This window comes from Falsiroseomonas sp. HW251, from assembly GCF_050563545.1.
Classification (GTDB): domain Bacteria; phylum Pseudomonadota; class Alphaproteobacteria; order Acetobacterales; family Acetobacteraceae; genus Falsiroseomonas.
The window spans coordinates 1-109,913 of record NZ_JBNXUM010000009.1; the positions used below are offsets into that span (position 1 = coordinate 1).

116 protein-coding genes, 2 tRNA genes and 4 pseudogenes (1 of these 122 running past the window's edge) are annotated in these 109,913 nt (G+C 69.5%); 79 read left to right on the top strand and 43 right to left on the bottom strand.

Translation table 11 applies throughout. The annotated features are described in order from the left end of the window. The 4 genes from ACLF3M_RS12295 to ACLF3M_RS12310 form a co-directional block, all read right to left on the bottom strand. Positions 1-222 (bottom strand): DUF2924 domain-containing protein (locus tag ACLF3M_RS12295; protein WP_430657223.1); only part of this gene is annotated, 222 nt, incomplete at its 3' end. A 235-nt stretch (positions 223-457) separates the two neighbouring features. Further along, entirely contained in the window at positions 458-1,219 is a 762-nt protein-coding gene (locus ACLF3M_RS12300; RefSeq protein WP_430657224.1) for a hypothetical protein, read from the bottom strand. 4 nt (positions 1,220-1,223) lie between these two features. Further along, positions 1,224-1,505 carry a helix-turn-helix domain-containing protein gene (locus ACLF3M_RS12305; RefSeq protein ID WP_430657225.1) on the bottom strand — a complete coding sequence of 94 codons (282 nt, stop codon included), beginning with the start codon at positions 1,503-1,505 and terminating at the stop codon, positions 1,224-1,226. Continuing rightward, positions 1,502-2,233 carry an ImmA/IrrE family metallo-endopeptidase gene (locus tag ACLF3M_RS12310; protein ID WP_430657226.1) on the bottom strand — a complete coding sequence of 244 codons (732 nt, stop codon included), beginning with the start codon at positions 2,231-2,233 and terminating at the stop codon, positions 1,502-1,504. Before ACLF3M_RS12310 ends, ACLF3M_RS12305 begins: the two co-directional genes overlap by 4 nt. Positions 2,234-2,524: 291 nt before the next feature. Between ACLF3M_RS12310 and ACLF3M_RS12315 the strand changes: the two genes are divergently transcribed. The 14 genes from ACLF3M_RS12315 to ACLF3M_RS12380 all read left to right on the top strand — a co-directional run bounded on the left by ACLF3M_RS12315 (position 2,525) and on the right by ACLF3M_RS12380 (position 13,019). Continuing rightward, complete coding sequence (locus ACLF3M_RS12315; RefSeq protein ID WP_430657227.1) at positions 2,525-3,112, top strand: sigma factor; 588 nt, start codon at positions 2,525-2,527, stop codon at positions 3,110-3,112. Between the two features lie 66 nt (positions 3,113-3,178). Then, on the top strand, positions 3,179-3,553 hold the full coding sequence (locus tag ACLF3M_RS12320) for a hypothetical protein (protein ID WP_430657228.1): 375 nt from the start codon (positions 3,179-3,181) through the stop codon (positions 3,551-3,553). Next, the gene (locus ACLF3M_RS12325) at positions 3,553-4,092 is read left to right on the top strand and encodes a hypothetical protein (RefSeq protein WP_430657229.1); all 540 of its coding nucleotides are present in this window, start codon (positions 3,553-3,555) and stop codon (positions 4,090-4,092) included. Before ACLF3M_RS12320 ends, ACLF3M_RS12325 begins: the two co-directional genes overlap by 1 nt. Next, entirely contained in the window at positions 4,092-4,934 is an 843-nt protein-coding gene (locus ACLF3M_RS12330; protein ID WP_430657230.1) for an ATP-binding protein, read from the top strand. Before ACLF3M_RS12325 ends, ACLF3M_RS12330 begins: the two co-directional genes overlap by 1 nt. A gap of 26 nt (positions 4,935-4,960) precedes the next feature. Next, positions 4,961-5,680: a hypothetical protein gene (locus ACLF3M_RS12335; RefSeq protein ID WP_430657231.1), complete on the top strand. Its 720-nt coding sequence runs from the start codon at positions 4,961-4,963 to the stop codon at positions 5,678-5,680. 7 nt (positions 5,681-5,687) lie between these two features. Further along, entirely contained in the window at positions 5,688-6,146 is a 459-nt protein-coding gene (locus ACLF3M_RS12340) for a DUF6511 domain-containing protein (RefSeq protein ID WP_430657232.1), read from the top strand. A 12-nt stretch (positions 6,147-6,158) separates the two neighbouring features. Continuing rightward, positions 6,159-6,590 carry an HNH endonuclease signature motif containing protein gene (locus ACLF3M_RS12345; RefSeq protein WP_430657233.1) on the top strand — a complete coding sequence of 144 codons (432 nt, stop codon included), beginning with the start codon at positions 6,159-6,161 and terminating at the stop codon, positions 6,588-6,590. Then, complete coding sequence (locus tag ACLF3M_RS12350; RefSeq protein ID WP_430657234.1) at positions 6,578-7,351, top strand: hypothetical protein; 774 nt, start codon at positions 6,578-6,580, stop codon at positions 7,349-7,351. The genes ACLF3M_RS12345 and ACLF3M_RS12350 overlap by 13 nt, the downstream gene beginning before the upstream one ends. Further along, a complete protein-coding gene (locus ACLF3M_RS12355) occupies positions 7,348-8,631 on the top strand; it encodes an ATP-dependent DNA helicase (protein ID WP_430657235.1) in 1,284 nt (427 codons plus the stop codon). The genes ACLF3M_RS12350 and ACLF3M_RS12355 overlap by 4 nt, the downstream gene beginning before the upstream one ends. Then, positions 8,624-10,369 (top strand): DUF7146 domain-containing protein, encoded by a 1,746-nt coding sequence (locus ACLF3M_RS12360; RefSeq protein WP_430657236.1) that lies wholly within the window; start codon positions 8,624-8,626, stop codon positions 10,367-10,369. The genes ACLF3M_RS12355 and ACLF3M_RS12360 overlap by 8 nt, the downstream gene beginning before the upstream one ends. Further along, positions 10,369-11,571 carry a hypothetical protein gene (locus ACLF3M_RS12365; protein WP_430657237.1) on the top strand — a complete coding sequence of 401 codons (1,203 nt, stop codon included), beginning with the start codon at positions 10,369-10,371 and terminating at the stop codon, positions 11,569-11,571. The genes ACLF3M_RS12360 and ACLF3M_RS12365 overlap by 1 nt, the downstream gene beginning before the upstream one ends. A gap of 128 nt (positions 11,572-11,699) precedes the next feature. Beyond that, positions 11,700-12,248, top strand: a complete 549-nt coding sequence (locus ACLF3M_RS12370) for a crossover junction endodeoxyribonuclease RuvC (protein WP_430657238.1) — start codon at positions 11,700-11,702, stop codon at positions 12,246-12,248. Next, on the top strand, positions 12,245-12,475 hold the full coding sequence (locus ACLF3M_RS12375; RefSeq protein ID WP_430657239.1) for a hypothetical protein: 231 nt from the start codon (positions 12,245-12,247) through the stop codon (positions 12,473-12,475). Before ACLF3M_RS12370 ends, ACLF3M_RS12375 begins: the two co-directional genes overlap by 4 nt. Then, positions 12,465-13,019 (top strand): hypothetical protein, encoded by a 555-nt coding sequence (locus tag ACLF3M_RS12380; RefSeq protein ID WP_430657240.1) that lies wholly within the window; start codon positions 12,465-12,467, stop codon positions 13,017-13,019. The genes ACLF3M_RS12375 and ACLF3M_RS12380 overlap by 11 nt, the downstream gene beginning before the upstream one ends. A gap of 284 nt (positions 13,020-13,303) precedes the next feature. Here ACLF3M_RS12380 and ACLF3M_RS12385 read toward each other — a convergent pair whose 3' ends face one another. Next, entirely contained in the window at positions 13,304-14,032 is a 729-nt protein-coding gene (locus ACLF3M_RS12385) for a hypothetical protein (protein ID WP_430657241.1), read from the bottom strand. Between the two features lie 567 nt (positions 14,033-14,599). On the opposite strand from ACLF3M_RS12385, the gene ACLF3M_RS12390 reads away from it, so the two are divergent. Beyond that, the gene (locus ACLF3M_RS12390) at positions 14,600-16,069 is read left to right on the top strand and encodes a site-specific DNA-methyltransferase (RefSeq protein ID WP_430657242.1); all 1,470 of its coding nucleotides are present in this window, start codon (positions 14,600-14,602) and stop codon (positions 16,067-16,069) included. A 145-nt stretch (positions 16,070-16,214) separates the two neighbouring features. On the opposite strand, the gene ACLF3M_RS12395 is transcribed toward ACLF3M_RS12390, so the two are convergent. Then, positions 16,215-17,495: an MFS transporter gene (locus ACLF3M_RS12395; RefSeq protein ID WP_430657243.1), complete on the bottom strand. Its 1,281-nt coding sequence runs from the start codon at positions 17,493-17,495 to the stop codon at positions 16,215-16,217. Positions 17,496-17,678: 183 nt separating this feature from the next. Between ACLF3M_RS12395 and ACLF3M_RS12400 the strand changes: the two genes are divergently transcribed. From ACLF3M_RS12400 to ACLF3M_RS12500, 21 genes are all read left to right on the top strand, one after another. Further along, positions 17,679-18,461 carry a ParB N-terminal domain-containing protein gene (locus ACLF3M_RS12400; RefSeq protein WP_430657244.1) on the top strand — a complete coding sequence of 261 codons (783 nt, stop codon included), beginning with the start codon at positions 17,679-17,681 and terminating at the stop codon, positions 18,459-18,461. Positions 18,462-18,548: 87 nt separating this feature from the next. Continuing rightward, entirely contained in the window at positions 18,549-18,923 is a 375-nt protein-coding gene (locus ACLF3M_RS12405) for a DNA-methyltransferase (protein WP_430657245.1), read from the top strand. Positions 18,924-19,096: 173 nt separating this feature from the next. After that, on the top strand, positions 19,097-19,285 hold the full coding sequence (locus tag ACLF3M_RS12410; RefSeq protein ID WP_430657246.1) for a hypothetical protein: 189 nt from the start codon (positions 19,097-19,099) through the stop codon (positions 19,283-19,285). Positions 19,286-19,484: 199 nt separating this feature from the next. Further along, positions 19,485-20,318 carry a DUF3489 domain-containing protein gene (locus tag ACLF3M_RS12415; protein WP_430657247.1) on the top strand — a complete coding sequence of 278 codons (834 nt, stop codon included), beginning with the start codon at positions 19,485-19,487 and terminating at the stop codon, positions 20,316-20,318. Positions 20,319-20,334: 16 nt separating this feature from the next. Next, entirely contained in the window at positions 20,335-20,583 is a 249-nt protein-coding gene (locus ACLF3M_RS12420) for a hypothetical protein (protein ID WP_430657248.1), read from the top strand. A 71-nt stretch (positions 20,584-20,654) separates the two neighbouring features. Further along, positions 20,655-21,170, top strand: coding sequence for a hypothetical protein (locus ACLF3M_RS12425; RefSeq protein WP_430657249.1), 516 nt, complete (start codon positions 20,655-20,657; stop codon positions 21,168-21,170). A gap of 25 nt (positions 21,171-21,195) precedes the next feature. After that, the gene (locus tag ACLF3M_RS12430) at positions 21,196-23,094 is read left to right on the top strand and encodes a phage terminase large subunit family protein (RefSeq protein WP_430657250.1); all 1,899 of its coding nucleotides are present in this window, start codon (positions 21,196-21,198) and stop codon (positions 23,092-23,094) included. 203 nt (positions 23,095-23,297) lie between these two features. Beyond that, on the top strand, positions 23,298-24,833 hold the full coding sequence (locus tag ACLF3M_RS12435; RefSeq protein WP_430657251.1) for an HWE histidine kinase domain-containing protein: 1,536 nt from the start codon (positions 23,298-23,300) through the stop codon (positions 24,831-24,833). Between the two features lie 49 nt (positions 24,834-24,882). Then, positions 24,883-25,116, top strand: a complete 234-nt coding sequence (locus tag ACLF3M_RS12440; RefSeq protein WP_430657252.1) for a phage head-tail joining protein — start codon at positions 24,883-24,885, stop codon at positions 25,114-25,116. After that, positions 25,113-26,585: a phage portal protein gene (locus tag ACLF3M_RS12445; protein WP_430657253.1), complete on the top strand. Its 1,473-nt coding sequence runs from the start codon at positions 25,113-25,115 to the stop codon at positions 26,583-26,585. Before ACLF3M_RS12440 ends, ACLF3M_RS12445 begins: the two co-directional genes overlap by 4 nt. Before the next feature lie 77 nt (positions 26,586-26,662). After that, complete coding sequence (locus ACLF3M_RS12450; RefSeq protein ID WP_430657254.1) at positions 26,663-26,899, top strand: hypothetical protein; 237 nt, start codon at positions 26,663-26,665, stop codon at positions 26,897-26,899. A gap of 147 nt (positions 26,900-27,046) precedes the next feature. Continuing rightward, positions 27,047-28,801, top strand: a complete 1,755-nt coding sequence (locus tag ACLF3M_RS12455; RefSeq protein ID WP_430657255.1) for a prohead protease/major capsid protein fusion protein — start codon at positions 27,047-27,049, stop codon at positions 28,799-28,801. Further along, positions 28,798-29,172: a hypothetical protein gene (locus ACLF3M_RS12460; protein ID WP_430657256.1), complete on the top strand. Its 375-nt coding sequence runs from the start codon at positions 28,798-28,800 to the stop codon at positions 29,170-29,172. The genes ACLF3M_RS12455 and ACLF3M_RS12460 overlap by 4 nt, the downstream gene beginning before the upstream one ends. A gap of 76 nt (positions 29,173-29,248) precedes the next feature. Next, the gene (locus ACLF3M_RS12465) at positions 29,249-29,596 is read left to right on the top strand and encodes a DUF2190 family protein (RefSeq protein WP_430657257.1); all 348 of its coding nucleotides are present in this window, start codon (positions 29,249-29,251) and stop codon (positions 29,594-29,596) included. Positions 29,597-29,608: 12 nt separating this feature from the next. Beyond that, on the top strand, positions 29,609-29,815 hold the full coding sequence (locus tag ACLF3M_RS12470; protein WP_430657258.1) for a hypothetical protein: 207 nt from the start codon (positions 29,609-29,611) through the stop codon (positions 29,813-29,815). Further along, entirely contained in the window at positions 29,812-30,144 is a 333-nt protein-coding gene (locus ACLF3M_RS12475) for a head-tail joining protein (protein ID WP_430657259.1), read from the top strand. The genes ACLF3M_RS12470 and ACLF3M_RS12475 overlap by 4 nt, the downstream gene beginning before the upstream one ends. Then, positions 30,141-30,599: a hypothetical protein gene (locus ACLF3M_RS12480; RefSeq protein ID WP_430657260.1), complete on the top strand. Its 459-nt coding sequence runs from the start codon at positions 30,141-30,143 to the stop codon at positions 30,597-30,599. The genes ACLF3M_RS12475 and ACLF3M_RS12480 overlap by 4 nt, the downstream gene beginning before the upstream one ends. A gap of 37 nt (positions 30,600-30,636) precedes the next feature. Beyond that, the gene (locus ACLF3M_RS12485) at positions 30,637-31,803 is read left to right on the top strand and encodes a hypothetical protein (RefSeq protein ID WP_430657261.1); all 1,167 of its coding nucleotides are present in this window, start codon (positions 30,637-30,639) and stop codon (positions 31,801-31,803) included. Positions 31,804-31,814: 11 nt separating this feature from the next. Beyond that, positions 31,815-32,402, top strand: coding sequence for a hypothetical protein (locus ACLF3M_RS12490; protein WP_430657262.1), 588 nt, complete (start codon positions 31,815-31,817; stop codon positions 32,400-32,402). Positions 32,403-32,521: 119 nt separating this feature from the next. Continuing rightward, complete coding sequence (locus tag ACLF3M_RS12495; protein WP_430657263.1) at positions 32,522-32,656, top strand: hypothetical protein; 135 nt, start codon at positions 32,522-32,524, stop codon at positions 32,654-32,656. Positions 32,657-32,885: 229 nt separating this feature from the next. Then, positions 32,886-33,329, top strand: a complete 444-nt coding sequence (locus ACLF3M_RS12500) for a hypothetical protein (protein ID WP_430657264.1) — start codon at positions 32,886-32,888, stop codon at positions 33,327-33,329. A gap of 351 nt (positions 33,330-33,680) precedes the next feature. On the opposite strand, the gene ACLF3M_RS12505 is transcribed toward ACLF3M_RS12500, so the two are convergent. Both ACLF3M_RS12505 and ACLF3M_RS12510 read right to left on the bottom strand, forming a co-directional pair. Next, positions 33,681-34,646 (bottom strand): hypothetical protein, encoded by a 966-nt coding sequence (locus tag ACLF3M_RS12505; RefSeq protein ID WP_430657265.1) that lies wholly within the window; start codon positions 34,644-34,646, stop codon positions 33,681-33,683. Further along, positions 34,567-34,950 carry a hypothetical protein gene (locus ACLF3M_RS12510; protein WP_430657266.1) on the bottom strand — a complete coding sequence of 128 codons (384 nt, stop codon included), beginning with the start codon at positions 34,948-34,950 and terminating at the stop codon, positions 34,567-34,569. The genes ACLF3M_RS12505 and ACLF3M_RS12510 overlap by 80 nt, the downstream gene beginning before the upstream one ends. A gap of 133 nt (positions 34,951-35,083) precedes the next feature. On the opposite strand from ACLF3M_RS12510, the gene ACLF3M_RS12515 reads away from it, so the two are divergent. From ACLF3M_RS12515 to ACLF3M_RS12530, 4 genes are read left to right on the top strand one after another with little or no spacing between them, the layout of a single operon-like run. Beyond that, positions 35,084-35,275: a hypothetical protein gene (locus ACLF3M_RS12515; protein WP_430657267.1), complete on the top strand. Its 192-nt coding sequence runs from the start codon at positions 35,084-35,086 to the stop codon at positions 35,273-35,275. Continuing rightward, positions 35,254-35,817, top strand: coding sequence for a DUF6441 family protein (locus ACLF3M_RS12520; RefSeq protein WP_430657268.1), 564 nt, complete (start codon positions 35,254-35,256; stop codon positions 35,815-35,817). Before ACLF3M_RS12515 ends, ACLF3M_RS12520 begins: the two co-directional genes overlap by 22 nt. Beyond that, positions 35,814-39,074 carry a tape measure protein gene (locus tag ACLF3M_RS12525; RefSeq protein WP_430657269.1) on the top strand — a complete coding sequence of 1,087 codons (3,261 nt, stop codon included), beginning with the start codon at positions 35,814-35,816 and terminating at the stop codon, positions 39,072-39,074. The genes ACLF3M_RS12520 and ACLF3M_RS12525 overlap by 4 nt, the downstream gene beginning before the upstream one ends. Positions 39,075-39,077: 3 nt before the next feature. Next, positions 39,078-40,814: a hypothetical protein gene (locus ACLF3M_RS12530; protein ID WP_430657270.1), complete on the top strand. Its 1,737-nt coding sequence runs from the start codon at positions 39,078-39,080 to the stop codon at positions 40,812-40,814. 22 nt (positions 40,815-40,836) lie between these two features. Here the strand turns inward: ACLF3M_RS12530 and ACLF3M_RS12535 are convergent, their stop codons facing one another. Continuing rightward, complete coding sequence (locus tag ACLF3M_RS12535; RefSeq protein WP_430657271.1) at positions 40,837-41,637, bottom strand: class I SAM-dependent methyltransferase; 801 nt, start codon at positions 41,635-41,637, stop codon at positions 40,837-40,839. A gap of 106 nt (positions 41,638-41,743) precedes the next feature. Between ACLF3M_RS12535 and ACLF3M_RS12540 the strand changes: the two genes are divergently transcribed. Genes ACLF3M_RS12540 through ACLF3M_RS12555 form a run of 4 tightly spaced genes read left to right on the top strand, consistent with a single transcriptional unit; the run spans position 41,744 to position 44,077 of the window. Continuing rightward, complete coding sequence (locus ACLF3M_RS12540; RefSeq protein WP_430657272.1) at positions 41,744-42,535, top strand: hypothetical protein; 792 nt, start codon at positions 41,744-41,746, stop codon at positions 42,533-42,535. A gap of 3 nt (positions 42,536-42,538) precedes the next feature. Then, positions 42,539-43,351, top strand: coding sequence for a hypothetical protein (locus ACLF3M_RS12545; protein WP_430657273.1), 813 nt, complete (start codon positions 42,539-42,541; stop codon positions 43,349-43,351). Next, on the top strand, positions 43,348-43,740 hold the full coding sequence (locus ACLF3M_RS12550; RefSeq protein ID WP_430657274.1) for a hypothetical protein: 393 nt from the start codon (positions 43,348-43,350) through the stop codon (positions 43,738-43,740). Before ACLF3M_RS12545 ends, ACLF3M_RS12550 begins: the two co-directional genes overlap by 4 nt. A gap of 7 nt (positions 43,741-43,747) precedes the next feature. Beyond that, complete coding sequence (locus tag ACLF3M_RS12555) at positions 43,748-44,077, top strand: hypothetical protein (protein ID WP_430657275.1); 330 nt, start codon at positions 43,748-43,750, stop codon at positions 44,075-44,077. An 87-nt stretch (positions 44,078-44,164) separates the two neighbouring features. On the opposite strand, the gene ACLF3M_RS12560 is transcribed toward ACLF3M_RS12555, so the two are convergent. Beyond that, positions 44,165-44,446 (bottom strand): hypothetical protein, encoded by a 282-nt coding sequence (locus tag ACLF3M_RS12560; protein WP_430657276.1) that lies wholly within the window; start codon positions 44,444-44,446, stop codon positions 44,165-44,167. A 364-nt stretch (positions 44,447-44,810) separates the two neighbouring features. Here ACLF3M_RS12560 and ACLF3M_RS12565 point away from each other — a divergent pair, with 364 nt between their 5' ends. Then, a complete protein-coding gene (locus tag ACLF3M_RS12565; RefSeq protein WP_430657277.1) occupies positions 44,811-44,957 on the top strand; it encodes a hypothetical protein in 147 nt (48 codons plus the stop codon). 137 nt (positions 44,958-45,094) lie between these two features. Here ACLF3M_RS12565 and ACLF3M_RS12570 read toward each other — a convergent pair whose 3' ends face one another. Both ACLF3M_RS12570 and ACLF3M_RS12575 read right to left on the bottom strand, forming a co-directional pair. Then, complete coding sequence (locus ACLF3M_RS12570) at positions 45,095-45,358, bottom strand: hypothetical protein (protein WP_430657278.1); 264 nt, start codon at positions 45,356-45,358, stop codon at positions 45,095-45,097. A 131-nt stretch (positions 45,359-45,489) separates the two neighbouring features. After that, entirely contained in the window at positions 45,490-45,690 is a 201-nt protein-coding gene (locus ACLF3M_RS12575) for a Flp family type IVb pilin (protein ID WP_430657279.1), read from the bottom strand. Positions 45,691-45,819: 129 nt separating this feature from the next. Between ACLF3M_RS12575 and ACLF3M_RS12580 the strand changes: the two genes are divergently transcribed. The 3 genes from ACLF3M_RS12580 (at position 45,820) to ACLF3M_RS12590 (ending at position 48,041) form a co-directional block, all read left to right on the top strand. After that, positions 45,820-46,017 carry a hypothetical protein gene (locus tag ACLF3M_RS12580; RefSeq protein ID WP_430657280.1) on the top strand — a complete coding sequence of 66 codons (198 nt, stop codon included), beginning with the start codon at positions 45,820-45,822 and terminating at the stop codon, positions 46,015-46,017. A 512-nt stretch (positions 46,018-46,529) separates the two neighbouring features. After that, positions 46,530-46,829, top strand: a complete 300-nt coding sequence (locus ACLF3M_RS12585; protein WP_430657281.1) for a hypothetical protein — start codon at positions 46,530-46,532, stop codon at positions 46,827-46,829. A 177-nt stretch (positions 46,830-47,006) separates the two neighbouring features. Next, positions 47,007-48,041 carry an AraC family transcriptional regulator gene (locus ACLF3M_RS12590; RefSeq protein ID WP_430657282.1) on the top strand — a complete coding sequence of 345 codons (1,035 nt, stop codon included), beginning with the start codon at positions 47,007-47,009 and terminating at the stop codon, positions 48,039-48,041. A gap of 61 nt (positions 48,042-48,102) precedes the next feature. Here the strand turns inward: ACLF3M_RS12590 and ACLF3M_RS12595 are convergent, their stop codons facing one another. Next, positions 48,103-50,574 (bottom strand): PAS domain S-box protein, encoded by a 2,472-nt coding sequence (locus tag ACLF3M_RS12595; protein WP_430657283.1) that lies wholly within the window; start codon positions 50,572-50,574, stop codon positions 48,103-48,105. A 382-nt stretch (positions 50,575-50,956) separates the two neighbouring features. Here ACLF3M_RS12595 and ACLF3M_RS12600 point away from each other — a divergent pair, with 382 nt between their 5' ends. The 3 genes and pseudogenes from ACLF3M_RS12600 to ACLF3M_RS12610 all read left to right on the top strand — a co-directional run. Then, positions 50,957-51,076, top strand: coding sequence for a NepR family anti-sigma factor (locus ACLF3M_RS12600; RefSeq protein WP_430657284.1), 120 nt, complete (start codon positions 50,957-50,959; stop codon positions 51,074-51,076). 180 nt (positions 51,077-51,256) lie between these two features. Further along, positions 51,257-51,574: a hypothetical protein gene (locus ACLF3M_RS12605; protein ID WP_430657285.1), complete on the top strand. Its 318-nt coding sequence runs from the start codon at positions 51,257-51,259 to the stop codon at positions 51,572-51,574. A gap of 214 nt (positions 51,575-51,788) precedes the next feature. Further along, positions 51,789-52,118 (top strand): annotated as a pseudogene (locus ACLF3M_RS12610) (hypothetical protein); the annotation flags it as partial. A gap of 29 nt (positions 52,119-52,147) precedes the next feature. On the opposite strand, the pseudogene tnpC (ACLF3M_RS12615) reads toward ACLF3M_RS12610, so the two are convergent. The 4 genes and pseudogenes from tnpC (ACLF3M_RS12615) to ACLF3M_RS12630 all read right to left on the bottom strand — a co-directional run bounded on the left by tnpC (ACLF3M_RS12615) (position 52,148) and on the right by ACLF3M_RS12630 (position 55,296). Then, positions 52,148-53,667: pseudogene (gene tnpC / locus ACLF3M_RS12615) on the bottom strand (IS66 family transposase). Between the two features lie 88 nt (positions 53,668-53,755). Further along, positions 53,756-54,106 carry an IS66 family insertion sequence element accessory protein TnpB gene (gene tnpB, locus ACLF3M_RS12620; RefSeq protein WP_430657286.1) on the bottom strand — a complete coding sequence of 117 codons (351 nt, stop codon included), beginning with the start codon at positions 54,104-54,106 and terminating at the stop codon, positions 53,756-53,758. Next, positions 54,106-54,501 (bottom strand): IS66-like element accessory protein TnpA, encoded by a 396-nt coding sequence (gene tnpA, locus ACLF3M_RS12625; protein WP_430657287.1) that lies wholly within the window; start codon positions 54,499-54,501, stop codon positions 54,106-54,108. Before tnpA (ACLF3M_RS12625) ends, tnpB (ACLF3M_RS12620) begins: the two co-directional genes overlap by 1 nt. A gap of 342 nt (positions 54,502-54,843) precedes the next feature. Then, positions 54,844-55,296, bottom strand: coding sequence for a hypothetical protein (locus ACLF3M_RS12630; protein ID WP_430657288.1), 453 nt, complete (start codon positions 55,294-55,296; stop codon positions 54,844-54,846). Between the two features lie 544 nt (positions 55,297-55,840). Between ACLF3M_RS12630 and ACLF3M_RS12635 the strand changes: the two genes are divergently transcribed. The 3 genes from ACLF3M_RS12635 (at position 55,841) to ACLF3M_RS12645 (ending at position 59,259) form a co-directional block, all read left to right on the top strand. Beyond that, positions 55,841-56,773 (top strand): redoxin domain-containing protein, encoded by a 933-nt coding sequence (locus ACLF3M_RS12635; RefSeq protein ID WP_430657289.1) that lies wholly within the window; start codon positions 55,841-55,843, stop codon positions 56,771-56,773. A gap of 37 nt (positions 56,774-56,810) precedes the next feature. Beyond that, complete coding sequence (locus ACLF3M_RS12640) at positions 56,811-58,190, top strand: FAD-containing oxidoreductase (protein ID WP_430657290.1); 1,380 nt, start codon at positions 56,811-56,813, stop codon at positions 58,188-58,190. Positions 58,191-58,719: 529 nt separating this feature from the next. Then, positions 58,720-59,259, top strand: coding sequence for a hypothetical protein (locus ACLF3M_RS12645; RefSeq protein WP_430657291.1), 540 nt, complete (start codon positions 58,720-58,722; stop codon positions 59,257-59,259). Positions 59,260-59,403: 144 nt separating this feature from the next. Here the strand turns inward: ACLF3M_RS12645 and ACLF3M_RS12650 are convergent, their stop codons facing one another. The 7 genes from ACLF3M_RS12650 to ACLF3M_RS12680 form a co-directional block, all read right to left on the bottom strand. Next, positions 59,404-59,877, bottom strand: a complete 474-nt coding sequence (locus ACLF3M_RS12650) for a DUF2141 domain-containing protein (protein ID WP_430657292.1) — start codon at positions 59,875-59,877, stop codon at positions 59,404-59,406. Positions 59,878-59,966: 89 nt separating this feature from the next. Next, positions 59,967-60,461: a DUF4142 domain-containing protein gene (locus ACLF3M_RS12655; protein WP_430657293.1), complete on the bottom strand. Its 495-nt coding sequence runs from the start codon at positions 60,459-60,461 to the stop codon at positions 59,967-59,969. Beyond that, positions 60,452-61,018 carry a NapC/NirT family cytochrome c gene (locus ACLF3M_RS12660; RefSeq protein ID WP_430657294.1) on the bottom strand — a complete coding sequence of 189 codons (567 nt, stop codon included), beginning with the start codon at positions 61,016-61,018 and terminating at the stop codon, positions 60,452-60,454. Before ACLF3M_RS12660 ends, ACLF3M_RS12655 begins: the two co-directional genes overlap by 10 nt. 98 nt (positions 61,019-61,116) lie before the next feature. Continuing rightward, positions 61,117-61,593 carry a nitrate reductase cytochrome c-type subunit gene (locus tag ACLF3M_RS12665; protein WP_430657295.1) on the bottom strand — a complete coding sequence of 159 codons (477 nt, stop codon included), beginning with the start codon at positions 61,591-61,593 and terminating at the stop codon, positions 61,117-61,119. Next, positions 61,593-64,142, bottom strand: coding sequence for a periplasmic nitrate reductase subunit alpha (gene napA / locus ACLF3M_RS12670; RefSeq protein ID WP_430657296.1), 2,550 nt, complete (start codon positions 64,140-64,142; stop codon positions 61,593-61,595). The genes ACLF3M_RS12665 and napA overlap by 1 nt, the downstream gene beginning before the upstream one ends. Next, entirely contained in the window at positions 64,118-64,447 is a 330-nt protein-coding gene (locus ACLF3M_RS12675; protein WP_430657297.1) for a chaperone NapD, read from the bottom strand. The genes napA and ACLF3M_RS12675 overlap by 25 nt, the downstream gene beginning before the upstream one ends. 4 nt (positions 64,448-64,451) lie before the next feature. Then, on the bottom strand, positions 64,452-64,622 hold the full coding sequence (locus ACLF3M_RS12680) for a periplasmic nitrate reductase, NapE protein (protein ID WP_430657298.1): 171 nt from the start codon (positions 64,620-64,622) through the stop codon (positions 64,452-64,454). 276 nt (positions 64,623-64,898) lie between these two features. On the opposite strand from ACLF3M_RS12680, the gene ACLF3M_RS12685 reads away from it, so the two are divergent. From ACLF3M_RS12685 to ACLF3M_RS12710, 6 genes and pseudogenes are all read left to right on the top strand, one after another. Continuing rightward, on the top strand, positions 64,899-65,822 hold the full coding sequence (locus ACLF3M_RS12685) for a hypothetical protein (protein WP_430657299.1): 924 nt from the start codon (positions 64,899-64,901) through the stop codon (positions 65,820-65,822). Positions 65,823-66,156: 334 nt separating this feature from the next. Further along, a complete protein-coding gene (locus tag ACLF3M_RS12690) occupies positions 66,157-66,474 on the top strand; it encodes a hypothetical protein (RefSeq protein WP_430657300.1) in 318 nt (105 codons plus the stop codon). An 82-nt stretch (positions 66,475-66,556) separates the two neighbouring features. Continuing rightward, positions 66,557-66,958: an IS66-like element accessory protein TnpA gene (tnpA, locus tag ACLF3M_RS12695; protein WP_430657301.1), complete on the top strand. Its 402-nt coding sequence runs from the start codon at positions 66,557-66,559 to the stop codon at positions 66,956-66,958. Beyond that, positions 66,955-67,299 (top strand): IS66 family insertion sequence element accessory protein TnpB, encoded by a 345-nt coding sequence (tnpB, locus tag ACLF3M_RS12700; RefSeq protein WP_430657302.1) that lies wholly within the window; start codon positions 66,955-66,957, stop codon positions 67,297-67,299. Before tnpA (ACLF3M_RS12695) ends, tnpB (ACLF3M_RS12700) begins: the two co-directional genes overlap by 4 nt. Before the next feature lie 61 nt (positions 67,300-67,360). Next, positions 67,361-68,892: pseudogene (gene tnpC / locus ACLF3M_RS12705) on the top strand (IS66 family transposase). Continuing rightward, the gene (locus ACLF3M_RS12710; RefSeq protein ID WP_430657303.1) at positions 68,889-69,467 is read left to right on the top strand and encodes a YecA family protein; all 579 of its coding nucleotides are present in this window, start codon (positions 68,889-68,891) and stop codon (positions 69,465-69,467) included. The pseudogene tnpC (ACLF3M_RS12705) and the gene ACLF3M_RS12710 overlap by 4 nt, the downstream one beginning before the upstream one ends. Before the next feature lie 236 nt (positions 69,468-69,703). Here the strand turns inward: ACLF3M_RS12710 and ACLF3M_RS12715 are convergent. Further along, positions 69,704-69,982: pseudogene (locus ACLF3M_RS12715) on the bottom strand (transposase); the annotation flags it as partial. A 165-nt stretch (positions 69,983-70,147) separates the two neighbouring features. On the opposite strand from ACLF3M_RS12715, the gene ACLF3M_RS12720 reads away from it, so the two are divergent. Next, complete coding sequence (locus ACLF3M_RS12720; protein WP_430657304.1) at positions 70,148-71,431, top strand: replication protein RepA; 1,284 nt, start codon at positions 70,148-70,150, stop codon at positions 71,429-71,431. Positions 71,432-71,876: 445 nt separating this feature from the next. Continuing rightward, on the top strand, positions 71,877-72,764 hold the full coding sequence (locus ACLF3M_RS12725) for a hypothetical protein (RefSeq protein ID WP_430657305.1): 888 nt from the start codon (positions 71,877-71,879) through the stop codon (positions 72,762-72,764). 364 nt (positions 72,765-73,128) lie between these two features. Here the strand turns inward: ACLF3M_RS12725 and ACLF3M_RS12730 are convergent, their stop codons facing one another. After that, positions 73,129-73,428: a hypothetical protein gene (locus ACLF3M_RS12730; protein WP_430657306.1), complete on the bottom strand. Its 300-nt coding sequence runs from the start codon at positions 73,426-73,428 to the stop codon at positions 73,129-73,131. Between the two features lie 515 nt (positions 73,429-73,943). Beyond that, positions 73,944-74,138 carry a hypothetical protein gene (locus tag ACLF3M_RS12735; RefSeq protein ID WP_430657307.1) on the bottom strand — a complete coding sequence of 65 codons (195 nt, stop codon included), beginning with the start codon at positions 74,136-74,138 and terminating at the stop codon, positions 73,944-73,946. Positions 74,139-74,187: 49 nt separating this feature from the next. Here ACLF3M_RS12735 and ACLF3M_RS12740 point away from each other — a divergent pair, with 49 nt between their 5' ends. Beyond that, complete coding sequence (locus ACLF3M_RS12740) at positions 74,188-75,420, top strand: tyrosine-type recombinase/integrase (protein WP_430657308.1); 1,233 nt, start codon at positions 74,188-74,190, stop codon at positions 75,418-75,420. Positions 75,421-75,512: 92 nt separating this feature from the next. Here the strand turns inward: ACLF3M_RS12740 and ACLF3M_RS12745 are convergent. From ACLF3M_RS12745 to ACLF3M_RS12770, 6 genes are all read right to left on the bottom strand, one after another. Continuing rightward, positions 75,513-75,588: transfer RNA gene (locus ACLF3M_RS12745), tRNA-Glu, on the bottom strand. Between the two features lie 62 nt (positions 75,589-75,650). Next, positions 75,651-76,700, bottom strand: coding sequence for an NAD(P)/FAD-dependent oxidoreductase (locus ACLF3M_RS12750; protein WP_430657309.1), 1,050 nt, complete (start codon positions 76,698-76,700; stop codon positions 75,651-75,653). Then, complete coding sequence (locus tag ACLF3M_RS12755; protein ID WP_430657310.1) at positions 76,697-77,365, bottom strand: methyltransferase domain-containing protein; 669 nt, start codon at positions 77,363-77,365, stop codon at positions 76,697-76,699. Before ACLF3M_RS12755 ends, ACLF3M_RS12750 begins: the two co-directional genes overlap by 4 nt. Before the next feature lie 17 nt (positions 77,366-77,382). Next, a complete protein-coding gene (locus ACLF3M_RS12760; RefSeq protein ID WP_430657311.1) occupies positions 77,383-78,447 on the bottom strand; it encodes a type III polyketide synthase in 1,065 nt (354 codons plus the stop codon). A 59-nt stretch (positions 78,448-78,506) separates the two neighbouring features. Further along, positions 78,507-79,691: a pyridoxal-phosphate-dependent aminotransferase family protein gene (locus tag ACLF3M_RS12765; RefSeq protein ID WP_430657312.1), complete on the bottom strand. Its 1,185-nt coding sequence runs from the start codon at positions 79,689-79,691 to the stop codon at positions 78,507-78,509. 111 nt (positions 79,692-79,802) lie between these two features. Beyond that, positions 79,803-80,318, bottom strand: coding sequence for a PaaI family thioesterase (locus tag ACLF3M_RS12770; protein ID WP_430657313.1), 516 nt, complete (start codon positions 80,316-80,318; stop codon positions 79,803-79,805). Positions 80,319-80,484: 166 nt separating this feature from the next. On the opposite strand from ACLF3M_RS12770, the gene ACLF3M_RS12775 reads away from it, so the two are divergent. From ACLF3M_RS12775 to ACLF3M_RS12795, 5 genes are all read left to right on the top strand, one after another. After that, positions 80,485-83,442, top strand: a complete 2,958-nt coding sequence (locus tag ACLF3M_RS12775; protein WP_430657314.1) for an FAD-binding and (Fe-S)-binding domain-containing protein — start codon at positions 80,485-80,487, stop codon at positions 83,440-83,442. After that, positions 83,439-84,011 (top strand): DUF924 family protein, encoded by a 573-nt coding sequence (locus ACLF3M_RS12780; RefSeq protein ID WP_430657315.1) that lies wholly within the window; start codon positions 83,439-83,441, stop codon positions 84,009-84,011. The genes ACLF3M_RS12775 and ACLF3M_RS12780 overlap by 4 nt, the downstream gene beginning before the upstream one ends. Positions 84,012-84,024: 13 nt before the next feature. Continuing rightward, positions 84,025-84,387: a DUF1622 domain-containing protein gene (locus ACLF3M_RS12785; protein WP_430657316.1), complete on the top strand. Its 363-nt coding sequence runs from the start codon at positions 84,025-84,027 to the stop codon at positions 84,385-84,387. A 216-nt stretch (positions 84,388-84,603) separates the two neighbouring features. Continuing rightward, entirely contained in the window at positions 84,604-86,211 is a 1,608-nt protein-coding gene (locus tag ACLF3M_RS12790; protein ID WP_430657317.1) for a catalase, read from the top strand. Positions 86,212-86,215: 4 nt separating this feature from the next. Next, positions 86,216-86,755, top strand: a complete 540-nt coding sequence (locus tag ACLF3M_RS12795) for an ankyrin repeat domain-containing protein (RefSeq protein ID WP_430657318.1) — start codon at positions 86,216-86,218, stop codon at positions 86,753-86,755. A gap of 256 nt (positions 86,756-87,011) precedes the next feature. Here ACLF3M_RS12795 and ACLF3M_RS12800 read toward each other — a convergent pair. After that, positions 87,012-87,083 (bottom strand) — tRNA-Val (locus ACLF3M_RS12800). A gap of 140 nt (positions 87,084-87,223) precedes the next feature. Here ACLF3M_RS12800 and ACLF3M_RS12805 point away from each other — a divergent pair. Next, on the top strand, positions 87,224-88,102 hold the full coding sequence (locus ACLF3M_RS12805) for an N-formylglutamate amidohydrolase (protein WP_430657319.1): 879 nt from the start codon (positions 87,224-87,226) through the stop codon (positions 88,100-88,102). A 464-nt stretch (positions 88,103-88,566) separates the two neighbouring features. On the opposite strand, the gene ACLF3M_RS12810 is transcribed toward ACLF3M_RS12805, so the two are convergent. Next, positions 88,567-89,739: an acyl-CoA dehydrogenase family protein gene (locus ACLF3M_RS12810; protein ID WP_430657320.1), complete on the bottom strand. Its 1,173-nt coding sequence runs from the start codon at positions 89,737-89,739 to the stop codon at positions 88,567-88,569. A 199-nt stretch (positions 89,740-89,938) separates the two neighbouring features. On the opposite strand from ACLF3M_RS12810, the gene ACLF3M_RS12815 reads away from it, so the two are divergent. Beyond that, positions 89,939-90,961, top strand: a complete 1,023-nt coding sequence (locus tag ACLF3M_RS12815) for an amino acid ABC transporter substrate-binding protein (RefSeq protein WP_430657321.1) — start codon at positions 89,939-89,941, stop codon at positions 90,959-90,961. A gap of 21 nt (positions 90,962-90,982) precedes the next feature. Here ACLF3M_RS12815 and ACLF3M_RS12820 read toward each other — a convergent pair whose 3' ends face one another. Continuing rightward, positions 90,983-92,437 (bottom strand): N-acyl-D-amino-acid deacylase family protein, encoded by a 1,455-nt coding sequence (locus tag ACLF3M_RS12820; RefSeq protein ID WP_430657322.1) that lies wholly within the window; start codon positions 92,435-92,437, stop codon positions 90,983-90,985. 96 nt (positions 92,438-92,533) lie between these two features. On the opposite strand from ACLF3M_RS12820, the gene ACLF3M_RS12825 reads away from it, so the two are divergent. After that, positions 92,534-92,725: a hypothetical protein gene (locus tag ACLF3M_RS12825; protein WP_430657323.1), complete on the top strand. Its 192-nt coding sequence runs from the start codon at positions 92,534-92,536 to the stop codon at positions 92,723-92,725. Here ACLF3M_RS12825 and ACLF3M_RS12830 read toward each other — a convergent pair. Beyond that, positions 92,722-93,711, bottom strand: coding sequence for a serine hydrolase domain-containing protein (locus tag ACLF3M_RS12830; protein ID WP_430657324.1), 990 nt, complete (start codon positions 93,709-93,711; stop codon positions 92,722-92,724). The two genes, ACLF3M_RS12825 and ACLF3M_RS12830, sit on opposite strands and share 4 nt — an antisense overlap. A 123-nt stretch (positions 93,712-93,834) precedes the next feature. Between ACLF3M_RS12830 and ACLF3M_RS12835 the strand changes: the two genes are divergently transcribed. Continuing rightward, complete coding sequence (locus ACLF3M_RS12835) at positions 93,835-94,233, top strand: STY0301 family protein (RefSeq protein ID WP_430657325.1); 399 nt, start codon at positions 93,835-93,837, stop codon at positions 94,231-94,233. Here the strand turns inward: ACLF3M_RS12835 and ACLF3M_RS12840 are convergent, their stop codons facing one another. The 5 genes from ACLF3M_RS12840 to ACLF3M_RS12860 are packed head-to-tail and all read right to left on the bottom strand — an operon-like array spanning position 94,234 to position 100,356. Continuing rightward, the gene (locus tag ACLF3M_RS12840; protein WP_430657326.1) at positions 94,234-95,889 is read right to left on the bottom strand and encodes a hydantoinase B/oxoprolinase family protein; all 1,656 of its coding nucleotides are present in this window, start codon (positions 95,887-95,889) and stop codon (positions 94,234-94,236) included. Then, positions 95,886-96,218 carry a hypothetical protein gene (locus tag ACLF3M_RS12845; protein ID WP_430657327.1) on the bottom strand — a complete coding sequence of 111 codons (333 nt, stop codon included), beginning with the start codon at positions 96,216-96,218 and terminating at the stop codon, positions 95,886-95,888. The genes ACLF3M_RS12840 and ACLF3M_RS12845 overlap by 4 nt, the downstream gene beginning before the upstream one ends. After that, positions 96,215-98,293 carry a hydantoinase/oxoprolinase family protein gene (locus ACLF3M_RS12850; protein WP_430657328.1) on the bottom strand — a complete coding sequence of 693 codons (2,079 nt, stop codon included), beginning with the start codon at positions 98,291-98,293 and terminating at the stop codon, positions 96,215-96,217. The genes ACLF3M_RS12845 and ACLF3M_RS12850 overlap by 4 nt, the downstream gene beginning before the upstream one ends. Next, complete coding sequence (locus ACLF3M_RS12855) at positions 98,290-99,555, bottom strand: hydantoinase/carbamoylase family amidase (protein WP_430657329.1); 1,266 nt, start codon at positions 99,553-99,555, stop codon at positions 98,290-98,292. The genes ACLF3M_RS12850 and ACLF3M_RS12855 overlap by 4 nt, the downstream gene beginning before the upstream one ends. 9 nt (positions 99,556-99,564) lie before the next feature. Then, positions 99,565-100,356 carry an SDR family oxidoreductase gene (locus ACLF3M_RS12860; protein WP_430657330.1) on the bottom strand — a complete coding sequence of 264 codons (792 nt, stop codon included), beginning with the start codon at positions 100,354-100,356 and terminating at the stop codon, positions 99,565-99,567. Positions 100,357-100,464: 108 nt separating this feature from the next. Between ACLF3M_RS12860 and ACLF3M_RS12865 the strand changes: the two genes are divergently transcribed. Genes ACLF3M_RS12865 through ACLF3M_RS12895 form a run of 7 tightly spaced genes read left to right on the top strand, consistent with a single transcriptional unit; the run spans position 100,465 to position 109,199 of the window. Continuing rightward, complete coding sequence (locus tag ACLF3M_RS12865; protein WP_430657331.1) at positions 100,465-101,442, top strand: 2-hydroxyacid dehydrogenase; 978 nt, start codon at positions 100,465-100,467, stop codon at positions 101,440-101,442. Further along, entirely contained in the window at positions 101,442-103,109 is a 1,668-nt protein-coding gene (locus ACLF3M_RS12870; protein ID WP_430657332.1) for an ABC transporter permease, read from the top strand. The genes ACLF3M_RS12865 and ACLF3M_RS12870 overlap by 1 nt, the downstream gene beginning before the upstream one ends. Before the next feature lie 37 nt (positions 103,110-103,146). Beyond that, entirely contained in the window at positions 103,147-105,390 is a 2,244-nt protein-coding gene (locus ACLF3M_RS12875) for a penicillin acylase family protein (RefSeq protein ID WP_430657333.1), read from the top strand. Continuing rightward, a complete protein-coding gene (locus ACLF3M_RS12880) occupies positions 105,390-106,847 on the top strand; it encodes a GH3 family domain-containing protein (protein WP_430657334.1) in 1,458 nt (485 codons plus the stop codon). Before ACLF3M_RS12875 ends, ACLF3M_RS12880 begins: the two co-directional genes overlap by 1 nt. Before the next feature lie 53 nt (positions 106,848-106,900). Then, on the top strand, positions 106,901-107,479 hold the full coding sequence (locus tag ACLF3M_RS12885; protein ID WP_430657335.1) for a hypothetical protein: 579 nt from the start codon (positions 106,901-106,903) through the stop codon (positions 107,477-107,479). Between the two features lie 5 nt (positions 107,480-107,484). Then, positions 107,485-108,183 (top strand): endonuclease/exonuclease/phosphatase family protein, encoded by a 699-nt coding sequence (locus ACLF3M_RS12890; RefSeq protein ID WP_430657336.1) that lies wholly within the window; start codon positions 107,485-107,487, stop codon positions 108,181-108,183. 53 nt (positions 108,184-108,236) lie between these two features. Beyond that, complete coding sequence (locus tag ACLF3M_RS12895; RefSeq protein WP_430657337.1) at positions 108,237-109,199, top strand: MBL fold metallo-hydrolase; 963 nt, start codon at positions 108,237-108,239, stop codon at positions 109,197-109,199. Positions 109,200-109,266: 67 nt separating this feature from the next. Here the strand turns inward: ACLF3M_RS12895 and ACLF3M_RS12900 are convergent, their stop codons facing one another. After that, positions 109,267-109,913, bottom strand: partial view of a Fe(3+) ABC transporter substrate-binding protein gene (locus ACLF3M_RS12900; protein WP_430657338.1) — the 3' portion only. 388 nt of this gene lie beyond the right edge of the window; 647 of the gene's 1,035 nt are visible here — the last part of the coding sequence; its start codon lies off the right edge, out of view; it ends in the stop codon at positions 109,267-109,269.

Below are 109,913 nucleotides of genomic sequence, written 5' to 3' on the forward strand. Positions count from 1 at the left end.
CTCCTGGATGCGGTAGGCCAACCGACTGACTAGGTATGGCCGGTTGAAGGGCGGCGGCTCCTTGCCGAACAGAGCCCGCCACTGGTCCTTCAGTTCGGCTGCCGTCGCGGTCTGCAGCGCGGCGAGGCGCGGCAGGACCTGCGCCGGCGGGATCTTCGGGACAGTGGGCGCCGGCGGCGCGGCGCTCCCCTGCTTTGCCTTCGCGGTCGATCGTCGGGTCATGCGACTCCCTTTCTCCTGGGGTTCGCATGACGGCGCTGCCGGTCGGTGGAGTGTAGGCGAACGTCTCCCGCGCCCCGAGCTATCTCGGCATCCCGCGCATCGTCTTCGGCAGCGCGGCTGCGCAGCCGCAGTAGGCCGCGGGCGAGGAGGTCGCAGACCTCCCGGAGATGGGGCGGGAGGTGCTGATTGACTGGCAGGGCCATGGTGCTCCGACACGCACTGTCCTGCCTCTCCTCTACGACCCGGCGCGGCGCTTGTTCTCAGGCGGCCTCTCGGTCAGCACGTCATGAATGCTGCGCAGCGCTGACGGCCTGCCAATGTCGGGCTTGATCCGGTTCCAGAAGCGGCTGATCCGATTCTTGATGGAGGTGTCGCAGGGGACGTTGTCGGGGCCGATCTGGGCGGCGAACCAGTCACGCACCTTGTCGATCAGCTCCCGCTCGGTTTCCGGCACGCCTTCGTCGTTGACCATGACGACGACTTCGCACAGCGCGCCCTCCCAATCGTACTTCACCGGAGCTCCTCGACCGCGGCGGCGTTCCGGTGCCGAGGGGCTGCGCACGCGGGCCTCCGGAGGCGGCAGCTTCGCGTGCGCCGCTTCGAAGCGCTCAAGCTCGGCATGCCGCACCACGAGGGCGTCGCGAGCGACATATATCTGCGCGCGCTCATCCTTTTCGCCGAGCGGCTCTAACAGCTGGCCGGCGGCCGACAGAAAGCGGCCCACAGCAGCCTCGCCGCCTTCGAGCACCGCGAACGCTTCGATGCGATGCAGATCAATCGTGCCGACGTGCCAGCGCGTGCCGCAAGGAATGTGGAACGGTCGGCCATCCTCCTCATGGTCGATGTCGCTCACCGCGAAGGGCAATCCGCCGACAGCAATGGAGACGATGAGCTCACCTTCCAGGGAATAAGCGGTGATGTCCGCCATGCTCAGCGACCAGCGCTCGCACACCTCTGCCAGCGTGTAGTAGGGCTTTCGCGAGATCAGGCGCGACATGCCGTCACCGTCCTCCGATCGAGCGCAGCCGCCGGTAGGCGCGCACCACCGTCTCCATGTTATCTCGCATATCGGGGGGTAGCCGGCGGGCCTTCACGAACAGGTCGTCCATCTGCAGCCCAAGGATTGCCGCAGCCCGCTCGATAAGCTCGTCCCTGGGCGGGCTCTCCAGCTCGCGCTCGATGCGTGAGAGGTAGGGCGCGGAGATGCCGAGCCGCTCGGACATGTCCACCAGCCCGATGCCAAGCGCGATGCGCCGCTCCCGGATGATGGGGCCGAAGCTCATGACGCGTCTCCTGCGATGAGTCGGTAACGCCGCAGCCGCACCGCGATGAAGCGATCCGACACGCCGAAATCGCCGGCCAGCGCAGCTGTCAGTCCGGCGAGCGCGTCGGGCGGTGTGCTCGCAGGAAGGACCCGGCAGCCCGGGCGCCCGCGATGCGGCGCGTGCATCATACGCAGACCCTCGCTGCGTGCCCGCGCCACAAGCCGCAGGTGCAGTGGCTGGGGCGGCACCAGCAGCGCGCCCATGAACTCGTTGGCGCGTCGCTCCGCGCGGGCGGTGGCGCCATCGAGGCAGCCGGGCCCGCGCGTTTCCGAGCGATAGCGCCGCGTCGGCTCCGCGACCGACGCCGGCGCATCGAACACGATGTGGCCGATCTCATGTGCCACCGTGCTGAGCTCAAGATCCGGCCGGTTCCTGATCATTTGGCCGTTCACCGACACCAGCGCGAGCCCAGGCGCGGAGGGATCCGTCTCGAAGACGCCGAGCACTTCCCGACCCGCAGCGTGATGGACACGCTGCGAGAAGTCCCAGGTAGAGGCGATCTCGCGGCCGTTCACCTGAAGCCGTTTGGCGGCCGCGACCAGCGCGCGGCTGCTGAGCGCCCAGGGCGAGCCATCCCGGGCAACGGCATCGCGCAATTGCGCGGCCACGGCCCAGAGGGTTTCGGCCTGGAGCGGGCGCGGCGCGCCGGTCTTGGCGTCATGCGGGTAGGACAGGGCGACGGTCATGGATGATGGCCTCCCGTGTTTGCGTGCCTGCGCAAGGCGGTATGTTCTGTTTACGTTCTATCCCCACTGTGAGTCCAGCGCGCGGACAACAATCCGGTCATTAAATTGACGAACCGATTTAGCGGGCAGGGCTACGCCGGCCGGAAGCCCTGGACAAAGCGGTGCTTCGCGTCGGTCAGCAATTCCGCCGATCTCCTGTCCAGGAATTATTGCCTTTGCTGTTCAACTGGCCGAACCCGGCCGTGGTCCATTCCTGGCGTCGCAACACCCCGCCCGACGCCGGAGACCAAAATGGCCACGCAAGGCCCCCGACCCTCGCCTCAACCCGCCAGCTGGGACCCTGACCGCCTCGCCGCCAGCCTCGCCATCGCCGGCCGCTACGCGCACCGCGGCGGGCGCCGGCTGAGCCTATCGCGTTGCGACCGGGAGGATCTGCGTCAGGACATCCTGCTCGCCATGCTGGAGCGCGACGCGCGCTTCGATGCCGCGCGCGGGCGGTGGGCCGCCTTCGCGACAATCCTGGCGCAGCATGCGGTCGCGGATCGCGTACGGGCTCGCCGGCGTGGTCCCCGGCCGGTCTTTGTCGACCTTGATCTGGACGCCTTCCCCGCCGGCGCCTCCGCGACCCAGTGCGACGAGGTCGATCCGGACATTGCGCTCGACCTCGCGCGCGTCGGTGACGAGATCCCCGCGCCCTGCCGCCTGCTGCTCGATCTGATCCGGCGCACCACCGACATCGCGGATGCGCAGCGAGAGGCGTCGGGATCCTGCGCCGCCTTCTACCGAGCCATGGCCGAGCTGCGCTGCTGGCTGCACGCTGCCGGGCTGCGGCCAACCCGCGCGACGCCGATGCGTGCGCCGAGCAGCGCGAACCCCTGAGAGAAAATCGCATCCCGCTCCGTAAAGAGGAGATGCCGAACCATGTGCAGAAAGGATCTCGCGCCGATGCGCATACAGCACCCCGCCTGCCACGCCGTGCTGCCGTTCACCACACGCGCCGACGTCGTCAGCACCGAGAACGAGCTCCAGGATCGCCTGGCCGACGCCACGCCTGGCACGTCCATCGTCTATCACGTCGGCATGCTGGCGCGCGATCGCGACCGGCTCGCCACCAATCTCGCGCCGGAGCAGCGCGATGCGCTGAACGCCCTGGCGGCCCGCGCCTGGCGGCTGGCAGCGGCGGGATGGGCGGACCTGCTGCAGCGTCGCGTCGGCGAGGCGTGCTTCGCGTATCTGCTGGTGGTTCGTCGCCGCCCGCTGAGCGCCCGCAGCGCCCGCGCGTTGGCCGCGCCGTCACTGCTCCTGGCGGAGGCGGCGTGATGCAGACGCAAAGCAACCGCCCGACGCTCGAGAGCGTCCATAACCTTCCAGTCGGCGACGTCATCGCGCTGCCGGCCGATCAGCTTGCGCTCCTGCAGTCCGACGCCCGCGAGGCCGTTGACAGCGCGAAGCGCATGCAGGACTGGATCGAGGCCGCCGTGGCGCTCCGCTACGAGCAGCGCGCGATCGGTGCCCGCGCGGAGGCGCGGAAGGACACTGGCACGGTCCGGTTCCAAGACGGGACCGTGGAGATCGCCGTCGAGCTCCCGAAGCGGGTGGAATGGGACCAGCGCCGCCTCGCCACGCTTGCTGACCAGATCCGCACCGGTGGCGAGGACCCGAGCGAATACCTCGAGGTCAGCTTCAAGGTCTCGGAGCGCGCCTACACCGCCTGGCCGGAGCGAATCCGCAGGGCTTTCGAGCCGGCGCGCACTGTTCGCACAGGCAGGCCGGTCTACCGCCTGACCATCATGTCCGAGACGGAGCGGCGCGACAGCCCGCACGCCAGCACTCCCTTCCTGTTCGGGGAGATCGGCTGATGACGCTCCGCATCATTACTGCCGACGAGCGGCTCTCCCGGGCGGTCAACAAGACCACGATCGCGCTGTTCGGCCAGACCGGCGTCGGCAAGACGACGCAGCTGAAGCGTTTGTCGCCCAGCGAGACGGTCTGCATCGACCTCGAGGCCGGGATGAAGTCCGTCCAGGACTGGCCTGGCGACAGCATCCCCGTCCGCTGCTTCGAGGACCTGGTGGTGCTCGCCTCCCTCGTCGGTGGCCCGAATCCCGCCGCGGCGCCGGAGGCGTTCTTCTCGCAGCAGCACTACACGCACTTCGCCGGCCAGCATCCCGAGCTGGTCGCGCTGCTCGGCAGCAAGTCGATCGTGTTCCTGGATAGCATCACCGACCTGACGCGCCAGGCGATGGCTTGGGCCAAGAAGCAGCCCGAGGCGTTCTCCGAAAAGACCGGCAAGCCCGATGTGCGCGGCGCCTACGGCCTGATGGCGCGCGAGGTGATTGGGCTGCTGAAGCATCTCCAGCACGCGCCAGGCAAGACCACCATCATGGTCGGCATCCTGGAGAAGCACACCGACGAGTTCGGCAAGGCCACATGGCAGCCGCAGATGGAGGGCGGCAAGGCCGCGCGCGAACTGCCCGGCATCGTCGACCAGGTCATCTCCATGGCGCTCTTCACGCGGGAGAAGGACGGCACGCTGCGTCACGATCCCGAGCACGGCACCGAGCGAATGTTTGTGTGTCGCGCCGGCAATCGCTTCGGGCTGCCCGCGAAAGATCGCTCCGGCCGACTCGACGAAACAGAGCCCGCCGACCTCGCCGCGCTGCTCCGCAAGATCAACGCCACCGCCGCACCCACCGCCTGAGCCGACAGGAGCCACCGATGTACGACATGAACGACGCCGAGCTGCCGCGCAGCTCCGACGTGATCCCCGACGGCACCTTCGCCAAGGTCACCATGGTGATCCGCCCCGGCGGGACCGACGGCCAGGGCGAGGTGGACCGTGGCCTGCTGAAGGCGTCGCGCAACGGCAGCGACGCCAAGATGGTCGACGCTGAGTTCACCGTGGTGACCGGCCCGCACACCAAGCGGAAGTTCTGGCAGAACTTCACCGTGGCGGGCGGGAAGGTTGACGAGCACGGCGTCTCCATCGCCTGGAAGATCTCCAAGGGGACCTTCCGCGCGATGATCGACAGCGCGCTCGGCCTCGATCCGAACGACATGAGCGAGACGGCGAAGGCAAAGCGGGTGCTGCGCGGCCTTGCCGATCTGTCCGGTATCACCTTCGCCGCCAAGATCTGCATCGAGCCGGCTTCGGACGCGGGCTACAGTGCCAGCAATCGGCTGGAGCGGGTCGTGCTGCCGGGCGAGCCGGAATACCGGCCGATCATGGCCGGGGAGACGGTGCCGCCTGCACCGTCACCGCCGCGGCCCAAGCGCCAGGTACCCGCGCCCGCCGCCCCCGCCGCCTGGGCCAACACGGGCGCGGCACAGTCGCCTGCCATGGCCGGGCGCAGCTGGGCCCCCCCGGTGGCGCCCTCTTCGGCCCAGGCCGCGCCCGTGCCGCAAGCGTCCCCCACCGCGGGCGGCCCCGCATGGCTGAACGGCTGATGTTGGCATGGCGCGCCGGCGCTGGAGCAAACCGCGGCCGTCGCCGCCCCGACCCGCGGCAGCGTCGGCGGCGCCACGGTGCACGCCGGACGATCAGGTCCGGCGTCTGGTCTGTGCGCTCTGCGGCCGCGAGGCGAAGGGCCACGGCTACGTCCACGGCCTGCGCTTCGGCGAGTTCCCGCGTTACCAGTTTTGCAGCATGGCCTGCGCGCAGAGCGGCAGCGCGCTGGCGCGGCGGAGCGGCGGCGTGATCGACAAGACGCCGATGGAGCAGCAGGCGGTTAAGGAAGCGCGTCGGCCACTCGCCGAGGTGCTCACCGAGCTGAACCTGCTGGCCCCGTTCCACGGCCGCAGCGCAGGCGAGATCGACCGGATCATCGAGGCCTGCGTCGATGGCTTCCAGGCCTCAATGCAGCGCCAGGCCGCCGAGCGCGACCCGCTCGACGACCCGATTCCTTTTAGCTGAGGGGAGATCGCCATGAGCACCGGAGAGATCTGGCGCGATGTCCCCAGCGTGCCCGGCGTGCTTGCCAGCAGCGAAGGACGCGCGATGATCACGCCGTATCGCGGGCCAATGCCGCACGGCGGAGAGCGTCCCTACGGGGGGACACCGACCTTCGGCGTCTGGAACAAGGCCGACGGGCGCTTCGTGACGACAGTGGATGAGCGGACCTGGAAGGTCGCACGGCTCGTCGCTGAGGCATTTCACGGTCCGTCTCCCTTCGAGGGTGCCGTGGTCATGCACCTCGACGAGAACGCGGCCAACAACAGAGCAAGCAACCTGCGCTGGGGCACACAGAAGGAGAATCTGAACGCGCCGGGCTTCGTGGACTACTGCCGAAACCGAACCGGACAGGACAGCCCGACGGCGAAGGCACGAAGGAACCGGAGATCTGCATGCTCGACATGAACCACGGCTCCGGCGCGGTCTACGGCCGAGACAATGCGCCGCCCAGCGACGCGGATGCGGTCACCGCGCGCGTCAATGCGGCAATTGACGCGGCGCTGCTCGCGCGCCAGCGCCGGCAGGCTCCGCGTGACTATCTCGGTGGCAGTCGCGTTGGCGAACCCTGCGCGCGCAAGCTGGTCTACGAGATCACGCATGCGCCGAAGGAGCGAGACTTCGACGCCAGCATCCTGCGGGTGTTCGATGCTGGTCACCAATTCGAGGCTCTGTCCATCCGCTGGTTGCGGCAGGCGGGCTTCGATCTGCGCGATCGAGGACTGGACGGAGAGCAGTTCGGCTTTGTCGCTGCGCGAGGCCGGCTTCGCGGCCACGCCGATGGCGTGATCGTCGCGGGACCTGACGTCGGCATCCGTTGGCCCTGCCTCTGGGAGCACAAGGCGCTCGGCCAGAAATCCTGGACCGATCTGGTGAAGCGCGGGCTGCGTCTCTCGAAGCCCATCTACTTCGCGCAAGTGCAGCTCTACATGGCGTACTTCGGCATCGAGGTCGCGCTGCTTACCGCGCTGAACCGCGACACGCTGGTGCTGCGCCACGAGGCCATCCCATTCGATGCGGCCGAAGCGCAGCGTCTCTCGGACCACGCCGTCGACATTCTCCGCGCCGCTGACGCTGGCGAAGTGCCGCCGCGCGTAGCGCAGGCGCGCGACTTTTACCTCTGCCGTTTCTGTCCCTACGCCGCCCGCTGCTGGGAGACGCGAGCATGAGCATCACACCCTCGCCCCAGCAGGCCGCGGCTATCGTGGCCATTGTAGACTGGTACCGTCATCGCGCGCTCCAGCAGCAGGTGTTCCGGCTGTTCGGCTATGCCGGAACCGGCAAGAGCACCATCACGGCCGCGGCGATCGAGGCGCTCGGCCTCGAACCCATGGCGCGCGACGGCGACACCGCCGGCGGCGTGCTGTTTGCGGCCTTTACCGGCAAGGCGGCGCTGGTAATGACCCGCAAGGGCACACCAGCCTCCACCATCCACTCGCTCATCTACCGCGTCTCGGAGGCGACGCCGGAGGAGATCGCCCGCGTCGAGAAGGAGCTGTTTGACCTCCAGCGCGAGCTCGGGCGCATGAGGCCAGCCGAGCGCGCCTTCGCGGAGACGCAGATCAGCAAGCTGCAGCTCCGGCTCGCCGACATCCACAAGCCCTCCTTCCTGCTGAACGAGCAGTCGCGCGTGCGAGACGCCGCGCTGCTCGTGCTCGACGAGGTCTCGATGGTCGGGCCGGAGATGGCGGCCGACCTGCTCGCCTTCGGCAAGCCGATCCTGGTGCTCGGCGATCCTGGCCAGCTCCCGCCGATCAAGGGCGCCGGTGCCTTCACCGAGGCGCCACCCGACGTGATGCTCACCGAGATCCACCGCCAGGCCGGTGAGAGCGCGATCATCCGCCTCGCCACCATGGCGCGGCAGCGGATCGAGATCCCGCCCGGCGGACATGACGAGCATGTCTGGAAGCTACCGCGAAACGCCGTCGGCCCGGTGCAGATGCTCCGCGGCGGTCAGGTCATCTGCGGACGGAACAGCACCAGGCTGTGGTTGAACGGGGCGATGAAGGTGGCCGCCGGCTTTCCAGCCACTTATCCGGACGGGCGCAGCGAAAAGATCATCTGCCTCAAGAACCGGCATGACCTCGGCCTGGTCAATGGAATGTTCGTCAACCTCGCCGAGATCGAGGATGACGGCCCTCTTTCCTTCCGCGCAAGCGTCACAACCGAGGATGGCCTCGCGATCGCCGGCCGGCATCGCTTCTACAAGGGTCACTACGACGACCACGTTCGACTGCAGCCGGATCGCGCGCGGCAGGACTGGCGTGAGCTGCGCGGTCTGATCGAGACCTCCTGGGGCTACGCGATCACCTGCCACAAGGCGCAGGGAAGCCAGTGGGAGAACGTCGTCGTCTACGACGACGGCCTCTCCCGCACTCCCGAGGATCGTGCGCGCTGGCTCTACACCGCGATCACGTGCGCGGAGCGCGGGCTGGTCCTGCTTGATTGACCTGAACGACGCCGCCGCAGCACCGATCCGCTACGACCTCGAGGAGATCGTGCGCGGACTGCGGGACACGGCCCTAGCTTGGGTGCCGGGCCTGTTCCCGAACGGCCGACGGCAAGGCGACGAATGGCGGCTGGCCAATATCCACGGCGCACCGCCGCGGCAGTCGGGCTCCTGCGTGATCATGCTGCGCGGCGAGCATGCAGGCGACTGGCACGACTTCGACGGTGGCGACGGTGGCGGGCCCCTCTCGACTCTGGCGCAGGGGACAGGGCTGGCGGATCGGGCGCTGTTCGCGCATGCGGCAGCGATGATCGGCTGGACCGGCGAAGGTCCCGCCCGGCAGGAGCCGCCGGCGGCGCCGAAGCCGGAGCGTGACGCCACGCACGAGATCGCCTTCATCCGCGAACACGCGCTGCCGATCCGCGGAACCGCGGCGGAGCGCTACCTCCGCGACCGCGGCCTTGCAGTGCCGGACAGTGCAGACCTGCTGTTCCACCCCGACCTCGCGAACTTCGAAACCCGCGCCGGCTACCCCGCCATGCTCGGCCTGGTGCGCAACCTCACCGGCGAGGTGGTGGCGGTGCACCGGACCTACCTCCGGGAGAACGGTGACGCGGTCCGTAAGGCCGACATACCCAAGCCGCGCATGGCGCTCGGTAAGAGCGGCGGTGGCACGGTCCGGCTGGCTCCGATTGGCCCGCACGGCGTGCTCGGCCTCTGCGAAGGCATCGAGACCGGCCTCGCCGCTATGCTGGCCTGCCCGGGCCTCCCTGTCTGGTCCGCGCTCTCCACTAGCGGCGTCGAGCAAGTAGTGCTGCCGCCGGAGGCACGGCGCGTCGTCATCCTCGCCGACCACGACGCGTCCGGCGCCGGCCTTCGCGCCGCCGAGGCGGCCTGGGCGAAGCTCCGCCTCGATGGGCGCGAGGTCAGCATTGCTCTCCCGCCACGCGAGGGCGACGACTTCAACGACATGCTGCAGCGCGACGGCGCCGAGGCAATCGCGACCCTGATGGACTGGGCGATGCGCGGCAACGCTGGCAGCGCTCCGTCCCAGGATCCCGAAACAGGCCGGCACCTGCCGATCGGCTTTGTCGAACCGGCGTATCCACTGCCGACGGCACGGACCGACGAGGGCAATCTCGATCGAGCTACCGGGCGCGCCTGGAGCCTCGTGCTCGGGGCAAACCGCTCGCCCTGGCTGTTTCGGCTCGGCGGAGAGCCGTCCTGGGTCGTGCCCGACGATGAAGGCCGCCCGGTGCCGGTGACGGTCCGTGAGGAACGCCTGCGGCACATGCTCGCTAAGCTCGCCGACTGGCGAAAGGTCAACGTCAAAGGCGACCTGGTGCCGGCACCGCCGCCGACCGGCGTGGTGAAGTCGATGATCGCCACGCCCGATCCGGCACTGCCGGTGCTGGCTGGCATAGTCACCGCACCGGTGCTCGGACGCGCGGGCGTTCTGCTTACCGAGCCCGGCTACCATCCCGACGCGCGGCTCCTCTACCGCCCGCCGCCGGGCTTCGTCCTGCCGCCAGTCCCTGACCGCCCCACCGCAACGGACGTCGCCGGCGCCAGATCGCTGCTGCTCGACGAGCTGTTGGGCGACTTCCCGTTCACCTCGGAGGCGGAGCGGGCACACGCGCTCTGCCTGCTGCTGCTCGGATTCGTGCGCGCAATGATCGATGGGCCGACGCCGCTGCACCTCATCGAAAAGCCTTCCCTGGCACCGGCGCCACGCTGATGGTCGACGTCATCGCCACCATCCATACCGGCTGCGGCGCGTCGGTCATGACAGAAGGGCGCGACGACGAGGAGTGGCGCAAGCGCATGACCGCGAAGCTGCGCCAGATCCCCTCGCTCGTGCTCATCGACAACCTGCGCGCGGAACTCGATAGCGCGGCGCTCGCCGCTGCGCTCACCGCGCCGTTCTGGGAGGACCGCATCCTCGGCGTCTCGGAGATGGCGCGCCTGCCTATCCGCTGCACCTGGGTCGCCACCGGCAACAACCCGACCTCTTCGCACGAGATCGCCCGGCGGCTCGTGCGCATTCGCCTCGACGCGCGCACTGACCAGCCCTGGCGCCGCGACGGCTTCCGTCATCCCGATCTCATGGCGTGGGTGCGCGCGAACCGCGCGAGGCTGGTGGCCGCCTGCCTCACCCTTTGCCGTGCCTGGATCGCAGCCGGCCGTCCTCGCGCCGAAGTCAGCATCGGCAGCTACGAGGCGTGGTCGGCGACAATGAGCGGCATCCTGGCTGTCGCTCGCGTACCCAGCTTTCTCGGCAACCTAGAAGAGCTGATGGCTGCCTCGGATACGGAGGGCGGCGCCTGGCGCGCTTTCATCCAGATCTGGTGGGATCGCTTCGGCACAGTGGAGGTCACCACCAGCGATCTCATCGGTCACGCGGTACGCGCCGAGCCAGCCCTGCCGATCTCGGCACGTGACGAACAGGGTCAGAAGATCCGGCTCGGCCGCGGGCTGAGTAAGCTGCGCGACCGCGCTTTTCGGGTTGGTGGTCGCCTCGTCCATCTGCGACAGGGATCATTGGCGCACGGTGCGCAGCGTTGGAAGCTGCAGCCCGCGCCTCAGGACGGCCACGATCGATCCTCCCCTTCCTCCCCTGACACCGCTCCGGCGGGGAGGATATCGATCGGCGAGACCATATCCTCCCCGCATTCTCCCCGGAACGATTGGTCTGAAAGCCACGGAAAACCTCGGGCCGGGGAGAAAGGGGAGGAAGGGGAGGATATTTCCACCCCCCACACACATGCGTACGCGCGCGCGCATACGCTTACAGGGAGGGCCGGGATTTCCTCCCCTTCCTCCCCTTTCTCCCCAGCCCTTAGAGAAAGCTGGGTTGCCGGCGGGGAGGATATGCGCGCCGCAGATCCGCATCCTCCCCATCCTCCCCTCCCGCCATCCTGGCTGGAGGACGTGCCGTGATGCGCCGGCCGCACAGCACGGGGCCGCCCGGGCGTGCATCTCGCACCGAAGCCGGGCAGCGACGGCGAGCTCCGCCAAGAACCGCGCCGTCGCCGCCCTCACCACGACGACCCCTCTCGGAGACCTCCATGGCACCCGCGACTCTCACCATGCCCGCTGCCAATGCAAGCGGACCGCCCAACGCCCTCTTGCCCGCAATCAGCCTGGCGCACCACGCCGTGCTCGCACTCGACCTCGGCACCACCACCGGCTGGGCGCTGCGCGCCCAGGACGGCGGCATCAGCTCCGGCAGCATGACTTTCAAGCCGACCCGCTTCGAGGGCGGCGGAATGCGCTTCCTGCGCTTTCGCGGCTGGCTGGCGGAGGTCGCCGCACTGTCTGGCGGCGTGGCGCGGATCGTGTTCGAGGAAGTCCGCGCACATGCCGGGACGGACGCGGCCCACATCTATGGCGGCTTCCTCGGCATGCTGAGCGCCTGGTGCGAGGAACACGACGTCCCCTACGAGGGCGTTCCGGTCGGCACGATCAAGCGCTACGCCACCGGCAAGGGCAATGCCGACAAGGCGAAGATGGTCGCCGCTATCCAGGCCCGCGGCTTCACACCGGCAGATGACAACGAGGCGGACGCAATCGCGCTGCTGCTCTGGGCGACCGACCCCACGGGAGGCCGGGCATGAGCATGCACGGCGCACCGCTGCCGCCCCGGTCCTGCCTCGACCGCGGAACGCGCGGCCCAACCAACGAGAACGAGATGAATGCCATGCGGGCTGCCACCTGGCATTGCCACGGCATCGTGGCCCTGCCGGTCGCCGAGATCACGGACGACTGGCTCCGCCAGGCCATTACCAATGAGGCCAATCGGCGCTGGGGCCGCCGCAATGGAGGGAACAGCCATGCCCGGTAAGCGGAAGGCGAAGGCATCGAAGGCGAAGCACGACGATCTAGCGGCACCGTCGAAGTGGCGGCTGCAGCACGGCGGCTTCTCGGAACCGATCCGCGAGGCGGATCCGGAGACCGGCAGCCCGGTCCAGCACCGCCGCGCCGTCGACACGCTTGGCATGATGCTGGCGAACGGCACGATCACGGAGCAGATGCACGAGGCGGGGCAGATCTTCCGCACCCTGTTCCGGTCCGCCGCGCTGGACGGCATCGCCACCTCGCAGCTGATTCGGCTGGCGGGCGCCACCGCTGACGCGATGTCGAACCGGCAGATCGACGCGCGGCGGCGCGTGGCGGAGGCGCTGGACGCGCTCGGCGGCCATGACAGCCCAGGCGGCTCCTGCGTGTGGTTCGTCGTCGGGCTCGAGTTCTCGGTCCGCGAATGGGCGCAGCGTCAGGGCTGGTCAGGTCGCCCTGTGCACGGGCCGGTGGCGCAGGGGATCCTTGTCGGCGCCCTTGGGATGCTCGCGATGCGCTTCGGAATCACGCGGCGGCAGCGGGCGGCGTGAGTTGAGGACGGCAGGTCTGGTTGGGCGTCTAGCAACAGCTCAACGCCAGCATTTCGCTAACGTTCAGGCGCTAACAGAAGCGCGCATGGCACGGCTAATGGTGGACGAGCTCGGCGATGCTGTCCCTTTGCTGCCCAACAGCTACCGGGAGGCCGGCTTCGTCGTGCTCAAGGCGCCGGAGGTCTCGTCCGTGCTGGCGTAGATGGGCTTCCTGTCGCACGCGGTGGGATAGGGCGAGGCGGGATGGGCACGGGGGATTCCCCCGTGCCCTGCAACTGTCCCGATCAGAGGAACCAATGGCCCGTCGCGTCGAAATTGGCCTGCACCTGGTCGCCGATCGCATTCCAGTCCACCACCGCCCCAGGATCGACGCCGAGCGCATCCGTGGCGGCCAGCACTGCGGCCGCACCCTCGACCTGGGTCAGCTCCCCCGACGCGACGGGCAGCACCAGCTTGAAGCCGGCAGTGCCGTCCACTTCGCCTTCCGTGCCGGCACCCTGGCGCGCCGTCGTGGTCATGCCGTGCAGCACGATCTCCTTCGCGCCGAGCGGCATAATGTCGTCGAAGATCGCCTGCGCGTTCGGGTCGGCCGGGTTAAAGGCAAACACCTCGTGGTAACGGAGCACGCCGTCGGCACCGACCGTCGGGAAGATCGCGGCGGCGGTGTGGTCGTGGCCAGCGCCGTGGTCATGCACCGCGTTTTCGGGGTTGAGCGTCAGGTTGAGCTGGATCGGCCCGTAGCTCGGCAGCCCTTCCCCGAGTTCGACGAAGCCGTCGCCGTCGGTGTCCTGGGCGATGCTCGGCGAGTGGCTCTTGGAATCGTCGGCGAAGCCGTGGATGTGCTGGATGTGCATCTGGCCGGGCTCGAGGCCCTGCGCCTCGATGTCCACCGTGACGGTCTGGGCTGCCGAATCGACGAGAAGGACGGCGTGCCCGCTGACCCCGGAATTGTCGAGCGCCGTGAAATCGGTTTGGAACAGGGCTTTGCCGTCCTGAGTGAAATCGTCTTGCATAAAAAAGCTCGCTCCGCGGGCCGGGATGGCCCACCCGCGCTACCGGGCCGGGGTGCGCGACGGATGCGGAATAACGAAGCGCTGAACGCCCACCACCGGACGGGGGTCCCCCGCAAGGACCTCTCACGCCAAGTGTGCGCACCTGCAAGTCACCTCGGAGAACCACGCCGCCTGGCCGCTCAATAGCCCGGCGGGCCCGCGGTCGAGATCGCGCCGCCAACGCCGTGTCGACCTGGCCACGCAGTTACAATTCACCCCATGGCGGCGCGTGAATCGCTGCTGCTAGACCTGAGGAACGTCGAGATCGTGTAGCTCGACGCGGCGGTGGCGGATGAGCCACAGCGTCGCTCCATCGAGACAGTGGCTCGCGAGCCGCAGGGTCCTTCCTGGGCCCGGCGTATGCGGGGGGCGGAAGCGCGCGACATCGCTAGCGCCAGCCTGAAAACATGGTTCGCAGTTCGCACCCTTCGGCACTGATCTCAATCGCTTAGCTGCGAACCATCGCCGCGTCGGTTCGCAGCCGCGGGTTGCATGGTTCGCACCCCCCTCCTGATCCTGGATGGCCTGATGACGCTCCCCTGGATGGCAGCGAAGATCCTGCTGCGCCCGGTGGCGGAGCTGCGCGCGCATCCCGGCAACGCGCGCGTGCACAGCGCCGCGCAAATCGAGCAGATCAAGGCCAGCATGCTGGCCTTCGGTTTCACCAACCCGCTGCTGGTGGACGAGGCGGGCGTGCTGATCGCAGGTCATGGCCGGCTCGAGGCCGCCGTGGCGCTCGGCATCGAGAAGGTGCCGACGATCGTGCTGCGGCACCTGGCCGCGGCACAGAAGGAAGCGCTCCGGCTCGCCGACAACCGGATCGCCGAGAACGCGACCTGGGACCAGGCGCTGCTGCGCGATGCGCTTGCCGCGGCGCAGGCCGCGCCGGACCTCGACCTCGCCGTGCTCGGCTTCTCGACCGCGGAGCTCGACGACATCCTCGCGGCGGCTGGAGATGCCGTGTCCGACGGCGACGCGCCCGAGGCCCTGTCGGCGCCCGCGGTCCAGGGGAGCGGGGACGGCGCGGCGGAGACGGATGCCTCGGCGGAGGATGACCCCGCCGATGCCGCACCGGATCCGCCGCGCCAGGCCGTCACCCGTCCGGGCGACCTCTGGCTGCTCGGCGAGCACCGTCTGCTCTGCGGCGACAGCACGGACGCAGCGACAGTCGCCCGCGTCATGGGCACCTACCGCGCGGCGCTGCTCTTCACCAGCCCGCCCTACGGGAACCAGCGCGACTACACCACCGGCGGCGTCTCAGATTGGGACGCGCTGATGCAGGGCGTGTTCCAGCATCTCGACCATGCCGCTCGTGCCGACGCGCAGCTGCTCGTGAATCTCGGGCTGATCCACCGCGACAGCGAGTGGCAGCCCTACTGGTCGGGCTGGCTCGACTGGATGCGCGCGCAGGGCTGGCGCCGGTTCGGCCTTTACGCCTGGGACCAGGGGCCGGGCCTGCCCGGTGACTGGAACGGGCGGCTCGCTCCGGCCTTCGAGCTGGTCTTCCACTTCAATCGCGAGCCGCGCCGGCCCAACAAGATCATCCCCTGCCGCTGGGCCGGGCACGTCAACAGCAGCCACGGCGGCATGCGCGCGAAGGACGGGACGGTCGGCGAATGGCAGCACGCCGGCCAGGGCGTGCAAGAGACCCGGATCCCGGACAGCGTGCTACGCATCACCCGGCACAAGGCGCGCGGCATCGAGACCGAGCACCCGGCGGTGTTCCCCGTCGCACTGCCCGAGTTCCTGATGCGGGCCTACGCCGACGAAGGCGACATCGTGTTCGAGCCTTTCGCCGGCGCCGGCACGACGATCATCGCCGGCCAGCGGACCGGACGTCGCGTCCGCGCCCTCGAGCTCGCGCCGGCCTATGTCGACCTGGCGATTGCCCGCTGGCGGATCCTGCACCCCGACCAGGCGGTGACGCTGGCCGACGACGGTCGGAACTACGACGCCGTGGCCGCGTCGCGGATTAGGGGCATCGCCAGTGCAGCCTGACCATGTCGTGTCAGCCCTGCCGGTCGCAGCCGCGTCCTGGCACCAAAGCATCTGGTCCTCGCCTCAATACCGGTGCTGCGGCTCGGCCATCTCTCCCCGGCACAGGCGTGTACCCTTGCTCTACGACCCCAGGCGCTGAGACCGCTCAGGCGGGCCGTGGCGGGGCCGCGCGCGCGTTCCGCAGTGCCAGCACCACCACGGCGGCTAGGATGCTGGCCAGCCCCACGGTGACGAAAGCCGGCAGGTAGGTCGCTACAGCGTCGCGCCAGATGCCGGCGAACAGCGCCGAGGTGGCGGAGCCGAGCTGGTGCGCCGCGAAGATCCAGCCGAACACCACCGCGGCCTTCTCCGGCCCAAAATGCTGCGCCGTGAGCCGCGCCGTGGGCGGCACCGTGGCGACGAAGTCGAGCCCGAAGAACACGGCCCAGAGCGTCAGCGCGAGCATGTCGAAATTGCCGAAGGGCAGCCAGACCAGAGACATACCGCGCAGCGCGTAATACCACGCGAGGAGCATCCGGTTGTCGTAGCGGTCGGTCAGCCAGCCGGACCCGACCGTGCCCATGAAGTTGAACACGCCCATCAACGCCAGGATCGACGCCGCAGTCACCGAGCCAACGCCGTTATCCGCACAGAACGGAATGAAGTGCTGGCTGACGATGCCGGTCGAGGACAGGCCGCAGATGAAGAAAGTCCCGGCCAGGATACAAAACGCGCGCGTCGCCGAGGCCTCGGCCAGAACGCCGAGGCTGAACGCCACGGCGTTGCCCGCCGGCGGCGTTGCCGGCCGTACCACCGCCACCCCGCCGAAAGGCGCGAGCCTCAGGTCGGCCGGCCAGTCGCGCGCGAATAGGACATAGAGCAGCGCGCAGAGCCCGAGCCCGGCCACGGCCGGTGCCACTGCGACGCGCCAGCCCTGCGATTCGGCCAGCGTCGCCGCCGCCGGCAGGAAGCTGAGTTGCCCCGCTGCGAAGGCCGCCGTCAGTATGCCCATGGCGAGCCCCCGCCGCTCCTGAAACCACCGGTTTACGACCGTGGCCGACAGCACCAGCGCCATCATCCCCGCCGCCAGGCCCAGCACGCCCAGAGCCAGCCAGACATGCCAGGGCTCGGTGGTGCGGGTCACGCCCAGCACGCACAACGTGGCGAGCGCGGTGCCGGTGACCACCATCCGCCGCAGCCCGTAGCGCAGTAGCAGCGCCCCGGCGAAGGGCGCGGTCACCGCGAACAGTAGGAACATCAGCCCCATGGCGCCGGAGACCTCGCCACGGCCCCAGCCGAGCTCGCGCGACATCGGCACGATGAGCACACCCGGCAGGCTGACCGCGGCCGAGGTGCAGATCGAGACCAGGAAGGTCAGCGCCACCATCACCCAGGCATAGTGGATGCCGTGGCGGGCAAGACGCGGGGCGAGCACCGAGGCAAGCATGGCGCATTCTCCGGCCGTGGACCGGCCTAACTTATGTGGCGCCGCCGCGGCGCGCGCGGCAAGCCCTGACATGCCCCCGCGCGTGGCACTGGCAGATGCTGCATCCGGATTTGCCGCTGACGCCGGTGAATGACGGGCGCGATTACGACGCCGTTGCCGCGTCGCGAATGGAGGTCACCTCCAGTGCAGCCTGACCTCCAGGTCACCACCGTCCCGGTCGCCGTGCTGGTGCCCTACGCCGAGAACGCGCGGACGCATTCCGACGACCAGGTGGCGCAGATCGCCGCCTCCATCGCCGAGTTCGGCTTCGTGAACCCGGTGCTGGTGGATGCTGCGGGCGTGCTGGTCGCGGGCCACGGCCGTGTCATGGCCGCGAAGCGCCTCGGCATGGCCGCGGTGCCGGTGATCCGCCTGGCGCATCTGACTGAGGCTCAGGCCCGTGCGCTGCGGCTGGCCGACAACCAGATCGCGCTGAACTCCGGCTGGGACGAGGCGCTGCTCGCCGCCGAGATCGCCCGCATCCGCGACGAGGCTGTCGTCGACCTCGACGTCCTCGGCTTTTCGGGGATGGAGCTCGATCGGCTGCTGGCCGCGGCCGATTCCGGCCTCGAGGACGATGCCGACGACGCGCCGGAGCCGCCAGACGTGCCGGTCACCCGCGCCGGCGACCTATGGCGGTGCGGCGACCACCGCCTCTTCTGCGGCGACGTCACGAAGCTCGTCGACGTCCAGCGCGCCCTCGGCGTCGACCGCCTTGCCGACATGGCCTTCACCGACCCGCCCTACAACGTTGCCTATCAGGGCGGCACCGCGGCGCGGATGACCATCGCCAACGACGCGCTCGGCCAGGGCTTCCTCGACTTCCTCCGCCCCGCGCTGGCCAACCTGCTCTCGGTGACGAAGGGCGCCTGCTACATCTGCATGTCCTCATCCGAATGGCCGACGCTGCACCGCGCCTGGCAATAGGCGGGTGGGAAGTGGTCGAGCACGATCATCTGGGCGAAGAACACCTTCGCGCTCGGCCGCGCCGACTACCACCAGCAGTTCGAGGCGATGCTTTACGGCTGGAAGGCCGGCGCGCAGCACTACTGGTGCGGCGCACGCGACCAGGGGAACGTCTGGCACTTCGACAAGCCGGCCAGGAACGACCTCCATCCCACGATGAAGCCGGTCGCGCTGGTCGAGCGCGCCATCCGCAACAGCAGCAAGCAGCGCGACACGGTGCTGGACCCGTTCGGCGGCTCGGGCACGACGATGATTGCAGCGGAGCGGACCGGGCGCCGCGCGGTGCTGCTGGAGATCGACCCAGCCTATGCCGACGTGATCGTGCGGCGCTGGCAGGAAGCAACGGGCGGGGCGGCGGTGCTCGACGGCGAGGATCGCACCTTCGACGACGTCGCAGCCCATCGGCTCGCCATGACGAACTGACGCGCGGCCGCGGCTACTCCGCCGGGCGCTGCAGTACAGTCGTCCTTGACGCCGCCTAGCGGCGGCGGCTCCTGACCGGAACCTTGCGCGGCTCAAGCATCCACGCACCGGACCAGAAATGCATCAGCCGCGCCCAGGTATGAGCGCTGCGCAGCCATGCGGCTGCGAACGGGTTGCCCGTCAACATCGGATCCATCGTTTCCTCACCGGCGGCCGACGACGCCACCATCTTCAGCGGCGCACTTCTCGGCCTGTTCGCTGTTTGCTCCGAGAACGCCGCCGATGACGTGGTGTTCGATCACCTTATCCGGCAGCGCCGGACCGGCTCGCTGCCGTCGCGTGGCTGCGGAGCCACCGTATGAAGCTGCCGGCGCGCAACCCCAAACGATGACGGTCGAGACGTGCGGATCGCATGCTCTATCCGCTTGGCTCGGACGCGCCGCAGCGCGAATGGTCCGTCGTGCGCGGAGCATCGCCCGCGCCTGCCCCGACCGGTAAGCGCCGGCGGGGCTCGGGGTGGTAGCACCCGGCTGATCGGGTGCTGGACAAAGGACCCCGACGATGAAGCTCACCGACACCCAGCGCGCGATCCTCGAGGCCGCCGCGCAGCATCCCGAGCACCTGGCCTACCCGCCCGAGCGGCTGCCCTCCGTGGCGCGGCAGGCGGTGGCGAAAGCGCTGCTCAAGAATGACCTGGCGATCGCGGTGCACCAACCCGCCTACGACGCGATCGCGAAGTGGACGGTGGACGGCGACGACATGCTGCTGAAGATCACCGACGATGGGCTGCGTGCCATCGGCATCGACCCGAACGCGGGCGACGCGCCGGAGGAGGACGAGCAGAGCGCCGAGGCCATCGCCCGCCGCAACACCGAGCGCCTGGCCGCCGCGGAGGCCGCCGCGACGGTGGCCGACACGGCGCCCACGGGCGCGGAGGAACCGTTGCCGCAGGGTGTGGGTGCCGCGGCGCCGACGGCCGCCCTGGGCGCGCCCACGCCGGCCTCGCGCGCCAACCTGCGCGAGACCGCGCAGCGGGTCCTCGACGCCTGGGACGACGAGGCCAACCAGCGATACGACCTGACGGACGCGATGGATGCCCTGCGCGAGATCCTCGCGAAGCCGGCGCGCGCCGCGCGCGAGCCTGGCGCGCCGCGTAAGCCGCGCGAGGGCACGAAGCAGGAGCAGGTGCTCGTGCTGCTCCGCCGCGAGGAGGGCGCGACCATCGCGCAGATCTGCGAGGCCACCGGCTGGCAGCAGCACACGGTCCGCGGCTTCTTCGCGGGCCTGAAGAAGCGCCAGGGGATCGAGGTGCAGGTGCTGGAGCGGGTCCGTCAGGTCGGCCCTAACAAGGAGGGCGCACGCGGCTCCTACACGGTGTATCATCTCGCCACATAGCTTCTGGAGCCGCAGCGTGCGGGTGTTCCTGGACGACGGAGGCGAACAGCGGCTGCTTGGGCGCGCCGACATCCCAGAGGATGTCGGCGCCGTTTATGAGCTCCGGCTTTTTGGGCCGGCATCGATCATCCGAGAGCAGTTCACCGTCGGCACTGTCACGCATCTCGGCCCTAGCAGGCACGACCTGAGGGCCGAGCGGGTGATCCTCCTCGAACCCGGCCAGCGGCCCGAGCTGCTGCCGGGATGGCAGCCACTTTCATCGTGAGCCCGCAGAGCCTGCCGGCAGACTGCCGCCTCGGGCACTGACGCGGAGACGTGTGGCGGGAGGACGCCGCCATGCCGGAGCTGACCCCCTCCACGCGCGAGGCGGCGCGCCGCATCGGCATCACCGAGACGGCGCTGCGCAAGGCCGAGCAAACCAACCGCATCGCCCGCGAGCCCGACGGCCGCTGGGACATCGACAAGACTCGCCGGCGCCTGGTGGAGACCGCGGACCCTGTCCGCTCGCCGCTTGCCAGCGGAGCCGCCGCCGAGGGTACCCCCAACGCCCGGCTGAAGGTCGCGCAGCTCGCGCTGAAGGTCGAGGCGCAACGGCTCGCGCTCGACGAGAACAAGCGCCGGCTGCTCGACGTCGGGGAGGCCAACGCCACGATCGACGAGATCGCCGGCGCGATGCGCGACGCGCTGCTGAACTGGCCGGCCCGCGTCTCCGGCCTCATCGCTGCCGAGCTCGGCGTCGACCCGCACCTGCTGCAAACCATCCTGCAGGGGCACATCACCGACCTGCTTTCGGAGGCGGCCGATCGCTTCGATCCCCCAGGCATCGGCGGAGATCGGACCCCGCACGCGTGATTATGTGCGTCGGCGCGCGGGCGGCATGCTCCGCCCACCGCCACAGCTCACCGTGTCGCAATGGGCGGAGCGGCACCGGATCCTCGGCAGCCGGGCCTCTTCGGAACCCGGTCCCTGGCGGACCAGCCGAACTCCGTACCTGCGGGAGGTGATGGACGCGCTGTCGGCGGTGCATCCCGCCCGGCGCGTGGTCTTCATGAAGGGCGCCCAGGTCGGCGCCACCGAAAGCGGCAATTGCTGGCTCGGCTACATCCTGCACCATGTGCCGGCCCCGGTGCTGGCGGTGCAGCCCACCGTCGAGCTGGCGAAGCGCTTCTCGCGCCAGCGCATCGACCCGCTGCTGGAGGAGACACCAGCCCTCAAGGAGAGGGTCGCCCCGGCCCGCGCCCGGGACAGCGGCAACACCCTGCTGTCGAAGGAATTCCCCGGCGGCATCCTCGTGCTGACCGGCGCGAACAGTGCGGTCGGGCTGCGCTCGATGACGGCGCGGTTCCTCTTCCTCGACGAGATCGACGCCTATCCCGGCGACGTCGAGGGCGAGGGTGACCCGATCGCGCTGGCCGAGGCGCGGGCCCGCACCTTCGGCTGGCGCCGCAAGGCGTTTCTGGTCTCGACGCCGACCATCGCGGGTCGCAGCCGGATCGAGCGGGAATACGCCGCCTCGGACCAGCGCCGGTTCTTCGTGCCGTGCCCGCACTGCGGCGAGATGCAGTGGCTCAGGTTCGAGCGGCTCCGCTGGGAGAAGGGTGATCCGCGTTCGGCGCGCTACCACTGCGAGGCCTGCGACAAGACAATCGAGGAGCACCACAAGACGGCTATGCTGGCCGGCGGCGAATGGCGGGCGACCGCCACCGCCGAGGACCCGCACACCGTCGGCTTCCACATCTCGGCGCTATACTCGCCGGTCGGCTGGCTCTCCTGGGAGCAGATAGCCCGCGATTGGGAGGCGGCCCAGGGCAAGCCCGAGGACCTCAAGACCTTTCGGAACACGGTGCTCGGCGAGACTTGGCAGGAGCAGGGCGAGGCACCGGATTGGGAGCGGCTGGTCGAGCGCCGCGAGGACTTCCGGATGGGCGTCGTGCCCGTCGGCGCGCTGTGCCTCACGGCCGGCGTGGATGTGCAGGACGATCGCCTCGAGTGCGACGTCTGGGGCTGGGCGGAGGGCTACACCTCCTGGCTGGTCGACCACGTCGTGATCCTAGGCAGCCCGCGGGAGCGCGAACCGTGGGACGCGCTGGCGGCGCTGCTCGGCAGGGAGTGGACCCGGGCCGGTGCCGGCACCATCCGCATCGCGAAGGCCTGCGTCGACACCGGCGGCCGCGACACCGCGGCGGTCTACGGCCACCTGCGTCGGCTGCACGACCCGCGCGTCGCGCCGACCAAGGGCATCGACGGTTGGAACCGGGCGCAGCCCCTGCAGGGTCCGACTGCGGTAGATGCGCTGGTCAACGGCCAGAAGCTCCGCCGAGGCCTGAAGCTATGGACGGTATCGGTCTCGACCTGGAAGGCGGACCTCTACCGCCGGCTCTGGCTCGGCCGTGGCGATGGCACCGAGTTCCCGCCAGGCTGGGTGCACTTGCCGCAGGGTGTCGACGCTGAATGGGTCAAGCAGCTGGTAGCCGAGCAGCTCCGCACGGCGAAAGACCGCCGCGGCTTTGCGCGGCAGGAATGGGCCAAGCTGCGCGAGAGGAACGAGGCGCTGGACTGCGCGGTCCTCGCCCGCGCCGCGCTCTGGCTGCTCGGCGCCGACCGGTACGGCGAGCGCTTCTGGGGCCGACTGCGGGAGGAGGCTCTGGACGCACCGCTTGCAGCGCCGCCGTCGCAGAACGCGTCGACGAAGAACGTGACTGGCTCAGTAACAAGGACAGCTGGCGAGATCAGGCCACGGTCGTGGCTCGCACCGCGAACTGGTTGGCCACATTGACAGAGGTCAAAACTGCTCCAAATCGAACCGGCAGTCGCATGTGCAGTCTAGGAGTACCTCCATGCGCGCGAATGCTGTTCTCGGTTCTGCGAACCCATGGCACTATTGTCCTGGTAGGATGAAAACCAGACTTGCACAGCCAGCGAACAGTGGAGCGAGCTTTGCTCCAAGGAACATCGGTAAAGTAGGGCGAGCACGCCTACATGTCTAAGCTCGGCGTGCTGTCAGCCGCGGAGAATGAGCGGCTCGCCGCGTTGCGCCGCTATCGGATCCTCGACACGCCTGACGAGGAGCCATTCAATCGGCTCGCGATGCTCGCGCGCGACCTGTTCAAGACGCCGATCGCGCTGGTGTCCTTCATCGACGAGCAACGGCAGTGGTTCAAGGCCAGGGTTGGCCTGGAAGTCCAGCAGACGCCGCGGGAGTGGGCGTTTTGCAGTCATACGATCCAGGGTGAGAATGACGAGGTGTTCGTGGTCCGGGATGCGTCCCAAGACCCGCGCTTCGTATCCAACCCGCTAGTAACCGGCGCACCGTTCATCCGTTTCTACGCCGCAGTCCCGGTGCGGACACCAGACGGGTTCCAGCTCGGCACAGTCTGCGTCATTTCTGATCAGCCGCGGCCTGAGGGCGTGACAGAAGAACAGGGACGGTGGCTCGCCACGCTGGCTGGGCTCGCCTCCGATGAGCTCGAGCTTCGATTACAGGCGCGTCGGGCGCAGGAGGCCGCGGAGGCTGAAGCACGCCTTCGCCGAGCGCAGGAGGCAGCCGGCGTCATTGCCGTCGAAGCAAGCGGCCAAGCAGCCGACGAAGGTAAGCTCCTGCCCACGCTGCGCCGGCTGCTCGGGCTGCTGGACAGTGCGCCAATCGAGCTGAGCGGCGTGGTGGCTGTCGCAGACCCGGCGGAACGCCCTCGACTGGAAGCGCTAGCTCAGCAGTTGGCGGCTGAAGGCGGCAAGCTTTCCGAGGAGTTCCGGGCAACGCTCACCAGCGGCGATGTTGTCTGGGTGCAATTTCGCGGTGAGGTTCATCTCGATAGAGCTGAAGGCGGCGCTCGCTGGCACGTGGCGGGACTGTTGCGCGACGTTAGCGAGCGTCGGCGGGCCGATGCGCGTCAGGAACTCATGACGCGCGAGTTGGATCATCGGGCAAAGAACGCGCTTGCCGTGGTGCTTGCCGCGCTGCGTCTGACGCCCGTGAAGGATCCCCGCGCCTATGCGGCTGCAGTGGAAGGGCGCGTTGCTGCTCTAGCACGGGCACACACGCTGCTGACCGAGACGCGCTGGGCCGGAGCTGGCCTCCGTGACCTCGTCTGCGGAGAGCTGAAGCCGTTCCTCGCCGCGGGTAGCGCGACGGAAGGACCGCGAGCGCAGGTGGACGGGCCGCACGTCATGCTCGCGCCGCAAGCGGCCCAGCCGCTATCGATGGCGCTGCACGAGCTCGCCACAAATGCGGTCAAGCACGGAGCCCTGTCCGTGACAGCGGGACGGGTGCAGGTGAGTTGGGCACTTGCTGAGGGGATGCTGCGGCTGCGCTGGGCGGAGCGCGGCGGCCCGACCGTCGCGCATCCGCCCTCACGTTCAGGTTTCGGCTCGCGTGTGCTGCGCGGCACCGTGAAGGAACAGCTCGGCGGCACACTGGAATTGGCTTGGCCCAGCTCGGGCCTTGTTTGTGACATCGGCCTGCCAGTTGCACGTGTGTTGGCTTACCCGGCGGTAGGGGCTGGCCGCCGCGATTAGCGGCTTGACGACCAAGCGTCGAGGCATGCTGCATTAGAGAGGCCGGACAATGGAGCCGATAATTCTCGCTTGGGCGCTGGCGCAGCCCGCCGGCAGCCGCGCTGCTGCGTTGGCAGCAGCGTACACTGGGGGGACCACACGCGTGACCTTCGATGGGCGCACCGTGGAGTACCGCAGCCTCGATGAACTCGGCCGCGCGCTGGCCGTGCTGCATGGCGCCGAGAACAACGTCGCGCTTCGGCCGTCGGTGACGCTCGCCAGCTTCGCGCGGGGGACTGCGTGAGCTTCTTCCGGCGCATCGTGACGGCGATTCGGGGCTACGCCGCCGCGCAGGACGGGCGCGCCTCGGCCTGGGCACCCGTGGGCGGCAGCGCAACGGCCGAGGTGGGCATGGCCGCGGCGACGATCGCGCGCCGGGCCCGCGATGCGGTCAGGAACGACCCCTACGCCAGCCGCATCGTCGATCTCTGGACCGGCAATGCGGTCGGCGCCGGCATCACCACCCGCTGGCCCGACGCGCGCCACGCCGATGGCTGGCGACGCTGGGCTGAGAGCACGGCCTGCGATGCGGAGGGACGGCTCGACCTGTACGGGCTGCAGGCCCTCGTCATGCGGGCGGTGGTGGAGAGCGGCGAGTGCTTCGTCCGCTTCTTGATGACTGAGCCGTCGCCGTCGAACCCGATCGGCTTGCGTCTGCAGGTGCTGGAGAGCGACCACCTCGACACGGCGCGCAACGGAATGGTGGAGGGCACGCCGACCATCCAGGGCATCGCGCTCGGCCATGCCGGGGAGCCGGTCGGCTACTGGCTGCATCGCGTGCACCCCGGCGCGGCCTGGATCCTGCCAGGCGCGACCTGGCAAAGCAGCCAGCGGATCCCTGCCAGCGACGTGCTGCACATCTACCGCAAGCGCCGGCCCGGGCAGCTGCGCGACGTCTCCTGGCTGGCGCCGGTGCTGCTGCGCCTACGCGATCTTGGCGACTACGAGGCCGCGCTGCAGATGAAAGCCAAGATCGAGGCCTGCCTTGCCGCGGTGGTCACCGAGGAGGGCGACGAGGCGCTGACTGGCGCCGCGTCCGGCCTGCTCCGCGACGCCCAGGGACGCGCTGTCGAGAGCTTCGAGCCAGGCATGATCCTGTACCGGCGCGGGATGGGCAGCGTGGAAGTGGTGAACCCCTCCGGCGGCGGCAGTCACGCGTCTTTCGCGAAGCGCGCGCTCGAGGCCGCCGCCGTTGGCGCGGGCCTCACCTACGACCAAGTCTCGGGCGACCTGACACAGGCGAACTACTCCTCGCTCCGCGCTGGCAAGATCGAGTTCCGCCGGCTCTGCGACCAGGTGCAGTACGGCATGCTGATCCCGATGCTGGTCCGCCCCGTCGCGGACCGCTTCCACGCACAGGGCGCGCTGCTCGGCCTGTGGAGTGCTGAGATGCCGGACGGCATGTCGCACGTGCCCCCAGCCCACGAGATGATCGACCCACTGAAGGACACGACCGCGCTGATCGCCCAGGTGCGCGCCGGCTTCGTCCCGCAGCCCGAGGCCGCGGGCGCCTTCGGCTACGACTTCCGTGCCGCGGTAGAGATGATCCGCGGGGCCAATGCGCTGCTCGACGAGGCCGGCATCTCGCTCGACACCGATCCGCGCCGCGTCGCGAAGTCCGGCGCCGCCCAGGACGCCGCGCAGATGGCCGCGGTTGAGATCGCCGCCACAGGCGCTGCAGCGCCTTCGCGCTCAGCACCGCAGCAGCAATAGCCAGATTCGCGCCGGGACGGACGCCCTGCCCCGTCAACGCTTCCCTTCCGTGCAGTGTTGCCGATATCGAAAAGCTATTGAAGTACGCGAGCGATTTCGACTGCCCAGAACAGCTCCGGCAAGTAGCGGGAACGGCCTTCGAACGCGGCGTTAAACTGCGTGAAAAATGCGTCGGACGTCAGCAGAACTTCGCCCGCTCGCGCATCCCCCGCCACATCGCCGAAGCGCGCTGGTTGTTGCAAGGCACGGCAACGCGGACCGGGTCGGAAGCGTGCTGGAGAGAGCGCGATGGCTCCGGCGATCCGCCGCAGTGACAGCTCTCGTCTTGCAGCTCCCGCCACTTAGGTCAGCCCGTCTGCGGCTCTCGACTGCGGCCGCCTTTCTAACCTCAGACTGGAGCCGCCTGCAGTTCTCGGATGCATGGCATGTCTACGACACGAGCCAGGAGCGCAAAGCCGATTATGGCCGAGATCACCGAACTGGACGGCAGTGATGCCGCGCCGGCGCCCGACGCTGCGCCCGATAGAGTGCCCGATTGTGAGCAAGTGATCGTCGCGCAGCGCGCACTCACCGCGCCCGCCACCGTCGATCGCGGCGCCCGCACCGTCGAGGTGGTGTGGTCCACCGGCGCCCGCGCCCGTAACTTCGTCCCCAGCCTCGGCCTGATCACCGAGGAACTGGAGATGTCGCCAAACGCGGTGCGCATGGACGCGCTGCGCTCGGGCCAGGCCCCGGTGCTGAACACGCACCGGCGCGGCGATGCGCGCGACGTGCTCGGCCGCGTTACCGCCGCCCGCCTCGAGCGCGGCCGCGGCTATGCCACGCTGCAGTTCAGCGCCGCCGCCGACATCGAGCCGGTCTGGCAGCGCATCGCCGACGGCACGCTGCGCGCGGTGAGCGTCGGCTATCGCGTGCACCGCTACGACCCGCGACCCGACGCCGCCACCGGCGAGACCGTCCATCGCGCGGTGGATTGGGAGCCTTTCGAGATCTCCGTCGTGCCGATCCCGGTGGATCGCGACGCGGCTGTGCGTGGCAAGGCGCCGCAGGGCGCGCCTGCCATCGCCATCGAACCTGCCCTGCCTCACGAGGATCCCACCATGCCCGAGACGACGCCGGCCGAGCCGGCTGCTGCCCCGCCGGCCCCGCCTGCCGCGTCGCCGCCCATCCCGCCCCAGGAGACCACCGTGACCACCACGCCCAGCCCCGCGCCCATCGCGCCGCCTGAGCCCACCCGGGCTGCGCCCGCACCGTCTGTGCCGGCGCCCGATCTCGACGCCGTCCGCGCCGAAGCGCAGCGCGCCGAGCGCGAGCGCATTGCCGGTATCGACACAGCCGTCGAGGCCGCCCGCGCCCTGCTGCCGGCCGATCGCATCACCCCGATCCGCACCGAGGCGGTGGAGCGCGGCTGGAGTGCCGACCAGGTTCGGCGTGCCCTGTTCGACGCGCTGGTCGCCGGCAGCCCGCGCCCGTCCGTGCCGGCCCGACCGGAGACCGGTCCGGGCCACGACGACCCCGCAGCGCTGATCGATGCCATGGCCGAGTCGCTCGCCGCCCGTTCCATGCCGGGCTACCAGCCCAAGGGCTCGGGCCGCCACGCCGAGTTCCTGGGCTGGCGGCCCTCCGACATGGTCGGCGAGCTGCTGCGTGCGCGCGGCGAGCGCAACGTGCCGCGCAATCCGACGCTGCTCGCCGAACGCGCCTTCCACACCACCTCCGACTTCCCGCTGCTGCTCTCGGCCGCGGCCAACAAGATGCTGCTCGCGGCCTACCAGCCGGCCCAGCCCACCTACCGACAGATCTTCCTCCGGCGCGATTTTCGCGATTTCAAGCCGCACCGGCATCTCCGCGTCGGCGACTTCCCGACGCTGATGCCGCTGCTGGAGAACGGCGAGATCCAGGCCGGGACGATGTCCGAGAGCCAGGAGATCGTCCTGCTGCAGACCTTCGCCCGGCGCATCCGGGTCACCCGACCGATGCTAGTGAACGACGACCTCGGCGCCTTCACCGACTTCGCCGCCATGATCGGCCGCCGCGTCGCCGACTTCGAGAACGCGACGGCCTACGGCCTGCTGAACGGCGCCAGCGGCGACGGCCCGACGCTCACCACCGGCAATGCGCGGTGTTCGGCACCGCGGCGGCGCGCGCCAACAAGGCCTCGGCCGGCACCGCGCTCGACCTCACGAACCTTGCCGTCGGCCGGGCGGCGGTCATGAAGCAGAAGACCCTCGACGGCCTGCCGATCGCGCTCGGCAGCTCGATGCGCCTGCTGGTCGGGCCGAGCCAGGAGCTCGCGGCGAGGCAGCTGACGGTGAACATCGGCGCGACCCAGACGAGCAACGCCAATGTCTACGCCGGCTTCGTGCAGCCCCTGGTCGAACCGCTGATCCCGACCAACCGCTGGTACCTCTTCGCGGAGCCGACGGCGGCGCCGGTCTACGTCTACGGCTACCTCAACGGCGCCGAGGGCCCGCAGGTCACGACCGGGCCGGTCTCGGGCGTCGATGGCGTCGAGGTCAGCGTGATCTTCGACTTCGGCGTCGGCGCCATCGACTGGCGTGGCGCCTGGTTCAACCCCGGCACCTGATCCCCTTCCACCACCAGCAGGACGACACGCGGGGCGCCCCAGGGGGCGCCCTTCGTGTTTCTGGAGACCCACATCCATGCGCAACTTCATCCAGCCCGGCGACAGCCTGGCGGTTGCCGTCCCGTATGCCGGCGGCGTCACGGCCGGCCAGGGCGTGCTCGTCGGCGCGATCTTTGGTGTCGCCGCGACCGATGGCGCCCAGAACGCGACCATCGAGTGCCAGACCAAGGGCGTCTTCGACATCACCAAGGAACCCGCACTCGCCATCACCGCCGGCGCGCGCGTCTTCTGGGACAACACCAACCGCCGCCTCACCACGACGGCCACCAGCAACTACCAAGTCGGCATTGCCACGGCCACGGCGCTGGCCGCTGACACGACCGTGCGGGCGTGGCTGAACCGCGTCCCGCCCTCGGGCTCCTGAGCGGAGGACGTCGTGACCTACCTCCTCGCGCGGCTGCGCGAGCAGGGCACGCACAGCGGCGTCGCCCTGCTCGCAGCCATCATCCTGCTGGCGCACATCGCCGGCGTCGACCTGCAGAACCTGGCCGACAGCGTGGTGGGCGTCGCCACGGCGCTTGGCGCGTTGGCCGCAGCGGCCAAGGCCGTTCTGCCCGACGGGCCAAAGGAGCCGCCGCGGTGAGCACCGCCTTTGACGCCGCGCTGGCCAGCCTTCACGCCGACCCGAACATGGGGACGGATGCCGAGTGGCGGGCCGCGGCTGGTGGTGCCTGGCGCCCGCTTCGCGTCCTGCTCTCCGCCCCGGCCGACGCCGTCGCCGGGCTCGGCGGTCCGGGCGGCCGCGCCGTCGCGCTTGAGGCCACGCTGCGCGTCGCGGATCTCGTACCCGACGCCCCGCGCCGCGGCGACCTGCTGCGCCGGCTCTCGCCGCCTGAGACCTGGAAGATCGAGGACGTCGAGCCGGATCCGCTCGGCCTGTCCTGGCGCGTGTCGCTGGCGCGGTCGGCGTGAGCGGCTCCGTGCCGCTGCGTGAGGCCGCGCTCGCCGCGGTCGCGGACCGGCTCGCCGCGGAGCTGTCCGACGCGGTGGTAGAGCGAGCCCGGCGCGCGCCCGTCGACACCGACGCCGAAGCCCTGCCTCACCTAGTCGTCCGCGGCGATGACCTCGAGGCGGACGAGACCGCGGAGCCAGGCCGCACCCACTACCGCATCGGCTTTGGGGTCTCGGGCTTCGCCGCCGGCACGACCGACCTCGCCGCCGAGCAGGCTCTCTCCCTGCTGCACGCCCGCACCGTGGCGGCGTTGGCAGGCTGGACGCCGGCCGCTCCGGGCCTGGGCGACGTCGCAGAGGCTGGCGCCGAGTTCCGGCTCTACGACGCGGACGAGTCCGCCCAGCCCGCCGGCGAGTTCCTCGCCCGCTTCACCATCCTCGCCATCGGCCAGCCCAGCGGCCCCTGGTCGTCCTGACCACCACGCACCAGCAAAAGCCTGAAGGAGCCGCGACATGAGCATCGACCTCGTGCGCATGCGCTTTGCCGCGGTCGCGGCCAAGATCGAGACCACCCCCGGCACCGACGCCATCGCCGGCACGCCGGCGAATGCCGACTGGCTCGCTGCCGATTGCGACATCGACTTCGATCCCGTCGTGGTCGAGAACACCGAGCTCACCGGCTCCCTCGACCGCTCGCCCGCCATCGTCGGCGGCCTCAAGCCGCGCATCCGCCTGCGCATCCCGCTCCGCGGCTCCGGCACCGCCGCGACCGCCCCGGATTGGGGAAGGCTGCTGCGCTGCTGCACCATGGCCGAGACGATCACCGCGGCGGTCATCGGCGCGCCCACCGCGGCCGCGGCTGGCAGCACAACCACGCTCACCCTGGCCACGCCCTTCGCGGCGACGGCCCAGCTCTACCGCGGCATGCCGCTGCTGCTCTCGGGCGACCGGACGCTGACCACCGGCATTACCGACTACACGGCGGGCCGCGTCGCCACCCTCGGCGAGACGATGGGGACCGCGGGCACCGTGACCACGCTCGCGCAGATCCCGCCGCACGTCCTCTACAGCCCGACCTCAGACGAGGCGGTCTACAAGACGGCCACCCTCTACTTCTACGCCGACGGGCTGCGCTGGCGCTTCACCGGCGCAGTCGGCACCTGGTCCCTCGAGCTCTCCACCGGCGGCATCGGCTTCCTCGTCTTCGAGCTGCGCGCCCAGATGCTGGACAAGGCAGCCGTCGCATTGCCGACCGGCTGGAACACCGCGATCCGCCCGACGCCGCCGCGCTTTGTCGGCGGACGCTGCCAGGTGAACCAGCAGGTCGCCCGCGCGCGGCGCCTGGTGCTCGAGGCGGGCGTTGGCGTGACCCTGCCGGACAACCCCGAAGCCGCCGAGGGCTACGACCCCGCCGTTCCCGTGGAGCGCGACGCGCGCGGCTCCATCGACCCACTGATGAACACCACGACCGCGGTCGTGGTGTTCAACGCCTTCCGGCAGGGCACGGCGATGTCGCTGATGGCGATCCTCGGCGCGACGGTGGGCAACCGTTTCTGCGTGATCGCACCCGCGGCCAAGGCCACCGGAATGCGGCCCGGCGAGCGCGACGGCCTCGGTCAGCTCGACATCGCCTTCCAGCTTGATGGCGCCGATAGTCCGCTCTTCCTGGCGCAGTTCTGAAGGAGAAGCCCATGACCGTCGTCTTCTCGCGGCGCGACGCCGAGTGGTTCACGCCACCCGGAACCGGCCGCCGCTATCTCGTGGCGCCGCTCACCTACCGCGAGCGGCAGGCCTTTCGCGCGGACCTCGCGCGCGAGGGCGGGATCTACCCGTCGCACGAGCAGATGCTGGACGCGCTGCGCGCCGCCGTGCGCGAAGCTTCGCCGGGCAATGCGGACGAGTTGCTCGCCGTCATCGACGCATCGGAGGCCACGCCGGACGACGCGGATGTCCAGGTGCAGCTGGGCACCGTCGAGGCGGCCTGTGCCACGGTGCCGGTCTACGCCGGCCTGCTGGCAGCGCGGCAGCGGTACCTCGGCACGCTGCCCTGGGTCGCGGCGCGCCATGCGCTGCGTGGCTGGGAGGGCGACGGTCTGCCTCCGTTCCGTCGCGCGCGCGGCCTGGTGCCGGACGACCTGCTGGATGCGCTGCCGCAGGAGGACGTCGAAGCGGTCGGCTGGCGGGCCAGTACCCTCATGCAGCCCGGGCGGGATGCGGAGGGAAACTCCGGGGCGCCCTCGCCGTCGCCCGAGACCCCGGCGCCTACGAAGGCGGCCTGAGGCCCGAGGGCGGAGGCGACTGGCTCGTCGGGGGAGAGCCCTGGGCGGAGAACCCCCGGCTCGTCATTACCGAGCCCTGGCATGCCTTCGTCCGCCTGTGGGCGGCGTGTCGCGGTGGCATGGGAGGCATCGCCCACTGGCCCGATCCCGGTGGCGTCGGCGATCAGGCCGCGTGGGTGGTGGACGCCTTCCCCGCGCTTGGCGGCATCGACGCAACCCTCGATGCGGAGCAGCGACGCCTTGCCGAAAGGTGAGGCGGGTGCGAGGCCGGCGACTGTTTGCAAATGGTGACAGCTCACTATCCGCTGGGATTTCCCCACCCGTAAAGATCTTCAGCCTTCGGTATTCCTACTCTTCCCGCGACGGTCATCGCCCATCACTGTGATTTCGGAAGGCGAAATAAAGGCGGTTTTTTGCTACCTTCATCGCTCAGCCCAGACATAGCGTGATTGCTGCAGCGGTCGTGCTTTGGAGGAAAGGGCCATGAAAGCGTTAACGATACGCCGCTCGGTGCTGATGGCGTTGTGCACGGGATCAGCGTGGTCGCTCGGATCCAGTCCAGTGCAAGCATGGCACGGCACCAACGACATCAACCAGATTGTAGCCGCCTGCAATGCGGGCGACAGAGAGGCGTGCGGTGTTGTCCTCGACACCGCGCGCCGGAACTGTCTGAATGGCAACCAATTCGCATGCCAGGTTGCTTCTCAATTAGCTGGTCAGGGTGGCAACGCGAACCGCGGCTATCCCTCTCCAGCACAACGCAACCCGGACCTTCAGCCGTACAACACTAACCCGAGCCCATATGCGCAGAACCCGTTGGCGCCGCACCGCGACATGCTGGGAGACACACGCGATTACATCCGGAGCCACTGCGCCGACCCAAACCTCCGATTGCAGCTGCAGGCCTACGGCTACTGCCGGAACTGAGTACGCCAATGGAGTAGGGAGATGCCGACGCAGATACCGCGGCGAACCCTCGCCTGTGCAGTCGTCTCTGCGGTGGTGTTGAGCGGCAAGGAGGAGCCCGAAAAGTACGGTAGATGCTCAAAGTGCAGCTGCCCAGGATTCGTTGGCTCCTCGTACACCTGTAGCCGCAGCGGCTGCCGCCACCACTATGACGATCACTGGTGAGGCGATTTCACCTTCTTACGTCGGCTCCAAGCCGAGCGGAGCTGGCGCGTCGAACTGCCGACGCACTGCAAAGCTATAGGCAGCTTGAACGCGTCGGCGCTGATCACCTGTCGGCGTACCCAGCACCCGGTCGTGGTGCGACAGCGGCTACAAATACCACGTTCCTGTCGCTTCAAAATTGGCGACAACCTGAGCGGCAACGACGTACCAATCCTGCACGGGCGACCGATCCACCAGGTACCACTGGCCCGTTTCCACAAAGTTTCTGGTGACCACGGCGGCTAGTTCGTTCCAGTCTACATCGCCTTGACCTGGCGCTGCCGTGCTAGGCGGTTCTGGCGCCAGCGGTGTCACCTGTCTGGTGCTGTTGTCGTCTCCTGACGCTCCGCCAAACAGCAGCGTTCCATCTGATCGGAGACTTGCCGACACCCCGCCGAAATCACCGAGGGTGATCACCATGTGGGAGAAATCGAAGGTACCCGGGGCCACAAACAATGGAACGACGGTCCCTGCGGATGGGTGGTAGCCGTTCAGCGGGGAAATGTGGATGTTGCCGCCTTGCAGTGTGACTGACTGAGTAAAGCGTACTTGGTCATAGCTCCCGCTGCTGGTGCCGCCCACCTCCATATCGAAGGTGCCGGCGGTCATCGTCACGGGCGCATCGAACACCAGCGTTCCAGGCGAAAGGCCGGCTGCAACGGTTAAGCCATTGAACAGCAGCTCCGTTGCCTGAACCGTGCCCTCCTCCACGATCTTGGCGTGAGCATCGAAGATCGCCTGACCCTCAATAGTCAGGACGCTGTTCTTGCCCATCCGCAACTGGAAGTCGCCGAGTTGGTCCAGATCGCCGGCCGTGACGCGAAAGCCTCCCGCCGCCACCGCTGCGTCGTCAAAGCCGGCCTCGATACTGCCCTGGATCTTACTATGGCCGACGATGCTCAGCACACCCGAAATGAACTTGTACTCAGGCGTTTCCGGCTCCAGCTTCAACGTGTCGGAAGCGAGGAACTTCAGCGTCGACAGGGTCGCGTTGTTAAGGACGTAGGGCGCCGGCGGCGGTATCTGCCCCAGCCGCTGAACGAGCTGAAGCTCCGCACCCAACGACAGCGCCAATGGATTGACCAAGGGCGTCGGCGTCGATGAAGGCGCCGACGAAATCCGGCAACAACGCGTCATGCAGCGCCGTCGCCATTTTTACGCAGTCGTTCAGCTCTGCCAGGATGTGGGCGCTGTACTGCTGCACACTTGTGTCGAACCTCGACTCAGCACGCTGGGCAAGGAAGTCCAGGAAAGGCTGACCGAAGTTCAAGACGCCTTGAATGTTGCTCACCAAACTCAGCGCTTTGTCTGCGCCAGAGGCGACCTCAAGCCCAAGGCCCAGTCCGATCTCCATTGTCATACCCGGCAAAGCAGCCATGGTCGCCTCCCACGAGCTGGCTGCGAGCTTGCGTAGACTGAACTTGAAGCGGAAGCCGAGACGGCAGCGCTTGGTGTCAAGACGCCGCGACCGTTACGGCCGACGTGTTTTACCGACTCTGCGGCGGAATCGAATGCCCCTCATCACCGCTGCCGTGCGCGGCGACCTCCGCGCTGCGATGGAGGCGGAGGTCCGCGATGCCGCGCGCGCGATGCGCCGCGGCGTCGAGCGCGCCGGCCACGAGGTCCAGGCCGAGCTCCGCGCCCAGGCTCGCGGCGCTGGCTTCAGTGACCGCGGCCGGCCGTGGCGAATGCCTGGCGCCTGAGCCTCTACCCGCCGCCGGCCACTGCGCCCCGCACCCTGCGCCCTGCGGCCCTCGTCTGGACCAACGCCCCCAAGCTCGTCGACGCCTTCGACCGCGGCGTGCCGATCGTCGCCCGCGGCGGCCGCTACCTCGCCTTCCCGACGCCCTACAACGCCGCTGGTGGCCGGCGCGGCGCCTCCGTCCGCGGTGGCCTGCGCGTCACGCCAGCACAGATGCAGGCCGCGCGTGGTGAGGCCTTCGTCCTGCGCTCATCCAACCCGTCCGTCCGGCTCTGGTGCCTGCGCGTCCGCGCCGCCAGCGGCATTGGCCGCCGCGCGCGTCGGCTGCGGCTCTTCGTTGGTCCGAACGCCGAGATCCTGACCGGCCGCCGCCGCGGCCAGCAGCGCCGTGCCCGCGAGGTCCTCGCCCAGGGGTTCGTGCCGATGTTCTTCCTCCTGCGCCAGGTCAGCCTCCGCAAGCGGCTCGACGTCGCCGCCGTGCGCCGCCGCGCCCCGGGCATCCTCGCGCGCGCGCTCGCTGCTGAACTGGGCCGCCGCGCATGAGCGGGGCTGCCGCCCGCACGATCGCGATCCGCCTGACAGCCGACAACGCCGAGCCGACGCGCCGCGCGCTGGAGCAGGTCGGCGAGACCGGCGAGCGGGCGCTCCGCCGCATCGACGCTGCCTCCGCGGCGGCTCATCCTGCGCTGCAGGGGCTTGCCGCGGCGTCCGACGGCGCAATGCGCGGCTTCTCGTCGCTCGGCGTCAGCCTCGGCGGCGCCGAGCGGACCTTTGCCGGTGTGGCCTCGGGGGCCGGCCTCGCTGCGACCGCCATCGCAGCCCTGGCGGCTGGCACGGTCGCCGCCGGCGTCGCCGTGGCCCGCGCCGGCGACGCGGCGACCGAAACCCTCGCCAGGCTGCAGGCTGCCACCGGCTCGATCGCCGCGGCCGAGGCCGCCTACCAGGGCCTCTACCGCCTCTCGCAGCAGACCGGCGTCGCGGTGTCGGAGAGCGCTGGCGCCTTCGCCCGCTTCGCGCTGGCCGCGCGCGAGGTCGGCGCGACCAACGACCAGGTGCTGGCGCTGGTCCGCACCGTGCAGCAGGCCGGCATCATCGCTGGCGCCAGCACCGCCGAGACCTCGTCGACCGTGATGCAACTCGGCCAGGCGCTGGCCTCGGGCAAGCTGCAGGGCGACGAGCTCCGCTCCATCCTGGAGAACATGCCAACACTGGCCGAGGCGCTGGCGCGCCAGCTCGGCGTCGGCGTCGGCGAACTCCGCAAGATGGGCGAGGAGGGCCGGCTTACCGCCGACGTCGTGCTGCCGGCTATGCTGCGTGCCGGCGAGCGCATCAACGCCGAGTTCGACAAGCTGCCGCCGACCATGGGCCGGGCCTTCTCGGCGCTGGGCGAGGCGATGACGCGCTTTGCCGCCGACCTCGACCGCGCCCTCGGCCTGTCGCAATCGATCGCCCGTGCCGCCCAGGCCGCGGCCGCGGCGGTGGACCGCACCCGCGTGTCCGTCGGTCTTGGCACCCCTGAGGAGACCGCCCGCGCCGGCCGGGCCGCGGCCGAGCAGCGCCTGGCCAATGCCGACCGGCAGTCCGCCGAGATCGAGCGCAGCATCGCCGCGCTCGAGGCCAATCCGCGCCGCACTGTTCCCGAGGACGCGATCCTGGAGACGCTGCGCCGGCAGGCGGCCCCGCTGCGCGCCGACCGCGAGCGCGCCATCGCCGAGCTCGAGCGCTTCAACCGCGAAGTCGAGGAGATCGAGCGCGAGGCGACCGTCCGCCGGCTTGGCGAGCAGGAGGCAGCCGAGCGCCAGCGCGCCGAGGGCCAGCGGCGGCGCGACAACGCGAGCCTGGCCGACCTTCGCAAGGCGCTCGACCGCGAGCGCGGCATCCGCGACGAGCATGCGACGCGGGTGCGCGAGATCGACGCCCTGCTCAGCCGCGGCGCGGTCGAGGCTGCGGAGGCGCAGCGGCTGCGCGCGGCCGCCGATCGCGAGCGCAACGACGCGCTCCAGCGGCTCGGCCACACCGCGCGCGAGACCGGCCGCCGGGTGCGCGAGATCGAGTATGAGAACGCGCCGGCCGGGCAGACGGTGTTTCCTGCGGCTGCCGTGCAGTCGGCGCTGGCCCGGGCCGCTGAGCAGCAGGAACGGCGCGAGGCGGAGGCGCGCCGGACCCGCGAGCGGGCGATGGACGAGGCCCGGCGGGAGGTCGAGAGCTTCGAGCAGACCTCGCGCGATGCCTTTGCCCGCATCGGCGAGAACGCCTTCGACCGTATTGGCCAGGGGCTGGTGGGCGCCTTTACGTCGGGCGGGCAGGCCGCGCTCGACTTCGGCAGCCTGGCAAAGTCCGTGCTGGCCAGCGCCGCGGCCGACTTTGCCAAGCTCGCCCTGGTCAATCCGCTGGCCAATGCCCTGCTCGGCACCGCCCGACCGACGCTGGCCGGCGCGTTCGGTGGCGGCGGCGAGCTCGGCGGCTCGACGATCTTCTCGGGGCTGGGCGAGAGCCTTGGCCTGACCGGCGAGGGTGGGCTGTTCTCGGGCCTTGGCGCGTCGCTCGGCCTTACGGGCGCGGGCGGGCTGCTCAGCAGCACGCTGTGGACCACAGGGGCCGGTGCGGCGGCGACGGCAGCGCTACCGGCTGGGATGGCTGGCCCCGTGCTGCCGGCCTCGGCCCTGGGCTCAATGGGCCTGGGCACCACGCTCAGCAGCCTGGCCGGCGGCGCCGCGCTCGGCTTTGGCGCGGGCTCCCTGCTCTCACGCTTTGTCGCCGGCAGCAGCCCCGTCCGCCAGCAGAACAGCACCTTCGGCGCCGGTGCCGGTGCGCTGGCTGGTGCGGCGATCGGCTCGATCGTCCCGGGCGTCGGCACCGTGCTCGGCGGGCTGATCGGCGGTGCAGCCGGCGGTGGCCTCGGCGGCCTGCTCGGCTCCAAGGGCGGTGGCTCCTCCGCCGGCGAGGCCTGGATCACCGTCGGCGACGACGGGATGCTCCGCGTCTCCAACACCTCGGGCAAGCGCTTCGACACCGGCGCGCTCGCCGCCAGCGCGCAGCAGCAGATCGAGGCCATCAACGCCCAGCTCCGCGCCGGCGGCTTCTCCTTCGCCACGGGCGGCTCCGGCGTCGCCTTCCTCGGCGGCGGCCAGTCGCAGTTCTCCAGCGACCTCAACACCGCGCTGGCCAGCTCGGGCATCCTCGGCACCTTCCGCGCCAACACCCCCGACGCGCAGCGCACTCTCGATCGCGTCGGCCAGGGCGATCTCAACGCCCTGCTGCAGGCCCTCGCCCAGGACCGCCAGCAGCGCGCGTTTGAGGAGGCGCAGAGGGCCGCAGATCGCGCGCGCGATGAGGCGCAGAGAGCCGCCCAGACCGACGCGGCCCGCCTTGGCGCGGCCGGCGTGCTGGGGGGCTTGGCCGACTACGCCCGCGGGCTGCGGACCGTCGCCGACAACGCCGGCACGGTCGAATCCCGCTACGCCAGCGCCGAAAGCCAGTTCAGCCAGGACGCCGCGGCCGCCACGGCCGGCGACGCCAAGGCGCTGTCCCGCCTGCAGGCCTCGTCCGAGACCTATCGTGGCCTCGCCCGCCAGCTCTATGGCACCGGCGGCGGCTACGCCAATGCCGAGGGGCGGATTGCCGCCGTGCTCGATCAGATCGGCAATCTCGGCCAGGACGCGCTCACGGCGTCCTTCCTGGCCGAGACCACCAAGACCCAGACCGACACGCTGGTGGACGCGCTGCGGCGCGTGCAGGACGAGGTGGCCAAGCTGCGGGCCGAGATGCAGCAGCGCAGCGCCGGCGCGCTGCTGAGCTGAGCCATGCTGCCCGCGCTTGCCGTCCCCGCCCTGACGATCGTCGAGGCGCCACCAGGGCTGCCGCCGGCCTACCGCCTGGCCGAGGACAGCGGGCCGGTGGTGCTGATCGCCGAACTCGACGCCTATCGCCCGGGCTCGACCGCCACGATCCTCGGCGAGGCCGCGCTGGTGCTGCCGGCGCTGGCGCTGACCACCACCCCGGTCACGCTCGACGACTACGCCACGATCCGGGCCAGCGACGCCGGCTACGTCACGCGCAACACTGATCCCGCTGGGGTCCAGGCCTATCCGCCGATCCTGTCCTCCGGGCTTGAGATCGACCGGCAGATGGACCTGACGCCGAACGGCGCCGGCGCCGCCGCGGGCTGGGGCAGCATCCGGTTGGCGGACGACGGCAGCCTTGCCGCCCTCGTCGCGGCCCGAAACATCGACGCCCGCCCCATCCGCATCCGGCTCGGCCGCAAGCAGCTGCTGCCGCACGGCTACTGGCGCGATCCCGCCTGGACCGAGACCGCCGAGCTGGTGGTCGGCCTCGGCGCGGCCTGGCGGCTGACCGAGCGGGAGATGACGGTCGCCTTTCGCGACCCGGGCTATTGGCTCGACCATCCCGTCGATGGCAGCGCCTATGCCGGCACGGGCGGCCTCGAAAGCAGCGCGGCGCTGGCCGGCAAGCGCAAGCCCAAGCTGCGCGGCGGGACGGCCGGCAATCCGGTGCGGGAAATCCTGGCGGTGCTGGTGAACGAGACCAGCGGGATCTACCAGGTCAGCGACGCCACCGGCGGCATCGTCGCGCTGTACGAGCGGGGCCTCTCCGGCGGCATTACCCTCAACGCGAACGTCGCCGACATCACAGCAAGCGCGCCGCCGGCCGGGACCTACAACGTCGAGAGCAGCGCGCGCGGGCTGTTCGTGCGGCTCGGCACCTTCCCGCCGGCGGGGCTGATCACCGTCGATGCCTGGGGTGCCTTTCCCGATGGCACGGCACCGAGCACGGCCGCCGCGGTTGCGCTGCAATGGCTGCGCCAGGACCTCGGGATGCCGGAGGCCCTGATCGATGCCGGCAGCTTCACCGGTCTCGCCGCGGCCTGCGCGTGGACCGCGGGCGACTGGCTGTTTGACCAGCCCGTCACCGGACGCGAGCTCGTGGGCCGCCTGCTGCGCAGCTCAGCGGCTCGGCTGGTGCCGCGTCGAACGGGGCGGCTCGCTGCGGTGGCCCTGACGGCGTTGCCCGCCGGCACCGTGCCCGTCGCGACCTACACCACGGCGCAGATCGTGGCCTGCACGCCGCGCGACCCCGGGCCGCCGCTGGCGCCACCACCCTACCGCGTGCGGGTTGGCGTGCAGCGCTACCACCAGACCCAGAACTCGGACCTCGCGCCGACGCTCTCAGGCACGCGCCGGCAGAATCTGGCCGAGGCCTATCGCGTCCGCAGTGCTGCCGGCGCCGGGATCCTGACAGCCTGGCGCCGGCCCAGTGACCCGGCCCTCGTCGAGACCAGCCTGACCAGCACGGCCGACGGCGACAACCTGGCCGCGGCGCTGCGCGACCTCTGGTCCATCGCAGCAGGGCGGCGGCTCTGGGACGTGACGCTGCCGCTGCCTTACGCGCTGCGCCACGACATCGGCGAGCCGATCGTCATCGCCTACCCAGGCCCGCTCGTCGCCGGCGCGCTGGGGCGCATCGTCGGCGAGCAGATCCGCACCGCGGACGCCCTGGCCACCCTGCAGGTCCTCGTTTGATGCGACCGATAAAGCGCGGTCGCTAGCGCCGCCCACAGACGAACAGCAATTCCACCTCGACGTCGACTGGGCCGGTCGAGCCTTCGACATTACCACTCAGCTGGTTGCGGACCTCTTCGCGCACGACGCGGCGGAGCTCGGCTGGGAGCGACGCGAACGCCTGCCCCGTCGGCCCCTGGCCTTCCTCGATCGGGGCAAAATAGGCGTCGAAAGAGGGAAACGGGAATCGGCGGGCCTCCGTGAAGGTCTCGACGCCGCGGAATCGTGCCGCCTCGAACAGCGACCGGAGTCGCTCCGCGTCGCCGAGCGAGAAGTAGCGCGCCCCGGTCGCGGCCCGCTCGGGCGCGTGCCGCCCAATCGCGGCATCGACGCGCGTTGCAAAGGCACGCTCGGGCGTGGTGTTGACCGACGCGGCGGCCCAGCCGCCCGGACGCAGCACGCGACGGAACTCGGCGAGGCCGCGCGCCGGGTCGGGGAACAGCATCAGTCCCATCGCGCAAATCACCGCGTCGAAGCCTTCCTTCGGAAACGTCAGGGCTTGGCCATCTTCGACGGCAAAAGAGACATTCGGCAGGTGGCCCAGCCGCTCGCGGGCCTTGTCCAGCATCGCCGGAAAGAGGTCGGTCGCGACGACGTGGCCCGACGGCCCGACCCTCTCGACAGCCGCCTCTGCCGCAATCCCGGTGCCGCTGGCGACGTCCAGCACTCGCTGCCCTGACGTCATGCGAGCGGCGCGCAGGAGGGCAGGGACGAATGCGCGCGAGACGTGGCCAAACCCTCGATCGTAGCCACCCGCGCTGGCCGCACCGAACCGCTCTCCCATGGCCGCCTCCGATTCCGTTCCGTGGCCGAGCGTACCAGCCGGTCGGTGCTGCCGAATACGCCCGGTGCGCCGACGTCGAGCCGAGATAGCCCCGAGGCATCGCACAGTGACAGCATTCGGCTTTCCCACGGAGAACTGGGCGCGGCTCGGCACGGTCACCGCCTCAGCCGAGGTCGCCGGCCTCGGCGCGGGCCAGGTCCAGACCGATCAGGGCAGCAGCGCCAGCGCCTGGCAGACGCCCGCCGGCGTGACCTCAGCCGCCCTGACCATCGATGCCGGCGCGTCACAATCCTGGCGCGCCTTCACCCTGCACCGCACCAATCTGACCGTGGCCGCGACGGTGCGCTGGCGCGTGTCGAACGATCCGGCCTTCGGCACCTCGGTCTACGACAGCGGCGTGATCTCGGCCGGCATCGCGGCTGGCTATGGCCAATCCATCCTGTTCCTCACCGCCGCGCAGGTCGGCCGCTATGGCCGGGTGGACATCGCAGACCCCACCAACCCCGAAGCGCTACTGCGCATCCCGCTGGTCTTTGCCGGGCCGGTCCGCACGCCAACCCGCCGCTTTGGCGTCACCGGCACCGCCTTTCAGCGCCAGGCCAGCGCGCCGGCTGTCGTGACCCGGGGCGGCCAGGAATACCCGGACTTCCGCTACGCCCAGCGCGGCTGGACCGTGCTGCTGCCCCTGCTGACCGCCGCCGAGGGTTGGACGCTCGCCCAGGAGCTGCAGCGCGCCAACGAGGGCGGGGCCAACCTGCTGTTCCTGCCCTACCTCGCCAGCACCACCGCGGGCCAGGAGGCGGTCTTTGGCCGGGTGATCAACCCATCCCCCCTGACCTTCCCGAACGGTGCCCAGCGCGTCCGCAGCTGGTCCGCCACCATAACCGAGAGGCTCTGACCGATGCTCGCGAACTTCGTCCAGGAGACCGCGAACAACCCCGGCGCCGCGACCACCATCAACCTGGCCGGGCCCGCCACCGGCCGCAGGGGCTTCGTCGCGGTGTTCGGGTCGGGCGCGGCGGTGGACTACGTCATCGATGACGGCACTCAGTACGAGTACGGCATCGGGGTCGTCTCCGCCGGCAGCCCGAACACCCTGCAGCGGACGACGGTGATCGAGAACAGCGCCGGCACCACCGCTCGGCTCAACTTCACCGGCGCGGTGCGGGTCTATGGCGCGCTCTCCATGACCCGCGTGGCCCACGTGATGGTCGAGGCGCCGCGCGTCGTAGCCGGCGTTGCCCAGGCCGACTTCCTGCTGCCGGGCACTTTCCGCGCTTTCAAGCTGCGGCTGATCAACGTCACATCCGACGCACCGCGCTCCATGCACATCCGCTTTTCGACCGATGGCGGATCGAGCTTCGTGACCGGCACCTCCTACACCTACGCCGGCGGCATCGCGCAGGCCACGGCCTCGACCTTCACGGGCGACCCCGGCGCCGGCCTTGGCCTCGGCAAGTTCAGCAACTGCGTCTCCGGCGGGGGCGCGGCCGCGCTCAACGCCGAGGTGGACATCGATCCCGGCACGGCATCCCGCGCAGCCAACTGGCGCGCGACCTTCACCGGCGTCGACGCCATCACCCTCTACAACGGCTTCTACGGCGGCTGGTGCACCGCCGGCGCCGTGACCAACGCGGTGCGCATCCTCACCGGCAGCGCTGGCGCGCCGGCCGGTACCTTCACCGGCTCCCTCGAACTTATGGGCCTGCGATGAGCGACCGTCCCCTCAAGAGCACCATCACCGGCGAACTTGTCCCGCTGTCGGACGACGAGTTCGCGGCCTGGACGGCGGAGCCACCCCCGCCTCCGGTGCCGGCCAGCGTCCGACTGCTACCCTTCCTGCGGGAGGCGGCCAAGTGCGGGCTGATCTCGGCGGAGGACGCGCTTGCCGCCGCGCGCACCGGCACCGTGCCGGCGGGCTTCGAGCCGTTCGTGCAGCAGCTGCCGCCCGACCAGGCCTTCGCGGCGCGGCTGGCCTGGGCCGCCATGGTGGAGGTCGAGCGCGCGAACCCGCTGCTGGCCTTTGTCGCGGCGCAGAGCGGTATCGCGGACGCCAGCCTGGATGATCTGTTCCGCGCTGCGGGCGCGCCGCAGGGGGAGTAGCCCAACGATGAAGCGCACGCTGGAAGCTGTCGCGGGCAGCACCGCGCTGGCTGCCCTCTCGCGCGTCGGCGTGCCGCTGCTGCTCGCGATGGTCATCTGGGCCGGCGGCGCGCTGATCGCGCTCGACCGCCGCGCCGCAGTGCTGGAGCAGGGGCGCGAGGGTGCGGCAGCGGACGTCATGCGGCGCCTAAGTGCGCTTGAGTCCGCCGACCAACGCGACCGCGAGATCATCGGGCAGATGCGGGCAGACCTCGCCTCACTGCTAGCGCAGCAGGCGGCGACGCTCCGCGCGCTTGATCGCGTCGAGCGCGCGCTGGAGCGGCGCGAGCGGCCGTAACCCGGGCGGGCGAGGGACTTCGGCGGCGGCTGCCATCATCCCGGCCCAGCGCGCGAAAGCCTGCGTGAGCCGAAGCGCGACCTCGCGTCAGCTGTCGACAGAGCCAACTGCTAGGGCCTCGACCTCCTCGGCGAAGGCGGCGAGGTCCGATCGCCGGCGTGCCGGCCCCCCCGGGTCGGCCTCCATGCGACGCAGGGTCGCCAGCAGCGCTGCGCGCCCTGACTGCGAAAGCGCACCCAGGCAGGCCTGCAGAGCTGCCTCCGCATCGCCGTCGCCGACGGCCTGCTCCACCTCGGCGAGTGTCGGGGCAAGCGCCCGTCGATGGGCGTCCGACGAGGCGGCCTGCCGGCAGTTCTCACCCCGGTCCACGGGCGTCGTCCCTGCCGCCTAACCTAGCCGCGCGCCCGCATCGGCGAGCGGGCGTCCTGCTCCCGCTCCCGGCGCATTACGCGCAGCTTCTGGGCGCTATATCGCACCTCCAACACCACAGGCACGACGAAAGCGAGGATTGCTGCGACGATCAGCAAGGGCCGGTCAGCTGCTGGGGCCGTGAGTAGGGTGGCCACCGACCAACAAAGGATGGCGCTTCCCGCGAAGGCAATGATGGGCCGCATGGGCCTCCCCTTCCCGTGCATGAACGACGGCGCGTCAATCAAAAGTTGAGATGCGGAATTCGTCAAGTTGTATTCGGCGTCACGGGCCAACTTTTTGGACGCGCCGCCAGAGGAGGTGGATGCTCACCCTCATCCTGATCCGCCCTTGCGCTGAAACGGCGCGAGCGGCCCTGACCCTCACCGGCGGTCAAGCCAGCAGCGGCGGACTTGATCAGGTGCTTGGCGAGGAGACGCTGCCGATCGCGTACGGCGCGTACCGTTTGTGAGTTCGCGCGTGTCGCCCTGGTGACGAGGAGCGCGCTGATGGGCGGTACATCCTCTGCCCCGATGCCCCCCCTTTTCGATTTTCGATCAGCCGGCCGAAGTTCTGGTGATGTTCGCCACGCTTTTCACGGGCATCTTGTTAACCCGCCCCTTCCTCGACACCCGCTCGGTGCCGGACCTCCGGGGTGGCGTGCGCGCGCAGGCTCACGTCGCTGTCGTGCGCGGCGGTCGCTTTAGCCTTCCGCTGAGAGCGGAGCAGCATTAGCAATTCAAGGAGGAAGCAGCCGGCCAAAAGGCTTGCAAGCGTCGGCAACACGTCGGGGCGCGTTACCGAAATCAGGATAAAGCACCATGCGAAGGTGCCGCACGCCACAGCGGTGATAATCCAGCGGATCGAGCGCACAGCAGCCTCCCCATTACGCAACAAGGAATGCCAAAAGCTTGCGCCGGACGCGGCAGGAAGGGATCCGGACCGCAGGCCTCACGGCCTGCGTACTCGTGTCCGATCCCTCGGTGGGTCTGCTGTGCCCGATCTCAGCGGGTGAGGTTTCCGCCGATGGTAGTGAAAGTGGTGTTGAGGTTGGTCCCTACCGTCACTAGCGCGACGATACAGACGACGATGATCAGCGCCGCAATCACGCCGTACTCCACCGCCGTCACACCCCTCCTGTCGCTCGCGACCTTCAGGCTCAGGTCCGTCACACGACGCGTAAGCGCCCGCATTTGATTGCGCACGATGGTCCTTCCTTGCTGCTGTATGTCCAAAAAAGCGACATTGAGCTTTGCAACGATGACTTGCGGTTATGTAAGAGTCAACAAGCGTGTATCGATACGATAAAGTGACGGCGAGCGGACTCACACTTAGTGCTCGCGGCACTGACTGCCGCCGTCAGCGGCACCCTGATCAGCCTTCTGGCCGCCTGCTTCCTGCTTGAATTCATGTTGCTGCTCCGCTTCCAGCGGAAGGCCAAGGCTGCTGGCCGCGATAGCGGATCGCAATCTGCCGTGCTCGCGGCGTCTCGAGCCCGCGCGCAAGAGGAACGGGAAGCGAAGCGCGCGTGAAAAGCCGCAAGAACGTCACCAGAACCGCGGCCCAAGCAGGGACGTCGCCGGTTTCATCGACGGCTGAACGCGCTCGAATCTGCGGACCAGCGCTACCGCGTGTCATGACGCCGATGGGGCGACCTGGCCGCACTGCTGGCGCCGCAAGCCGCGATGCTACTTGCGCCCGATTGGGTGTACGGGCACTGGAAGGGTGCGAGCGACCGGAACGTTCGTCAGCACTTTGCTCTGTTCGGCGGCACGGCGTCCAAGAGCGCATCCCTCGATGCCGAGGAGAGGTCTCCGCCATTAAAGCCTTGGACTAAACATTAGCCCCGGCAGCGTGCGACGATAGCTTCCTGCTCCATGTCGTCCCGCGCGGCGCGCAGCGCGATCGCGTCGCGGATTGAAATGAGTCGTTGCCACTGGCGCCGGCCAGCGTATCGGCGTCCGCGGTCCCGCCGGCGCCCGTATCGGTGTTCCCGCCGGGCGCGCCGAGGACTGTGTTGTTGCCGGCGCCCCCGATCGTGCCGTTGGGCGAAGTCGTCCCGGTGATCGTCGTATCAAACATGGCGTCGACCTCTTCCGATCCCACGGAGCCGGAGCCTGCCACGGCCCCGGCTTGCTTCAAGGCGAGGACGGGCCAGCGCTGCCGTCCGGGGCATCTTCTCCTGTGGAGTGAGGCAATTATCAAGCGCAGGCTGGAAGCTGTTACGGGCAGCACCGAGCTGGCCGGCATCGCGCGCCTCACCGTGCCGCTACTGCTTGCCACCATTACCTATAACGGTGGCTCGCTGATCGCGCTCGGCCGCCGCGCCGCTGTCATCGAGTAGCAGCGCGACGGCGGCGCGGCAGACACCGGCGATGAAGCCCGCCCAATCGCGACATTGCGACTGGAGGTGGTGCGGAGCTCCATGGTCGGCTTTGCGCGGCCCGTCGCGCCTTCCAGCCACCCTTCGTTCTTTTAGTGGCGGCGGACGTGATTTGTGCGGTTAGGACAGTGTACACCCATGCTCCCGCTCGTGCGTAGCGCCGCGTTGACCGGCTATTCCAGCGTCGCCCGGTCGTTCGGACTTGAACCGGAGCGCCTCGCCAAGGAAGTCGGGCTGCCGCGTCTGGCTTTGGAGCGGCCAGATCTTCGGGTCCCGGTCGCACAGGTCGCAAACCTTTTGGAATTGTCGGCGAGCACGGCCGGGATCGAAGATTTCGGTGTGCGTCTCGGAGAGACGCGGCGGATATCCAATCTCGGGCTTCTAGGTGTAATCGCTACCGAGGCGCCGAACTTGCGCGAGGGCACCCAGGCAATCGCACGATACGTAAGGTTGCATAGCGAGGCGCTCTCGCTTCGTCTCGTACCACTGGAAGCTAGCTGCATCATCAGTCCTGGTATTTTCGTCCCGCATGTCGACCGGGTTCGGCAGCTTACGGAGATGGTCCTTGCCGTCGCGCACCGCGGCTTCCATGAGCTGTTCGGCGAACTGTGGCAGCCCGAGCTGGTCTGTTTCCCGCATCCGGCGCCGCATGACCTGTCGTCGCAGCGGCGAATCTTTGGAGTTCCGCTGCAATTCGATGCGGTCGTGACTGGCTTCGTATGCTCCAGGGAGTCAATAGAGCGCCGTCGGGCAGTGTCGGATTCGCTGCTGGTCCGCGAAGCCAGCGCGCGTCTCGACGAGCTCCTGGCCCGGAACATACCGGGCACTACAGCGCGTGCACGTCAGACTATCGCGTGGCTGCTGCCTACCGGCCTGTGCTCCGCCGCGGCAGTAGCGGAGCGGCTCGGCCTGGGCGAGCGAACGCTGCACCGGCATCTCGCCCGCGAGAAAACGAGCTATGCGAGACTAATCGACGAGGTTCGCCAAGACTTGGCGCGGCAGCACCTTTCTAGCGGTCGGCGCCCGCTAAAGGAACTAGCGGCAGCGCTTGGCTTCGAAGCGTCGAGCGCGCTTTCACGCTGGTTCCGCTCCCGCTTTGGCTGCAGCGCGACAGAGTGGAATCGCAAGGCAGCGGAAGGCCAGGCGCACAAACAAATTGCGTCGGAGGTCTAGGGCGTAGACTTGCGAACATGAACCGTCTTAGTTGCGGCTTGCGAACCGCGGCAGTGCCCAGTTAGACCGCACTCTCCCGGCATAGATCCGCCAGGACACGCGCGATAGGCACCGCAATGGTGCAGACTAGCCCCGCGTCATCCCAATCGCACTCCACGCGGCCGCCGAGTTGGTTCTGCACCGTCGCCTCGATAACCCGCGAGCCGAAGCCGCGCCGTGACGGGGTGCCCGTCAAACGTGGCCCGCCGCACTCACGCCAAGTCAGAACGAGCTGGCCGAACTGACCGTCCAGCTTCCAACACACGACCACGCGCCCCTCCGGCACGGAGAGCGCACCATATTTAGCTGCGTTGGTTGCAAGTTCGTGCAGCGCCATCGAAATCGCCTGCACCGCTTGAGACGCCAACGGCAAATCGGGGCCGTTTAGCATCACTCGCTGATACGACGTGACTGCATCCGCCTCGCCGCTTGCGTCAGGCTGAAATGTCGCCAATTCGGCCTCGATCAACTCGCGGAGTGCCGCCCTTTCCCACTTACCAACTGCAAGGATCGTGTGCGCCCGTGCCAGCGCGGCAACGCGGCCCTCTATGGCACGCGCGTAGGCATGGGCATCGCATTTTGGGGTGAGGCGCAGCGCGGCCTGCACCACTGCCAGCGCGTTCTTCGCGCGGTGGTCCAACTCGCCGGCCAGCAGTGCCTGTCGTTCCTCCGCGCGGCGGCGCTCGGTGATGTCCTGCATGACGGAGATTGCTCGTGCCTGGCGCACCGCCGTGGCGGGCAGCAGCGACGCTGAAATAAGCACCCAGCGGATTGCGCCGTCCTTGCGACGCACTCGCTTTTCCACCCGATAAGGCTCGCCGGCAGCAACTGCTGCCCTGAAGCCGGCCTCGTTGCCGGCCCGGTCCTCCGGATGGGTGACGTCGAGGAACGTCATACTGAGCAATTCCTGCTCGCTATAGCCCGTGATCTCGCAGAGGCTTTTGTTAACGCGGACATAGCGCAACGTCTCTGGATCGGTCTGGGATTTGCCGACAATCGAGTTCTCGAAGATGGCGCGGAACTCGGCCTCGCTGGCCGCAAGCTGAGCTTCGACAACCTTACGCTCGGTGATATCCACGTTGACGCCGAAGATTTGCCCAGGTCCGCCGTCCGGAGCCGCCACGCGACGCCCGCGCCCGGTGATCCAGCGCACCTCGCGCGTTCCGTCCAACCTAAGCCGCCACGCGCGGAAATCGGCCTCGAACTCGCCGGACGCGAAGCAAGACACGGTTGCTGCGTCGACGAGTAAGCGGTCCTGCGGATAAACAACGTCATCGAGGAAGCGGGTATAATTCACCGGCCCGTCGCGTCGGCAATCCATGCCGAAAAGAGCATACTGCTCATCCGACCAAACAACCTCGCCGGTGAGCGGCTCGAGGACCCACGTGCCGATCTGTGCTGCTTGCTGGGCAATACGCAATCTTGCCTCACCCTCTCGCACAGCCGCGGTGCGCTCCGCGATGCGCTGCTCTAGGCTCGTATTCGCCACAACGAGCTTGATTTGGGTGCGGCGCAACAGCAGCGCGCAACCGACCAGCGCCATCCACGCGGGCAACCCGAGGGCAAGCTGCAGCGCGACCGTTCGGCGCCACCGCGCGACGATAGCGGTCGTTGGACGCGCTGTGGTTACATAGAGGGGCAAGTCCCGGACGCGGCGGAACGCGATAAGGTGGGCTTCGGCGACGCCCTCGGCCGGCGACAGGCCGAGCGTTTGGCCCATATACGTGCCACTGACCTGTCCCGCGGAAGCGGCGTCTCGAAACGGGCTCCGCGGCGGGATCTGTGGGGGCGGGAACGGAAAGCCGGTGCTGCGGGCAAGCAGGGCGCCATCGACGCGTAGGAGCGCCGCGACATCGTGCTCGCCACCTATCGCAGCAAGGTCTGCCGACAGGCGAACCGGATCCACCGACGCCTGAATCACCCCGTCGAAGGCACCCGGCGACCGCCCGTTGCCGCTCTCGGTACGGCGCCGGCTGACCGCAAAAAAGACGTTATCATCAACGCGGCCGGTAGTGACCGCGCTCACGTGCAGGTCCGGCGCATCTGGCGCTCGAAGGGCGACCATCCACTCTCGGTCTGGCACGCGCACGCCGCGCGGCACCGGAAAGGTATTGGCGGTGAGCAGAAGCTCCGCATTGCGGTTGAGCACAGCGACGGTCAGCACGCCGGGCAACGACGGCAAGAGCTGTTGCAACTCACGATGCAACTCGCCCTCACGCGCACGAATCTCCTGGTCCGACAGGCCGCGTAGGACACGGTTGGCGAGATCGGCGGCAAGCCGGTCATTGTCGAGCACGCGCAGCGCGTACTCTGCAGCTGCCTCGGCACCGCGCGTTAGTTCGAAGCTCGCCGATCGCCACACATCTCGCCAGGCGAGCCAGGCAAAGGCGGTTAGGACAAGCAGCGGCAGCGAGAGTGCTAAGGGAAGTAGCCATTTAAAGCGCTGCCGAACGTCGTGCTCCGCGCCACCCGCAACACTGGTATTGATCGTCATCTCGCTTCGCTAATGGTCTTCTGAGAGTGGTTCATGTCTCATTCGGCAGGGTGGCTTCCGGCACTGCGACATAGAGCGCTCGTACGGAGAAGGCTTTTCCTGTTCGGACAAATTGTTTCCCGACGCGGACACAACCCTCAACCAGCACAATCTTCAGGAGAATGTCTTCGCTCCGCACATTGGTAGACGAACAGAGCGGGAGCGTGACGCGCGGCCGTTTCCGGGCCTCCAGCATCGCAGCGAGCTGGCGCGCCGCGCGTCAACTTACGTCCGGCACCGGGCCCGATGGCCGAGAAAGGTGAAGGCTTATGGTCTGCCAATTCGCCTCAGCTGCAAAGCAGCGCGGAGAAGCTGTGCCGAATGAAGTAGCAGCGAGAAGGCTTTGAAAGGCGACGCCCTCGACCTCTGGCTACGGTCCAGCCTGCGACAGGCGTATGACGACGTCGCAGCCGAACCTGTCCCAGAAGAACTGCTGGAGCTGCTCAAACGCAGCGAAGCCTGACGGCGGTAAGTGCCACATTGGCGGCGTCGCAGGATGGGGTGCTGGCAGGCAGTGGCCAGCCACTTCGCACGTGCTTTCGGATCGCCGCCGCGCATTCCGGGTTAATCACCCATCCTCCTTGACAACTGGCGACCGTCCAGCCTCGCCGCTGGTGTCCACATCGGCGAGAGCGAGTTCTTGATGGGCTATGAGGATTGGCTGCTCGCGCAAAACGGCGAGCCGCCGCGTGGGCAGCCGCGCTTTGATCCGACGCCTCGCTACATCGCCACCGGGCGGGACCTTGGTGAATTGGTCCGCCAGGCCGTTACGCTCGCCGGCGCGCTGCCACTGCTGCTGGCGACCCCGGCAGGCGGGCCGGACCCGCGCTACGGCGGCATGTTCCCTGCGGCGTCACCGGCGCTGAACCCCTCGAATCCCTACCGCCGCTTGCGCAGCCAAGGCGGAGGCTCCGCGAGTTTCGGCTGCCACATATCCAGGCCATGGTCGGCGAGGGCGTAAATCGCGCCGCTCGTGCGGCCTATTGGCAGAAGTGGTTCGTGCATCGCACGCTGCGGCCGGAGGCATATGGCGGCTTGGCGCATCAGCGGCTGGTCAATGGCGTCACCGACTACCCGGTGCATGAGGCGTTCCTGAAGTCGGAGGCGCTGGATCGAACGCGAACCAAGCAGGGTACTCACCTGCTGTCGCACAGCTTCCCCGACGGCTCGCCCCCCCCTTCTCGGCCTACCCGGGTGGCGGGGCCAGCGTCGCCGGCTCCACCGCGACGATGCTGAAGGCCTTCTTCGACGAGAGCGTGGTGATCGTCGATCCGGTCCAGCCCGATCCACGCGATCCGACGCGGCTCGTCCCCTATGCCGGTCCGCCGCTGGCCACGAACTTCGCCATGGGCCGGAATTGGTCGGGCATCCACTGGCGGAGCGACGCTTCGGCCGGCATGGCCGTCGGCGAAGCAGTGGCGATCGGGATACTGTGCGACGAGCATGCAACGCTCCGTGAAGACTTCGAAGGCTTCTCCTTCACGCGCTTCGTAAGCGTGCGCTGACGGCTACGGCGTCGGCGGGTTGACGCAGCTCAGACGGCGTCGGGCCGGAGGTTCCAGGGCGCGAGTTCGCCGATGCGGTTGATCGGGTGGTCGGCGATGCGATCCAGGAGCAGGCGCAGGTAGGCCTGCGGATCCCAGCCGTTGAGCTCCGCAGTGCCGACCAGGGTGTAGATGATCGCGGCCCGCTTGCCGCCCTCGATAGATCCGGCGAACAGGTAGTTCTTCCGCCCCAGCGCGAGCGGCCGCATCCGCCGCTCGGCGGCGTTGTTGTGCAAGCAGGCGCGGCCGTCGCGCAGCACCGTTGTCAGCGCGGCCCACTGCACTAGGGTGTAGCGGATGGCCTTGGCCAGGTCCGACTTGCCGGAGACCCGCCGCAGCGTTGCCTCCAGCCAGGCGTGCAGGTCGGCCATCACCGGCGCCGAGCGAGCCTTGCGAACGGCGAGGCGCGCCTCCGGTGACTGGCCGTGGATTTCCGCCTCGATGGCGAACAGCGGCTGCATGCGCTCGATCGCCTCGCGCGCCAGCGGGCTGCCATTGGCTAGCAACTCGTCGTGGAAGTAGCGCCGCGCATGCGTCCAGCACGCCGCCTCGACCACGCGGCCGCTCTCGTAGAGGGCGTTGAACCCAGCATAGGCGTCGGCCTGCAGGATGCCCTCGAAGTCCCGCAGGCGCCGCTGCGGATGCTCACCCTTCCGGTCCGGCGTGAACTCGTAGCGCCGAATGGTCGGTCGTCGCGCAGATAGGCCCAGAACCGCGCGGCCTGCGTCCTGCCGCGGCCAGGCGAGAGCATCGGCATCGGCGTGTCGTCGGCATGCACGCGCGGCCCGGCCAGAGCGTGGCGGCCGATGTACGTGGCCATCCGCTCGGCCAGTTCCGCCGACTTGCCGACCCAGCCCGCCAATAGCCCGCGCGGCAGGTCCAGTCCGTCGCGGGCGTAGATCTCCGACTGGCGATAGAGCGGGATGTGGTCGCAGTACTTCGAGACCAGCACATGGGCCAGCAATCCCGGGCCTGGCCTGCCGCGCTCGATCGGCAGCGACGGCATCGGCGCCTGCGTCATCGCCTCGCAGGTCCGGCAGGAGAACGCAGGCCGGACGTGGCGCACCACCTCGAACCGGCCGGGGCGGTACTCCAGGATCTCGGTGACGTCCTCGCCCACCTTGCGCAGCGCACCACCGCAGGTCCGGCAGGTGCAGCCCTCAGCTGGCAGGTGCTCGACATCACGCCGCAGCAGACTGTCAGGCAGCGGCTTGCGGCCGCGTCGCCGCGCCTTCTCCTCCGGCGCCTTGGCGCTGGCCGCCTCGTCCTCGGCGTCCGCGGTGTCCGATGCAGCGATGTCGGCCAGCACCTCGTCGAGCCGCAATTCCAACTGCTCGACCTCGCCCGCCAGGCGCTCCGACGATCGCCCGAACCGCTCGTGCCGCAGCCGCGCGATCTGCACCTGCAGCCGCTCTGCCTCCAGCGTCTTGGCCTGCAGGCCGAGCTCCGCGCTGCGACGGGCCGTGCGCTCCTCGGCCAGTTCCCCGCGCAGCGCCGCGATCATCGCCATCAGCGCGGCAGGGTCTTCGGGCAGTGCGCTGTCGGCGTGCGGCGTCACGCCGGAATCGTCCCAGACGGCGCCGCGTCGGCGCAAGGGGCTACACCGCGATCTCGGGCTTCCAACTCGGCGTCGGCGTGCGACAATCCAGGCCCTCCAGCAGCATCGCCAGTTGCGCCGTCGTCAGCGTCACCACGCCCTCGCGCGCGATCGTCGGCCAGATGAACCTGCCCTTCTCGAGCCGCTTGGCCAGCAGCACCAGGCCCTGGCCGTCCCACCACAACGCCTTCAGCAGATCGCCCCGCTTGCCGCGGAACAGGAACAGGTGGCCGGAGAACGGATCGGCCTTCAGCGCCGTCTGCACCTGCGCCGCCAGCCCGTCGAAGCCCTTGCGCATGTCCGTCGCGCCGAGCGCGAGGTGAACGCGCATCCCGGCATGCAGCGCCAGCATCAGCTGTCCAGCGCCGCCGCCAGCCGACCCAGCACCTCCGGCGCAATCGCCTCGGAGACACGCAGCACACGGCCGTTCCGCAGTACCAGCTCGATCGTCGCTCCGGACCGCGCAGGCCGTTCAGGACGTGGCGATGCGGGAGCCTGCGGCCGCGGCGGTGGATCCTCGACGACGCGAACCGGCACCAGAGTGGGCGGGACCTCCGGCTCCATCCGCACGAGGCCCGGCATCGTCCCCTCGCGAGCCTGCCGCCGCCACTCGAACAACAGGCTTCGGCTCATGCCATGGCGGTCGGCGACGCCCGCCACCGACGAGCCCGGACGCATCGCCTCCTCGACCAGGACCAGCTTCTGCTCCGTCGTCCAGCGGCGCCGCCGCTGCACCACGCTGATCACCTCGCCCCGCTGACCGTCCGGCAACGCCCATACCCCTACGCGTAAGGGCGACAACGGACTTCCGCATCGCCCAGTAGCCGCGCAGGTCAGCCGACCAGCACCACGCACCGCAAGGCAGTCGAGGGAAGACGCTTACCGCGCTTCGACGGCAGCCGCGTGACAGTCTGAATCCTCGGCCGGGCTGCCGCGTCCACAGTGCGCGGCAGCCGCCATTGTATGCGGCGTCTCAGCACGGTTTGCCGATGAAGGTCGCCCAGGTCGTGCGGGGCACTGCAAACCACTCACGCTTTCACGTGCGATCCGTGTAGCGGCGAAAGCGGTCTTTTTCGTGGATGCCAGCCACTACCGCGTCGTCACCTGGACAAGTGCGGTAACGGGCTGACCGTTCACAAGGATGGGCCGGTGATGGTCATCGGCCAGGAGAATTCCGATCACGTGCGGGCCGGTGGCGATGGGGCAGTGACCGAATCGGGCGGTGATCAAGTCGCCGCCGAAGTCACTGTTCATGCTGTTGTACGGGCGACCCGGGATGTTGCAGGTGTCGCCGTCCGGTTCGAGCTTCATGTGGACATGACCGCAACGCGGCTCCGCCCCGCACTGGCCGGCAGGCCGAAGTGTGAAGTTGCTCCGCACGACAACGCCGATCACGCGCTCCGGATCCGTGCCGAGCGGCACGACCATGCCTTCGGCCGGCCAAACGATCTCCAGCCTTGCAGGGTCTTCGGCCACGGCAGGAAAGCTGCCAAGGCAGACGATGAGGCAAGCCAGGACGGCTTGCGCGACGCTTCGGAACATTGATTGTTTCCTTAATGGAATTATTGGTGGCTGAATGGTCGGCTGCAACGAGGCGGCTCGCGCGCGACTGCAAGGACAAGGAGGCCGCCGACCAGATGACGGGCATGCGGACGTGGGGAGCGTTGCGAACGAGAAAGCGAAGGCGCGGCGCGGCACAGCGAACTTGTCCCTCGACTGAGGGACCCCTCCGGGACGGGATAATGGGCGCGTCTGAGCGCAGCGACGCGCACGCTCGTGTGTTGTACCCACGGAGTGGATCAAAGCAGCGTTGACCAAAGGTCTCGGCGAGTTTCTTCTCGCAGCCAGTTCTACGGTGCCGGCGACGGTTCGAATCCGGGAGCACTCGCTCCACCAGTTCCCGTGGGCGGCTCACTCTCTGATAGACGGACCGCGGCGCTGAGTGGCAGGTTTTCTGGGGTTTTCACCGCAGGCCTGTTGACTGGCCCGACGCGCAGACGCCCAAGGTCGCTCTCCGGCGGCCAACGCTCTCTGGAGGATGTTTGCAGTGTACCGTCGGGACCTTCTGTCTTCCGGAATTGCATCCGTGGCGACCACGGTGGGCGCCCTGCCGCAAGCGGCGCAGGCGGTGGGACCGGCAGCACCACCCTTCCTGGTGGACCAGTGGCTGAACGCTGCAGCGCCGCTTGATGCCGCGGTGCTGCGCGGCAGGGTGGGCCTCGTGAACTTCTGGACCTATTCCTGCATCTACGCCCTGCGCTCTATGAGCTATATCGAGCGCTGGCACGAGGAATACGGGCCTGCCGGCTTGCAGGTCGTCGGAATCCACACGCCGGAATTCGCTTTCGAGCACCTCCGCGCTAACGTGGAGCTTGCGCTGCGCGAGTACGGCATCCGCTTTCCCGTAGGCCAGGACAACGACTACCGGACCTGGCGGGCGTGGAGCAACCGGGCCTGGCCGAGCTTCTACATCCTCGATCGGGAGGCGCGGATCGTGATGCTCCGCGAAGGCGAGGGCCACGCGATGGAGATGGAGCGGACCATCCGCGGGCTGCTCGGCCTCTCGCCGGACGTGGCCCGGCGGAATCCACCGGACGACATGGATCTCTCGCGCGTCGCTTCGCCGGAGATGTATTTCGGTGCGATCCACCCGACGCCGCAGGAAGCCGCACAGTCGCCTCGCCGGGGCGTGGCAACCTACGCCTTCATCCCCGGCGGGCCGCGGCTCAACCGTTACGAGCTCGACGGAAGCTGGGCCAGGGACGGCGAGCCGTTGGTTCTGCGCTCCGACCAGGGTAGGCTGCGGCTGCACTACTCCGCGGCGAAAGTCCACTTTGTCGCGGGCGCGCCCGATGGCGCGACGGTGCGAGTCAGATCCGGGACGGAGGAGTGGCGAACAATCCGCATCGGCTGGCCTGCTCTGTACACGGTTGTCGACGGCACACGTTACGGCGAGCTGGTCATGGAGCTCGAGGCCACGTCGCCCGGCCTGTCGCTCTACAGTGCGACCTTCGGATAGCGTCAGCCCTTCGGTTGGGTATGAGGAGCAGGCCAGGATGGTCGAGAGCTACGATGCCGTCGTCATCGGCAGCGGTCAGGCCGGCCCGTCGCTTGCCGTGCGCTTGGCGCAGCACGGCTTGCGCACGGCGCTGATCGAGCGCGAGCACCTCGGCGGCACCTGCGTGAACGATGGCTGCACCCCGACAAAGACGCTGGTGGCGAGCGCCCGCGTCGCCCACATGGCTCGACGTGCCGCGGACTACGGCGTGCGTATAGGCGGCGAGGTCGGCGTAGACATGGCCGCCGTGAAGGCGCGCAAGGACCGGGTGGTGCAGGCGTCGCTTGACGGCCTCCGCGCCTGGCTGTCCGGCACGCAGAACCTCGACCTTGTTGCGGGCACAGCGCGGTTCACGGGTCCGCGCACGATTTCGGTCGGCGCGCGTGCCCTGACCGCCTCGCGCATCTTCATCAACACCGGCGGCCGACCCCTTGTGCCAGACTGGCCTGGCCTCTCCGAAGTTCCCTACCTCACTAACGTCTCCATGATGGACGTGGACCGTGTGCCGAAGCACATGATCGTGGTGGGCGGCAGCTATATCGGTCTGGAATTCGCGCAAATGTTTCGCCGGTTCGGATCCGAGGTGACGATCCTCGAACATGCGGATCGGCTGATCGCGCGTGAGGATCCGGACGTCTCCGCCACCATCCGTGAAATCCTGGAATCTGAGGGCATCGCGGTGCGCTGCGGGATCCGTGATCCCACCGTCGCGCCGCACGCCTCCGGAGTGCGCGTGGACGCCACCATCGCGAACCAGCCCCTCTCAGTTGTGGGCAGCGACCTGCTGCTGGCGGTCGGACGGCGGCCGAACGTGGAGGATCTCGACCTTGAGGCCGCCGGCGTCAAGCTGGACGCACGCGGCTTCATCGCGGTTGACGACGAGCTTCGGACGAGTGCGGAAGGCATCTGGGCGCTCGGCGACGCCAACGGGAAGGGCGCCTTCACCCATACCTCGTACAACGACTATGAGATCGTCGCGGCCAATCTGCTGGACGGCGACTCACGCCGTGTCTCGGCTCGGATCACGGCCTATGCGCTGTTCACCGACCCGCCGCTCGGCCGCGCCGGCATGACGGAGGCCGAGGTGCGCGCGACCGGCAAGCCAGCGCTCAAGGGTCACATCCCGATGACCCGCGTTGCCCGCGCGCGCGAACGAGGTGAGACGCAGGGTTTCATGAAGGTGCTGGTGGACGGCGAGACGAAGCTCATCCTCGGCGCCGCCCTGCTTTGCATCGAAGCAGATGAGATCGTCCATTCGCTGCTCGACGTCATGAGCGCGCGGGCGCCGTACACGGCGATCGAGCGGACCATGCACATCCATCCGACCGTGAGTGAGCTGATTCCGACGATGCTCGGGGAGCTGCGCACGGTGAGCTAGCTGCGCCTCGGCCGGCCGAGTTGCGCAGCCCATCGCGCGGGACCTTGTCCAACAAGCTCGAACTTGAGCGAAAGCCGGGGAGAGACGTTTCCGCCTTGGTTTCCGGTCGTCTGCTTCTGGGCCCCTTCTGTCGGATAGAGGGGCAGCAACTACCCCGCACCAGAGAAAGTTGTGTTCTCGGTTTCCACCGCTGCTCCAGTCGGTCTTCTCACAACCCGTCTCTCCTCGACGGCGCACCGCGCTGAAGCCCAAGTTTGGCAGAGGTTTCCGTACAGACCTTGATGGTTCGAAGGCGGAATCACCGTCAAATTCGGGCCGGAGAGAGCGGAGAGTCTCCGAACCTTGAGGGTTGGCCGATTTTACCCTCAAGCTTAAGTCGTTGATCGCGAATCGCTTTTGTCGGGACCCCGCCGCGAAATTCAGGCTTGCGATTGCTCAGGCGATCCGCCGCACTAACTCTCTCACGCGCCCTCAAGCCTCGGCAGCGAACAGCTGTCCGGCACGCGAGCAGCTAATCTTCTGGAGACCCATGTCCGAGATCGACCGCGTCTTCGCCCGTTTCCGGGACGATAAGTCTCCCACCGCGGAGCGCCGCGAGGTCCGCAACGTGCCCCAGCGCGGCACCCGGGGCAGCAGGACGGTCGAGGTCGTGCATGTCCGCTCCGGCGCCCCCGGCCGCGCGCGCGAACAGGCCAGGCCGCGTTCCCTCGGGGTTCGCGCCGCATCGTGGGAAGACAGTTTCCCCGCTCGCGACGCACCGCCTGCGTTCCCCGACGCGCCGAAACCCAGTATCGCCGCGCCGATGACACCGACCTTCCATGTCATGCCGCCGAGGTCGCCGTCGGTGCCGGCGGCAGTAGCTGAGCCTGCCGTTCCTGACCCAGAGCTCGTCGTCGCACCTCGCCGCGGCCCAGGGCGACCTCGCAAGCAAACGGCTGTCGCACCGCGTAGGCGCGTCGCCGGCCCCTTCGACTCGAACGACGACGGCGCGAACTGCCGTCGGTGCGGCTATGTGATCGAGCCGGCGCGGGAAAAGCGCGGGATGGTGACCTGTGCGGGGTGCCGCTGATATCTGTTGCAGACGAAGGTCACTGTGGCCGCCGCGAAATGCCACGCTGGCCGAACGCAGCGTCGAATTCGAAAGCTGGGCCATGGCCGAGAAAAGCCTTGACCAGCCAACCGTCCACAGAAACGGGCAACTTCAGAGACCTTTTCAGAACCAGGAGGCGGTTGGGTAAAGTTCGACGCGCAGTGTACTGCCTTCTCGGGGCCAGACGATGGCGGCTTCGTCGAAAGTGGGAGCGCGCCGCAGGCGTGGATGCCACCGACCCGCAAGGAAGCCGAGCGGCTCAGTCGGTAGGCCGACGATGGGCCATCGGTTAATGCGGCCGTCGGAATTGCTGTCTTGGTGGCCGAGAACCGCGTAGGTGCCCGGCGGTACATCGCGGATCTCGACGCGGACCGTCGAACCGCTCGCCGGGACGCTTGCGCCCCAGGGACAGTCCGCGTCCTCCGATAGGAAGCGCTCCCGCCGGCAAATAGCGATCCGTATCGTCCCTTCGCCTGCGGTGACGCCATCTACGACCAATGTCACGCTGCCGCCGGCGGCTTGTAGAGGCGTAGACAACAGCGACATGACGAAGGCGATGACGGCTGCATGTCGCAGGAAGAGCTGCTCGGGGCGCATGCTCGCCGGGATGCCATGCTGCTGCGGTGCAGGACAAGCACGCATCGTTGAGCCGTATCTCTTCCAAGCTGCCCGAAGAGCTCAAGCGTTCAGGGCTTTACGCCGTCATGAACCTGCCTTGCCCTGTCGAGCACGCGGCGGAGTGTCGGGAGCATTTCCTCGGCCAGCGCGCGTACCGACGGGTCGGTGCTGGCCAAAGCCGCTTCATAGGCCGGGACCTCCAGATCCAGCGCCTGGACCTGCACCTCTGCATAGCGTCGGCTCAGTTCGAGGTGGTCAAGCGGCTCCAGCGCTTGCCATACGGTGCGCTGGTCTTCGGTCATGTCGAGCGAGGCGATGCCGCGGCCGGAGAGGAAGTCGCGCAGGCGGGGCAGCTGGACCTCGCGCCAAGCCGCCATCTCCGCGGCAAAGGTCTTCACCTCCGGCCTGGTATCGCGACTGGCAGCAACTGTCGCGGCACGGCGCTGCAGATCCGCCAAGCCGTAGAGAGCCCGCAAGGGCCCCTCATTCGGCACCGCAGCGGTCTGTGCGCGCGCCGCGCCGGCGACAGTCAGTAGCAAAAGCGCGCGCCGGATCACTGCCATCCCGGCACGCCTCGCATATCGGGCAGGCGGTGGGCGATGCCCCGATGGCACTGAATGCAGGTCCGCTCCCCGGTAAACAGGAATCGCTCATGCGCCGACGCGGCGCGCGGGTTCTGCTTCGTCAGGTCCATCGCCTCCGCCGTGTGGCAGTTGCGGCATTCCAGGCTGTCGTTTGCCGTCATCCGCGCCCACTCCCGCTCCGCCATGGTGCGTCGGTGGTCGAGGAAACGCTCGCGCGTGCTGATGGTACCGAAGAGATGGCCCCACACCTCCATCGAGGCCTGCATCTTACGCGCAATCTTGTTGGTCCACTCGTGCGGGACGTGGCAGTCCGGGCAGCCGGCCCGAACGCCGGATCGGTTGACGTGATGAATGGTGCCCTGCAGCTCCTCGAAGACGTTGCTTCGCATCTCGTGGCAACCGATGCAAAACGCTGGGCGATTGGTGAACTCCAGTGCCGTGTTGAAGCCGCCCCAGAACATCACGCCGGCCACGAAGCCGCCGAGCGTCAGGAAGGCAAGGCTCAGCGTCCGAGCCGGGGACAGCGCCGTACGCACGACAGGTAGGCCGCGGAACCAGCGCCACGACCGGCGGGCGAAGCCGGGCCGCTGCGTCGGGCCGGCGGCGCGGGGATCCGTGTCTCCGGTCGCCGACATTAGCGGCCACCCCTGCTGCTGCCCGGACGTTCCGGCTCCGTGAGCGCGTCCATGTCCTGGAAGCGGTTCTCGACGAGCGGCCGGGCCTCGGTCTGTGGGACGTGGCAAGCGAGGCAGGCGTAGCGCCGAGGCGCGAGGCCGCCCAGCGTATTGCCTTCCCGGTCCTGGTAATGCGTGACGGAGATCATCGGCGCCTGGCTCTGTTCCGTAAAACGGCGCGAGTGGCACGACATGCAGCGGTTGGCGTTGAGGTCGAGCGCATACCCTTCGATCGCGTGTGGGATGACGGGCGGCTGATCGGGGTAGTTCCGACGCACGCGCACGTCGTTGGTGACCGGGCGAGGCAACGGCGGTGCGGGTGCTTCGGTCGTGAAGGGCTCGGGCCCTCGAAGCCGCGGCGCGTCTTGGGCCATCAGACCGCCAGCGACGATGCAAAGCGCCACCAGCGCCGCGAAGACGGCAAACGGCCGGCGCATCAGCGGGGCGCTCCGCGCTGATCGGGCGCGGACGCCGGCCTCACGGCCGGGCGCTCCGCCGCCGCGACCACCTTCACGGCACACTTCTTGAAGTCGGTCTGCTTCGAGATCGGGTCCGTCGCGTCCAGCGTGACCTTGTTGATGAGCTGGCTCGCATCAAAGAAGGGGACGAACACCAGGCCGCGCGGCACCCGGTTGCGGCCGCGGATCTCGACGCGGGAGCGGATCTCGCCGCGACGGGAGATGATGCGCACCTCTTGCCCACGCCGGAAGCCGCGGCGCTGCGCGTCCTCGGGGTGCATGAACAGTACGGCCCCCGGGAAGGCGCGATAGAGCTCCGGCACCCGCAGCGTCATGGAGCCGGAGTGCCAGTGCTCCAGCACGCGACCGGTGACGAGCCAGAGGTCGTATTCTGAATCCGGCGTCTCGGCGGGCGCCTCGTAGGGCGCGCCGACGATGTTCGCGCGCTTGTCGGGGTTTCCGTAGAACTGGATGCCGCTTCCGCGCTCGACATAGGGATCGAGCCCCTCGCGGTAGCGCCACTTCGTCTCCTGCCCGTTCACCACCGGCCAGCGCAGCCCGCGTACCTCGTGATAGGTGTCGAAGGGCGCGTAGTCATGGCCGTGGCCGTTGCCGCAGCGGATGTATTCTTCCCAGATCCCCTTCTGCACGTAGAAGCCGAAATCCTTTGATTCCGTGTTGTTGTGATCCGGGCTAAGCTGGGAGAGCGGGAAGGCGTCCACCTGCCCGTTCCGGAACAGCACGTCGAACAGCGTCTTGCCGCGGTAGTCCGGCGCGGCGTTCAGGATCTCGGCCGGCCAGACCTCGTCTGTCGTGAAGCGCTTCGAGAACTCCATGACCTGCCAGAGGTCGGAGCGCGCCTCGCCCGGCGCGTCCACGAGCTGACGCCAGAACTGGGTGCGCCGCTCTGCATTGCCGTAGGCGCCTTCCTTCTCGACCCACATCGCGGTCGGCAGGACGATGTCGGCGGCGCCGGCTGTGACGGTCGGATAGGCATCGGAGACGACGACGAGGTTCTCGGGGTTGCGGTAGCCGGGATAAGTTTCGTTGTTGGTGTTCGGCGCCGTCTGGAGGTTGTTGTTGCACATGATCCAGTAGGCGTTCAGCTTGCCGTCCTTCAGCATGCGGTCCTGCTGCACGGCGTGGTAGCCGACCTGCCCCGGGAGCAGTCCGGCCGGCAGTCTCCAGATCTCCTCCACTAGCTTGCGGTGATCGGCGTTCGCCACGAGCATGTCAGCTGGCAGGCGGTGGGCGAAGCAGCCGACCTCGCGCGCCGTGCCGCAGGCCGAAGGTTGCCCCGTCAGCGAGAACGGGCTGTTGCCGGGTTCCGCGATTTTGCCGGTCAGCAGATGGATGTTGTAGACCATGTGGTTCGCCCAGACACCACGGACGTGCTGGTTGAACCCCATTGTCCAGAGCGACATGACCTTGGTCTTCGGGTCGGCGTAGAGCCTGGCCAGCGCCTCGAGCTGCACCTTCGGCACGCCCGAGATCTCGCTCGCACGGTCCAGCGTGTATTCGCTTACTAACCTCGCATAAGCATCGAAGTCGGCTGCCTGCGAGACCTGCGCGTCATCGGCGTGCTGCGCGCGCTGCTCCATCACATGGTCGGGCCGCAGGCCGTAGCCGATATCGGTGTTGGCCAGGCGAAAATTGACGTGCTTCTGCACGAAGTCACGGTTCACGGCGCCGGACTGGATGATGTGGTTCGCGATGTAGTTCAGGATCGCAAGATCGCTACCCGGCTTAAAGATCAGCGACGCATCGGAGAGATCCGTCGTCCGGTGCTCATAAGTAGAGAGGGTGTGGATACGCACATGCGACGCCGAGAGGCGTCGGTCGGTCACCCGCGTCCAGAGGATCGGGTGCATCTCCGCCATATTCGAGCCCCAGAGCACGAAGGCGTCGGCATGCTCGAAATCGTCGTAGCAGCCCATCGGCTCGTCGCTGCCGAAGGTGCGGATGAAGGTCACGGCGGCCGAGGCCATGCAGTGCCGCGCATTGGGGTCGAGATTGTTGGACCGGAAGCCAGCCCGCATCAGCTTGCTTGCGGCGTAGCCCTCGAACATCGTCCACTGGCCGGAGCCGAACATGCCGACCGCGGTCGGCCCCTTCTCCCGCAGGATGCGCTTCCAATGCGCGGCCATGGTGTCGAAAGCCTGGTCCCAGCTAACGGGCTGGAGCTCACCCTCTTTGTCGAAACGCCCGTTGCGCATGCGCATGAGCGGCCGGGTCAGCCGGTCAGCGCCATACATGATCTTGGAGAGGAAGTAGCCTTTCACGCAGTTCAGGCCGCGGTTCACCTCGGCGCGCATGTCGCCATGGGTGGCGACGACGCGCCCGTCACGCGTCGCGACCATCACGCCGCAGCCGGTGCCACAGAAACGGCAGGGCGCCTTGTCCCACTTTAGGCGCAGCTCGTCGCCGACCGGCACGTTCTGGGCCGAGGCGGGCATCGCGATGCCGGCTGCCATGGCGGCCGCGGCAGCGGCCTGAGCCTTGATTAGTTCCCGACGTGACGCGTGCATGGCGCGCACTCCCCGCTGCTGGCCTGGGCAGGCTCGATCGGTTCGACGTGATGGAAGACGAGTGTCGCGGCGAGCACGCCGTCGAGCAGCTGGATGGCGTTCAGCCGCTCGACGATCTCGGATTCGCTCGACGTTTCGAGCAACACGACGAGCTTGCCCCCTTCGGCGCTCCCACGAAGCTCGGCGCCAGGGATCGCGGCGATGCGCATAGCCACTGTCTCCGCGTGCCGCGGCAGGCTGTGCACGACCAGGCTGGAGATGTGCAGTTCGACGGGCCGAGCGCCGTGGGGCTTGGGCGGGTACACGGGGTCAGCCCGGCCCTGGCGGTCCGGCCAGCACGTGGTACATCCAGACTACGAATCCCCAGCCCGCGACGACTCCGACCGCAATGAAGGGCCAGATGAAAACCGCGAGCAGCAGGAAGGTGAATAGCTCCCGCGCCCGCACCGACCGTGACGGCCGTGTGAGAGTTTCCCCCACCGTTTGACCCTGCCTTCCTCAACGACTGCGCGCCGCACAGCGCGCGACGAACGGTAACAACGCGCAAACTCGAAAGGCAAGAACCGGTTTCGACACGCGAACACCGAAACGATGCTCGTTCTGCTGATGGGCTACGCCGCAAGCACCGTCGCTTAATTGGCTCATTCGCGGCGGCAGGCCGCCAACTGCGAGGTCGCCACCTTCTGTTTAACCGCCGCATCCCGTAGGTGCGCTCCGACGCGAGGCAACGAGGGTAAGACGTGAGGGGGAGCGGGATTGGAAAGCGGCGACACTCGGGAAGGCGTTCGTTGGTTCAGACATGCCGAGGGCGCGCAAGAGCTCGGCATCAAGGTCAAAAGCTTCCGCCGCCTTGCCGCCCGCCAGGGTTGGGAGCGAATGCGCGGCAACGACGGAGGTGACCGCGTCGCGGTGCCTGTCGAGGTGATCGACCGTTACAAGCTCCGGCGAGCTCCGGCAGAGCACGCCGCCTCGCGGCTCGGGCGCGAGGGCGCAATTACCGTGGCCGAGACGATTGCCGGCCTTCTGGCGAGCGGCCGCGCGGCGGAGGCGCGGGCGCGCGGTCTTGAAGCCGAGCTGGCGCAGCAGCAGGAGCGCGCGAATAAGGCTGAGGCTGCCGCGGCGGAGCTGCTGCGCACGCTGGCACTTGCGGAAGGGGTCCTGCGGGGCGCGTCCGACGCGCGTCGTGAAGCCGAAGCAGCCGCCGCCGTAGCGCGCGACACGGCCGAAGTATCCTCCGCCGAAGCCGAGCGCTTGACGCGCGACCTGCATGCCGCGATCGCTGAAGGCGCCAGACTGCGAGAAGCGCTATCTGCGCAGGACGCGGAGCGGGAACGGCTACGGGCGGATCTCGATGGCGCCGGCGCCGCTGCAGAAGAAGCCGCGGCCGCTCTGCGCGTCGCGCAACAGGCTGCCGAGCAAGCGGAGCTCGCGCGTAGCGACGCAGAGGCGCGTGCTAGTGCGGAGGCGGCTCGCGCCCTTGAGGGGGGTAGGCGCGCCACTGACGCTGTGCAGCGCGCCGCTGACGCCGAACGCCGCGCCGTTATCGCGGAAACGCGCCAGCAGGCGCTTCGCGCAGAGGCTGAGCGCCGGGCCGAAGAGGGACGACGCCAGGCCGCGGCCGACGCCGCAGCAAAGGTCCAGGCATCTACGCCCTGGTGGCGGAAGCTGTTCAAGCGTTGACCGCAGTGATTCAAGTTGCCTGGCCCGCTGAGGCTGCGCCGGAAGCGGTGCCAAGCCATTCCCGCAGCTTCGACCAGCGCCTCCAGACGCTCACGCCCCGCCTCCGCAGAAACACATAGTAGAAAGTTTCGATGACGTTTGACACCTAAAATTGTATGCTTAAGGGCCGCGGATCGTAACCGCGGTAAGACTACACTCGTTCTGTCATTCAAACTGGGCCGGCGACGCTGACATCGCCGGCCCGCACTTTGCTGTTGGCTAGTCTCACAGACGATGATCCGGCCGAAGATGGCGGAAGACGCACGGGGCGAATGCGCTCACAAGCGAGCCCCCCATGAGCAACGTCGGCCTGGGCTTTTACGTCCCCAATCAGGTGCGGCTGACCTTCCACGGCCGCTCCGTCGATGTAGATTTCAGCGATGCCGGCGTGTCACGGCTGATCGTCATCGAGCCAGTCATCCGGCAGGCGCTCCCGCTCATCGTGGCGGCGCACGACTCTCGCCAGATGACCTGGGCGGATCTGCGCTGCGTTCTGGAGGCGCAAGGCCTCGACCTCCGCGCTGAGGTTGCCCGCAACTGGGCGGAGCCCAGTAACCGCTGTCTGTGGCCCACCTTGCGGCACGGGTTTCTGATGGTGCGCTGTCGCGGCTGATGTCGTGACGGGGTGCTGGATGGAGATCGAGGCGGAGACTGCGAGCGCTCATACGAGAAGTCGTAGGAGCGCGCGTAGCGAGGTGGTGGAGGTGATCACCAGAGGCGAGAGGCGCCGGTCGTGGTCGGCGGACCAGAAACGCCTGATTGTCAGCGAGGCGATGCAGCCTGGCGCGATGCCGGCGGAGGTGGCGCGGCGCTGGGGCATTGGGACGGGCCTGCTCTACACGTGGCGTCGGCAGTTGCTGGCCGGCGAGTTCGGCGAGCCGCCGGTGCCGGTGCCGGTCTTCGCCCAGGTCAGCCTCGCTCCTGCTGCGGAACGCAAGGCCGTGCCGCCGGATCCGACGACGCCCAGTGCCGACGCCGTGCCGGCGATGGCTGGCCGGATGGAGATCACGCTGCCGGGCGGCGCGGTGGTGTGCGTCGGCGCCGATGTGGACGGCTCGGCACTGCGTCGTGTTCTGGCGGCGCTGGGTTCCACATGATCGGCCCGGCGGCGGGGACGCGCATCTTCCTGGCCTGCGGCCAAACCGACATGCGCCGCGGCATGGATGGGCTGGCGGCGCTGGTGCAGCAGGCCTTCGGCGCCGATCCCTTCGTCGGCGCGGTCTGGATCTTCCGCGGCCGCCGCGGCCGGCTGGTGAAGTGCCTGTGGCACGATGGGCAGGGCCTGTGCCTGTTCGCAAAACGGCTGGAACGGGGCTACTTCCCCTGGCCGGTGACGAGCACCGGCAGCATCGCGCTGACCGCCGCGCAGGCCTCGATGCTGCTCGAGGGGATAGACTGGCGGAACCCGCAACGGACCTGGCAGCCGAGCGCGACGTGATCGCCGCGCCGCAGCCGATTTCCGCTTGCCGCGACGCGGCCGCGTCGGTGACGATTCCCACGTGCCGGACGACGCCCCACAGAACGCCGACGAGGCCGCGCTGCTGCGCGCAGAACTGGCCGCGGCCGAGGCGCGGATCGCTGCGCTCGAGCAGATCATCAAGGGCCTCCAGCGGGCCCGCTTCGGGCAGAGCAGCGAGCGCGTCGAGGCCGGCCAGCTTGCCCTCGAACTCGGCCGCGCGCCGCTGACGCCGGAGCCCGCGAACGACACGACCAGCAAGCCCCGCGACAACACCGGCAGCGGCCAGCGCCGCGCAATCGCGGCGCGCTGCCGGCGCATCTCGAGCGGATCGAGGAGGTGCTCGACCTCGCCGACCAGGGCTGCCCCTGCTGCGGGGTTGCGATGCGCCGGATCGGCGAGGATCGGTCGGAACGGCTCGACGTGGTGCCGGCGCAGCTGCGCGTCCGCGTCACCATCCGCCCGCGCTACGCCTGCCGGCGCTGCGAGGAGGGCGTGCACCAGGCGCCCGCCCCGGCGCGCGCCATCCCCGGCGGCCTGCCGACAGAGGCGCTGCTCGCTCAGGTGCTGGTCGCGAAGTATGGCGACGGCCTGCCGCTCTACCGCCAGGCCGCGATCCTGGCGCGCCAGGGCATCCATCTCGACCGCTCGACGCTCTGCGACTGGGTCGCCAAGGCCTACTGGTGGCTGCGGCCGCTGCACGGGCTGGTCCTCGCCCACGTCACCGGCAACGCGCGGGTCTTCGCGGACGACACGCCGCTGCCGACGCTGGAACGCGGCCGGGGACGGACCATGGACGGCCGGCTCTGGGCCTATGCAGTGGACGACCGCGCCTGCGGCGGCACCGGACCGCCCGCGGTCGCCTACCTCTACGCCCCCGACCGCAAGGGCATCCGCCCCGCCACCCATCTCGCGCGCTTCCGGGGCGTGCTGCAGGTCGATGGCTACGCCGGCTTCAAGACCCTGGAGAGGGGACGCAACGACGGCTCGGTCGTGCTCGCCTTCTGCTGGGCGCATCTGCGCCGGCGCTTCTTCGAGATCCACGCCGGCACCGCCTCGCCGATCGCCGCCGAGGCCCTGCTGCGCATCGGCGAGATCTACGCCATCGAGCGCGAGATCCGCGGCCAATCGCCGGAGGCCCGCGCCGCCATCCGCAAGGCCCGCAGCGCCCCACTCGTCGCCGCCATGCAGGGCTGGCTGCAGGCGCAACTCGACCGCGTCAGCCGCGACAACGCGCTCGCCAAAGCCATCCGCTACGGCCTGCGCCATTGGGCCGGGCTGGAGCGCTTCCTGACCGACGGTCGGCTCGAACTCGACACCAACGTCGTGGAGCGGGAAATCCGCCCGATCGCCGTGACCAGGAAGGCCGCGCTCTTCGCGGGCAGCGAGGGTGGCGGCGAGACCTGGGCCATCGCCACCACGCTGATCCGCACCGCCATCCTGAACGGCCTCGACCCGCAGGCTTGGCTGACCGACGCGCTGGAGCGGATGGTCAGCGGCGAGGTGCGCTCGACGCAACTCGCCACCCTGCTGCCCTGGAACTGGCGCCAGCCCGGCACCGCCGCCGCGGCATGACCCGCCGCGCCCGGATCCCGGCGCTCGCCCTCGACGACCTCGAGGCCTGGCTCGCCGACCAGCCCGACATCGCCCGCCGCAACTGGACCGTCTTCGCCATCGACGGCTTCTGCGCCGCCCTCGTGGTCAGCCCCGAGCGCATCGCCACCGACGCCTGGCTGCGCGTGATCTTCGGGCCGAGCCTACCGACCGCGCCGATGGGCCTCGCCGCCGTGCAGGCCGTGCTGGATCACCGCCAGGCCGTCCACCGCGCGCTGCACATCGACCAGGGCCGGCGCTGGAGCCCGCTCTACATGCTGATCGACGATGGCACCGTCCTCGCCCAGCCCTGGGCCGCGGGCTTCATGTTCGCGGTCAAGCGATGGCCGGTCGCCTGGCGCCCCATGTTCGAGCGCAACGACCATGTCGGCCTTATGCTGCCGATCATCGCCTGCTCGGAAGCCGAGGAGGTCGAGAAGCTCATCGCAAACCGGCCCAAGGAAGTCCGCGACCACATCGGCCGCGCCTACCACCACATCCCAGAAGCCGTCTGCGCCATCCGCGACTACTGGCGACACCACGCCGCCGCGCGCTGAACCGAACTACGCAGCACCGTCAACCACCAACAGACGTGGGCTGCAGACAGCGGTTACGGAGCCCAAGCGTACCCGCCTCTACGAAACGTCATTCGACGACGCCAGCCGGCGCTCTCGGGCCACCTCGCCACCGGGCTGGTCCGACGTGAAGCACTGACATGCGGCGAATGGTGCTCGCGGTGCGCTCGGAGCGTCAGGCCGAACCTACGAGACGTAGCACGCGGTCATGGAGGACGGGTCGTGGCAGCACGCGCGGTATCGCCGGCGAGGCGGCGCTTGCCAGCTTCCAGGAACTCGTTGGACCAGGCGTAGTACAAGCTCTCGGCGATGCCCTCGCGGCGGCACAGCGCGGCGATGCTGTCCTCGCCACGCAGGCCTTCCAGCACGATCCGGATCTTCTCCTCGGCCGAGTGTTGCTTGCGGGTGCGTCGGCGGATGTCGCGCACCACCCGCTCGGCGGGCTGCTTTGCAGGGCCGGCCGCCACAGCGGCCGGCGCGGAGGATTTCTGGCTCATCTTCACTCCTTGGCGGTTACGATGAGCCAGAAATCCTCCGCTCCTCAACTTCCCCGATCTGTCCCAAAGGCGCCGACGCCGGACATTCCTATCGTCTGCAAGTGAGTCTCTGTAAGTATGAGCTTGGATCGCCCTCCGCGCGCACGGACGTCGGCTACCGCTGTCATGCAGCCGGCCGACGCTGTCGTCTGGGTGCATGCGTTATTCTGCAGCATGGCGCTGCCGATGCGAGCCACGCGTGGAGCGTGGCATCGCGCGATCGACGCTGGATTCGTCCGCATTGAACCCAGTGCCAGCGACGACATGGTGCCGAGCGGGCGCATCTTCCGCTTGAGCATGATGCAAATCTGCGATGCAGCCTTCAGATCGAATAGCGTGGTCGTCGAGCTGGGCACGGATGAGACGCTGCTTGCCGCTGCGATAGGCATTGATCCGAAGACGCGCGATCTGGCCGATCAGTGGCAGCGTCTCCAGGCTGCGCGGATCCTGTTGTCGGAAAGCGGCCAAGCGGAAGTCAGCGTGTTCGACGCGCGGAGCCGACGCCGTGTAGGCGACCTCGCCTGGCGATGCGGTGTCCGCCTAAGCACCAGATTCCTTTCCAGCCTGGTTGACCACGCGGTGCCTCTCGACCGAGGTGTAGTGCGACGACTGTCTGCCTCGCCGGCCGCGCTGGACGCGTATGCGTGGATCGCGATGTCGATCCGTCACGCGGCAGCGGACCAGATCGTGACGACAACGTGGAGCGACCTTCGGAAGCGGTTCGGCACTGCTTCACAGGATGGCGCCGATTTCAGATTGGCCTTCGAGGTCGCACTACGCTTGGTCTTCGAGGCGGACGACTCGATCGACCTTGCTGTCGGTGACGAAGGCGTCAGGGTCCGTCGTACGAAACCGGCAGAGAAGGCGAACAATACAGAACGCACCGCGCCGATGCAGCCGAACGCCGAGGCCATCGATGTCGATGCTGAGAAGCAGAGCGAGCGGCTAGCAATCCTACCGTGCACCGGGCCAGTTTGCGCGCCTCCCGAAGGCGCCAAACCTGCTGTGCTCCGCGACCAGGCTGTAGCTTCTCAGGATTTGCCGCAACACGACCAACCAGTCCCCGCCACTTCTGCGGCCGATCGGATCACGCGGGACAGCATCAGTCTTGCGAGACATCTGACCGGCTTGGCGCAAGTGATATGGCTCCGGCGTGGGCACGGCGAAGAGAACGTGTTGGTAGGGGTCACTCCCAGTCCGCGCTTCGAGGCTGAAAGGCTCACGGTCTTGGCCGTGGAGCCCATGGTCATTCAGGTGAGTGGAGGACTGAATGAGAGGGACTTCGAGCGTGTCTCAGCGTGGGTGATGAGCAACCGTGACGTGATCGACGAGTTTTGGGAAGGTCGGATCACGTCGTTCTCGGAGGTGAATCGGCGTGTGCGTAAGGCACCAGCGCCTGGATGGCGGTGAGCGAGACGGAAGTGTGGACGCGCTAGCCGCGCAGCCGTCCATCTAGGATAGCCTAGACAACTCTGCCCTGTTTGCTGCGCCCTGTCGCCCCGGTCCTCATCGTTCCGGAGCCGCTCGATATGCTCGCAAGCAGCCCTAACGCGGTCGTCGCAGCCGCGCGCTATGAAGCCGTAGAGGCTGTGCTCTAGGTCAGCCTGAGAAATACCGAATCCCCTGCGAAACGCGCGACCGCAGCGGCGTTCCAGAGGCTACACACGATCGAGACCCGGATGCACGACCTCACCGGACGCGGCCGCGTCACAGGCGTCGACGTCGCTAGGCGGCAGTGGCTTGGCTGAGGCCGGCGCCACCATTTGCACGCCCAGCGACTGGGGGCGCGCCCTGACCGAGGACGCGCTGGCCGCCAGCCTCGCCCTGGTGCTCGTCCACGGAGCTGAGCGGCGCCATGCCTGACCGGATCACGGACTTCAACGTCTGGCAGCAGGAAGCAGGCGCGACCGCTTCCTTCCCCTACGACCGCATCACCGTGGAGCGCTTCCGCAAGGCCTTCCCGCAGGCGCGCTGGCGGGACGACCTTCGCGCCTGGTTCGTCCCAGGCATCCGGGCCGAGCGTCGCGTCACCCGGTGGATGGGACGGGAATGGTCGGGCGTGCTGGCCTATGCCGACCAGCGCGGCCGCGACGCCTTCGATTTCGATCCCTTCACCAGCCGCTACCTGGAGGTCGCGGACACCTTCGTCGTCCGTACGCCGTATTCGCGCACGGTGATCGCCGAACTGCGGGAAGTGCCATGGGCCAGTTGGGACCCAGCGCTAAAGGCCTGCCGCGTGCCGTTCCGGTCCGTCGAGGATCTCCGCAAGCGCTGGCCCGCCATCGAGGAGGCCGCGAGGCACGCCGAGCCCGAGGAGCGGCGGCGGCGGGCTGAGAACGAGAAGGCCCCGGCCGAAAACGAGAAGCAAAAAGCGGAGGCCGCCGAGCGCCGTCGCAAGCGCTACCCTATCCCGGATGACGCCCTACCCCCGCTCGAAAAGGTGCTGATGACGCATGGCGGCTGCCTGGTGTTCAAGGACATCACCGGCGAGGCCGTGGAGACGGCGATCGCGGAGCGCTTCTACCCCGGCGTCACCGCAGGTTCAGGAACGCTGATCTGGGCGACCTCGCGCAGGCCCAGCCGCGACGAACTGCTCAAGGCATGGCCAGCACGGACACCGCCCTCCCCGGACGATCTGGCGCGCGGCTGGTGGCAGCCGACGATAGAGGTGCTGCGGGAGGAGCGGCGGAAGGCGGCATCGCTGGAGCGGGCCCAGGAAACGCGACGGTCCCGCGAGAACTGACGCGGTCAGCTCGACCCGACGTCGCAGCGCCCGCTCGCCTGGCGGAAGCTCGGTCCGCTCCGCCGGCCGCATCCGCTCAAGCCCTTCCCGTTCGGGCCTTCTGCCGCGTTCGGCAGCCGGTCTGGCAGACGGGCGTTGAGGGCCTTCGCAAGGGCGCGGGTAGCGGTCGCGCTGTCCGCCGGACGGCCGGGCCGCCTGGTGGCCTTGGCCGCGTGGGACAGCGTCGTGGCCGCCACTGCGACGCCCGCGAAGCCCAGCAGCCATCGGCGGTCCGTCGCTGTCAGCTCCGCGTTCCGGCCGCCGGCCAGGATTGGCGCGACCACCCCTAAGGAACCACACCATGGCGAGGTTCAGCCTGTAGCCACTATCTGTCTTGCAATTGCGGCCCGGCCCAGATCAGGTAATACAGGTGCCCGCCGCGCGTATTGCGGATCAGCCGGGCCGGCGAGACGTGGCCGAACGCGGCTTCCAGCCGGCCCCGGTACCACTCCAGCAGGCGCTGGCCGCTGTCCCGGAGCTTGCGGGTCTTTGGGCCGAAGAGGTCGGCGCTCTCCTCATAGGCTTGATCCCACCGAAGTGCCGGTTCATAGAACTCGGTGTTGAGGCGATGTGCCTGCAGGTAGGTCTTGAGGCACCGTCGCCGGGCAGCGGCCGAAGGTCGCAAGGATATACTCCGCCAACAGCGCCGTGAGCTCGACTGCCTCGGCACCGATGCTGGCGGCGCTCCCGGGCACCGCCGGATTTCCACTCGCGCCCAAGACCGTGAAGGGGTTGAGCCCGGTGTACATCCACCCGCCAAGGCCAAGGGCCTGGAGCGTCAGCGCACCGGTGTAGCAGGCAGTCCCCATCTCCACCGACACATCGGTCAGGGCAATCTGCTCGAGGAAAGTATCGCGCTGGGCAATAGGCGCCAGCTCTCGGCACGGGCGTCGCATCACGGCGGCTGGCGTCGTTCAGACCGACAGCGACAGTTCTGGATCGCTCCAGCGATAGGTGACACGCGACGACGCTCAACCGGGCGGTGCGCCTCTGGTCACAACAGCGACAATGAAACGGGCTGGTTTATGACGAGAGTCGCCCGGCGACTCATACGAAAAAGCGGTTCGTCGGGAATATCGTCTACCAATTTTTGACACGTATGCGAGCTGTGCGGCCGATCACGCCATCATTGCGAATCAGTTACTTTTTTTGGCAGCCGCATTTTTCGCACGAAATTTCCAGAGCAACCAGAATTCTTTCGAAGAACACGGCCCCAGTCGAGGATCTTGCCTGTACCTGCGGAAGTCCCGCAGCCTCGCGTACATGAGCGGCGACCGTCGAAATATTGACATCGGTATTGTCGAGGAGGCCCTGCGGCGTGTCCTTGCCGATCACGCGTCACACGAGGACACTATCGAGCTAGCCTGGGTGGAGGAGGCGAGAATTGCGCTCGAACGACACGACCCGCTTCGTACACTGGAAGAGGAGCGGCGACGGAAAAGTCAGGCCCGCTTATCGCCGAACGGTGCCGGGCGGCGAGTTCCGCGTTCCTCTTCCAGCGGACGTAGATCCGGAAAGTGAAGAGTTCCGCCGGGCCTGGGACGCAGCAGATCGTCTCTACCACCTTCAACGGACGCTTCCGGGGGTCAGCCGCGTTGTCAATCCGGGGACAGTCGATGAAGCTCTCGATATGGAATTGCGGTCCCCTGAGCACTTCGTCCGAGCACCAAGTTCTAAACGCCAGTACGAGGGTCACATTGAGCGCTTCCGTCGTGAATTCGGTCACGTGATGATGAAAGGTATTACTTGGCAATGGGTACAGGATCACAAGAAGAAATGGGCGAATGCTGGCCAGCAGAACCAGTGGAACATTACCCGCAAGGTCATGCGGCTCGTCACCGACCGCTTCATCAAGTCGTGCGAGAGCGAGCCACGTAGAAGAAAGTTAGCGCCACTCTCCAATCCATGGGGCAGAACGCCAAAGTTTAGGATCGAAACCGAGAAGGCTGAACGTCAAAATCGACCTTGGCCGCTCGACGTGATTGTGCGCGTCCTGCGGGGCGCGACCCCCGAATTCCGCAACCTTCTGCTTATCTATCTGCTCACGGCACAGCGCGGCCAAGATGTGCTTCGCTTCACCCGTGATCCAGTGACTTACAACAAGGCAGCAGGCGTCCTGATCTTTACGCAGGGGAAAACCAAGAAGGCGATGCGCGTGCCCGTCGCCCCACAACTCGCTGAGTTGCTCGCGCCCGAAGGCGAAGCGCTGCTTCGCACTCCAAGGGGCAAGCTTTGGAAATTGGAAAATGCTCAGGAGACCTTGCGAACGCTCCTCACAAACCTCGGGCTGCCCCGCTACACGCTTCACGGCCTGCGGTCGACGGCCGTCGCAGCGCTCGGGGAAGAAGGGTTCGCGGAGATCGCGATCATGGCTCTGACCGGGCACTCGGACGCGCGCTCGATACGCATTTACCTCGAGGGGTTCGACCAACAGCGGGCAGCGTCACCCGTCGTTGCCGCACTCTCCGCCAAGATCGAAACTGCCCTCCGTCAGGCATCTCTGGGAGCCAACGGCGGCCGAGTGGCCGGGGTGACCGGCCGCGCTGCAGCCCGGCTCGGCATCGCGGAACGGGCGCGCGTTCGGCGGAAGAAGTTACGCGGCGAGAACTCGGCTTGACGTGGACTGGACCCTTCGTGGACCCTGGACCCGGCCGGCGAGTTTGCCTCAGCCGTCCTTTGAAAACGGGAGTGAATTCAATGTCGTGGCTTTGGCGTCCCGTACGGGATTCGAACCCGTGCTGCCAACGTGAAAGGCTGGTGTCCTAGGCCTCTAGACGAACGGGACGGACCGAGGCGGGACGCGTATGGGGGCGCGCCGCCCCAGGGTCAAGACGGGGTGGGCCGCCCTCAGCCCAGCCGGGTCCGCCGCGCCGCCCAGGTCGCCGCTCCCGGCGCGGCCGCGATGCCGGCCAGCAGCAGGCCCGGCGCTCGTGCCGTCAGCCCCGCGACCAACCGTGCCAGGCCCATCCCGCTGCGGATCCGCCGGGCCCAGGCCGCCTGCTGCGCCGCCGGCGCATCGCCGCGCAACAGGGCAGCGGCGGCCGCCTGCCCCGAGGCCAACGCCATGGCCACCCCGTCGCCGCAGAAGGAGGGGATCACCGCGACCTGGTCTCCCGCCCTGAACACGGCGCCGGCACGCTCGACATGTCCATAGGGCACGCCCGCCACCACCATCGGCCGGTCCCAGGCTGGTTGCAGCGCGCCCAGCACCCGCGCCGCCAGCTCCGAGCCCGCTGCGACATGCGCCATGAAGCCCGCAGCGGACCGGGCCGCCGCGGCCACGCCAGGCGCATCGCGATCGAGCGCCGCGCAGAGATTGGCGCCGCCCGGCCTCGGCTGCAGCCCGGCATAGCCGCCCCGGCAGGCCAGCAGCAGGATCGCGGCCTCCGGCGGCGTGCCGTGCAGGACAAGCTTCACCCCGATCGAACCGCCGCGCGCCGACCGCCGCAGCCCGCGCAGATCGTGCTTGCCGGTCGCCAGCAGTACGGAGCGTGCGGTCAGTGACGCGTCGCGCAGCCGCAGGCGCCACCCCTCGCCGGAGGGCTCGGCGGCCAGGACCGGGGTTCCCGACCGCGTCTCCACGCCCTCGGCACGGGCCAGGTCCAGCAGGGCGGCGTCCAGTATCGCCCGCGGCAGGCCGCAGGCCGCGAAGGGCAGCGCGAGTTCGACCTGGCGGCGGCCGGCCGCGAAGACCGCGCGCCGGATCGGCACCTCGCCGAGCGCCGCCACATCCAGGCCGAGAGCCGCCAGGCGCTGGATCGCGTCCTCGGCGAGGAACTCGCCGCAGACCTTCTCCGTCGGCACCGCGTCGCGTTCCAGCAGCAGCGGCCTGGCACCGGCGCGGGCCAGCGTGATCGCCGCGGCCGCGCCGGCCGGGCCGCCGCCGATGACGATCACGCGCCCGGCCCCGACACCGCCCAGCGGAAGGGCAGGACCCAGCCTGTCTCGGCCTCGACCCCCGCCTCGGCGACCAGCCGCGTCCAATCCGCGCGGGTGAAGCCGCGGTTGATGGAGACCGGCCCGTCATGGATGACCATGGGATGCATGCGCATCAGCCGCGTGCCCGCCCAGACCGCGGCCCAGGGGATCCAATGGCGATGCAGGTCGAGGATCAGCCAGCGCCGGATCGTGTGCCGGGGAAGCCACCGCAGGAAGCGGACCAGCAGGTCGTCGGGCAGGTGATGCGCGAAGAGGCCGCAGCACACCACGTCGAAGCGGCGATCGGGCGGCAGGTCGAAGAGATCGCAGGTGATCCACCCGCCCGGGGTGCCGCGCGTGCGGGCGTGGCGCTCCGCCCAGGGGCTGCGGTCCAGCCCCCAGAGGTCCACCGCGACGCCGCGCTTCGCCCCCCAGCGTGCCACGGCGCGCAGCGCATCGCCGCCGCCGGCGCCGACATCCAGCAGCGACAGGCTGCTCAGCCCCTGTTCCGCCACCAGCCGGTCCAGGAACCGTGTCAGCGGGACATGCGCGAAGGTGATCCGGTTGAGGGTCTCGAGCCCATCCAGCGCGGCGGAGAAGTCCGCCTCGGACTGGCCGGGATCATCCATGATCTCCTCGGCCATGATCCGCGGCATGGCCGTCAGGCCGCCACGAAGCGCATGGATTCCGCCGAGAGCCCCGGCCCGAAGGCCAGCGCGCAGCCGCGCTGCCCGGGCGTCGCCCGGCGCATCATCGCCTCCAGCACGAACATCACGGTCGCCGAGGACATGTTGCCGTAGTCCCGAAGCACCGCGCGGCTCTCCGCCAGCGCGCCCTGAGGCAGCGCCAGGCCGTGCTCCACCGAGTCCAGGATGGTCCGCCCGCCGGGATGCACGGCCCAGAGGTCCACCTCCGACACCTCGCGCCCCGCCAGCATCTCGGCCTGCCAGTCCGGCATCAGATGCGCGAGCGTGAAGGGCACCATGCCGGACAGCGTCATGTCGAAGCCATCGTCGCCGATGCGCCAGGTGATCATGTCGCCAGCCGCGGGCATGACGATGCTCCGAAAGCCCTCGACCTGCAGCCCGACAGGCTCGGCGCTGACGATCGCCGCGGCGCAGCCATCGGCAAACAGAAGGAAGCACAGCAGTTGTTCGAGCGCCGTCGTGTCCTGCAGATGCAGCGTGCAGAGCTCGAGGCAGCAGACCAGCACCCGCGACCGGGGTTCGCTGCGCACGATATGCCAGGCGAGCTTCAGCGCGTTGATCGCGGCCTGGCAGCCCATGAAGCCCACCATGCTGCGCTCGACGTTGTTCGGCAGCCCATGCCGCTCCACGAGGTGCCGATCGAGGCCAGGCGCGACGAAGCCCGTGCAGGTCGCCAGCACCAGGTGGGTGATCCCCGCGGCCTCGGTTTCCAGCCCAAGGCTGGCGAAGGCCGCGTCGGCCAGGACCGGCGCCTCGGCCTCGTAGCGCGCCATGCGGGCCCGGGTCGTGGGGAAGGCGCTGCCGGCGCGGTAGAAGCCGCAGGCGGTGCCGGAGCCCTCGGGCTCCGACGCCTCCAGCACGGAGAAGCGCGTCGCGATGTCGGCCCGGGCCGCCATGCGGGCGAAGGCAGCGCGCCCCTTCTCGCCATCGGCCTGGTTGAAGGCGAAGGCTCGGAAGGCGCCGTGCACCTGGTTCCGGGGCACGGCGGTCGCGATGCGGTTGATGAAGACCTTGGTCACTTCAGGAATTGTGGGGGCGGTCCGGCTAGCCGTAACCCCCGCCCCCGGTGACGGCTGCGTCAGGCGTTCCCGTTGAGGTAGTCCATCGCGGCCACGACGCCGCCGGGCTGGCAGGGGATGCCGGCCGCCTTCAGCCCCATCTCGACCCCGCCGAGCGTGCCGACGAGCTGCAGGTCGCCGAAATCCCCGAGGTGGCCGATCCGGAACACCCGGTCGTTCAGCTGCCCGAGGCCGTTGCCCAGCGACATGTTGAACCTGTCCAGGATGGTCGCGCGCAGCGCGTTGGCGCTGTGGCCCTCCGGCAGGCGCACCGCGGTGAGAGCCGAGGAGTAGTGCCGCGGCTCCGCGCACTGGATCTCGAACCCCCAATGGCGGACGGCGCGGCGCGTCGCCTCGGCGTGGCGGTCATGCCGGTGGAAGACGTTGTCCAGACCCTCGGCCAGCAGCATGTCAACGGCCGTGTCCAGCGCGTAGAGCATGTTGGTCGCCGGCGTGTAGGGGAAGTACCCCGTCGCGTTTGACGCGATCATCGGCTTCCAGTCCCAGAAGCTGCGCGGCAGCTTCGCCGTCTCGCTCGCCTTCAGCGCCTTGGCGGAGACCGCGTTGAAGGACAGCCCGGGCGGCAGCATCAGCCCCTTCTGCGAGCCGGCGACAGTGACGTCCACGCCCCATTCGTCGTGCCGGTAGTCGATCGAGCCGAGCGAGGAAATGGTGTCCACCAGCAGCAGCGCGGGGTGGCCCGCCGCGTCCATCGCCTTCCGTACCTCGTCGATGCGGGAGGTGCAGCCCGTTGAGGTCTCGTTGTGGACGACGCAGACGGCCTTGATGTCGTGGGCCTTGTCCTCGCGCAGCTTCGCCTCGATCGCGGCCACGTCGGCGCCGCGGCGCCAGTCCGTCTTCACGTACTCCGGCACGATGCCGAGGCGCGTGGCCATCTCGTGCCAGAGATGGGCGAACCAGCCGGTCTCGCACATCAGCACGCGGTCGCCGGGCGAGAGCGTGTTGACCAGCGCGGCCTCCCACGCCCCGGTGCCGGAGGCCGGGTAGATAACCACATTCGACCTGGTCTTGAAGATCGCCTTGACCTTCTCCAGCACGCCTGCGCCCAGCTTGCCGAAGTCCGGGCCGCGATGGTCCATGGTCGGGTTATCCATGGCGCGCAGCACGCGGTCCGGCACGTTGGTGGGGCCGGGGATCTGCAGGAAATGGCGGCCGGCGGTCGGCTTGGACTGGAAATAGGCCATGGGCGTGTCCTCGGTGGGTTGCGCCTGTCTAGCCGCCGCCAATGTCTCCTGCCAATGAGTAGGGCTTGTCTGATTGATGAGCGTCATTGGTCCGGCGCGCCGGACGTGGGGTCAGTCCCAGACGCTGCGCGCCGCCAGCATGCGGTCGGTCCAGTCGGGCGCGGCCGGGGCCGCCCGCCGCCCCATGCCGCGCGGCACGCGCGCCCAGGATGCGACGGCATGGGCAACCTGGCGGTTGCTGTCCTCCGCGCGGATCGCGACTTCGCCGAACATGATCAGGCCATCCGTCTTGCGGAAGCCGGCCTCGGCCAGCAGCGCGCCGCTGCCCGGCGGGTGGACGAAGTTCATCGTGAGCGAGGTCGTGAACCCGCCTTCCCGCCCGCCCGACAAACGCAGCAGCGCCGCCCACATCGCGAGGTCGGCGATCCCCATCATCAACGCGCCGCAGACCTGGCCGCCGGGGCGCAGGAAGTCCTCCCGCGGTGGGAGCCGCAGTACGGCGGCGCCGGGCACGGCTTCCACGACCTGGAGGCCCCAGCCCCTGGCGAGCGGCACGCCCTCGTGCAGCATCGCCTCGATGTCCGCGGGCCGCAGGTGACGCCCGTCGCTGGCGGCAAGCTGTTCCATCATCTCTCTCCCGTGATGCGCGATCCCGGTTGGAACCTCGCCGCTTGCAAGGCCGTGCCGCATCCTCCGGTCGGACGATCCCACGGGATAAGTACGCCGATCCGACGGGCGGGGTTGGACCTCGCCTCCGCCTCGCGCTAATCCCCGCCGCCATGGAGCTCCGGGCATGAACGCAATCACCGAGCGGGGCTCGGGCGCCGGCGACGGCCGCGCGAAGATCGGTGACAGCAGGCTGGCGGCGCGGCTTTCGCGCGAGACGCGGGGCGAGGTGCTGTTCGGCGCCGGCGACCGCGGGCGCTACGCGACCGACGCGAGCATCTATCAGATGGAGCCCATCGGCGTGCTGGTCCCGCGCACCGCGGAGGACGTCGCCGCGGCGATGGCGATCTGCCGCGAGGAAGGGGTGCCCGTCCTGCCGCGCGGCGGCGGGACGTCGCAATGCGGCCAGACCGTCAACCGCGCGCTGGTGGTGGACTGCACGAAGTACCTGCGCAACGTGATCTCCGTCGAGGGAGACACCGCGCGCGTCGAGCCGGGAATCACGCTGGGTGCCCTCAACGAGGCACTGAAACCAACGAAGCAATTCTTCCCGGTCGATCCTTCGACCTGGATGCGCTGCACCATCGGCGGCATGGCGGCCAACAATTCCTGCGGGTCGAAATCCATCCGCTACGGGCTGATGGCGGACAATGTCCGCGCCATCGACGCGATCCTGGCAGACGGCACGCGCTTCGGCTTCGGCGAGTTGCCGGACAATCTCGGCCCCGACGTGCCGGGCCGCGTCGCCGACCTCGTCAGCCGGCTGCGCGAGATCGGCGCGCGCGAGGCCGCGGAGATCGCGGAACGCTTCCCGCACCAGCTTCGCCGCGTCGGCGGCTACAACCTCGATGCGCTGACGCCCGATGCGCGCGCCGTCGCGCCGTCAGGCGCGCGGATGGAAGGCTCTCGCGCCTCGCTGGCACGGCTGCTCGTCGGCAGCGAGGGGACGCTCGCCTTCTCCGCGGCACTCGACCTCAAGCTCTGGCCGATCAAGCCGCGCAAGGTGCTGGGGATCTGCCAGTTCCCGTCCTTCCGCCGCGCGATGGAGGCGTCGAGGCAACTGGTCACGTTGGATCCCGAGGCGGTGGAGCTGGTGGACCGGACGATGATCGACCTCGGCCGCTCGATCCCGATCTACCGCGGTACCATCGACCGCATTCTGATCGGCGAGCCCGACAGCCTGCTGATCGTCGAATTCCACGGGCAGGAGGACGCGCCGCTGCTGGCCGCGCTGGATCGGCTCGAGGAGATGATGGGCGATCTCGGCCTTCCCGGCCAGGTCGTGCGCGTCACCGATGCCGGCTTCCAGGCCCAGGTCGCGGAGGTGCGCGAGGCCGGGCTCAACATCATGATGTCCATGAAGGGCGACGGGAAGCCCGTGTCTTTCATCGAGGATTGCGCCGTCGGCCTCGACGACCTCGCGGACTACACGGAACGCCTGAACGGCGTCTTCGCCAAGCACGGCACGGTCGGCACCTGGTACGCGCATGCTTCCGTGGGCTGCCTGCATGTCCGGCCCGTCCTCAACATGAAGGACGGCGAGGACGTCAGGAAAATGAGGGCAATCGCAGAGGAATGCTTCGCCCTGGTGCGCGAATACAAGGGCAGCCATTCCGGCGAGCATGGCGACGGCATTGTCCGCTCCGAGTTCAACGAGCCGATGTTCGGCGCCCGCATCGCCCGTGCCTTCGAACAGGTGAAGGACGCCTTCGACCCCGCATCGGACGCGCTGCCGCATGGGCTGCTGAACCCGAACCGCGTCGTGCATCCCCCTCGGATGGATGACCGCCGGCTGTTCCGGTACGGGCCGGACTACGCAGCCGACACCGCGATCACGCCCGAGCTCGACTGGAGCGCCTGGCCTGGCCCGCAGGGCGGCCTGCTCGGCGCGGTCGAGATGTGCAACAACAACGGGACCTGCCGGAAGTTCGACGCGGGCACGATGTGCCCGTCCTACCGCGCGACGCGCGACGAGCAGCACGTCACGCGCGGGCGCGCCAACACGCTGCGCCTGGCGCTGACCGGCCAGATCCCGGGCGGACTGGCGTCGGACGAGGTCGCCGACGCGCTCTCGCTTTGCGTGGCCTGCAAGGGCTGCAAGCGGGAATGCCCGACCGGCGTGGACATGGCCAGGATGAAGGTCGAGGCCGCGAACGCCCGCAACGCCGCACGCGGCATTGCGTGGAAGGATCGGATCGTCGCGGAGATGCCGCGCTGGGCGCCCTGGGCCGCGATGGTCGCGCCCTTCGTGAACTGGCCCGCCATGATCCCCGGCGCGAAGGGCGCAGTCGGGTTTGCCGACCGCCCCCTGCCCCGCTTCCGCCGCGACGCCTTCCGCGACGCGGAATGCCGCGAGCCCGACGGCCGCGACAACGAGGTCATCCTGCTGCCCGACCTCTTCAACCGCCATTTCGAGCCGGAGAACCTCCGCGCAGCGATCCGCGTGCTGCGCGCCGCCGGCGCCGATCCCGCGGTGGCGCGCCCGCCGCGCGGCACGCGGCCGCTGGACGACGGACGCACGTATCTCGCCGCCGGCATGATCGAGCAGGCCCGCGCCGAAGCCCGCCGCACGATCGAGGCGCTGTCGCGCTGGTCGAGCCCCGTGCTCGGCCTCGAACCGTCCTGCCTGATGACGCTGCGCGACGAGTTTCGGGCACTGGTGCCGGGCGAGGCGGCGGAACGGCTCTCGGATCGTGCGCTGCTCGTCTCGGAATGGCTGGCGCAGGCCAAGCCCGCGCTAAACCTGAAGCCGCTGGACGCCGAGGCCCACATCCACGGCCATTGCCACCAGAAGGCCTTCGGCGCCTTCCCGGCCGCAGTCGCCGCGCTGACGCGCATCCCGGGGCTGAAGGTCACGCCGATCACGTCGTCCTGCTGCGGCATGGCCGGCGCCTTCGGCTACGACGCGAAGAAGCTGGAGGTGAGCAAGGCGATGGCCGAGCTCTCGCTGCTGCCGCATGTCCGCAAGGCCGCCAGCGACGCGATCATTGTCGCCGACGGCACCTCCTGCCGCCACCAGATCGCCGACCTCGCGGGCCGCGCGGCCCTCCATTCCATCCGCCTGCTGGACCGCGCACTCGCATGACCGACGCCGACCGCCTGCTCGCCTTCTGGTTCGCCGACGGCCCCGACGTCTGGCGCGAGGCCTGGTTCGCGAAGGACGAGACCTTCGACGCGTCCTGCCGCGACGGCTTCGGCGCGCTGGTCGTCCCCGCGCGAGACGGCGCGCTGGACGGCTGGGCCACCACGCCGAAGGGCGCGCTTGCGCTGCTGCTGCTGCTCGACCAGTTCCCGCGCAACCTCTTCCGGGGCGGCGCCGAGGCCTTCGCCTCCGACGCGCATGCCCGGCGGATCGCGCGCAACGCCGTGCTGCGCGACCGCTTCGACATGGTGCTCGCGCCGATGGAGCGGATCTTTCTCTACCTCCCCTTCGAGCATGGCGAGGCGCTGGCCGACCAGGACCTCTCTGTCGCGCTGTTCGAGGGGCTGCGCGACGTCGCGGCAATGCGCGCGCCTGGCAGCACCATCGACTATGCCTGGCGGCATCGCGCGGTGATCCAGCGCTTCGCCCGCTTTCCGCACCGCAACGCCGTGCTCGGCCGCGCCAGCACGCCGGAGGAGCAGGCCTGGCTGGACGCCGGCGGCGGCTTCTGAACCAATCGGGGTCATGCAGGACCTCATCAAGGAAGCGACGGAGTGGGTCGCCGTCGGCGTCGAGGTCGCCGCGGTGGTCGTCATCGCCGTCGCGGCCCTCGCCTCCATTGGACGCTGCGTCCTGGTCTGGACGGGCCGCACCGGCACGGTGGAGGCCGGGATCGAGGGGCTTCGCCTGCGCCTGGCGCGCTGGCTCGCCGTCGCGCTGGAATTCACGCTGGCCGCCGACATCCTGCGCACCGCCGTCGCGCCGAGCTGGGACGACATCGGCAAGCTCGCCGCCATCGCGGCCCTTCGCACGCTGCTGAACTTCTTCCTCCAGCGCGAGATCGAAAGCGCGGCCCGCGCGGAGCGCGCCGGCACGCCCGCCGCCTGAACCGCGCTTCGCGGCCAGAGCCGCGACGAGGCGATGCGCGCCCCTTCGACCAGCAACGCCGGCTGCGCGCTGCCCAGCCGTGGAGGCGCACGCAAGCCGCCCGGCGTCGCGCCGCCGGAAGGAACACCGCGCCCCGCTCTCGCGTTGGCGAGGTCAGGTGGCGAAGAACCCGCGCGTTCCTCGCCCGCAACGCTATTCGGAAAGGGGGAGACGCTCATGAGCGGCCAGACCCAGCGACCCGTCCTGACGACCCGGCAGGGCCATCCCGTCACCGACAACCAGAGCCTCCGCAGCGTCGGCGAGCGCGGCCCGGCGACGCTCGAGAACTACCAGTTCATCGAGAAGATCACCCATTTCGACCGGGAACGCATCCCGGAGCGCGTGGTGCATGCCCGTGGCACCGGCGCGCATGGCTATTTCGAGGCCTATGGGAAGATCGGCGACGAGCCCGCGTCCCGCTACACCCGGGCCAAGGTCCTGACGGAAGCCGGCAAGCGCACGCCGCTCTTTGTCCGCTTCTCCACCGTCATCGGCAGCAAGGACAGCCCGGAGACCGCGCGCGATCCCCGCGGCTTCGCCGTGAAGTTCTACACCGAGGACGGCAACTGGGACCTGGTCGGGAACAACCTGCGGATCTTCTTCATCCGCGACGCCATCAAGTTCCCGGACATGATCCACGCCTTCAAGCCGGATCCCGTCACCAACCGCCAGGAACCCTGGCGCTTCTACGACTTCGTTCAGCACCACCCGGAAGCCCTGCACATGGTGACCTGGGTGAAGAGCCCCTGGGGCATCCCGGCGAGCTACCGCCACATGGAGGGCTCCTCGGTCAACACCTACAAGCTGGTGAACAAGGAGGGCGTCGCGCATCTCGCCAAGTTCTCCTGGGTGCCGAAGCAGGGCGTGAAGAACCTCACCGCCGCGCAGGCCGCGGAGATCCAGGCCAAGGAGGTCGGCCACGCCACGAAGGACCTCTACGAGGCAATCGAGAACGGCGAAAATCCGGAGTGGGAATTCTGCGTCCAGCTGATGTCGGATGATCCGCACGACGAGCTGGATTTCGACCCGCTGGACGACACCAAGCGCTGGCCGGAGGACAAATTCCCCCTGCTGCCAGTCGGCCGCATGGTGCTCGACCGCAACCCCGACAACGTCCACGCCGAGACCGAGCAGTCGGCCTTCGGCACCGGCGTGCTGGTGGACGGCATCGACTTCTCCGACGACAAGATGCTGCAGGGGCGGACGCTCTCCTACTCCGACACGCAGCGCTACCGCGTGGGGCCGAACTACCTGCAACTGCCGATCAACGCCCCGAAGGTCCCCGCCAACACCAATCAGCAGGGCGGCTTCATGGCCTTCCAGGTGGACAACACCGGCGGCAACAAGCACGTGAACTACGAGCCGAGCTCCGTCGCCGGCCTGGCCGAGGCGCCGCGCCCGGGCAGCGATTACCACCAATGGGTCCAGGGCCATCTCGGCCGCTACCAGGCGACCCGCACTGAAGCGGACTACGCCCAGGCCGGCCAGCGCTACCGCAGCTTCGAGGCTTGGGAGCGCGACGACCTCATCGCCAACCTCGCCGCCGACATGAAGGAATGCCCGGAGCCGATTGCGCTGCGCATGATCTGGCACTTCTGGCATTGCGACCCCGACTACGGCACGCGCGTCGCGCAGGCCGCCGGCGTCGACCTCGAGAAGGCGAAGGCGCTGCCGCCGCTGGAGAGCAAGCCCGCTCCGAACCAGAAGCGGCCCGGCCCGACCTACACCAGCGGCCGGCCGGAGGAGCCCGCGAACAGCCGCCCCGGCCAGCAGGCCGCGGAATAGCACGATGGAGGAGGGGCCGCGCCCCGATCCCGCGACGCTGGACGAGGCGACACTCGCCTTCGTCAGGCGCGTCTTCGGCATTGCCCGGGGCGGTCAGGCGGAGGAACTGCGCGGCCTGCTCGCCCAGGGCCTGCCGCGCAACCTCCGCAACGAGAAGGGCGACAGCCTTCTGATGCTGGCCGCCTATCACGGCCAGGCGGAGACGGTGCGCGTCCTTCTGGAAGCCTGGGCCGACCCGGATCTGCCGAACGATCGCGGGCAGACGCCGCTCGCCGCCGCCGCCTTCAAGGGCGATGCGGCGGTGGTGCGGCTGCTGCTAAGGCACGGCGCGGCAGTCGATGCGCGCGGCGAGGGCGGGCGCACTGCGCTCTTCGTCGCCGCCATGTTCAACCGGGCGGAGATCGTGAAGCTGCTGCTGTCCCAGGGTGCCGATCCCACGGTGCGCGACGAGAGCGGCAGGGATGCTGCGGCGGCGGCGCGGGCCATGGGGGCGCCCGACACGCCGGCGCTGGTGGAAGCCCCGGTCAGGCGCCGCGCCGGCTGACCTGGCAAGCCTGCTACGTCGTTCGCCATCGGCGGGACCGCCTGAAACGGAAAGCCCCCGCCGGCCTGGACCGGCGGGGGCTGAAATCCTCGCGGGCCGGGTTCGTCCCGGCAAGCGGCCGCTTCCGTGATCGGAAGCCTTCGCCGGCAGGCGCCCCGCGACACGTCCCAATGTAGGACGCAACGGTTATCCTTTTCCGAACGGCGGCAAAGCCGCGTCGTGACCGGTATGACGGAAGCTAAGTGGTTGAAGGGAATGGGCGCGACAGGGATTGAACCTGTGACCCCCACCGTGTCAAGGTGGTGCTCTCCCGCTGAGCTACGCGCCCGTCCAGCGGTCGCGCCGTCCTAGCGCCCTCGGCCACCGGCTGGCAAGGGGAGGTTTCCGCCCGACGGGTCCATGGGTTGGCGCATGGGCGCTTCCGCACGGATGACAAGCATGGCGGGGCTGTGGCTTGATCGGAGCCAGATGGACCTGCTGCCCCCCTCCCCCCCGGGCGCCGAGCATCCGCCGCCCTTCCGGGTGATGCGGCCGGCGCGCCAGACCCTGCCGCTGATCTTCGCCTCGCCCCATTCCGGCGCGCATTACTCCGCCGATTTCCTCGCCGAGGCCAGGCTCGACCCCGTGGCGCTGCGCCGTAGCGAGGACAGCTTCGTGGACGAGCTCTTCGCCGCCGCGCCGGCCGCCGGGATCCCGCTGCTCACCGCGACCTTCCCGCGCGTCTTCTGCGACGCGAACCGCGAGCCCTGGGAGCTTGACCCCGCCATGTTCGACGGGCCGCTGCCGTCCTGGGTCAACAGCGCCAGCCCCCGCGTCGGCGCCGGGCTCGGCACCATCGCCCGCGTGGTCGCGACCGGGGAGCCGGTCTATCGCCACAAGCTGGCCTTCGCCGAGGCCGAGGCGCGCATCCGCGATTTTTGGCAGCCCTACCATGCCGCGCTCGGCGGGCTGATCGCCGAGACCCGCGCGGCCTTCGGCTGCTGCCTGCTGGTCGACTGCCATTCCATGCCGAGCCACCCGGCCTATGGCTCACCGCCGGCGGATTTCGTGCTGGGGGACGCGCATGGCACGTCCTGCGCGCCGCGTGCGACCCGGCTGTTCGAGGACACGCTGTCCGCGCTGGGCTATCGCGTCCGGCGCAACGATCCCTACGCCGGGGGCTATGTCACGCGCCATTACGGCGCCCCGCGCGACGGGGTGCACACGCTGCAGATCGAGGTCGCGCGGCGCCTCTACATGGACGAGGCGCGGGTGCAGCGAGCGCCGGGCATGGCGGCGCTGAAGCGCGACCTCGGCCATGTCGTGACGGTGCTCGGCGGGACGGATTGGACGTTCCTGCGCGGCTGAGACTGGCCAGGGAGGTCCCTGAAAAAGAAAGGGCGGCGCCTTGCGGCGCCGCCGAGTTTAGGGAGGAAACGTCCAAGAAAGACAGCCAGGGCCTCAGCCCTTGCTGCGCTGCACAAATTAGGGGTCCGGGGCCGATCCTGCAAGCCAGATTTTTGCAGTGCAGCAGATTGCCGCCATGCATGAAGCACATGTCACGTTGACGAAGCGCCAGCGACTTCAATTGGAAACAGGTTAACGGGTGGCTACGAGGCGGCGCGTATGGGTCGAGCATCCGCAGACCGCATCACCGCCGAGTGCGGCAGAACGCTTAACGTGCTTTCAGTTATCTCTGCTCTGAAGACGGCGGCGAACTTCCCTCGCAGGCACGCACACATACTTTGCCGCACCCACCCGCGTGTGCCCGGCCCGCCGATCTCTGAAGCCGGACCAGGGGTGCTCGACGCGCGCTACGGCGCCGGGAAGGCTCAGTAGCTCCGCGGCATCCCGAGCACGTGCTCGCCGATATAGCCCAGGATCAGGTTCGTGCTGATCGGCGCGACCTGGTACAGCCGCGTCTCCCTGAACTTCCGCTCGATGTCGTACTCCTCGGCGAAGCCGAAGCCGCCATGGGTCTGGATGCAGGCCTCGCCCGCCGCCCAGGACGCCTCGGCCGCCAGCATCTTGCCCATGTTGGCTTCCTCGCCGCAGTTCTCGCCGCGCTCGAACTTCGCCAGGCCCTTCTGCACGATGGCCTCCGCGGCGCGCATCTGGGCGTAGGCGCGCGCGATCGGGAACTGCACGCCCTGATTCGCGCCGATCGGCTTGCCGAACAGCACGCGCTCCTTCGCGTAGTCGCGGGCCTTGCCGATGAACCACTTGGCGTCGCCGATGCACTCGGCGGCGATCAGCAGCCGCTCGGCGTTCATTCCATCCAGGATGTAACGGAAGCCCCGGCCCTCGACGCCGACCAGGTTCCCGGCCGGCACTTCCATGTTGTCGAAAAAGACCTCGCAGGAATTGTGGTTCATCATCGTCCGGATCGGACGGATGGTCAGGCCCTTCCCCAGCGCCTCGCGCATGTCCACGATGAAGGTGGACAGGCCCTCGGTCTTCTTCGCGACCTTGTCCCGCGGCGTGGTGCGCGCGAGCAGCAGCATCAGGTCGGAATGCTCGGCGCGGCTGGTCCAGATCTTCTGGCCATTGACGACATACCGGTCGCCCTCGCGCCGCGCCGTGGTGCGCAACGCCGTCGTGTCCGTCCCGCTCGTCGGCTCCGTCACGCCGAAGGCCTGCAGGCGGAGATCGCCGGCCGCGATGGCGGGCAGGTACTTCGCCTTCTGCGCCGCGCTGCCATGCCGCAGGATCGTGCCCATGATGTACATCTGGGCGTGACAGGCCGCGCCGTTGCAGCCCGATGCCTGGATTTCCTCCAGGATCGCCGCTGCGCCGGACAGGGGCAGTCCGGCGCCGCCGTATTCCTCGGGGATCAGCGCGGCGAGCCAGCCGGCCTCGGTCAGCGCGGCCACGAATTCCGTGGGATAGCCGCGGCGCGAGTCGAGCTCGCGCCAGTATTCGCCCGGGAACTTCGCGCAGAGCTTGCGGACCTCCGCGCGGATCTCGGCATGTGGGTCGGCTTCGGCGGGGGTGTGGCGGTCCATGGCGGTGTTCCGGCGCTGGTCGGGCGGCAGACCGGCCTTAGGCGCAGCCGGCAAGAACCGCAATCCGGGACGAACGGTCATGCCGGCAAGGCCGGGGTCGTGACCGCGGGAGATCCGACGGATAGGCTGGCTCCGCTGTGAACCCTTCGGCGCTGCCTTGCCGGCCGGAGCGAGACGCCAGGAGAAGGAAGGAAAGAGCATGACGATCCGCAACATGATCCGGGCGGCCGCCCTCGCCGCCATGTGCTGGACCGGCGCCGCCCATGCGGGCGCCACGCTGGATGGGGTGAAGCAGCGCGGCGTGCTCGCCTGCGGCGTGAATGTCGGCATCGCCGGCTTCTCGCTGCCGGACAGCCAGGGCGTCTGGCGCGGCATGGACGCCGATCTCTGCCGCGCCGTCGCGGCCGCCGTGCTCGGCGACCCGAACAAGGTGCGCTTCGTGCCACTGACGGCGGTGCAGCGCTTCACCGCGCTGCAATCCGGCGAGATCGACGTGCTGATCCGCCAGACCACGCTGACGATGACGCGCGACACCAATCTCGGTCTGCGCATGGTTGGCGTGAACCTCTATGACGGCCACGGCTTCATGGTCCGCCGCGACGCCAATGTCCGCGACCTCCGCGGCATGGACGGCATGACGATCTGCCTGTCGCCCGGCACGACGAACGAGCTGGTGACCACCGACGCCTTCCGCGCCGCCGGGCTGCGCTTCACGCCCGTGCTGCAGGAACGCATGCAGGACAACGCGCAGGCGCTGACCGCGGGCCGCTGCGACGCCATCGGCACCGACGCAACGCAGCTCGCCGCGCTGCGCAGCCAGTTCGCGCGGCCGAACGACTACGTCATCCTGGAGCAGCGCTTCTCCAAGGAGCCCTATGGCCCGGTGGTGCGCCGCGAAGACCAGGAGTGGTTCGACGTGGTGCGCTGGGTGCTGTTCGGCCTGATCGAGGCGGAGGAGCTTGGCGTCACCAGCCAGAACGCCGAGCAGCTGCGCGCGACCAGCCCCGATCCCGCCATACGCCGCCTGCTCGGGACGGTGCCCGATCTCGCGAACGCCATAAAGCTTCAGCCGAGCTGGATGTACGACGCGATCCGCGCCGTCGGGAACTACGGCGAGCTCTATGAGCGCACGATCGGCCCGAACACGCCGATCGGCCTGCCGCGCGGGGCCAACGACCTCTGGACCCGCGGCGGTCTGATGTATTCCTGGCCGATGCGCTGAACCCGGCGCGCCGGTGCCGCGTCACGCCTTGTGGCGCGTCACCAGCCGCCCGGGCTTCTCGCCCGTGGCCCCCTTGCCCGCCCGGAAGGTCGGCACGCCATTCGCCCAGACCTCGTCGATGCCAATCGAGGGCTGCTTCGGGTTCTCGAAGGTGGCGGCGTCGATCACCGTCGCGGGGTCGAACAGCACGAGGTCGGCATAGGCGCCTTCCCGCAGCACGCCGCGATCGACGATGCCATAGGCCTCGGCGCAGCGGCCGGTCATCTTGTGGATCGCCGTCTCCATACTGAAGAGGCCGAGGCCCCGCGCGTAGTGCCCCAGCACGCGCGGGAAGGTCCCCCACAGGCGCGGATGCGGATGCGCGTCATGTGGGATGCCGTCGGACCCGATCATGGACATGGGATGCGCCATGATGCGCTGCACGTCATCCTCGTCCATCTGGAAGCTGATCTGGCCGGCCGGCAGCAGGCGTTCGGCGGCCAGGCGGATATCGGTGTTCCAGCCGCGGGCGATCTCGCTGAGGTAGCGGCCGGCCATCTCGGGGTGCGGGATGGACCAGGTGATGATCACCGGCACGTCGTCCCGCAGCCGGTCCGGCATCAGTACGGTGGAGCCCGCGGGGTACGGGTAGACGTCGTAGGCGAGCTGTTGCGTGCGCGCATAGGCCTCGAGCAGCGGTAGCGTCTGGACCGAGCGTCCGTAATTCTCGGGCAGCGAGCATTTGTGGTGGCTGATCTGCACCTGCACGCCGGCGCGCTTGCCGATCTCCATGGTCTCCTCGATCGAGGCGAGGACGTGGTTGGCCTCGTCTCGCATATGCGTGGAGTAGAGGCCGTCGAAGGGCTTCAGCGCCTCGGTGATCGCCACGACCTCGTCCGTCGTCGCATGCATGTTGGGGGGATAGTAGAGGCCGGTCGAGAAGCCGGAGGCGCCTTCCGCCATCGACTGCTTCACGCGGGCATGCATGTGCGCGATCTCGGAGTCCTTCGCCGCGCGGTAGACGTCGCCGTCCATCGCTTCCACGCGCAGCGTCTGGTTGCCGACGAGGGCGTAGACGTTGACCTCGGAGCCCTTCGAGTTGATCTCGTGGGCGTAGTCGCCGAAATCGCCGAAGCGCCACCAGCCCTCGGCTCCGACCAGGTCGAGCGGCGGGGGCGGCGCCTTCCTGAAGCGCGCGGGCGCCAGCGCCACGCCGCAGCAGCCGCAGACCACCGTGGTGACACCCTGGCTCGTCTTGCAGAGCGTGCCCTCCGGCCCGATCAGCACGGCGCGATCGTCATGGGTATGCGCATCGATGAAGCCGGGCGCGATCGCCTTGCCGGTGGCGATGACCTCGCGGTCCGCACTCGCACCGCCGAGGTCGCCGACGCCCACGATCCGCTCCCCCGTCACGCCGACATCGCCGACACGGCGCGGCCCGCCGGTGCCGTCGAAGATCGTGGCGTCGCGGATGATGAGGTCGCAGCGCAGGGCCATGGCGTTCCGTCCCGTTTCAGGCGTTCGCGCCGATCATGGCAAGGGCGCGCGCCCGACGGAAGGGAGCCACCAGGCCTCGGCCGCGTTCATCGCGCGATGAGCGAGAAACGCCCCCTGCCCGCCGGCGCGTCGGAACGCATGAACAGCGCCGATGCCGCCAGCGCGAACACCGCGGAGAAGGCGCAGCGCCACGGCGTGACGCGCAACCCCAAGGCCAAGGTGCCGTCCGACCTCTATCCCGACCCGCCCGGGGTCGATGACAGCACCAAGGGCGGCCCGGACGACTAGGCGCCCAGTGCGGGCAGGATGCCGTCCACCAGCAGGGCATGCCTGGTGAAGACCTGCCCGAGCACGCGCGGCACGTCGGGGTTGGACGTCATCACCACGGTCACGCCGAGCCCTGGCAGCACATAGACCATCTGCCCGCCATAGCCCCAGGCGAAATACACGGCATGCCCGCCCGCCTGACCGATCCACCAGCCCAGGCCGTAAAGCTGCCCGCTGAAGCTGCTCTGCCCGCGCGGAACCCAGGCGTCGCGCAGGAAGGCGGCCGGGATCACCTCCTGCCCGCCGGCGACGCCGCCCTGCCGGCAGCACTCCCCAAAGGCAAGCAACGCGCGCGGCGAGAGCGCCATCTCGTTGCCGCCGAAATGCTGCCCCTGCGGGTCGCGCATCCAATCCGGCACCGCGAAGCCGAGCGGACCGAACAGCCAGTCCTGCGCGAGGTCGCGCAGGCTGCGCCGCGACGCCCTGACGAGGGCGAGGCCCAGTAGATGCGAGCTGCCCGTGGAATAGATCATGCGCCCGCCGGGCTCATCGACCATCGGGCGCGACAGGACGAAGCGCACCCAGTCGCGGCTCGCGACCCAAGCGCCGTAGTTGCGGCCGGAGGTGCTCTCGAGCCCCGCCTGCATGGAGAGCAGGTGCCCGATGGTGATGTCGCGCACGCGCGGATCGGCCTCGGCCGGGATGCGCCCGGCGAGCAGCGGCGCGGCAGGCTGGTAGAGCCCCTGCAGCACGCCGCGTGCCAGGCCGATGCCCGCGAGCGTCGCCACGATGGTCTTCGACGCCGACTTGACGTTGGCCGGCGCGTCCAGGCCCGGGCCGCGAAGGACGCGCTGGACCAGCATCTCGCCCTGCCGCGCGACGATCAGCGTACGCAGATCGGCCGTCGCCTCCGCGGCGCGCTGGATGGCCGGCAGATCCGGCGCCTCGGCTAGCGCGGGCAGCGGCAGGGCGAGCAGAAGCGCGGCGCGGCGGCCGATCACGGGCATGCACCCATGATGGCGCCGCACGCCGGGCGGGCAACGCGAGCACGTCTTCACGTCACGCTTCGTCACCGCGTTCCACCGGAGGGCGCATCGTGACAGGCTGGCCGCGAAACGGAGGTTCACCCGATGCGCCTGCTTGCCGTGCTGATCGCGCTGCTGCTGCCGCTGCCGGCGATGGCCGCGATCGCCTGCCCCGACCGCCTGCCCGACGAAGGCGCGCCGCCGCCCTTCGAGCGGCTGGGTCTCGGCGCAGGCCGCGGCATGCGATCGGCGCTGGTCGAGGCCTGGCTAGTCTATGGCGCGCCGGGCGAGGAGACGAAGCCGGCGCCGGCGATCTCCGCACCCGACCGATCGACCGGCCGCGCGCCGCGCTTCACCAACAGCTGGGACCTCGACACCCGCGATCCCATGCTGCTGGTCTGCATCTACGGCCAGGGCGTCTGGCTGCGCGCGCCGGTGCCGGCGGGCACGCGGCGCTGCACCCAGACCGGCGACGGGCGCAGTCAGGCGATGAGGTGCGAGTAGTCAGGCCCCGTAAAGCGCCTTCGCCTGCTCCTCGCTGACCAGCCCGTCGGCCACGTCGCGCGCGACCAGCGCGCGGTCGCGAGCCTTCGGGTCGCCCATGCCGCCGCCGCCCGGCAGCTTCAGCAGCAGGCGACGGCCCTTCGGAATGACCTGGTAGCCCTTGGTGCGCAGCCGGGTGCCGTCATCAAGGCCGACCCAGCCCGTCGCGCCCTCTCCGCCGCCTTCGCGGCCCTTCGGCGCATTGGCGACGCGGTCGAAGGTCGCGTTGACTGCGAATTCCGCGTCGCCCTTGGCGCCGATCTCCATCACCTTGCCGAAGCCGCCGCGGGTGCGGCCGGCGCCGGCGGAATCCTCGCGCAGCTGGTTCTGCCAGAAGATCACCGGCGCGACGTTCTCCGTCGCCTCCACGGGCATGGTGCGCACGCCCGACGGGAAGGCCGTGCCGTCCAACCCGTCCTTGGTCGGGCGGGCGCCGGTGCCGCCGGAATTGAAGGTGATGATCTCGAAATCCGGCAGCTCGGCCTCGGCGCCGCTGACTTGCGCGCCACCGCGCAGCGGCGGGTTCCACAGCGCCGACGATCCCTCGGCGTTCACGCGGTCCGGCACTGCCTGGTGCAGGCAGCCCATCATGAGATCCGGCAGCAGCTGGCCGACGACGTGCCGCACGCTGACGGGATAGGGCCGCGGCGCATTCAGGATGCAGCCCTCGGGGATCTCCATCCGGAAGGGCGCGAGGGACGCCCAGTTGTTCGGGATCTCCGGCGCCACGACGCACTTGATCCCGAAACAGGAATAGGCGCGGCAATAGGCGGCGGGGACGTTGATGCCGCGGTTCGACAGCCCCGACGTGCCGGCATAGTCCACCACGACCTGTTCGGCCTTGACCGTCATCGCGGCCTTCAGCGTCACCGGTGCCTCGTAGCCGTCGGAGCGAATCTCGGCGCGATAGGTGCCGCGCGGCAGCTTCGCGATCTCCTCCAGCGTCGCCTTCAGGGAGCTGTCGAAGATGTAGGTCGCGAGCTCGTCGAGGCTGTTCATCGCGAACTCGTCCATCATCTCGACCAGCCGCTTCGCGCCGGCGTCGTTGCAGGCGCAGAGGGAATAGACGTCGCCCTCGAGCTCGACCGGCGTGCGAGACCCTGCGCGGATGAAGTCGAAGAAGGTCTCGTTCGCGTGGCCGCGGTCGAAGCACTTCACGATCGGGATGTAGAGCCCTTCCTCGAAGACGGACCGCCCTTCCGGCCCCATGCCGAGGCCACCGACGTCGATGACATGCGCGGTGTTGGCAAACAGGCCGACGATCTTCCCCCTGCGGAAGGCCGGCGTGACGACCGTCAGGTCGTGCAGGTGTCCGGTGCCGAGCCAGGGATCGTTGGTGATGTAGTGATCGCCCGGCTTCATCGTCTCGGCAGGAAACTTCGCGAGGAAGTGGCCAACGGATTCCATCATGGAGTTGACATGGCCCGGCGTGCCCGTGACGGCCTGGGCCAGCATGCGGCCCTGCAGGTCGAAGATTCCGGCCGAGAGGTCGCCGGCTTCCCGCACCGTGGTGGAGAAGGCGGTGCGGATCATGATCTGCGCCTGTTCCTCGACCACAGCGATCAGCCGGTTCCACTGGATCTGGCGCTGGATCTGCGCGAGGGCCTCGTTCGTCACGCCTTCACTCCCGTCGCGCCATGCGTGGTCAGCAGGCTCAGCACCTGCACGGATTGCGGCAATTCGATCAGGTATTCCACGTCGCGCGGCAGGTGGTGGATGGCGCGGGGATCGGCACCGGTGAAGCGGGCCATCGCCTCCACGCTCTCCCAGTAGGAGATGGTCATGAACTCGACCTCCTCGCCGCGGTCCTCGCGGAAGGTCTGCACGCCCATCGCCTTTTCGACCAGCGGGCGGATGCCGACCTCGTAGTTGTAGGCCTCGTACTCGTCGGCGACCTCGCGCCGCGTGCGGCCGCGCCAGATGCGCGCGATGCTGGGCTGGGTCATGCCGTCCTCCTGCTGTCACGGAGTTCGAGGTAGCCGAGGCCATCCACGCGGCAGCGCCAGCCCGGGCCGACCAGCGTGGACGTCTCGGCCTCCGCCACGATGCAGGGACCGGCGACTTCCGCGCCGGGCGCCATGTTCTCGCGGTCGTAGACGGCCCAGTCCGCGACATCCCCGGTCGCGGTGTCGCGCACGGCCTGGGTGCGCACGCGCTTCGGCGCCGGCGCGTCGGCCACGGGGGCGACGGGTTCAACGTCTTCCACCACTGTCGCGACGGTGACGGCGAAGGACAGGATCTCCACGTCGCTGCCCGGCACCGGGCGGTCGTAGAAGCGCGTGTACTCCGCGTCGTAGGCCGCGCGGATCGCGGCGACGTCGTCCTTGGTCAATTCGCGCGCGGGCAGCGCGACGGCGATCTCGTGGCCCTGGCCGACATAGCGCATGAAAGCCAGGCGGTGCTCGGTGCTCGGCGCGCCGAAGGCGCCATGGGCCACGACCTCCGACGCCTCCGCCGACATCGCGGCGAGCAGCGCGTTGACCGCGGCCAGGTCGAAGGTCGCGAATCGCTGGTAGAGCGACTTCACGACCTCGTACGCGACCGGCGCACGCAGGAAGCCGATGGCCGATCCGACGCCGGCGCCCGAGGGCACCAGCAGCCTGGTCACCCCGATCTTCTCTGCGACGCGATAGCCATGCACGGGCCCGCCGCCGCCGAAGGCGATGATGGCGCGGCCGTCATAGCCCTTGCCGGATTCGATGGCGTGCACGCGCGCGGCATTCGCCATGTTCTCGTCCACCATCTCGACGACGCCAAGCGCGGCCATCTCCGGCGAGAGGCCGAGGCGCTGCCCGATCTGCGCCGCCATCGCGTCCTTCGCGGGGCCGGGATGCAGCTTCAGCGCGCCGCCCGCGAACAGGTCAGGCTCATAGCGGCCGAGCAGCAGGTTCGCATCCGTCACCGCGGGCAGCGTCCCGCCGCGGCCGTAGCAGGCCGGGCCGGGATCGGCGCCGGCGCTCTCCGGGCCGACCTGGATGCGTCCCATGCTGTCGAGATGCGCGATGGAGCCGCCACCGGCGCCGATCTCCACCATCTCGATGACGGGGATGCGCAGCGGCAGGCCGGAGCCCTTCTTGAAACGGCCGACGCGCGCGACCTCGAAGCTGCGCGCGGCCTGCGGGGCGTAGTTGTCCACCAGGCAGACCTTGGCCGTGGTGCCGCCCATGTCGAAGGACAGGACGCGGTCCCAGCCTTTCTGCCGCGCAACATGTGCGGCGAAGATTGCGCCACCCGCGGGGCCGGACTCGACCAGGCGGATCGGGAAGCGCGCCGCGGTTTCCAGCGTGGTCAGCCCGCCGCCCGACAGCATCAGGAACAGCGGGCAGGCCAGCCCCGCCGCCCGCAGACCGTCCTCCAGCCGGTGCAGGTAGGACGCCATCCTCGGCTGGACATAGGCGTTGGCGACGGTGGTCGAGAAGCGCTCCCACTCCCGCATCTCCGGCGAGACGTCCGACGAAAGCGAGACCGGCAGGTCCGGCCAGACCTGGCGCACGATCGCCGCCGCGCGCTTCTCATGCGCGGGATTGACGAAGCTGTGGAGGAAACCGATCGCGAGGCTCTCGATCCCCTCCTCGCGGAGGAAGGCCAGCTGCCTGCGCACGGCCTCCTCGTCCAGCGGACGCAGGACCTTGCCCTCGTTGTCCAGCCGTTCCGGCACGGTCACGCGCCAGCGTCGCGGCACCAGCGGCTGCGGCAGGTCGATGTTGAGGTCGTACTGGTCGTAGCGGCTCTCGTTGCCGAGCGCGAGGACGTCCCGGAAGCCCTCGGTCGTCAGCAGCGCGGTGCGCGCGCCCTTCCGCTCGATCACCGCGTTGGTGGCCAGCGTCGTGCCGTGGATCAGCAATTCGATGTCAGTGGGCTGCAGCCCCGCCCGGCCGAGCACCACGCGCACGCCGTCCAGCACGCCGAGTTCCGGCGCGGCGGGCGTGGTCAGCACCTTGGCGGTCCAGCGCTCGCCGTCCCGTTCGATCGCGAGGTCGGTGAAGGTACCGCCGATGTCGACGGCCAGGCGTGCGCTCACTGGGAAATCTCCGCTGCCCATCGCTGCACGACGGCGCAGGCCTGCGAAAAATCCTCCATCCGCATCGCCTCGTGGGGGTTGTGGCTGCCGTTCTGGTTGCGCACGAAGAGCATCCCCGCGGGGATGCCGGCCTGCACGAAGGCTGCGGCGTCATGCCCGCCGCCACTCGCCATGGCCTTGTACTTGATGCCGAGCGCCTCCGCCGCGCGCTTCAGCCCGGCCTGCACGCCGGAATCCATCGGCGCAGCGCGGCTGCTGGTCTCGGCGCCGAGCTCGAAGCGCACGCCGCGGCGCGCCTCGATCTCCGGCACGATCTCGTAGAGCGTCTCCATCAGCGCATCCACGCTGCGCGGGTTGACGCTGCGGACATCGAGCTGGAAGCGCGCCTCGCCCGCGATCTTGGTGAAGCCGGCTTCCTCGGTCGTCGCCAGCACGCAGAAGGTGCAGACCAGGACGTGGCCCTCGGCCTCCAGCAAGGCCCAGCGCTCGTCCAGCCGATGCGCGAGTTCCGCCAGCGCGATCGCGGCGTCGCGCCGGTACTTCCGGGGCGTGCCGCCGGAGTGGTTGTATTCGCCTAAGCTCCGCGCGCTGCGCAGCCGCCGGCTGCCGGGGATGCCGGTGACGATGCCGACGGGGATCTGCTCGGCGTCCAGCACCGGCCCTTGCTCGATATGCAGTTCCAGGAAGGCAGCGGTGTCGGCGGCGCTGAAGGTCGTGCCGCCGGCCTCCGCGAACGACGGATCGAAGCCTTCCTCGCGCATGTGCTCCGCCAGCGTGAGGCCGGAATCCATACGCCTGATCTCAAGTTCTTCCTTGCGAAGCAGGCCGAGCGCGCCGCGGCTGCCGGGATAGCTCGTCGGGAACCAGGCGCCGGCCTCCTCGGCCCGCAGGGCCACCACCGTCACATCGCGCCCGGGCACGAAGCCAGCGCGCTGCATCCCAGCGACCGCCGCCAGCCCCGCCAGCACGCCCGCCGCGCCGTCGAAATTTCCGCCCGACTTCACGCTGTCGAGGTGGCTGCCCAGCAGCACGCGCTTCGCGGCCCGGTCAGCGCCCGGCAGTGTCATCAGCAGGTTGCCCAGCGGGTCGTGCCGCGTCTCCAGCCCCGCGTCGTCAGCGGCGGCCTTCACGATCGCATGCGCCTTGCGCTCGCCCGGGCCATAGGCCTCGCGCGTGATCCCGACACCGTCATGCGTCGCCGCGCGCAGCTCGTCGAACAGCCTCTCCGCCAGCGCCACGTCCGGCTGCAGGTTCGGGATCATCGCACGCCCTCAGAGCATGGACCGCACGCGGCCGCCATCGACGCGGATCATGGACCCCGTGATGTAGCCGGCCTGTTCGCTCGCCAGGAACGCGCCCGTCGGCCCGAACTCGCTGGGCTGGCCGATGCGGCCGGCGGGGATCTCCTCCGCCATCTTGCGCAGCTCGACCTCCTCGGACGTGCCGGCCTTGCCGGCGCGGGATCGCGCATTCTCGACGATGCGGTCGGTCTGGATGGAGCCCGGCGCCAGCACGTTCATCGTCACGCCATCCGCCGCCGCCTCCCCGGAATAGGTCTTGAGCCAGCCCCAGATCGCCGCGCGCAGCGTGTTGGACAGCGCGAGGTTCGGGATGGGCGTCTGCATCCCCGAACTACCGATCACGATCACCCGGCCCCATTTCCGCTGCCGCATCGCGGGGATCAGCCGGTTGGCGATGCGGATCGGGCTCGCCACGATCTGCTCGAACCAAGTGCGCAGCGCCGCGTCGGTAATCTCGGACGCCACGCAGGGCGTGGGCCCCCCGTGGTTCAGCACCAGGATGTCCACGCCGCCGAGCTTCGCAACGGCCTCGTCCGCCAGGCGGTCCATGTCCTCGCCCTTGGCGACGTCGGCGACGATCCCGTAAGCCGAAGCGGCGCCGGCCGTCTTCAGCTCGGCCGCCACCTTGTCGAGCGCCGCCTGGTTGCGGCCGCTGACGACGATCGCCGCTCCCTCGGCCGCCAGCGCGTCGGCCACCGACCGCCCCAGCCCCTTCGACGCGCCCATGACCAGCGCGCGCTTGCCCTTCAGACCCAGATCCATGGCGAAATACCCTTGTGCCGGCGGAGGGGGGCGAAACTGCCGCCCCGCCTCCCGGCTGGCAAGGCGCCCCTCCCCCGGCTATGCGTGCCCCTCCAAGGGAGAACGCTCATGGCCAGGCCCGTCCTGCTCGTCACCCGCAAGCTGCCCGAGGCGACCGAGGCCCGCGCCGCGCGCGACTACGACGCGCGGCTGAACCCCAAGGACGCCCCCTGGTTCAGGGACGGCGCCGAGATCGCGCGCCGCGCGACGGAGGCGGGTGCCGCCGGGGTGCTCTGCGCGGCGGGCGACCCGATGAATGCGCAGACCATCGCCGCCCTGCCCGCCAGCGTGAAGGTCATCGCGACCTTCTCCGTCGGCTACGACCACATCGCCATCGACGCCGCCAAGGCGCGCGGCATCGTCGTGACCAACACGCCCGAGGTCCTGTCCTTCGCCACCGCCGAATGCGCCTTCACCCTGATGCTGATGGCCGCCCGCCGCGCCGGCGAGGGCGAGCGCATGGTCCGCGCCCGCGCCTGGGAAGGCTGGGCACCGACCCAGCTCATGGGCGTGACGCTGGAGAACAAGACGCTGGGCATCGCCGGCTTCGGCCGCATCGGGCGGGAGCTCGCGGCCATGGCGCGCGGGTTCCGGATGAAGATTCACTACCGCGACATCCAGCGCGCACCCGCCGATCTGGAACAGGGCGCCGTGTTCCACGACAACGACGACAGCTTCCTCGGCGCGATCGACATCATCTCGATGCACATGCCGGGCGGCGACGCCACGCGGAAATGGCTGAACGCGGAACGGCTCGCGCGCATGAAGAAGGGCGCGATCGTCATCAACACCGGCCGCGGCGGCTCGGTGGACGACGCCGCGCTCGTGGATGCGCTGAAGTCCGGCCACATCCGCGCCGCCGGCCTCGACGTCTATGACGGCGAGCCCAAGGTGTTCGACGGCTATCTCGGGCTCGAGAACGTCGCGCTGCTGCCGCATCTCGGTAGTGCCACGATCGAGACGCGCGACGCGATGGGCCATCGCGCGCTCGACAACCTCGACGCCGTGCTGCGGCTGAACCAGCCGGCGCCGCATCGCGTGGCGTGATGTCGCACGCCGCCGAGGCCCTGCCCGCCCGTCATGCGCAGTCCCGGCGTCGCGCGACGCCTGCCTGGGCCTGGGGGTCTGTCGCGGTCGCGGCGGTGATCGCGGGGCCGCTGGTCTCGGTGCTGGTGACGGCGGCCGCACCGGGCGGCGAGGCCTGGACGCATCTCGCGCGCACCGTCCTGCCGGACCTGCTGGTGAACTCGCTGCTGCTGGCACTGCTGGTCGGCGTCATGGCGGCCAGCATGGGCGCGGTCAGTGCCTGGCTGGTCGCGGCCTGCGACTTCCGCGGGCGGGCGCTGATCGAAGTGGCACTGCTGCTGCCGCTGGCGATGCCGGCCTATGTCTGCGGCTACGCCTATGTCTGGCTGCTGGACGTCGCGGGCCCGGTGCAGGAGAGCTTCCGCGCCGCGACTGGCCTGCGCTGGAACGAATACTGGTTCCCGGAGATCCGCAGCCTGCCAGGCGCCGCGCTGATGCTGGCGGCGGTGCTGTATCCCTACGTTTATCTCCTCTGCCGCGGCGCCTTCCTGACGCAGAGCGTCTGCCTGCTGGAAGCCAGCCGCACGCTCGGCCACGGCCTGCCCCGCACCTTCGTCCATGTCGCGCTGCCGATGGCGCGCCCGGCGCTGGCCGGCGGCATCGCGCTCGTGCTGATGGAGACGCTGGCGGATTACGGCACCGTGCAGCATTTCGCCGTGCGCACCTTCACCACCGGCATCTACGACAGCTGGTTCGGGCTGGGAAACCGCCCCGCCGCGGCGCAGCTTGCGGCCTGCCTGATGGGGCTGATCGCACTGCTGCTGCTGCTGGAACGCGCCTCCCGCGGCGGGCGGCGCTTCCACCCCACGACGACGCGCAGCCCGCCGCTGCGGCCCGTCGTGCTGCGGGGCTGGAAGCAGGCGCTGGCCATCGCGGCCTGCTGCATGCCGGTGCTGCTGGGCTTCGTGATCCCGGCGGGCACGCTCTTCGCGCTGATGCTGAAGCAGTCCAACCCCTTCGAGGCACGGCGCGTGCTGCCCTATGCCTTCAACAGCCTGACGCTGGCCGTGATGGCGGGCGTCCTTGCCGTGCTGATCGCCGCCCTGCTGGCCTGGTCGCAGCGGCTGCATCCGTCCCCCGTCCGCGCGGCCGCGAACCGCGTGGCGTCGCTCGGCTACGCCATGCCGGGATCGGTGATCGCCGTCGGCGCGCTGGTGCCCTTCGCGCTGTTCGACAATGCGCTGGACGGCTGGATGCGCGCCCGCTTCGGGATCTCCACCGGCCTGGTCCTGTCCGGCACCATCGCGGCGCTGGTCTTTGCCTATCTCGTGCGCTTCCTCGGCGTCGCGATCTCCGCGGTGGAATCCGGCCTGACCCGGATCCGCCCGTCGCTCTTCGCCGCCGCCCGCGTGCTGGGCCGCAGCCCTGGCCGCGCCGTGCGGGAGGTCGAACTGCCCATGGCGCGCGGCGCGCTGCTGACCGCCGGCGTCCTCGTCTTCGTGGACACGATGAAGGAGCTGCCGGCGACGCTGATCGTCCGCCCCTTCGACTTCGACACGCTGGCGGTCCGCGTCTATGCGCTCGCCGCCGACGAGCGCCTGGCCGAGGCCTCCACCGCCGCGCTGCTGATCGTCGCCGTCGGCCTGCTGCCGGTCGCCGTCCTGGTCCGCGCGATGCGCAGGCACTGACTGGCATTCGCGCGCGGGCAGGCCATCTTCTGCGGCGATGCGCCTCCGCCCCTTCCTGATCGGCCTGCTTGCCCTCCTTCCGGGCTGCGCAGCGCTGTCGCCGCGCGCCACGCCGGTGGACCAGCGCCTGGCCGCGATCCCCGCCGGCGCGCCGGTCTCCCGCCCCGTCGAGATCCGCTGGAATGACCACATGGTCCCCTGGATCACCGCGGAGACCGACGAGGACCTCGCCGTCGCGCTCGGGCTGGTGCACGGGCATCTCCGCGGGGCGCAGGTGTCGCTCATGCGCCTGATCGCGCAGGGGCGCCTGGCCGAGGTCGCCGGCCCGCCCGCGCTGGAGGTGGACCACGCGCTCCGCATCCTCGGCTTCGGCCGCGCCGCGGCGGAGATCATCGCGGCCTGGCCGCCGGAGACGCGTACCTTCGTCCAGGCCTTCCTCCGCGGCCTGAACCACGCCCTGCTGAACGGCCCGCCCCCGCCCGAATCCGGCCTGCTCGCCCTGCCCCGCGAGCCCGTGACCGAGGAAGACCTGCTCGCCGTCGGCCGCCTGGCGGGGACCGACATCACCTGGCTCTCCTATGCCTCCCTCCTGCCCTTGCGAGGCCAGCCCGGTTTCGCCGCACTCTGGCAGCGCGTGCGGGAAGCCGGCGGCAATCCCGTACCGTCCGAGCAGGCCGGGCTGCTCGGCGAGATCCTGGGCGGCACGTCGCGCAGCGGCAGCAACAGCGTCGCCGTCGCGGCCTCGCGCAGCGCGACGGGCGGCGCGCTGATCGCCTCCGACCCGCATCTCTCCATGAACATGCCGAATCTCTGGCTCGTCGTCGGCATGCGCTCCCCGTCGTATCACGCTGTCGGGCTGATGGTGCCGGGGCTGCCGATCATCGGCGTCGGCCGCAACCCCGACGTCGCCTGGGGCGGGACGAATCTGCGCTCGGCCTCGTCGGACCTGTTCGACGTCTCGCAGCTGCCGCCCGAGGCCTTCCGCACCGAGACGGTGCGCCTGTCGCAGCGGCTCTGGTTCGACACCACGCGGCGCGTGCGCATCTCGCCTCTCGGACCGGTCGTGAGCGATGCGTCGCTGATCCCCAGCGGCGGCGCGACGCTCGCGCTGCGCTGGGTCGGCCACGCGCCGACCGACGAGATTACGGCGCTGCTGCGCGCGTCGCGGGCCAGCGACGGCGACGCCTTCCAGCGCGCCTTCGCGGGCTTCGGCGTCAGCCCGCAGACCATGGTCTGGGCCGACACGCGCGGCCGTATCGGCCGCTTCATCGCGACGACGATTCCCGACCGTGCCGGCTTCCCGGCGACAGACTTCGTGCTCGACGCGCGCGATCCGAACGCGACCGCGCCCTGGCAGCGCCTGCGCGGTCCCGACACGCTGCCCGCCGAGAGCAATCCGCGCACGGGCGTCCTCGCCTCCGCCAACGACCGCCCGCGCTGGGCGGAGCGGCCGGGCGTGCCGCCGATCGGCTTCTTCTTCTCCGACCCCGACCGCGTGCAGCGGCTGGAAGAGCTTCTCGCCGCGACGCCGCGCCACACGCCGGCAAGCCTCGCCGCCATCCAGCGCGACGTCGTCAGCCCGCGCGCGGCGCAACTCGCCGCCCGCCTCAACGACCACCTCGCCGCGCTGCCCGGCGGCCATCCCGCGCCGGCGCTGCGCGACGCGCTCGGCGGCTGGCGTGGCGACTATGCCGATGAGAGCCGCGCCCCAGTCGCCTTCGAGATGCTGCTGGCGCGCCTGGTCCCGGCGCTGCGAGACGCCTCGCTCTCGCCGCGCGGGCCGGAGAGCCAGTGGAACTTCCTCACGACCTTCCTGCTGCGCGACATCGACGCACTGCCGCCGGCGCGGCGCGAGACGGTGCTGCGCGAGGCCGCGCTCGGCGCCCAGGCGGACTGGCAGCGCCTCGGAAGCTGGGGCGACATCCACCGCGTGCGCGCCGCGCATTGGCTGGTGAACCTGCCTGTAATCGGCGGCGCCTTCGTCTTTGCGGACTACCCCACCGGCGGCTCGCGCGAGACGCCGATGAAGACGAGCCACGGCCTGCTGGACGGCACGCGGCGGACCGCCAGCTTCGGTTCCATGGCGCGCCACGTCAGCGACATGGCCGACGCCGACGCCAACTGGTTCACGCTCTGGGGCGGGCAGGATGGCTGGCTGGGATCGGCCGCCTTCATGGACCAGGTCCCGCTGTGGCGCGACGGCCGCGCGGTGCGCGTGCCGCTGCGGGCGGAGACCGTCGCGAGGGAATTCCCGCGCGTGACCCGCATCGAGCCGCGTTGATGCTGGACGGCACGCCGATCCTGAAGCTCTTCACGCGCCCTCGCGTGGCGCGGATGGAATCGCTCGACCCCGTCGCCACGCAGGAGCGCCTGCTGCTCTCCTTCCTGCGCACCGCGCGCGACACGCGCTTCGGCCGCGCGCATGGCTTCGACGCGATCCGTGGCGTGCGCGATTTCCAGGCCCGCGTGCCGCTCCGCCGCTACGAGGATTTCTGGCGGGACTGGTGGCAAACGGATTTCCCCGTGCTGCGCGACGTCACCTGGCCCGGCCTGGTCCCCTATTTCGCGCTCTCCTCGGGCACGACCTCGGGCACCACGAAATACATCCCTGTCACCGCCGCGCAGATGGCGGCGAACCAGGGCGCGGGGCTGGACACGCTGGCCTGGCACCTCGCCGCGCATCCCCGCTCCCGCCCCTTTGCGGGCCTCTCCTTCATGCTCGGCGGCTCGACGGCGCTGCAGGACCTGGCGCCGGGCGTGCGCGGCGGCGACCTCTCGGGCATCGCGACGGTCGAAATCCCCCGCCTGCTGCGCGGCCGCGCCTGGCCGCCCGACACGATCGCGCTGACGCCGGATTGGGACGCCAAGCTTGCCGCGTTGGCGGAGCGGACGCCGCGCGAGGCCGTCCGTGTGCTGACCGGCACGCCCTCCTGGCTCCTGATGCTCCTGCACCGCATGGCACGCGACGGCGCGCCGCCTTTTCCCCACCTCGAGCTGCTGATCCATGGCGGCGCCGCCTGGGCGCCCTATCGCGACCGCTTCGGCCCCCTGCTGCCGCCGGGTTGTTCGACACGCGAGGTCTACCCCGCCAGCGAGGGGTTCTGCGCGATCCAGGACCGCGGCGAAGGCGAGGGCATGCGCCTGGTGCTGGATCGCGGCTGCTTCTTCGAATTCGTTCCCGTCGAGGAGCTCGACACGCCCGATCCCACCCGCCACTGGGCCGCGACGATCGAGACCGGCGTGGACTACGCCATCGTCCTGACCACCAATGCCGGTCTCCACGCCTATGTCGTCGGCGACGTCGTGCGCTTCGTGGACCGCCGCCCGCCGCGGCTGCTGATGACCGGACGCACGGCCTGGACGATGTCGGCCTTCGGCGAGCACCTCACCGGCGAGGAGATCGCCACCGCGCTGGATCGCCTCGGCATCCCGATCGCGGAATGGTGCTGCGGTCCCGAATTCGTGGGCGAACTCGGCCGCCATCGCCTGGTGCTGGAGACCGAGGCGCCGCTGGACGGCCTCGCCGCGCGCCTGGACGCGGCGCTCGCCGCGCTGAACGAGGACTACGCCGCCCACCGCAAGGGCGGCCAGCTCCTGCCGCCCGAACTCGTCGCCGTCCCGCCCGGCCGCTTTACGGAATGGATGCGCGCGCGCGGCAAGCTCGGCGGGCAGCACAAGGTGCCGCGCGTCATCGCCGACCCCGCGCGCTTCGCCGAGGCCGTCGCCGGGCTCGCCTGACACCCGCGCGCTTCTCCCGCGTTCAGGCCGGATCGGCCAGGACGGAGCGCTGCGTGCCCCTGCTCACCTCGGATGACCTGTCGCGCCATTCGCGCTTCGCCTGGGCCTGCCTGACTGCCTTGCTCGGCGTCGTCGCCTGGCTCTGGCTCGAGCAGAAGCACCGCGCCGCCCAAGGGACCCTTGCCGCGCTGCTCGGCTGCCTCGGCCTGATCCTGCCGCCGCGGGAGCGGATGGCGACCCTGCCCTGGCGGATCCGGGCCCTGCCGCGCCGCCTCGACGCCGCGCCCGTGCTGGCGACGCTGCTGTCGAGCCCGGGCTACGGCGTGAACTGGTTCTACGGCGCCAATCCCTATGACGAGATCGTCCACCTGCTGAGCGGCATGCTGGCCGGCGCGGTGCTGGGCGCGCTGGTCGCGGCGGATGGGCGGCCCCGCGCGGCCGCGGGGCTCGTTCTGATCGGCGCCGGCGCCGGCCTGGCGCTCGGCGTGGGGTGGGAGATCGTGGAATGGGCGCTGTCGCTGATCGGCGACGCGCTCGACACCGCCTCCGACATCGCGCTGACCACGTCCGGCGTCGTGATCGGCACGCTGTGGTGGGGACGACGCCGGGTGGACAGCACGGCGCCGGCCTGAGGGCCATGCGCGTCGCGACCTGGAACGTCCATCGTGGCCGCGGCCCCTTCGGCCTGTTCCGGCCAGGCCGCATCGCCGCGGTGATCGCGGCAATCGCGCCCGACCTGATCGCGCTGCAGGAAGCGCAGCACTACGTCGCGCGCGGGCGCGACATGCTGGACTTCGCGCGGATCGGCCGCGAGGCCGGCCTGCTCCCGCTGGACGTCGCCGGGGCGCGCGGCTGGCGCAGCAATGTCGTGCTGGTGCGGCGGGATGTCGATTTGCGCTTCGGACCGGCGGGGCTGCGCCTCGGCGGGCTTGAGCCGCGCGGCGCGATCCTGGCGGAGGTCGACCTCGGCGCCGGGCCGTTCCGGCTGATCGCCTGCCATCTCAGCCTCGGCGCCGCGCGGCGCCGCGCGCAGGCCGCGCTGCTGCTCGACGCGCTGCGGACGGGCGGCGGGCCGGGGCTGCCGACGCTGCTTCTCGGCGACCTCAATGAGTGGCGGCCGGACCGCTCGGCCCTCAGTGCGCTGCGACCCGAATTCGGCCCGGGCTGCGCCCTCGCGACCTTCCCCTCCTTCCGGCCGGCGCTCCCGCTCGACCACCTGCTGTGCAGGCCGGCGGGGCTGCTGAGCGACGTCGCAGTGCACGACAGCCCCCTGGCGCGGCGCGCCTCGGACCACCTGCCGCTCGTCGGGTGCTTCCATCCAGCCGCGCAGGGTTGACGAAAGCCTGGGCAACCTAACTGCTTGAAGCAGAACGAACGATAGGGATCCCCATGCTGACGCGACGCCTCGTCCTCGGCGCCGGCCTTGCCGCGGCTGGACCGCTGCTGCCTGCGCGCGCCGCCGCGCCCTTCCGCGGCGGGCAGAATGCCGGCTGGTACCGCTTCCGCCTCGGTGCCTTCGAATGCACGGTGCTGTCGGACGGCGCGCTCGATCTCGGCCCGCCGCATCCGACCTTCGGCGGCACCGCCGCGACGGCGGCCGAGGTCGAGGCCGTGCTGCGCGACGCCCGCCTTCCGACCGGTACGCTGCCCGGCCAGATCAATTGCCTCGTCGTGAACACGGGCCGGGAGATCGTGCTGCTCGATGCCGGGCTCGGGCCGTCCGCCCTGTTCGGGCCGGGGGCGGGGACCATCGGACAGGCGCTCGCGGCGTCCGGCATCGCAGCGGCCGAGGTGGACGTGGTCGCCTTCACCCATGCGCATGGCGACCACGCCTGGGGGATCGCAGATGCACAGGGGCGCGACGTGTTCCCGAATGCACGCTTCCTGATGACCGGTGCGGACCTCGATTTCTGGACGGCGGAGTCAGGCCTTTCCCTGCCGGAGCCGCTGCGCAGCCTGGTCGCCGGCACGCGCGACGTGGTGCTGCCGCGGCGCGCGAGGTTCACGACCCTGGCGCCGAACGGCGAGGTGGTGTCCGGCATCCGTGCCGTGCCGACGCCGGGCCACACCCTCGGCCATGTCAGCTTTGTCGTGGAAAGCCAGGGCCAGGCGCTGCTCGTCATGGGTGACGTTGCGAACCACTCGGTCATCGCGCTGGCCCGTCCCGACTGGCCCTTCGGCTTCGACGCCGATCCCGCGCTGGCCAGCCAGACCCGCCGCCGCACGCTCGACATGGCGGCGACGGACCGCGTGCAGGTGCTGGGCTACCACTTCCCCTTCCCCGGCCTCGGCCATGTCGAGAACCGCGGACAGGGCTTCGCCTTCCTGCCGACGCCCTGGCGCTGGGGCTGACGCCATCCCGGACCGGGACGCGCAGTCCCGGTCCGCCGGCTTCCCGACGCCGTCGTCGTCGCGCTGCTCAGCGCCAGCCCGACCGCTGCATGATGCGCAGTGCCTCGGCCGCGTTCTGCGCGGACTGCGTCGCGTGGATCGCCTCGCCGCGGAAGCTGCCCATCGCGACCAGCGCGGGGTGCAGCGGCACGCCGTCCACGACCGGGTATTCCATGTTGCCGAGCGCGAGGATCTGCTGCGCCTCCGGTGTCGTCAGGTATTCCAGGAAGCGCACCGCGTTCTCCCGGTTCGGCGAGGTCCTGACCATCGCCGCGCCCGAGACGTTGACATGCGCGCCGCGGTCGCCCGCCGCCTGGTTGGGGAAGATCACGCCGATCCTCTCGAACAGCGTGCGGTCCGCGGGATCCTGCGAGGCGCCGAAGGCCGCGAGGTAGTAGGTGTTGCTGATCGCGAGCTGGCACTGGCCGGACGGGATGGCGCGGAACTGGTCGCGGTCGCCGCCCTGCGGCGGGCGCGCCAGGTTCTGCGCGACGCCGCGCGCCCAGGCCTCGGTCGCTTCCGCCCCGTCGGCCGCGAGGATCGAGGCCACCATGCTGACGTTGTAGGGATGGTTCGCCGCGCGCACGCAGATCGTGCCGCGGAAGCGCGGATCGGCCAGGTCCTCGTAGCGCGCCAGGCCCTCCGGCGCGCCGCGCTGCTTGTCGAACATGATCA

Excerpts from the sequence above, each read along its gene's own strand:
- ACLF3M_RS12770 (WP_430657313.1), bottom strand. The coding sequence starts at position 80,318 with ATGGAACAGCTTGCCGCCAGCGACGGGCGTCACCTGCGGCCCGCGGAC.
- ACLF3M_RS12805 (WP_430657319.1), top strand. The coding sequence starts at position 87,224 with ATGGACCTGCTGCCCCCCTCCCCCCCGGGCGCCGAGCATCCGCCGCCC.
- ACLF3M_RS12605 (WP_430657285.1), top strand. The coding sequence starts at position 51,257 with ATGGGCTATGAGGATTGGCTGCTCGCGCAAAACGGCGAGCCGCCGCGT.
- ACLF3M_RS12830 (WP_430657324.1), bottom strand. The coding sequence starts at position 93,711 with ATGCCCGTGATCGGCCGCCGCGCCGCGCTTCTGCTCGCCCTGCCGCTG.
- ACLF3M_RS12535 (WP_430657271.1), bottom strand. The coding sequence starts at position 41,637 with ATGGGAGAGCGGTTCGGTGCGGCCAGCGCGGGTGGCTACGATCGAGGG.
- ACLF3M_RS12365 (WP_430657237.1), top strand. The coding sequence starts at position 10,369 with ATGGTCGACGTCATCGCCACCATCCATACCGGCTGCGGCGCGTCGGTC.
- ACLF3M_RS12880 (WP_430657334.1), top strand. The coding sequence starts at position 105,390 with ATGCTGGACGGCACGCCGATCCTGAAGCTCTTCACGCGCCCTCGCGTG.
- ACLF3M_RS12320 (WP_430657228.1), top strand. The coding sequence starts at position 3,179 with ATGCGCATACAGCACCCCGCCTGCCACGCCGTGCTGCCGTTCACCACA.
- ACLF3M_RS12430 (WP_430657250.1), top strand. The coding sequence starts at position 21,196 with ATGCTCCGCCCACCGCCACAGCTCACCGTGTCGCAATGGGCGGAGCGG.
- ACLF3M_RS12395 (WP_430657243.1), bottom strand. The coding sequence starts at position 17,495 with ATGCTTGCCTCGGTGCTCGCCCCGCGTCTTGCCCGCCACGGCATCCAC.
- ACLF3M_RS12405 (WP_430657245.1), top strand. The coding sequence starts at position 18,549 with ATGCTTTACGGCTGGAAGGCCGGCGCGCAGCACTACTGGTGCGGCGCA.
- ACLF3M_RS12815 (WP_430657321.1), top strand. The coding sequence starts at position 89,939 with ATGACGATCCGCAACATGATCCGGGCGGCCGCCCTCGCCGCCATGTGC.
- ACLF3M_RS12665 (WP_430657295.1), bottom strand. The coding sequence starts at position 61,593 with ATGCGCCGGCCGTTTGCCGTCTTCGCGGCGCTGGTGGCGCTTTGCATC.
- ACLF3M_RS12465 (WP_430657257.1), top strand. The coding sequence starts at position 29,249 with ATGCGCAACTTCATCCAGCCCGGCGACAGCCTGGCGGTTGCCGTCCCG.
- ACLF3M_RS12645 (WP_430657291.1), top strand. The coding sequence starts at position 58,720 with ATGTCCGAGATCGACCGCGTCTTCGCCCGTTTCCGGGACGATAAGTCT.
- ACLF3M_RS12590 (WP_430657282.1), top strand. The coding sequence starts at position 47,007 with ATGCTCCCGCTCGTGCGTAGCGCCGCGTTGACCGGCTATTCCAGCGTC.
- ACLF3M_RS12530 (WP_430657270.1), top strand. The coding sequence starts at position 39,078 with ATGCTGCCCGCGCTTGCCGTCCCCGCCCTGACGATCGTCGAGGCGCCA.
- ACLF3M_RS12340 (WP_430657232.1), top strand. The coding sequence starts at position 5,688 with ATGGCGCGCCGGCGCTGGAGCAAACCGCGGCCGTCGCCGCCCCGACCC.
- ACLF3M_RS12460 (WP_430657256.1), top strand. The coding sequence starts at position 28,798 with ATGAAGCAGAAGACCCTCGACGGCCTGCCGATCGCGCTCGGCAGCTCG.
- ACLF3M_RS12785 (WP_430657316.1), top strand. The coding sequence starts at position 84,025 with ATGCAGGACCTCATCAAGGAAGCGACGGAGTGGGTCGCCGTCGGCGTC.
- ACLF3M_RS12415 (WP_430657247.1), top strand. The coding sequence starts at position 19,485 with ATGAAGCTCACCGACACCCAGCGCGCGATCCTCGAGGCCGCCGCGCAG.
- ACLF3M_RS12305 (WP_430657225.1), bottom strand. The coding sequence starts at position 1,505 with ATGAGCTTCGGCCCCATCATCCGGGAGCGGCGCATCGCGCTTGGCATC.
- ACLF3M_RS12640 (WP_430657290.1), top strand. The coding sequence starts at position 56,811 with ATGGTCGAGAGCTACGATGCCGTCGTCATCGGCAGCGGTCAGGCCGGC.
- ACLF3M_RS12435 (WP_430657251.1), top strand. The coding sequence starts at position 23,298 with ATGTCTAAGCTCGGCGTGCTGTCAGCCGCGGAGAATGAGCGGCTCGCC.
- ACLF3M_RS12775 (WP_430657314.1), top strand. The coding sequence starts at position 80,485 with ATGAACGCAATCACCGAGCGGGGCTCGGGCGCCGGCGACGGCCGCGCG.
- ACLF3M_RS12335 (WP_430657231.1), top strand. The coding sequence starts at position 4,961 with ATGAACGACGCCGAGCTGCCGCGCAGCTCCGACGTGATCCCCGACGGC.
- ACLF3M_RS12895 (WP_430657337.1), top strand. The coding sequence starts at position 108,237 with ATGCTGACGCGACGCCTCGTCCTCGGCGCCGGCCTTGCCGCGGCTGGA.
- ACLF3M_RS12555 (WP_430657275.1), top strand. The coding sequence starts at position 43,748 with ATGAAGCGCACGCTGGAAGCTGTCGCGGGCAGCACCGCGCTGGCTGCC.
- ACLF3M_RS12510 (WP_430657266.1), bottom strand. The coding sequence starts at position 34,950 with ATGGCTGCTTTGCCGGGTATGACAATGGAGATCGGACTGGGCCTTGGG.
- ACLF3M_RS12595 (WP_430657283.1), bottom strand. The coding sequence starts at position 50,574 with ATGACGATCAATACCAGTGTTGCGGGTGGCGCGGAGCACGACGTTCGG.
- ACLF3M_RS12780 (WP_430657315.1), top strand. The coding sequence starts at position 83,439 with ATGACCGACGCCGACCGCCTGCTCGCCTTCTGGTTCGCCGACGGCCCC.
- ACLF3M_RS12490 (WP_430657262.1), top strand. The coding sequence starts at position 31,815 with ATGACCGTCGTCTTCTCGCGGCGCGACGCCGAGTGGTTCACGCCACCC.
- ACLF3M_RS12710 (WP_430657303.1), top strand. The coding sequence starts at position 68,889 with ATGACCCGCCGCGCCCGGATCCCGGCGCTCGCCCTCGACGACCTCGAG.
- ACLF3M_RS12835 (WP_430657325.1), top strand. The coding sequence starts at position 93,835 with ATGCGCCTGCTTGCCGTGCTGATCGCGCTGCTGCTGCCGCTGCCGGCG.
- ACLF3M_RS12370 (WP_430657238.1), top strand. The coding sequence starts at position 11,700 with ATGGCACCCGCGACTCTCACCATGCCCGCTGCCAATGCAAGCGGACCG.
- ACLF3M_RS12890 (WP_430657336.1), top strand. The coding sequence starts at position 107,485 with ATGCGCGTCGCGACCTGGAACGTCCATCGTGGCCGCGGCCCCTTCGGC.
- ACLF3M_RS12380 (WP_430657240.1), top strand. The coding sequence starts at position 12,465 with ATGCCCGGTAAGCGGAAGGCGAAGGCATCGAAGGCGAAGCACGACGAT.
- ACLF3M_RS12375 (WP_430657239.1), top strand. The coding sequence starts at position 12,245 with ATGAGCATGCACGGCGCACCGCTGCCGCCCCGGTCCTGCCTCGACCGC.
- ACLF3M_RS12755 (WP_430657310.1), bottom strand. The coding sequence starts at position 77,365 with ATGGCCGAGGAGATCATGGATGATCCCGGCCAGTCCGAGGCGGACTTC.
- ACLF3M_RS12820 (WP_430657322.1), bottom strand. The coding sequence starts at position 92,437 with ATGGCCCTGCGCTGCGACCTCATCATCCGCGACGCCACGATCTTCGAC.
- ACLF3M_RS12550 (WP_430657274.1), top strand. The coding sequence starts at position 43,348 with ATGAGCGACCGTCCCCTCAAGAGCACCATCACCGGCGAACTTGTCCCG.
- ACLF3M_RS12455 (WP_430657255.1), top strand. The coding sequence starts at position 27,047 with ATGGCCGAGATCACCGAACTGGACGGCAGTGATGCCGCGCCGGCGCCC.
- napA (WP_430657296.1), bottom strand. The coding sequence starts at position 64,142 with ATGCACGCGTCACGTCGGGAACTAATCAAGGCTCAGGCCGCTGCCGCG.
- ACLF3M_RS12865 (WP_430657331.1), top strand. The coding sequence starts at position 100,465 with ATGGCCAGGCCCGTCCTGCTCGTCACCCGCAAGCTGCCCGAGGCGACC.
- ACLF3M_RS12500 (WP_430657264.1), top strand. The coding sequence starts at position 32,886 with ATGAAAGCGTTAACGATACGCCGCTCGGTGCTGATGGCGTTGTGCACG.
- ACLF3M_RS12650 (WP_430657292.1), bottom strand. The coding sequence starts at position 59,877 with ATGCGCCCCGAGCAGCTCTTCCTGCGACATGCAGCCGTCATCGCCTTC.
- ACLF3M_RS12440 (WP_430657252.1), top strand. The coding sequence starts at position 24,883 with ATGGAGCCGATAATTCTCGCTTGGGCGCTGGCGCAGCCCGCCGGCAGC.
- tnpB (WP_430657302.1), top strand. The coding sequence starts at position 66,955 with ATGATCGGCCCGGCGGCGGGGACGCGCATCTTCCTGGCCTGCGGCCAA.
- tnpB (WP_430657286.1), bottom strand. The coding sequence starts at position 54,106 with ATGCTGGCGCTGCATGCCGGGATGCGCGTTCACCTCGCGCTCGGCGCG.
- ACLF3M_RS12875 (WP_430657333.1), top strand. The coding sequence starts at position 103,147 with ATGCGCCTCCGCCCCTTCCTGATCGGCCTGCTTGCCCTCCTTCCGGGC.
- ACLF3M_RS12545 (WP_430657273.1), top strand. The coding sequence starts at position 42,539 with ATGCTCGCGAACTTCGTCCAGGAGACCGCGAACAACCCCGGCGCCGCG.
- ACLF3M_RS12860 (WP_430657330.1), bottom strand. The coding sequence starts at position 100,356 with ATGGATCTGGGTCTGAAGGGCAAGCGCGCGCTGGTCATGGGCGCGTCG.
- ACLF3M_RS12790 (WP_430657317.1), top strand. The coding sequence starts at position 84,604 with ATGAGCGGCCAGACCCAGCGACCCGTCCTGACGACCCGGCAGGGCCAT.
- ACLF3M_RS12330 (WP_430657230.1), top strand. The coding sequence starts at position 4,092 with ATGACGCTCCGCATCATTACTGCCGACGAGCGGCTCTCCCGGGCGGTC.
- ACLF3M_RS12565 (WP_430657277.1), top strand. The coding sequence starts at position 44,811 with ATGCTCACCCTCATCCTGATCCGCCCTTGCGCTGAAACGGCGCGAGCG.
- ACLF3M_RS12655 (WP_430657293.1), bottom strand. The coding sequence starts at position 60,461 with ATGGCAGTGATCCGGCGCGCGCTTTTGCTACTGACTGTCGCCGGCGCG.
- ACLF3M_RS12345 (WP_430657233.1), top strand. The coding sequence starts at position 6,159 with ATGAGCACCGGAGAGATCTGGCGCGATGTCCCCAGCGTGCCCGGCGTG.
- ACLF3M_RS12870 (WP_430657332.1), top strand. The coding sequence starts at position 101,442 with ATGTCGCACGCCGCCGAGGCCCTGCCCGCCCGTCATGCGCAGTCCCGG.
- ACLF3M_RS12485 (WP_430657261.1), top strand. The coding sequence starts at position 30,637 with ATGAGCATCGACCTCGTGCGCATGCGCTTTGCCGCGGTCGCGGCCAAG.
- ACLF3M_RS12355 (WP_430657235.1), top strand. The coding sequence starts at position 7,348 with ATGAGCATCACACCCTCGCCCCAGCAGGCCGCGGCTATCGTGGCCATT.
- ACLF3M_RS12845 (WP_430657327.1), bottom strand. The coding sequence starts at position 96,218 with ATGACCCAGCCCAGCATCGCGCGCATCTGGCGCGGCCGCACGCGGCGC.
- ACLF3M_RS12390 (WP_430657242.1), top strand. The coding sequence starts at position 14,600 with ATGACGCTCCCCTGGATGGCAGCGAAGATCCTGCTGCGCCCGGTGGCG.
- ACLF3M_RS12300 (WP_430657224.1), bottom strand. The coding sequence starts at position 1,219 with ATGTCGCGCCTGATCTCGCGAAAGCCCTACTACACGCTGGCAGAGGTG.
- ACLF3M_RS12310 (WP_430657226.1), bottom strand. The coding sequence starts at position 2,233 with ATGACCGTCGCCCTGTCCTACCCGCATGACGCCAAGACCGGCGCGCCG.
- ACLF3M_RS12810 (WP_430657320.1), bottom strand. The coding sequence starts at position 89,739 with ATGGACCGCCACACCCCCGCCGAAGCCGACCCACATGCCGAGATCCGC.
- ACLF3M_RS12350 (WP_430657234.1), top strand. The coding sequence starts at position 6,578 with ATGCTCGACATGAACCACGGCTCCGGCGCGGTCTACGGCCGAGACAAT.
- ACLF3M_RS12725 (WP_430657305.1), top strand. The coding sequence starts at position 71,877 with ATGCCTGACCGGATCACGGACTTCAACGTCTGGCAGCAGGAAGCAGGC.
- ACLF3M_RS12690 (WP_430657300.1), top strand. The coding sequence starts at position 66,157 with ATGAGCAACGTCGGCCTGGGCTTTTACGTCCCCAATCAGGTGCGGCTG.
- ACLF3M_RS12855 (WP_430657329.1), bottom strand. The coding sequence starts at position 99,555 with ATGATCCCGAACCTGCAGCCGGACGTGGCGCTGGCGGAGAGGCTGTTC.
- ACLF3M_RS12425 (WP_430657249.1), top strand. The coding sequence starts at position 20,655 with ATGCCGGAGCTGACCCCCTCCACGCGCGAGGCGGCGCGCCGCATCGGC.
- ACLF3M_RS12515 (WP_430657267.1), top strand. The coding sequence starts at position 35,084 with ATGCCCCTCATCACCGCTGCCGTGCGCGGCGACCTCCGCGCTGCGATG.
- ACLF3M_RS12825 (WP_430657323.1), top strand. The coding sequence starts at position 92,534 with ATGAGCGAGAAACGCCCCCTGCCCGCCGGCGCGTCGGAACGCATGAAC.
- ACLF3M_RS12630 (WP_430657288.1), bottom strand. The coding sequence starts at position 55,296 with ATGTTCCGAAGCGTCGCGCAAGCCGTCCTGGCTTGCCTCATCGTCTGC.
- ACLF3M_RS12315 (WP_430657227.1), top strand. The coding sequence starts at position 2,525 with ATGGCCACGCAAGGCCCCCGACCCTCGCCTCAACCCGCCAGCTGGGAC.
- ACLF3M_RS12495 (WP_430657263.1), top strand. The coding sequence starts at position 32,522 with ATGGGAGGCATCGCCCACTGGCCCGATCCCGGTGGCGTCGGCGATCAG.
- ACLF3M_RS12385 (WP_430657241.1), bottom strand. The coding sequence starts at position 14,032 with ATGCAAGACGATTTCACTCAGGACGGCAAAGCCCTGTTCCAAACCGAT.
- ACLF3M_RS12720 (WP_430657304.1), top strand. The coding sequence starts at position 70,148 with ATGCAGCCGGCCGACGCTGTCGTCTGGGTGCATGCGTTATTCTGCAGC.
- ACLF3M_RS12765 (WP_430657312.1), bottom strand. The coding sequence starts at position 79,691 with ATGGCCTATTTCCAGTCCAAGCCGACCGCCGGCCGCCATTTCCTGCAG.
- ACLF3M_RS12795 (WP_430657318.1), top strand. The coding sequence starts at position 86,216 with ATGGAGGAGGGGCCGCGCCCCGATCCCGCGACGCTGGACGAGGCGACA.
- ACLF3M_RS12525 (WP_430657269.1), top strand. The coding sequence starts at position 35,814 with ATGAGCGGGGCTGCCGCCCGCACGATCGCGATCCGCCTGACAGCCGAC.
- ACLF3M_RS12325 (WP_430657229.1), top strand. The coding sequence starts at position 3,553 with ATGCAGACGCAAAGCAACCGCCCGACGCTCGAGAGCGTCCATAACCTT.